The sequence below is a fragment of the Sphingobium amiense genome (genome assembly GCF_003967075.1).
GTDB classification, from domain to species: domain Bacteria; phylum Pseudomonadota; class Alphaproteobacteria; order Sphingomonadales; family Sphingomonadaceae; genus Sphingobium; species Sphingobium amiense.
Genome location: NZ_AP018666.1, coordinates 111,813 through 212,121 on the forward strand (window position 1 = coordinate 111,813; position 100,309 = coordinate 212,121).

At 64.3% G+C, this 100,309-nt stretch carries 93 protein-coding genes and 8 pseudogenes (1 of these 101 running past the window's edge); 36 read left to right on the top strand and 65 right to left on the bottom strand.

What is annotated here, in order from left to right:
• The 8 genes in view from SAMIE_RS21955 to atpD are tightly spaced (at most 1 nt apart) and all read right to left on the bottom strand, a layout consistent with a single transcriptional unit that may run on beyond the window.
• A protein-coding gene (locus SAMIE_RS21955) for a F0F1 ATP synthase subunit alpha (protein ID WP_021245232.1) crosses the window boundary here: on the bottom strand, positions 1-1,415 show its 5' portion. It extends 106 nt beyond the left edge of the window; only the first 1,415 of its 1,521 coding nucleotides appear in the window; it begins with the start codon at positions 1,413-1,415; its stop codon lies off the left edge, out of view.
• Entirely contained in the window at positions 1,399-2,148 is a 750-nt protein-coding gene (locus SAMIE_RS21960) for a F0F1 ATP synthase subunit B family protein (RefSeq protein ID WP_021245231.1), read from the bottom strand. The genes SAMIE_RS21955 and SAMIE_RS21960 overlap by 17 nt, the downstream gene beginning before the upstream one ends.
• Before the next feature lies 1 nt (position 2,149).
• A complete protein-coding gene (locus SAMIE_RS21965) occupies positions 2,150-2,392 on the bottom strand; it encodes a F0F1 ATP synthase subunit C (protein ID WP_017501321.1) in 243 nt (80 codons plus the stop codon).
• Positions 2,389-3,090 carry a F0F1 ATP synthase subunit A gene (locus SAMIE_RS21970; protein ID WP_021245230.1) on the bottom strand — a complete coding sequence of 234 codons (702 nt, stop codon included), beginning with the start codon at positions 3,088-3,090 and terminating at the stop codon, positions 2,389-2,391. The genes SAMIE_RS21965 and SAMIE_RS21970 overlap by 4 nt, the downstream gene beginning before the upstream one ends.
• Positions 3,087-3,353 carry an ATP synthase subunit I gene (locus SAMIE_RS21975; protein ID WP_017501319.1) on the bottom strand — a complete coding sequence of 89 codons (267 nt, stop codon included), beginning with the start codon at positions 3,351-3,353 and terminating at the stop codon, positions 3,087-3,089. Before SAMIE_RS21975 ends, SAMIE_RS21970 begins: the two co-directional genes overlap by 4 nt.
• Positions 3,350-3,625 (bottom strand): AtpZ/AtpI family protein, encoded by a 276-nt coding sequence (locus SAMIE_RS21980; protein WP_021245229.1) that lies wholly within the window; start codon positions 3,623-3,625, stop codon positions 3,350-3,352. The genes SAMIE_RS21975 and SAMIE_RS21980 overlap by 4 nt, the downstream gene beginning before the upstream one ends.
• Positions 3,622-4,032: a F0F1 ATP synthase subunit epsilon gene (locus SAMIE_RS21985; protein WP_037448025.1), complete on the bottom strand. Its 411-nt coding sequence runs from the start codon at positions 4,030-4,032 to the stop codon at positions 3,622-3,624. Before SAMIE_RS21985 ends, SAMIE_RS21980 begins: the two co-directional genes overlap by 4 nt.
• Positions 4,029-5,441, bottom strand: coding sequence for a F0F1 ATP synthase subunit beta (gene atpD, locus SAMIE_RS21990; protein WP_037448022.1), 1,413 nt, complete (start codon positions 5,439-5,441; stop codon positions 4,029-4,031). The genes SAMIE_RS21985 and atpD overlap by 4 nt, the downstream gene beginning before the upstream one ends.
• Positions 5,442-5,716: 275 nt before the next feature.
• On the opposite strand from atpD, the gene SAMIE_RS21995 reads away from it, so the two are divergent.
• Positions 5,717-6,136 (top strand): hypothetical protein, encoded by a 420-nt coding sequence (locus SAMIE_RS21995; RefSeq protein WP_017501314.1) that lies wholly within the window; start codon positions 5,717-5,719, stop codon positions 6,134-6,136.
• A 27-nt stretch (positions 6,137-6,163) separates the two neighbouring features.
• Here SAMIE_RS21995 and fabI read toward each other — a convergent pair whose 3' ends face one another.
• The 10 genes from fabI to copC form a co-directional block, all read right to left on the bottom strand.
• Complete coding sequence (fabI, locus tag SAMIE_RS22000; RefSeq protein WP_066701151.1) at positions 6,164-6,937, bottom strand: enoyl-ACP reductase FabI; 774 nt, start codon at positions 6,935-6,937, stop codon at positions 6,164-6,166.
• A complete protein-coding gene (locus tag SAMIE_RS22005; protein ID WP_037448015.1) occupies positions 6,934-8,124 on the bottom strand; it encodes an acetate/propionate family kinase in 1,191 nt (396 codons plus the stop codon). The genes fabI and SAMIE_RS22005 overlap by 4 nt, the downstream gene beginning before the upstream one ends.
• Complete coding sequence (locus SAMIE_RS22010; protein ID WP_066701152.1) at positions 8,117-9,544, bottom strand: bifunctional enoyl-CoA hydratase/phosphate acetyltransferase; 1,428 nt, start codon at positions 9,542-9,544, stop codon at positions 8,117-8,119. Before SAMIE_RS22010 ends, SAMIE_RS22005 begins: the two co-directional genes overlap by 8 nt.
• A 3-nt stretch (positions 9,545-9,547) precedes the next feature.
• Positions 9,548-11,269: a PHA/PHB synthase family protein gene (locus SAMIE_RS22015; protein WP_021245223.1), complete on the bottom strand. Its 1,722-nt coding sequence runs from the start codon at positions 11,267-11,269 to the stop codon at positions 9,548-9,550.
• A 188-nt stretch (positions 11,270-11,457) separates the two neighbouring features.
• Positions 11,458-11,679 (bottom strand): hypothetical protein, encoded by a 222-nt coding sequence (locus SAMIE_RS23535; RefSeq protein ID WP_017501310.1) that lies wholly within the window; start codon positions 11,677-11,679, stop codon positions 11,458-11,460.
• Positions 11,673-12,071, bottom strand: coding sequence for a Cu(I)-responsive transcriptional regulator (gene cueR, locus SAMIE_RS22025; RefSeq protein ID WP_007406402.1), 399 nt, complete (start codon positions 12,069-12,071; stop codon positions 11,673-11,675). The genes SAMIE_RS23535 and cueR overlap by 7 nt, the downstream gene beginning before the upstream one ends.
• Complete coding sequence (locus tag SAMIE_RS22030) at positions 12,068-14,425, bottom strand: heavy metal translocating P-type ATPase (protein ID WP_021245221.1); 2,358 nt, start codon at positions 14,423-14,425, stop codon at positions 12,068-12,070. The genes cueR and SAMIE_RS22030 overlap by 4 nt, the downstream gene beginning before the upstream one ends.
• A 107-nt stretch (positions 14,426-14,532) precedes the next feature.
• Positions 14,533-15,207, bottom strand: a complete 675-nt coding sequence (locus tag SAMIE_RS22035) for a class I SAM-dependent methyltransferase (RefSeq protein WP_017501308.1) — start codon at positions 15,205-15,207, stop codon at positions 14,533-14,535.
• 36 nt (positions 15,208-15,243) lie between these two features.
• Complete coding sequence (gene copD / locus SAMIE_RS22040; protein WP_007406374.1) at positions 15,244-16,188, bottom strand: copper homeostasis membrane protein CopD; 945 nt, start codon at positions 16,186-16,188, stop codon at positions 15,244-15,246.
• 4 nt (positions 16,189-16,192) lie between these two features.
• Positions 16,193-16,570, bottom strand: a complete 378-nt coding sequence (gene copC, locus SAMIE_RS22045; protein WP_007406420.1) for a copper homeostasis periplasmic binding protein CopC — start codon at positions 16,568-16,570, stop codon at positions 16,193-16,195.
• Between the two features lie 132 nt (positions 16,571-16,702).
• Between copC and SAMIE_RS22050 the strand changes: the two genes are divergently transcribed.
• From SAMIE_RS22050 to SAMIE_RS22090, 9 genes are all read left to right on the top strand, one after another.
• Positions 16,703-16,975, top strand: a complete 273-nt coding sequence (locus tag SAMIE_RS22050; RefSeq protein WP_007406394.1) for a hypothetical protein — start codon at positions 16,703-16,705, stop codon at positions 16,973-16,975.
• Positions 16,975-17,412 carry a periplasmic heavy metal sensor gene (locus tag SAMIE_RS22055; RefSeq protein WP_025550099.1) on the top strand — a complete coding sequence of 146 codons (438 nt, stop codon included), beginning with the start codon at positions 16,975-16,977 and terminating at the stop codon, positions 17,410-17,412. The genes SAMIE_RS22050 and SAMIE_RS22055 overlap by 1 nt, the downstream gene beginning before the upstream one ends.
• Entirely contained in the window at positions 17,409-17,975 is a 567-nt protein-coding gene (locus SAMIE_RS22060) for an RNA polymerase sigma factor (RefSeq protein WP_046765847.1), read from the top strand. The genes SAMIE_RS22055 and SAMIE_RS22060 overlap by 4 nt, the downstream gene beginning before the upstream one ends.
• Positions 17,976-18,041: 66 nt before the next feature.
• On the top strand, positions 18,042-19,970 hold the full coding sequence (locus tag SAMIE_RS22065) for a copper resistance system multicopper oxidase (protein ID WP_021238864.1): 1,929 nt from the start codon (positions 18,042-18,044) through the stop codon (positions 19,968-19,970).
• Entirely contained in the window at positions 19,967-21,154 is a 1,188-nt protein-coding gene (locus SAMIE_RS22070) for a copper resistance protein B (RefSeq protein WP_066701153.1), read from the top strand. Before SAMIE_RS22065 ends, SAMIE_RS22070 begins: the two co-directional genes overlap by 4 nt.
• Before the next feature lie 90 nt (positions 21,155-21,244).
• Complete coding sequence (locus SAMIE_RS22075) at positions 21,245-21,718, top strand: DUF305 domain-containing protein (protein WP_004212732.1); 474 nt, start codon at positions 21,245-21,247, stop codon at positions 21,716-21,718.
• 59 nt (positions 21,719-21,777) lie between these two features.
• Entirely contained in the window at positions 21,778-23,313 is a 1,536-nt protein-coding gene (locus SAMIE_RS22080) for a PAS domain-containing sensor histidine kinase (protein ID WP_066701154.1), read from the top strand.
• Entirely contained in the window at positions 23,303-23,926 is a 624-nt protein-coding gene (locus SAMIE_RS22085) for a response regulator transcription factor (RefSeq protein ID WP_013039093.1), read from the top strand. The genes SAMIE_RS22080 and SAMIE_RS22085 overlap by 11 nt, the downstream gene beginning before the upstream one ends.
• A gap of 81 nt (positions 23,927-24,007) precedes the next feature.
• Positions 24,008-24,415 (top strand): response regulator, encoded by a 408-nt coding sequence (locus SAMIE_RS22090; protein ID WP_021245219.1) that lies wholly within the window; start codon positions 24,008-24,010, stop codon positions 24,413-24,415.
• A gap of 61 nt (positions 24,416-24,476) precedes the next feature.
• On the opposite strand, the gene corA is transcribed toward SAMIE_RS22090, so the two are convergent.
• Together corA and SAMIE_RS22100 are read right to left on the bottom strand one after the other, a co-directional pair.
• Positions 24,477-25,445: a magnesium/cobalt transporter CorA gene (gene corA, locus SAMIE_RS22095; protein ID WP_004212726.1), complete on the bottom strand. Its 969-nt coding sequence runs from the start codon at positions 25,443-25,445 to the stop codon at positions 24,477-24,479.
• A 449-nt stretch (positions 25,446-25,894) separates the two neighbouring features.
• Positions 25,895-26,725 carry an SDR family oxidoreductase gene (locus tag SAMIE_RS22100; protein WP_021245217.1) on the bottom strand — a complete coding sequence of 277 codons (831 nt, stop codon included), beginning with the start codon at positions 26,723-26,725 and terminating at the stop codon, positions 25,895-25,897.
• A 69-nt stretch (positions 26,726-26,794) separates the two neighbouring features.
• On the opposite strand from SAMIE_RS22100, the gene SAMIE_RS22105 reads away from it, so the two are divergent.
• Positions 26,795-27,361, top strand: coding sequence for a TetR family transcriptional regulator (locus SAMIE_RS22105; protein WP_004212724.1), 567 nt, complete (start codon positions 26,795-26,797; stop codon positions 27,359-27,361).
• 207 nt (positions 27,362-27,568) lie between these two features.
• Here the strand turns inward: SAMIE_RS22105 and SAMIE_RS22110 are convergent, their stop codons facing one another.
• The 3 genes and pseudogenes from SAMIE_RS22110 to SAMIE_RS22120 form a co-directional block, all read right to left on the bottom strand.
• A complete protein-coding gene (locus tag SAMIE_RS22110; protein ID WP_004212723.1) occupies positions 27,569-28,114 on the bottom strand; it encodes a PepSY-associated TM helix domain-containing protein in 546 nt (181 codons plus the stop codon).
• Between the two features lie 116 nt (positions 28,115-28,230).
• A complete protein-coding gene (locus SAMIE_RS22115; protein ID WP_004212722.1) occupies positions 28,231-28,638 on the bottom strand; it encodes a single-stranded DNA-binding protein in 408 nt (135 codons plus the stop codon).
• 315 nt (positions 28,639-28,953) lie between these two features.
• Positions 28,954-29,292 (bottom strand): annotated as a pseudogene (locus tag SAMIE_RS22120) (integrase core domain-containing protein); the annotation flags it as partial.
• Between the two features lie 153 nt (positions 29,293-29,445).
• On the opposite strand from SAMIE_RS22120, the gene SAMIE_RS22125 reads away from it, so the two are divergent.
• The gene (locus SAMIE_RS22125) at positions 29,446-30,738 is read left to right on the top strand and encodes an IS110 family RNA-guided transposase (RefSeq protein ID WP_019052494.1); all 1,293 of its coding nucleotides are present in this window, start codon (positions 29,446-29,448) and stop codon (positions 30,736-30,738) included.
• 213 nt (positions 30,739-30,951) lie between these two features.
• On the opposite strand, the pseudogene SAMIE_RS23890 reads toward SAMIE_RS22125, so the two are convergent.
• The 14 genes and pseudogenes from SAMIE_RS23890 to SAMIE_RS22210 form a co-directional block, all read right to left on the bottom strand.
• Positions 30,952-31,783: pseudogene (locus SAMIE_RS23890) on the bottom strand (IS3 family transposase); the annotation flags it as partial.
• 97 nt (positions 31,784-31,880) lie between these two features.
• Positions 31,881-32,006, bottom strand: a complete 126-nt coding sequence (locus SAMIE_RS24020; protein WP_004212719.1) for a hypothetical protein — start codon at positions 32,004-32,006, stop codon at positions 31,881-31,883.
• Between the two features lie 39 nt (positions 32,007-32,045).
• Positions 32,046-32,255, bottom strand: a complete 210-nt coding sequence (ccoS, locus tag SAMIE_RS22145) for a cbb3-type cytochrome oxidase assembly protein CcoS (protein ID WP_004212718.1) — start codon at positions 32,253-32,255, stop codon at positions 32,046-32,048.
• A complete protein-coding gene (locus tag SAMIE_RS22150; RefSeq protein ID WP_004212717.1) occupies positions 32,252-34,513 on the bottom strand; it encodes a heavy metal translocating P-type ATPase in 2,262 nt (753 codons plus the stop codon). Before SAMIE_RS22150 ends, ccoS begins: the two co-directional genes overlap by 4 nt.
• A gap of 2 nt (positions 34,514-34,515) precedes the next feature.
• Positions 34,516-35,334, bottom strand: coding sequence for a DUF2189 domain-containing protein (locus SAMIE_RS22155; RefSeq protein ID WP_004212715.1), 819 nt, complete (start codon positions 35,332-35,334; stop codon positions 34,516-34,518).
• 198 nt (positions 35,335-35,532) lie between these two features.
• Entirely contained in the window at positions 35,533-36,411 is an 879-nt protein-coding gene (ccoP, locus tag SAMIE_RS22165) for a cytochrome-c oxidase, cbb3-type subunit III (RefSeq protein WP_004212713.1), read from the bottom strand.
• Complete coding sequence (locus SAMIE_RS22170) at positions 36,402-36,572, bottom strand: cbb3-type cytochrome c oxidase subunit 3 (RefSeq protein WP_004212711.1); 171 nt, start codon at positions 36,570-36,572, stop codon at positions 36,402-36,404. Before SAMIE_RS22170 ends, ccoP begins: the two co-directional genes overlap by 10 nt.
• A gap of 15 nt (positions 36,573-36,587) precedes the next feature.
• On the bottom strand, positions 36,588-37,340 hold the full coding sequence (ccoO, locus tag SAMIE_RS22175) for a cytochrome-c oxidase, cbb3-type subunit II (protein ID WP_004212709.1): 753 nt from the start codon (positions 37,338-37,340) through the stop codon (positions 36,588-36,590).
• A 3-nt stretch (positions 37,341-37,343) separates the two neighbouring features.
• Positions 37,344-38,987 carry a cytochrome-c oxidase, cbb3-type subunit I gene (gene ccoN, locus SAMIE_RS22180; protein ID WP_004212708.1) on the bottom strand — a complete coding sequence of 548 codons (1,644 nt, stop codon included), beginning with the start codon at positions 38,985-38,987 and terminating at the stop codon, positions 37,344-37,346.
• 345 nt (positions 38,988-39,332) lie between these two features.
• A complete protein-coding gene (locus tag SAMIE_RS23900; RefSeq protein WP_004212707.1) occupies positions 39,333-40,121 on the bottom strand; it encodes a YbaY family lipoprotein in 789 nt (262 codons plus the stop codon).
• Between the two features lie 249 nt (positions 40,122-40,370).
• Positions 40,371-40,832, bottom strand: coding sequence for a hypothetical protein (locus tag SAMIE_RS22195; protein WP_004212706.1), 462 nt, complete (start codon positions 40,830-40,832; stop codon positions 40,371-40,373).
• A gap of 12 nt (positions 40,833-40,844) precedes the next feature.
• The gene (hmpA, locus tag SAMIE_RS22200; RefSeq protein ID WP_004212704.1) at positions 40,845-42,056 is read right to left on the bottom strand and encodes an NO-inducible flavohemoprotein; all 1,212 of its coding nucleotides are present in this window, start codon (positions 42,054-42,056) and stop codon (positions 40,845-40,847) included.
• 40 nt (positions 42,057-42,096) lie between these two features.
• Positions 42,097-42,372, bottom strand: a complete 276-nt coding sequence (locus SAMIE_RS22205; RefSeq protein WP_004212703.1) for a DUF1971 domain-containing protein — start codon at positions 42,370-42,372, stop codon at positions 42,097-42,099.
• A complete protein-coding gene (locus SAMIE_RS22210; RefSeq protein WP_004212701.1) occupies positions 42,365-42,802 on the bottom strand; it encodes a group III truncated hemoglobin in 438 nt (145 codons plus the stop codon). The genes SAMIE_RS22205 and SAMIE_RS22210 overlap by 8 nt, the downstream gene beginning before the upstream one ends.
• Positions 42,803-42,911: 109 nt before the next feature.
• Between SAMIE_RS22210 and SAMIE_RS22215 the strand changes: the two genes are divergently transcribed.
• From SAMIE_RS22215 to SAMIE_RS22225, 3 genes are all read left to right on the top strand, one after another.
• Positions 42,912-43,370 carry an Rrf2 family transcriptional regulator gene (locus SAMIE_RS22215; protein WP_004212699.1) on the top strand — a complete coding sequence of 153 codons (459 nt, stop codon included), beginning with the start codon at positions 42,912-42,914 and terminating at the stop codon, positions 43,368-43,370.
• A gap of 257 nt (positions 43,371-43,627) precedes the next feature.
• Positions 43,628-44,092: a cupin domain-containing protein gene (locus SAMIE_RS22220; RefSeq protein ID WP_004212697.1), complete on the top strand. Its 465-nt coding sequence runs from the start codon at positions 43,628-43,630 to the stop codon at positions 44,090-44,092.
• Positions 44,093-44,170: 78 nt separating this feature from the next.
• The gene (locus SAMIE_RS22225) at positions 44,171-46,438 is read left to right on the top strand and encodes a nitric-oxide reductase large subunit (RefSeq protein WP_025549136.1); all 2,268 of its coding nucleotides are present in this window, start codon (positions 44,171-44,173) and stop codon (positions 46,436-46,438) included.
• Positions 46,439-47,147: 709 nt separating this feature from the next.
• On the opposite strand, the gene SAMIE_RS22230 is transcribed toward SAMIE_RS22225, so the two are convergent.
• The 6 genes and pseudogenes from SAMIE_RS22230 to SAMIE_RS22260 form a co-directional block, all read right to left on the bottom strand.
• Entirely contained in the window at positions 47,148-47,576 is a 429-nt protein-coding gene (locus tag SAMIE_RS22230; protein ID WP_021245211.1) for a TonB-dependent receptor domain-containing protein, read from the bottom strand.
• A gap of 201 nt (positions 47,577-47,777) precedes the next feature.
• Positions 47,778-48,308: pseudogene (locus SAMIE_RS24185) on the bottom strand (ATP-binding protein); the annotation flags it as partial.
• Between the two features lie 515 nt (positions 48,309-48,823).
• Positions 48,824-49,105, bottom strand: a complete 282-nt coding sequence (locus tag SAMIE_RS22245; protein ID WP_004212690.1) for a type II toxin-antitoxin system YafQ family toxin — start codon at positions 49,103-49,105, stop codon at positions 48,824-48,826.
• The gene (locus tag SAMIE_RS22250; RefSeq protein ID WP_004212689.1) at positions 49,092-49,355 is read right to left on the bottom strand and encodes a type II toxin-antitoxin system RelB/DinJ family antitoxin; all 264 of its coding nucleotides are present in this window, start codon (positions 49,353-49,355) and stop codon (positions 49,092-49,094) included. The genes SAMIE_RS22245 and SAMIE_RS22250 overlap by 14 nt, the downstream gene beginning before the upstream one ends.
• Before the next feature lie 383 nt (positions 49,356-49,738).
• Positions 49,739-50,176: a DUF411 domain-containing protein gene (locus SAMIE_RS22255; protein WP_007683347.1), complete on the bottom strand. Its 438-nt coding sequence runs from the start codon at positions 50,174-50,176 to the stop codon at positions 49,739-49,741.
• Positions 50,177-50,255: 79 nt separating this feature from the next.
• A pseudogene (locus SAMIE_RS22260) lies at positions 50,256-50,792 on the bottom strand (MFS transporter); the annotation flags it as partial.
• Positions 50,793-50,913: 121 nt separating this feature from the next.
• On the opposite strand from SAMIE_RS22260, the gene SAMIE_RS22265 reads away from it, so the two are divergent.
• Together SAMIE_RS22265 and SAMIE_RS22270 are read left to right on the top strand one after the other, a co-directional pair.
• Complete coding sequence (locus tag SAMIE_RS22265; RefSeq protein ID WP_126516964.1) at positions 50,914-53,823, top strand: Tn3 family transposase; 2,910 nt, start codon at positions 50,914-50,916, stop codon at positions 53,821-53,823.
• 142 nt (positions 53,824-53,965) lie between these two features.
• Entirely contained in the window at positions 53,966-54,832 is an 867-nt protein-coding gene (locus SAMIE_RS22270) for a recombinase family protein (RefSeq protein ID WP_046766332.1), read from the top strand.
• Positions 54,833-54,895: 63 nt separating this feature from the next.
• Here the strand turns inward: SAMIE_RS22270 and SAMIE_RS22275 are convergent.
• From SAMIE_RS22275 to SAMIE_RS22310, 8 genes and pseudogenes are all read right to left on the bottom strand, one after another.
• Positions 54,896-55,606: pseudogene (locus SAMIE_RS22275) on the bottom strand (MFS transporter); the annotation flags it as partial.
• Positions 55,600-56,586, bottom strand: coding sequence for a copper resistance protein B (locus tag SAMIE_RS22280; RefSeq protein ID WP_009823975.1), 987 nt, complete (start codon positions 56,584-56,586; stop codon positions 55,600-55,602). The gene SAMIE_RS22280 and the pseudogene SAMIE_RS22275, both read right to left, overlap by 7 nt.
• Positions 56,583-58,289 (bottom strand): copper resistance system multicopper oxidase, encoded by a 1,707-nt coding sequence (locus SAMIE_RS22285; RefSeq protein WP_062343367.1) that lies wholly within the window; start codon positions 58,287-58,289, stop codon positions 56,583-56,585. The genes SAMIE_RS22280 and SAMIE_RS22285 overlap by 4 nt, the downstream gene beginning before the upstream one ends.
• A 25-nt stretch (positions 58,290-58,314) precedes the next feature.
• Entirely contained in the window at positions 58,315-59,340 is a 1,026-nt protein-coding gene (gene adhP, locus SAMIE_RS22290) for an alcohol dehydrogenase AdhP (protein WP_007683342.1), read from the bottom strand.
• A gap of 26 nt (positions 59,341-59,366) precedes the next feature.
• Positions 59,367-60,887 (bottom strand): aldehyde dehydrogenase family protein, encoded by a 1,521-nt coding sequence (locus tag SAMIE_RS22295; RefSeq protein ID WP_025549141.1) that lies wholly within the window; start codon positions 60,885-60,887, stop codon positions 59,367-59,369.
• A 110-nt stretch (positions 60,888-60,997) separates the two neighbouring features.
• Positions 60,998-61,768 carry an IS21-like element helper ATPase IstB gene (istB, locus tag SAMIE_RS22300; RefSeq protein WP_066704332.1) on the bottom strand — a complete coding sequence of 257 codons (771 nt, stop codon included), beginning with the start codon at positions 61,766-61,768 and terminating at the stop codon, positions 60,998-61,000.
• A complete protein-coding gene (istA, locus tag SAMIE_RS22305; protein WP_066704330.1) occupies positions 61,758-63,284 on the bottom strand; it encodes an IS21 family transposase in 1,527 nt (508 codons plus the stop codon). Before istA ends, istB begins: the two co-directional genes overlap by 11 nt.
• A 106-nt stretch (positions 63,285-63,390) precedes the next feature.
• On the bottom strand, positions 63,391-63,954 hold the full coding sequence (locus SAMIE_RS22310; RefSeq protein ID WP_126516965.1) for a site-specific integrase: 564 nt from the start codon (positions 63,952-63,954) through the stop codon (positions 63,391-63,393).
• A 196-nt stretch (positions 63,955-64,150) separates the two neighbouring features.
• Between SAMIE_RS22310 and SAMIE_RS22315 the strand changes: the two genes are divergently transcribed.
• Entirely contained in the window at positions 64,151-65,281 is a 1,131-nt protein-coding gene (locus SAMIE_RS22315) for a MarR family transcriptional regulator (RefSeq protein ID WP_126516947.1), read from the top strand.
• 254 nt (positions 65,282-65,535) lie between these two features.
• On the opposite strand, the gene SAMIE_RS22320 is transcribed toward SAMIE_RS22315, so the two are convergent.
• The 3 genes from SAMIE_RS22320 to SAMIE_RS22330 are packed head-to-tail and all read right to left on the bottom strand — an operon-like array spanning position 65,536 to position 69,301.
• Positions 65,536-66,798 carry a TniQ family protein gene (locus SAMIE_RS22320; RefSeq protein WP_048575061.1) on the bottom strand — a complete coding sequence of 421 codons (1,263 nt, stop codon included), beginning with the start codon at positions 66,796-66,798 and terminating at the stop codon, positions 65,536-65,538.
• Positions 66,795-67,631, bottom strand: a complete 837-nt coding sequence (locus SAMIE_RS22325; RefSeq protein ID WP_030540651.1) for a TniB family NTP-binding protein — start codon at positions 67,629-67,631, stop codon at positions 66,795-66,797. Before SAMIE_RS22325 ends, SAMIE_RS22320 begins: the two co-directional genes overlap by 4 nt.
• The gene (locus tag SAMIE_RS22330; protein WP_030540650.1) at positions 67,628-69,301 is read right to left on the bottom strand and encodes a Mu transposase C-terminal domain-containing protein; all 1,674 of its coding nucleotides are present in this window, start codon (positions 69,299-69,301) and stop codon (positions 67,628-67,630) included. Before SAMIE_RS22330 ends, SAMIE_RS22325 begins: the two co-directional genes overlap by 4 nt.
• Before the next feature lie 216 nt (positions 69,302-69,517).
• On the opposite strand from SAMIE_RS22330, the gene SAMIE_RS22335 reads away from it, so the two are divergent.
• From SAMIE_RS22335 to SAMIE_RS22345, 3 genes are all read left to right on the top strand, one after another.
• Positions 69,518-70,228 carry a hypothetical protein gene (locus tag SAMIE_RS22335; RefSeq protein WP_179955655.1) on the top strand — a complete coding sequence of 237 codons (711 nt, stop codon included), beginning with the start codon at positions 69,518-69,520 and terminating at the stop codon, positions 70,226-70,228.
• Between the two features lie 384 nt (positions 70,229-70,612).
• Positions 70,613-71,347: a ParA family protein gene (locus SAMIE_RS22340; protein WP_232037482.1), complete on the top strand. Its 735-nt coding sequence runs from the start codon at positions 70,613-70,615 to the stop codon at positions 71,345-71,347.
• Positions 71,340-71,735, top strand: a complete 396-nt coding sequence (locus SAMIE_RS22345) for a hypothetical protein (RefSeq protein ID WP_048938894.1) — start codon at positions 71,340-71,342, stop codon at positions 71,733-71,735. Before SAMIE_RS22340 ends, SAMIE_RS22345 begins: the two co-directional genes overlap by 8 nt.
• A 38-nt stretch (positions 71,736-71,773) precedes the next feature.
• Here the strand turns inward: SAMIE_RS22345 and SAMIE_RS22350 are convergent, their stop codons facing one another.
• Positions 71,774-72,889, bottom strand: coding sequence for a replication initiation protein (locus SAMIE_RS22350; RefSeq protein WP_048938895.1), 1,116 nt, complete (start codon positions 72,887-72,889; stop codon positions 71,774-71,776).
• A 971-nt stretch (positions 72,890-73,860) separates the two neighbouring features.
• Between SAMIE_RS22350 and SAMIE_RS22355 the strand changes: the two genes are divergently transcribed.
• The 8 genes and pseudogenes from SAMIE_RS22355 to SAMIE_RS23910 all read left to right on the top strand — a co-directional run bounded on the left by SAMIE_RS22355 (position 73,861) and on the right by SAMIE_RS23910 (position 82,068).
• Positions 73,861-74,904 carry an amidohydrolase family protein gene (locus tag SAMIE_RS22355; RefSeq protein ID WP_080993676.1) on the top strand — a complete coding sequence of 348 codons (1,044 nt, stop codon included), beginning with the start codon at positions 73,861-73,863 and terminating at the stop codon, positions 74,902-74,904.
• Positions 74,905-75,035: 131 nt separating this feature from the next.
• Positions 75,036-75,605 (top strand): hypothetical protein, encoded by a 570-nt coding sequence (locus SAMIE_RS22360; protein ID WP_048938897.1) that lies wholly within the window; start codon positions 75,036-75,038, stop codon positions 75,603-75,605.
• 179 nt (positions 75,606-75,784) lie between these two features.
• Positions 75,785-77,290, top strand: a complete 1,506-nt coding sequence (locus SAMIE_RS22365; RefSeq protein WP_169863506.1) for a Do family serine endopeptidase — start codon at positions 75,785-75,787, stop codon at positions 77,288-77,290.
• A 470-nt stretch (positions 77,291-77,760) separates the two neighbouring features.
• Positions 77,761-78,426: a YoaK family protein gene (locus tag SAMIE_RS22375; RefSeq protein WP_048938898.1), complete on the top strand. Its 666-nt coding sequence runs from the start codon at positions 77,761-77,763 to the stop codon at positions 78,424-78,426.
• Positions 78,423-79,322 carry a fused MFS/spermidine synthase gene (locus tag SAMIE_RS22380; RefSeq protein ID WP_048938899.1) on the top strand — a complete coding sequence of 300 codons (900 nt, stop codon included), beginning with the start codon at positions 78,423-78,425 and terminating at the stop codon, positions 79,320-79,322. Before SAMIE_RS22375 ends, SAMIE_RS22380 begins: the two co-directional genes overlap by 4 nt.
• 83 nt (positions 79,323-79,405) lie before the next feature.
• Complete coding sequence (locus tag SAMIE_RS22385) at positions 79,406-80,257, top strand: DUF7146 domain-containing protein (RefSeq protein ID WP_066703735.1); 852 nt, start codon at positions 79,406-79,408, stop codon at positions 80,255-80,257.
• A gap of 140 nt (positions 80,258-80,397) precedes the next feature.
• Positions 80,398-81,219 (top strand): annotated as a pseudogene (locus SAMIE_RS23905) (HWE histidine kinase domain-containing protein); the annotation flags it as partial.
• A gap of 123 nt (positions 81,220-81,342) precedes the next feature.
• Positions 81,343-82,068, top strand: a complete 726-nt coding sequence (locus tag SAMIE_RS23910) for a response regulator (RefSeq protein ID WP_232037485.1) — start codon at positions 81,343-81,345, stop codon at positions 82,066-82,068.
• 38 nt (positions 82,069-82,106) lie between these two features.
• On the opposite strand, the gene SAMIE_RS22395 is transcribed toward SAMIE_RS23910, so the two are convergent.
• The gene (locus tag SAMIE_RS22395; RefSeq protein ID WP_048938902.1) at positions 82,107-82,586 is read right to left on the bottom strand and encodes a MucR family transcriptional regulator; all 480 of its coding nucleotides are present in this window, start codon (positions 82,584-82,586) and stop codon (positions 82,107-82,109) included.
• Positions 82,587-82,918: 332 nt separating this feature from the next.
• On the opposite strand from SAMIE_RS22395, the gene SAMIE_RS22400 reads away from it, so the two are divergent.
• Entirely contained in the window at positions 82,919-83,827 is a 909-nt protein-coding gene (locus SAMIE_RS22400; RefSeq protein WP_048938903.1) for a DUF4238 domain-containing protein, read from the top strand.
• Positions 83,828-84,050: 223 nt separating this feature from the next.
• Here the strand turns inward: SAMIE_RS22400 and SAMIE_RS22405 are convergent, their stop codons facing one another.
• From SAMIE_RS22405 to SAMIE_RS23920, 3 genes and pseudogenes are all read right to left on the bottom strand, one after another.
• Positions 84,051-84,731: a virulence factor gene (locus SAMIE_RS22405; protein ID WP_232037487.1), complete on the bottom strand. Its 681-nt coding sequence runs from the start codon at positions 84,729-84,731 to the stop codon at positions 84,051-84,053.
• A gap of 50 nt (positions 84,732-84,781) precedes the next feature.
• Positions 84,782-85,444 carry a phosphatidylglycerol lysyltransferase domain-containing protein gene (locus SAMIE_RS23915; RefSeq protein WP_232037498.1) on the bottom strand — a complete coding sequence of 221 codons (663 nt, stop codon included), beginning with the start codon at positions 85,442-85,444 and terminating at the stop codon, positions 84,782-84,784.
• Positions 85,390-85,716: pseudogene (locus SAMIE_RS23920) on the bottom strand (phosphatidylglycerol lysyltransferase domain-containing protein); the annotation flags it as partial. The gene SAMIE_RS23915 and the pseudogene SAMIE_RS23920, both read right to left, overlap by 55 nt.
• Positions 85,717-88,249: 2,533 nt before the next feature.
• Between SAMIE_RS23920 and SAMIE_RS24190 the strand changes: the two are divergent.
• A pseudogene (locus tag SAMIE_RS24190) lies at positions 88,250-89,629 on the top strand (strawberry notch-like NTP hydrolase domain-containing protein); the annotation flags it as partial.
• 146 nt (positions 89,630-89,775) lie between these two features.
• Here SAMIE_RS24190 and SAMIE_RS22420 read toward each other — a convergent pair.
• Genes SAMIE_RS22420 through SAMIE_RS22430 form a run of 3 tightly spaced genes read right to left on the bottom strand, consistent with a single transcriptional unit; the run spans position 89,776 to position 93,361 of the window.
• Positions 89,776-90,780, bottom strand: a complete 1,005-nt coding sequence (locus tag SAMIE_RS22420) for a tyrosine-type recombinase/integrase (protein WP_066704306.1) — start codon at positions 90,778-90,780, stop codon at positions 89,776-89,778.
• On the bottom strand, positions 90,777-92,132 hold the full coding sequence (locus SAMIE_RS22425) for a tyrosine-type recombinase/integrase (protein ID WP_066704304.1): 1,356 nt from the start codon (positions 92,130-92,132) through the stop codon (positions 90,777-90,779). The genes SAMIE_RS22420 and SAMIE_RS22425 overlap by 4 nt, the downstream gene beginning before the upstream one ends.
• Positions 92,129-93,361 (bottom strand): site-specific integrase, encoded by a 1,233-nt coding sequence (locus tag SAMIE_RS22430; protein WP_066704301.1) that lies wholly within the window; start codon positions 93,359-93,361, stop codon positions 92,129-92,131. The genes SAMIE_RS22425 and SAMIE_RS22430 overlap by 4 nt, the downstream gene beginning before the upstream one ends.
• 166 nt (positions 93,362-93,527) lie before the next feature.
• Between SAMIE_RS22430 and SAMIE_RS22435 the strand changes: the two genes are divergently transcribed.
• Complete coding sequence (locus SAMIE_RS22435; protein WP_408641276.1) at positions 93,528-93,929, top strand: methylase; 402 nt, start codon at positions 93,528-93,530, stop codon at positions 93,927-93,929.
• A gap of 107 nt (positions 93,930-94,036) precedes the next feature.
• Here the strand turns inward: SAMIE_RS22435 and SAMIE_RS23925 are convergent, their stop codons facing one another.
• Positions 94,037-94,318 carry a hypothetical protein gene (locus SAMIE_RS23925; RefSeq protein WP_230190467.1) on the bottom strand — a complete coding sequence of 94 codons (282 nt, stop codon included), beginning with the start codon at positions 94,316-94,318 and terminating at the stop codon, positions 94,037-94,039.
• On the opposite strand from SAMIE_RS23925, the gene SAMIE_RS22440 reads away from it, so the two are divergent.
• The 4 genes from SAMIE_RS22440 to SAMIE_RS22455 all read left to right on the top strand — a co-directional run bounded on the left by SAMIE_RS22440 (position 94,289) and on the right by SAMIE_RS22455 (position 99,329).
• Positions 94,289-95,506 (top strand): tyrosine-type recombinase/integrase, encoded by a 1,218-nt coding sequence (locus tag SAMIE_RS22440; RefSeq protein WP_232037324.1) that lies wholly within the window; start codon positions 94,289-94,291, stop codon positions 95,504-95,506. The two genes, SAMIE_RS23925 and SAMIE_RS22440, sit on opposite strands and share 30 nt — an antisense overlap.
• On the top strand, positions 95,503-96,417 hold the full coding sequence (locus SAMIE_RS22445) for a tyrosine-type recombinase/integrase (RefSeq protein ID WP_030093215.1): 915 nt from the start codon (positions 95,503-95,505) through the stop codon (positions 96,415-96,417). The genes SAMIE_RS22440 and SAMIE_RS22445 overlap by 4 nt, the downstream gene beginning before the upstream one ends.
• Positions 96,414-97,457 carry a tyrosine-type recombinase/integrase gene (locus SAMIE_RS22450; RefSeq protein WP_051743976.1) on the top strand — a complete coding sequence of 348 codons (1,044 nt, stop codon included), beginning with the start codon at positions 96,414-96,416 and terminating at the stop codon, positions 97,455-97,457. Before SAMIE_RS22445 ends, SAMIE_RS22450 begins: the two co-directional genes overlap by 4 nt.
• Before the next feature lie 126 nt (positions 97,458-97,583).
• Positions 97,584-99,329: a strawberry notch C-terminal domain-containing protein gene (locus SAMIE_RS22455; protein ID WP_408641277.1), complete on the top strand. Its 1,746-nt coding sequence runs from the start codon at positions 97,584-97,586 to the stop codon at positions 99,327-99,329.
• Here the strand turns inward: SAMIE_RS22455 and SAMIE_RS22460 are convergent.
• Together SAMIE_RS22460 and SAMIE_RS22465 are read right to left on the bottom strand one after the other, a co-directional pair.
• The gene (locus SAMIE_RS22460) at positions 99,304-99,513 is read right to left on the bottom strand and encodes a hypothetical protein (protein ID WP_048939583.1); all 210 of its coding nucleotides are present in this window, start codon (positions 99,511-99,513) and stop codon (positions 99,304-99,306) included. The genes SAMIE_RS22455 and SAMIE_RS22460 overlap by 26 nt on opposite strands.
• 110 nt (positions 99,514-99,623) lie before the next feature.
• Entirely contained in the window at positions 99,624-99,830 is a 207-nt protein-coding gene (locus SAMIE_RS22465) for a hypothetical protein (protein WP_232037490.1), read from the bottom strand.
• Positions 99,831-100,309 lie beyond the last annotated feature (479 nt).

A 100,309-nucleotide genomic window follows, 5' to 3' on the forward strand; every position in this document is an offset into this window, starting at 1 on the left:
CATAGATCGGGGACGTGATCGTCGATCCAGGCGGGCAGCCGCGTGCGGAGCGACGATATCTCCGAGACCGCCATGCCATCGAGCAACCCTTCGCCGAGCGCCACGACCAGCGCCACCTGGTCGACGACCCGTAGTGGACTCGACAGCGGTTGCACGAGCAAGGCGCGCAAGCGCTTGCCGCGTTCGATCTGGGCGCGGACACGCGGCTCGGGCTGCTCGCCGAAGCGGGTGAACATCTCGAGCTCGAGGAACTGCGCATAGTCGAGGCGCATGGTCCCGCTCGCGTCGCGCAGGACGCGAAGCTGCGTCTTGCCGCCGACCCGGCTCACGCTCGTGCCCACATCGATGGCGGGCTTGTGCCCCTGCGCGAACAGCTTCGCGTCGAGAATAATCTGACCGTCGGTGATCGAGATCAGATTGGTCGGGATATAGGCGCTGACGTTGCCGGCATCGGTCTCCGCGATCGGCAGAGCCGTGAGCGAACCGCCCCCCTTCTCCGTCGAGAGACGCGCCGCACGTTCGAGCAGGCGGGAATGGAGGAAAAAGACGTCGCCGGGATAGGCCTCGCGCCCGGGCGGCTGTCCGGTCAGCAGGGCGATCTCGCGATGGGTCGCGGCATGCTTGGTGAGATCGTCGAGCACCACCACCGCATGGCCGCCACCATCCCGAAAATACTCGGCCATCGTGAAGCCCGCGAACGGCGCGATCCATTGCAGCCCCGGCGCCGCGGCGGGGCTCGCCACGACGAAGATGGTGCGGTCCGGCGCGCCATGCCGCCGCACCTGGTCGACCACGCGCGCGACCGCCGAGCTTTTCTGGCCGATCGCGACATAGACGCAGATCATGTCGCTGGTGCGCTGGTTGATGATCGTGTCGACCGCGAGCGCCGTCTTGCCTGTGGCGCGGTCGCCGAGAATGAGTTCGCGCTGCCCCCGGCCGATGGCGAACATCGCATCGATTGCGAGCGTGCCGGTCTGCACCGGCTGGACGACGAGGTCGCGTTCGATGATCGCCGGCGCCGGCCGTTCGACAGGATCGAAGCGCCTGGCCCGGATCGGCGCGCCCCCATCGAGCGGACGGCCGAGCGGATCGACGACTCGGCCAAGCAATGCCTCGCCAACCGGCACGCGCACCACCTCGCCCGAGCCGGTTACGGTGTCTCCTGCCTCCACCTGGGCGGCATCGTCGAGCAGCACGCAGCCGATCCGGTCCCGGTCGAGCGTGTGGACGAATCCGGTCTGGCCCCGGGCGAAATAGAGCAATTCGTCGAGGCGCGCGTCCGGAAGGCCCGAGACCATGGCAACGCCGTCGCCGATCGATTCCACCCGGCCAATTGCATCGACACGCGGCCCGAGATTGGCGCGCGTGATGCAGCTCTGGGCCTGCGTCAGCCAGTCTTCAGGCGATCCGGGCATGATCGTCTTCATTGAGGCTCTCAACCATGGCGTCGAGATCGGCGCGCCAGCTGTTGCGCACGACGGCGTGGGGCGTGCGAAGCTCCGCGCCGGCGATGAGATCTGGATCGACTGCGAAGATCGGGGTCGCGGTATCCGGCAGGATTTCGCCAAGCGCGCGCGCTACCTGCGTCTGCAGATCGGCCGTCAGCGGCGCGGGCGTCGCGACGGTGACGGGCCCGGCGGCCGCCAGGCTGCGGCGATCCGCCTCGGAAAGGTCTCCGAGCCGCGCCTTGAGCGCGTCGACCATGGCCTGCACCGTCTGCTCGGGCGGGAGACGAGCGAGCAACGTGCCTGCCATCGAGGCGGCGAGGTTCGCTGCCTTTTCCCGCCACTGCGCCGCCACCCGCCCGCGTTCGGCATCGATCGCCGCATGGCCTTGCTCGACGACGGCGTCCGCCTCGAGCCTGGCCTGCGCGAGGAGGCGCTGGCGCTCCGCTTCGGCCTCGGTCCGGATCTCGGCGCGGCGAGCCGCCGCATCCGCGACGAAGCCGTCATTCTGCGTTTTGAGCGCCTGCGCTTCGGCCTGTGCCCGGTCCTTTGCCTCCCGCGCTTCGTCGAGCAGCGCCTGGGCCGATGCCTGGCGGGCAGCGATGGCATCCATCACCGGACGGAACAGGAAGCGTCCGAGCAGCCACACGAGGATGAGGACATTGACCGCCTGCAGCGCGAGCGTCCACCAGTCGATCCGCATGTCAGGCGAACGGGTTGGCGAAGAGCAGCAGCAGCGCGATCACGAGGCAGTAGATCGCCATCGTCTCGATCATCGCGAGGCCCACGAACAGCGTGCGCGAGACGGTGTTGGCGGCTTCGGGCTGGCGCGCGATCGCGTCCATCGCGGCGGCGACGGCCCTGCCCTGCCCGAGCGCCGGGGCGATTGCGCCGATCGAGATCGCGAAAGCGGCTCCGAGGATGCTGGCGAGATGGATCCAGTTCATGCGGGGGACTCCTGTTTGGATGGCGGGCGGGCGCCGTTCTCGCTGATAGCGCTCCCGATAAAGACCATGGCGAGCGCGCCGAAAATGTAGGCCTGGACCGCGCCGGTCAGCATTTCGAGCGCCATGAGCGGGATCGGGACGAGCAGCCCGGCGAGGCTCAGCACGACGCCGATCATGAAGACGCCGCTCATGACGTTGCCGAACAGGCGCACCATCAGCGAGAAGCTGCGGGTGAAGAGCTCGACGATATTGAGCGGGGCGAGCAGGATCGAGGGGCGCGCGAAGGTCGCGAGATAGGCCCTGGGCCCGAGCGCGCGGACGCCGAACCAGAGCGTCGCGCCGAAGACGATCAGCGCCAGCGCCGCGTCGGTTTCGAGGGTCGCGGTCGGCGGCTCGACGCCGGGGATCAGCGACGACCAGTTGGCGACCAGCAGGAACAGGAACAGCGTGCCGATCAGCGGCAGATAACGCTGCGGTTCCGCCTCCATCGTCTCGCGGATCTGGCCGGCGACGGTCTCGACGACCAGCTCGAGCGCCGCTTGGGCTCGGGTTGGGCGTAACGCAAGGCGGCGGGTCAGCAGCCAGCTTCCGATTGTAAGGAAGGCCATGATGCCCCAGGTCGTGGCGACCGGCTGGCTGATCGGCACCGGACCGATCGCGAACAGCACATGGCTTTCAAGTGGTGACGCGAATTTCATCGGGCGCCTCCGAGCCGGTGGAGCATGATCTGGCGCCCGCCCATGAAGCCGGTTGTTGCGGCAAGAAGCGCCGGCCACCCTTGCCGGCTGGCGATGACGAGAACCAGAATAGTGACGGCGAGACGCCCGAGCCTGAGCAGGATCGCGCGCGATGCCGGGCCGCCATGGGTGACGAGGTCGGCTTCTCTGGCGATGGCCGCGAAATGGGCGAGGCCGACCGCAAATCCGAGGGCCAGGAACAGGATGGGGGAGAGCTGGCTCATTGCCGGTGCATCCAGCGCCAGCCCGACCAGCAGCCGAGGGCGAGCCCGACGAGCAGGAGCGGCGCGGTCCAGAAGATGCCGCTATCCAGCCGGTGGTCGAGCCAGCGGCCGATCGCGAGACCGACCAGCGCGGGCAGGACGATCTGCCAGCCGAGCACGCCGATCTGGCCGAGATTGCGGGCGACGGAAGGAAGCCGCTGCGCAAGCCGCCGCCGTTCCGCGCGGGTCCGGATGGCTTCGACGATCGGCTGCTCGGGCTTGTCCGCGGTCACAGACCAAGCTCCCGGCCACCACCCTGCAGGGCCTCGACCATATGGCGGATCGCCTGCATCCTGAGCTTCGCCGACGCGGTCCGTTCGGATCGTTCGCCCTCGTCGCGCTCGCGGTAGCGCGCGAGCACGTCATGCTCGAGCGTTCCGAGGTCATCGCCGACATGGCCTTCGCGCGTCGCGACCGCGACCCCCGTGCCGTGGCTTACGGTCAGAATGCCGTTGCGCACCGCGCAATAGCCTGGAGCGCCATCGGCGCCCCGCCAGGAGACGATCGAGACGCCAAGCGCGGTCAGGAAATCGGCGTGGCCCGACAGGATGCCGAAACTGCCGCTGGCATCCTCGGCGCGAACCGACCTGACGTCCGTGTCGACGAGGATCGCGGTCGGATCGGTGATCCGCAGCTTCATGCGCCCTGCCCCACGCGAGAGCGTGCCTCTTCAATATCGCCTACCATGTAGAAGGCGCTCTCGGGCCAGTCGTCGGTCGCGCCGGCCAGGATGGCCGCGACGCCCTTCAGCGTATCGGCCAGCCCCACAGAACGGCCGGCTTGCCCGGTGAAGGCCTGGGTCACCATGAAGGGCTGGGTCAGGAAGCGCTGCAGCCGCCGCGCCCTGCCGACGATCAGCCGATCCTCGCGGCCCAGCTCCTCGATACCGAGCAGCGAGATGATGTCCTGGAGCTCGCGATAATGCGCGATCGTCTCCCGGACCTGCTGGGCGAGCGCGTAATGATGATCGCCCACGACCTGCGGATCGAGCAGGATCGACGAGGATCCCAGGGGATCGACCGCGGGATAGATGCCTTCGGCCGCCATGGCGCGCGAGAGCAGAATGGAACTGTCGAGATGGGCGGAGATGGCGGTGACCGCAGGGTCGGTGAAATCGTCGGCGGGCACATAGACCGCCTCGATCGCGGTCACCGCCGCTCCATGCACCGAGGCGATGCGCTCCTGCAGCGCGGCCACTTCGCTGGCCAGCGTCGGCTGGTAGCCGACGCGTGAAGGCATGCGTCCGAGCAGGCCGGAGACTTCGCTGCCGGCCTGGACGAAGCGGAACACATTATCCATGAGCAGCAGGACATTGCGCTTCTGCTCGTCGCGGAAATATTCGGCGATGGTGAGCGCGGTCAGCCCTACCCGCCAGCGCGCGCCCGGCGGCTCGTTCATCTGCCCGAAAACGAGCACGGTCTTGTCGATCACGCCCGAGCCGCGCATGTCCGTGAGCAGCTCATGGCCCTCGCGCGATCGCTCTCCGATGCCGGCAAAGACGGAAACACCTTCATAGCGCGCGACCATCGCGTTGATGAGTTCCATCACCAGCACGGTCTTCCCCACCCCCGCGCCCCCGAACATCGCCGCCTTGCCACCCTGGGCGAGCGGCGCGAGCAGATCGATGACCTTGATGCCAGTCTCGAACATCGCCGTCGCCGCGTTCTGGTCTTCGAGCGGCGGGGGTGCGCGGTGAATGGGCCTCAATGGAACATCCGGCCCAAGCGGCGCGCCGCCGTCACCCACCTGCCCGGTCGGCGTAAGGAGCCGCCCCAGAACCTTGTCTCCGACCGGGACCGCGATGGGGGCGCCCAAGGCCGTCACGCCGACATTACGAGCGAGACCGGAGGTCGGCTGAAGCGCGACGGCGCGGACGGTGCGGTCATCGATATGGCTCTGCACTTCCGCGACCAGCGGGCCTGACGATGCATCGACGCGCAGCGCTTCATTGACCGCGGGCAGCGGCCCTTCGTCGAACTCGACGTCGAGGACGGGACCGCGCAGCGCCGCAATCCGGCCGAGCCTGGCTATGGACGGTATCACGCCCATGCCGGTTGCCGGGTCAGACCATAATCATGCCCGACCGTGCCGCGATCATGACGGGACGGGTAGAAGTCGCTGCCCGCGGGCACGACATGGACGACAAGCCAAAAGTGCATTGGCTGAGCGTCGCAGGCAAGCCGCAGATTCGGCATACGTAGAGTTACCGATTCTCTCTGATTCAGCCTCGCCGAATAACGGCGGCGCGACGCGATGGGCCTCAGGCCAGGGCGCTATGCCCGATATGCCAGAGCTCAAACGCGAAGAGAAAGGTTCACCGTTTCATGCCCTATCCCGTTGATCAACTCGCCGCGCTCGCCAAAGCGAATGTCGGCCTGATGCTGAAGCTCGCCGAAGTCGCCCGGAAAGGTGGCGAAGAGTCGCTCGAGGTCGGCAACCGCGCCGCCGGCCGCTTCGCCGAAGAGGCGCGTGCCTCGATTGCGGGCGCGACGGACAAGACGTCGGACGCCGGCGCGGTCAGCCCGGCCGGACCGCGGGCACTGTTCGAGGACATGGCCACGGTCCGCGAGCATATGATTGCCGGCACAAGATCGGCGTTCGAGGAATGGCAGCAGGCCTGGCAGGCCGTCGCGAGCGCTCCGACGGCTCCCGGGGCGCTGGATGCCTTTGCTGCCATTGTCGGACCATGGTTCGGGCAGAAAAGCCCGGGCGACGGCGAGAAGCAGGCCACCAGCGACAAATAGGATAGCCCCCGATCGCGGCGAGCCGCCCTAGCCGAGCAGGTGCTGACCGCCATCGACCGGAATGATCGTGCCGGTGATATGGCGGCCGGCATCGCTCACCAGAAAGGCGGCGAGCCCTCCGACATCCTCGATGGTCACGAGCTGGTGCTGCGGGACCGTCGCCGCGGCCCGTTCGAGCAGCTCGTCGAAGCGGTCGATGCCGCTGGCAGCGCGGGTCGCGATCGGGCCTGGCGAGATCGCATGGGCGCGAATGCCCTTGGGGCCAAGCTCAGCCGCGACATAGCGGGTCGCGCTTTCGAGGGCCGCTTTGACCGGCCCCATCAGGTTGTAGTGCTCGACCACCCGCTCCGACCCGTAGAAGGTGACGCACAGCAGGCGGCCGCCATCCGACATCAGCGGCTCGGCGAGACGCGCCATGCGCAGGAAGCTGTGGCACGAGACGTCCATCGCCAGCGCGAAGCCTTCGGCCGAGCTGTCGACGACGCGGCCGTGCAAATCCTCCTTCGGCGCGAAAGCGATCGAGTGAAGCAGGAAATCGAGGCCGCCCCATTCGGACTTCACCCGCTCGAACAGGGCCTCCACTTCGCCCGGCACCCGGACATCGCACGCGGCGAGCCATTCGACTCCCAGGGTCTCCGCGACGGGCGCCACGAACGGCTCGGCCTTTCCGTTGAGATAGGTCGCCGCCAGTCTCGCCCCACAGTCGTGAAAGGCCTGGGCGCAACCCGCCGCGATGCTATGCGCGTTGGCGATACCGATCACCAGGCCGCGCTTGCCAGTAAGATCGACGAGAGGTTTCATGCTTTCGGCTCCTCACGCAGCAGATCGGCGGCGTGGATAGCGATCATCCTTTCCTCATCGGTCGGGATGACGCGGACGGCGACACGGCTGGACGGCGCGCTGATGACTGCATCTCCTCGGAGGTTCGCGTCCGCGTCGAGGTCCACGCCGAGCCAGCCGAGCCGACCGGCGACGCGGGCGCGAATTTCAGGCGAATTCTCGCCGATCCCGGCAGTGAACACGAATGTGTCGAGACCCCCGAGCGAGGACGCGAGAGCGCCGGCCTGGCGCGCGATCTGCCAGACGAAGAGCTCGATCGCTTCCCCAGCGGCGGGCGTTTCGCTGCCGAGAAGCGCGCGCATGTCGCTGGAGACGCCGGACACGCCCAAAAGGCCGGACTCACTGTAGAGGAGATGCTCGACTTCACGCGCCGTCATGCCCCTCTGCTGGAAAAGATAGAGCACCGCGCCCGGGTCGAGCGCGCCGCAGCGCGTACCCATCACCAGCCCGTCGAGCGCGGTGAACCCCATCGTCGTGTCGATGCTGCGCCCCCCGGCCATCGCGCAAAGGCTGGCCCCGTTGCCGAGATGCGCGGCGATCGTGCGGCCACCGCCTGTATCGGGATCGATCGAACGCAGCTGCCGCGCGATATATTCGTAGGAGATGCCGTGAAAACCGTAGCGCCGCATGCCCTCTTCGCCAAGCGCGCGCGGCAGCGCGAGGCGCGTCGCGATCGGGGGCTGGCCATGATGGAAGCCGGTGTCGAAGCAGGCGACTTGCAGCACAGCGGGGCGCAGCCTGGAGACGGCGCGGACCGCGGCGAGATTATGGGGCTGATGCAATGGCGCCAGTGGGCAAAGCGCCTCGAGCGCGGCGAGGAGTGGCGCGTCGACCCGCGCCGGCGCTGAATAGTCGGTGCCGCCATGAACGATCCGATGGCCGACCGCGATCAGATCGTCGCCGACCGAGGCTTCGATCTCCCGCAGCAAATCCTCGAGCAGCGTCTCGTGCGTGATCGTGCCGTCTTTCGTCCAGCGCCGCTCGGCAAGGACATCCCCCTTCGCATCGCGCGCGATCAGGTGCGGCTCAAGGCCGATATTCTCGATCTTGCCGCTCGCCAGCAAAGAGGGCTCATCAGTGCCCGGCTCGGCGTAGAGCGCGAACTTAAGGCTCGACGAACCGGCGTTGAGGCACAGGATTTCAGCCATCGCGGCGCTGTCCCGCAACGCCGGGAGCCGCCTTGGTCGCAGCCCGCGCCAGCAGCACCGCGAGCGCGCAGGAGGCGAGGCGCGTGCGCACGCTGTCTGCCCGGCTGGTGAGGATGATCGGAGCGCGCGCGCCGAGCACCACGCCTGCGGCATCGGCGCCGCCCAGGAAGGTCAGCTGCTTTGCGAGCATGTTGCCGGCCTCCAGATCGGGCACCAGCAGGATGTCCGCCTGGCCGGCGACCGGCGAGACGATACTTTTCTCGCGCACGGCCGCCTCGCTGATCGCATTATCGAGGGCGAGCGGGCCATCGAGCAGCGCGCCTTCGATCTGGCCCCGGTCCGCCATCTTGCAGAGCGCCGCGGCATCCAATGTGGTGCGCATTTTCGGATTGACCGTTTCGACGGCGGCGAGGATCGCGACCCTGGGCTGTTCGATCCCGATCACATGGGCAAGGTCGATCGCGTTGCGCGCGATGTCGGCCTTGTCCTCAAGCGTCGGCTCGATGTTGATCGCGGCGTCGGTGATGATGAGCGGGCGCGGATAGCCGGGCACGTCCATCACATAGGCGTGGCTGATCCTGCGTTCGGTCCGAAGGCCCGTGTCGGACGATACGACCGCGCCCATGAGCTCGTCAGTATGAAGCGAGCCCTTCATCAGCAGCGCGGCTTCGCCGGCCCGCACGCGCGCGACGGCTTCGGCGGCGGCGGCGTGGCTGTGCGGGACGTCGATCACCCGGAAGGCCGCAATATCGACACCGGCGTCCTTCGCCGCATTCGTCATACGCGCCGCAGGGCCGATGAGAATCGGAACGACGATGCCGGCGTCGGCGGCCTCAGCCACTGCGCGCATGGCGTCGGCGCTGCACGGATGGACCACGGCCGTGACGCACGCAGATCCGTCCTTGGCGCGCGCCATCAACTGGCGGAAGCGGTCGTGGCTGGCGATCCGCACGTCGGGAAGCGGCATGCGGGGCCGGCTGACTTTCTCGGTGGGCGCCTTGACCTCGGCCTGGCCGCTGATGACGGTCTCGCCCTTCTGGTTCACACAGGTGCAGTCGAGAACGATGACATGATGCTCGGCGCGCTTCTGCGCGACGGTGACGCAGGCCGTGATGGTGTCGCCGACGCCCACCGGGCGGGTGAAGCGAAGCGATTGGCCGAGATAGATCGCACCGGGCCCTGGCAGCTCGGTTCCCAGGATCGCCGAGATGAGCCCCGCGCCCCACATGCCATGAGCGATGACCCTGTGGAACATGTCCGTTTCGGCATAGACAGGGTCGAGATGCGCCGGATTCACGTCGCCTGACACCGCCGCGAAGAGCTGGATGTCGTCGGCGGACAGCGTGCGGGTGAGGCTGGCCGTATCGCCGACGGCGATCTCGTCGAACGTGCGGTTCTCGATGAGGTTGGCGGCGGCCATGGCTCAGCGCTCCAGCACGTAGCGCCCGGGGGCATCACCGAGCGGCGGATAGTTCCGTTCGGGCGCGCCCATCGCCGGTGGGGCCGCCGCCTCGCCCGAGTGCGATCCAAGCCATGAACTCCATTCCGGCCACCACGACCCTTCGCGCACCTCGGCCCGCTCCAGCCAGGCATCGGGACCTGGCGCCGGGCCATCCTGCATCCGTGTCGCGATGCGATAATGGCGATGAGGATGCCCGGGCTCGGAGACGATCCCGGCATTGTGGCCACCGCTCGTCAGCACGAAGCGGATCTCCGCGCCCGTCAGCATGTGGAGCTTGTGGGTCGAGCGCCACGGCGCGACATGGTCGGTTTCCGTGCCCACCATGAAGATCGGCATGCGCAGCCCCGAGAGCGAGACCGGGTGGCCGCCGGCCTCGTAGCGCCCTTCGGACAGGTCATTGTCGAGGAACAGGCGCCGAAGATATTGCGCGTGCATGGCATAGGGCATGCGGGTGCCGTCGGCGTTCCATGCCATGAGGTCGGTCATCGGCTCGCGCTCGCCCATGAGATAGGTCGAGAGGATGCGCGACCAGAGCAGATCGTTGGACCGCAGCATCTGGAAGGCGCCGCCCATATGGCTGCTGTCGAGAAAGCCGCGCGCCCACATCATCGCATCGATCAGGTTGATCTCCGCCTCGTCGATGAACAGACCAAGTTCGCCCGGCTCGCTGAACTCGGTCTGGGCGGCGAACAGCGTGACGCTCGCCAGACGCTCATCTTCATCGCGCGCCATCGCGGCCGCGGTGATGGCGAGCAGCGTGCCGCCGATACAATAGCCGGCCGCGTGGATCTTCTCGGTGCCGGTAATCGCCTGGATGACATCAACGGCGGCCATCGGCCCAAGCAGGCGATAATCCTCCATGTCGAGATCGCGGTCGGCGCTGTCGGGATTGTGCCAGGAGATGCAGAACACGGTGTAGCCCTGCCCTACCAGCCAGCGGATGAGCGAATTTTCCGGCGACAGGTCGAGGATGTAATATTTCATGATCCATGCCGGCACGATCAATATCGGCTCCGGACGCACCGTCTCGGTTGCGGGCGCATATTGGATCAGTTCCATGACCCTGTTGCGAAACACGACCTTGCCAGCCGTGGCTGCGACCTTCTCGCCGACCCGATAGGCCTCCGTGCCCGCTGCGGGCTCCCCGCGTACCAGGCGTTCCAGGTCGTCGCAAAAAAATCGCGCACCCTCGACAAGGCATTGTCCTCCGGTTTCGAGGATGCGCTGCTGGAGCACGGGGTTGGTCGGGATGAAATTGGTCGGGGACACCATGTCGAGCATCTGGCGGGTCGCGAACTCGACGATCGCTTCGTGGTGCCCGGTGACGCCGCTCACGCCGGTCGTCGCGGCATGCCACCATTGCTGCTGGAGCAGGAAGGCCTGCTCGATCAGGTCGAACGGATGGCGCTTCCAGGCTGCGTCGGCGAAGCGCCGATCCTGGGGCAGCGGATCGATCGCCGGCTCGGGATCGCTGCCGGATGCGCTGCGCATGGCATAGTCGGCGAGCCGCATCAGCTTGCGCCCGCCCTTGGCGGCGAGCTGCAGCTGCCTGCCTGGCGAGCAGAGAATGTGCGTCCACCAGTCGGAAAAAGACTGCGCCAAAGTGGCGGGCGACTGGCCTGAAGTCAGCTGCGCGATGGCGGCGAAGCTCGACCGATCCAGCGTCGTGGCCAGACCGTCCAACGGGTCAGGGATATTGCTTCGACTCTGCACATTTTCGCTCCTGCTGCGGTGCAACAAGCCCTGAAGCGCAGGAAGCCTCTGCGCACTCCGTAGTCCTACGGAGGGATTGCCTCGCATATGCCAGCCCCAGAAGTCAGAGCTCAGCACGACATTGCTGTATGAAAAGCGGCCAAATACGATCAGGAGGCTCAGTGCGGTCGCACGGGCGAGCCAGCTATCCCGCCGAACCAGTCCCGCAATACCGGCGAAAGGGTCTGCGGGTTGCCGCCGATATGGCGAAGATCCTCCGCCAGCAGTGGCGGGCGGACTGCGAGGAAATATATCGCGAGGCCCGTCGTGAGAATGCCAAGTGCGATCAGCACCCCGGCCGCCAGAGCGGGTCTGGTCCGAGAGGCGGCCGGCGCTAACATTTTCTGTCGAGACTCAGTTCGGCGATGATGGGACAATCTGGCCGCTCGTCGCCATGACAGCGCTCGGCGAGATCGACGAGGGTCTCGCGCAGGGTCGTCAGCGCTTCGGCCTTGCGCTGCAATTCCTCCGCCCGCGCCAACGCGACCCGCTTTACATCGGCGCTGCTGCGGCCCGTGTCGGCCCACAGGCCGAGCAGGGTCCGGATCTCCTCGATCGGAAAACCGAGATCGCGGGCATTGGCGATGAACCGCAGGCGATGGAGGTCACTCTCGCCATAGTCGCGATAACCCGCTCCCCGGCGCGGCGGCGCCGGGATGAGGCCGATCTTCTCATAATGGCGGATCATCCGCTCCGAGACCCCGCTTTGCTTCGACGCCTCCCCGATGTTCACAGCGCTTTCCGGTTGAGGCGCAGCGCGTTGGTGACCACGCTGACCGAGGAGAGCGCCATGGCGGCGGCCGCGATGATCGGCGAGAGCAGGATGCCGAACAGCGGATAGAGCGCGCCCGCCGCCACCGGCACCCCGGCGACATTGTAGATGAAGGCGAAGACCAGGTTCTGGCGGATGTTGGACATGGTCGCCTGGCTCAGCCGCCGTGCCCGCACGATGCCCATGAGATCGCCCTTGAGCAGCGTCACGCCCGCGCTCTCGATCGCGACGTCGGTGCCCGAGCCCATGGCAATACCGACATCGGCGGCAGCCAGTGCGGGGGCGTCGTTGACCCCGTCGCCGGCCATCGCCACCACGCGCCCCTCGCTTTTCAACCGCGCGACGACGGCACTCTTCTGGTCGGGCAGTACCTCGGCTTCGACATCGTCAATGCCGAGCCGCCTTGCCACCGCCTCTGCTGTGGTGCGGTTGTCGCCGGTCAACATCACCACGCGAATGCCTTCGGCCTTGAGTGCGGCCAGGGCCTCCGGCGTCGTCTGCTTCACGGGATCGGCGATTGCAAAGGCGCCGCCGACGGTGCCGTCGACGCCGATGAAGATCGCGGTGGCGCCATCCCGGCGCAGGGCGTCGGCCTGCTCCGCCAGCGCGTCGGTTGCTATGCCCTCTTCCGAGAGGAACCGCGCATTACCGAGCACGATCCGGCGGCCGTCGACGGTGCCGAGCGCGCCGCGTCCGGTGGGGGAATCGAAGTCGGTGACGTCGCTCGTGGGGATGCCGCGATCCTTGGCGGCCTCGACGATCGCCAGCGCGAGCGGATGCTCGGAGGCCCGCTCGACCGAGGCGGCAAGCCGCAGCAGTTCGGCTTCGTCGAAGCCGGGCGCCGGCACGATCTGGGTGACGGCAGGCCGGCCTTCGGTCAGCGTGCCGGTCTTGTCGACGACGAGCGTGTCGACTTTTTCCATATGCTCGAGCGCTTCGGCATTCTTGATGAGGACGCCGAGCCCGGCGCCGCGGCCAACCCCGACCATGATCGACATCGGCGTGGCGAGACCCAGTGCGCAGGGACAGGCGATGATCAGCACGGCGACCGCCGCAACCAGCCCGTAGGCGAAGCGCGGCTCGGGGCCCCAGATGCCCCAGGCGATGAACGCGACCACCGCGACCGCGATGACCACGGGCACGAACCAGCCCGACACCTGATCGGCCATGCGCTGGATCGGCGCGCGCGAGCGCTGCGCCTCGGCGACCATCTGGACGATGCGCGCCAGCATGGTGTCCCGGCCAACCTTGTCGGCGACGATAACGAGCGCGCCGGTCTGGTTGAGCGTGCCGCCGATCACCGTGTCGGCCTTGGCCTTGGTGACGGGCATGGACTCACCGGTGACCATCGACTCGTCGAGCGAGGAACGGCCGTCCTCGACCACGCCATCGACCGGCACCTTCTCGCCGGGACGCACACGCAGGCGGTCGCCGACCGCAACGAGATCGAGGCTGATTTCCTCTTCACTGCCATCGGAACCGATCCGGCGCGCGGTCTTTGGCGCAAGGTTAAGCAGCGCCTTGATCGCGCCCGAGGTCCGCTCGCGCGCGCGCAGTTCGAGCATCTGGCCGAGCAGCACGAGGACAGTGATCACCGCGGCCGCCTCGAAATAGACGGCAACCATGCCGTCCTCTCCGCGGAAGGCGGGCGGGAACAGCTGGGGCGCGAGCGTCGCGACGACGCTGTAGATCCAGGCGACCCCGGTCCCCATCGCGATCAGGGTGAACATGTTGAGGTTGCGGGTCTTGAGCGAGGCCCAGCCACGCTCGAAGAAGGGCCAGCCCGCCCAGAGCACGACGGGTGTCGCCAGCACGAACTGGATCCATACCGAGATCGACATCGGCACGAGGCGATGGATCGCGGGAAAGAGATGCGCGCCCATCTCGAGGATCAGCACCGGGAGGGCCAGCATCAGGCCGACCCGGAAGCGCCGTGTGAAATCGACCAGCTCATGGCTGGGGCCGCTGTCGGCAGTCACGGTCGCGGGCTCGAGCGCCATGCCGCAGATCGGACAGGACCCGGGATGGTCCTGCCGAATCTCGGGATGCATAGGGCAGGTCCAGATCGTGCCTTCTGGCACCGCGACTGGCGGTGCCGGCGGGCCGAGATAGCGCTCGGGATCGGCGATGAATTTTGCCCGGCAGCCCGCGCTGCAGAAATGATAGCTTTCACCGCCATGCTCGGCATGGTGCGCAGTGATCGCAGGATCGACGGTCATGCCGCAGACCGGGTCCTTGACGCCAGCCGCTGGTTTCGCAGCGCCGTGGCTGCCGCAGCAACCGCCGCCATGCGCCGCTCCATGTGTCTCGTTCATCGCCTTGCTCCTTTCGACGCCTGACGATCTAGGGTCTGACACCGTGTCAGGGTCAATACGTAATCGCCTAAGCGGACAAATCGGCGGGCCCGTTCGCCTGGCCGCCATCAGCCAAGGTCATTGGCAACCGTAAGGCCGTGGTCCTGCGCCGGTCGATGCGCCGTAAACAAGTCGATCGCGCCGGTGATGGTCAAAAGCCGAAACGTCTCGGCCACATGCCTGAAGCCGGCCGCCGCGATCAGGCCGGGGAGCACGCCGTCGGCATTGGGCCGGGTATCATCGATGCCATCGAGCCGCTGCACGGTCAGGCGGAAGGCAAGCCGCATGAAACCCTGCTGGCGGCCATAATCGGCGATCACCAGGCGCCCACCCGGGCGCAGCATGGCGAACATGGCGCGCAGGGTTGCCGCCTTCTCCCTGACCGGCATCTGATGCAGCACGAGACTCGACACGACAGCGTCGGCGGTACCCGGGGCCACGTCCCTGGCAAATCCCTGACGCCAGTCGATATCGGCCCGCCGCACAGCGGCCTTGTGCCGCGCGATGTCGAGCGCCTCGGCATCGGGATCGAGACCGATCACCTGCGTCCTGGGCTCGGCTTGCTTGAGCATCAGCGCGAAGCTGCCGGTGCCACAGCCGACGTCGACGACCGTCTCACCGGCTTTGGGCGCCAGGGCGGCGAGCATGGCGGCACGCCACCGCTTCTCCCGCGTCCACAGGCGGATCGCGCGATCATAGTCTTTCGTCGATCCGGTCCCGAGCGGCGGGGTGTAGGATTGCATTGGCTTCTCCCAACGCGAGGCGTCCGAAACGATAAGCTACATCGACATGGGCGGCGATAGTGTCCCCAGCCAGGCGACGAGCCCGAGAATGACGATCGCAAGACCGCCTTCGACGACGAGGCTCGCGCGCAGCAGCGCCTGCGCCCGTGGCGCGTCCTCTTCCTCGATCGCCTGCGCAAGTGCCGGGGTCAGGCGATAACGGTTGAGCGCGGCCAGGCCCAGCATGCCGGCGAACAGCAGCAGCTTGGCGATGAGCAGCAGGCCGTAGGTCGACTGCCCGAGCGAGGCGATGTTGCCCGGACCGACGAGGAACCAGCCGTTCACCGTCCCGGTCAGGATCAGCAGGGCGACGATGATCGTGCCGACGAGGGAGAAGCCCCGCAACGCTTCCTCGGCGAGCGTGACCCGGTCCATGTCTTGAGCGGCGAGATCGTCGGTTGCGAGCCTGGGAAGTACCAGCGCGAGGAATGCGGCAAGCGCGCCGACCCAGGCGCCGGCGGCGAGCAGATGGATGAGATCGGCCCCCAGTTGCAGCCAGCCCGCCTCGCCTTCGCCAGCCGCGCCATGCCCACTCCAGGCGAGGGTCGCGAGTGCGACCGCGCCTGCCAGAGTGGAGGCGATGAAGGCAGGACGGGATTGCCGGCGATAGAAGGGGATGGAGAGCAGAAGAACGAGGAGCGCGACGAGGCGCGCCTTCAGCGCCGTTCCCATGGACGTGCCGTTGAACAGCTCTGCGACCATGGAAAGATCAGGCTGGGTGAGCGGCAGCCCGGTCATGGCCGCTGCCTGCAACGCGAACCCCAGCGCCGACAGCAGGAGGGCGAGACAGGCGAGACCGGCCACCATTGCTACCATCGGCAGATGCCGCTGTACCATCCGGCCGCCGCCGGGCGCATAGAGCGCGAACAGCGGCAGGCCGAACAACAGGCCGAGATCGACGTAGAGCGCCCAGCGGACGGCGACGAGTGCCACGTCGTTCATGGCGTCACTTGACGGTAAAGGCGAGATTGCCCTGGATGCGGTGCGTGTCGGTCGAGACGACGTGCCAGGCGACCTGATAGCTGCCCGCCATGAGCGGCTTGGCGAGCGTCAGCACGAGCGTCTTGTCGCCTTCGACGGACGTCTTGAAGCCGGTTACCGCCATGCGGTGGTTGGGCATGCCGGGCATGCCGGTCATCACGATCTCGGCGCCCGACAGCTTCGGCATCAGACCTTCACTGAAGGTGAGCGTTATACGCGACGGCGCCGGGACGCTGGCGTTGGCGGCGGGCGTCGAGGACACGAGCTTGGGATGGGCGTAGGCCGGAGCCGAAACACTCAGGCCGACGGCGGCGATGGCTGCGAGCGGCGAAAAGAAGCGCATTTGGACATTCTCCTGTCAGTGACATGAGAGAATACGCAGCCGCGACCTGCACCCCTCGCAATTTTCTTTTTGTTCCCGGACAAGGGTTGCCGGACCATCCTGCGTATTGAGAAGTGAAGACGGAGAAACATCATGGACCACCTCGACGACATGCTCAGCCGGTTGCGGGAAGCGCCGCTCGATCCCCGGCTTGCCGGGCTGGACAGCCGCGTCATGGCCGAGATCGCCCGGCTCCAGGCCATGCCCCGCCTGAGCGCCACGACATTCGGTATCGCCGCGGCAGCAGCCTTGTTCCTGGGAATTGCCGGCTCGGCCGTGCCTGTGCGGTCGACCGAAGCCGGGCCGATATCGCCCTTTGACGCGCGGCTCGCGCTCGCTCCTTCGACGCTGCTGAGTTCACAATGATGCGCGACCGCCGGCTCCTGCTCCTCGTCCTGCTGACCTTTGCCGCGGCGATCGCCGGTGTGGTCATCGGCCGCGTCTATGTGGTTCCGGTGCGCCCGGTCGAAAATGAGTTGCACGACCTGCTCCATCGCGATCTGAAGCTGGACACCGCGCAACATAGCCGTCTCGAGACGATCGAGAAGAACTATGCGATCCGGCGACAGGCACTGGAGGCCGAACTGCGCGCCGATAACGCGCGGCTCGCCGAGGCGATCGAGGCGGAGCATGGCTATGGTCCTCGGGTTGCAGGGGCGGTGGATCGCTCGCACCAGGCGATGGGCGCGCTGCAGAAGGAAACACTCGAGCATATCTTCGCGATGCGGGCCGTGCTGCGCCCGGATCAGACGGACAAGTTCGACGACGCCGTGGTGAAAGCGCTGACGGCCAAGTCCAAATGACCGCGTGCCTCCCCGACTGCTCGGACGGGGAGCTCGCGGCTCTGGCGCTTGGAGGCCGGCAAGCGGCCTATGGCGAGCTGGTCCGCCGGCATCAGGGCTGGGTGCACCGCCTCGTGCGCAGCCATGTCGGGAACCGCGACGAAGCGCTCGACGTGACCCAGGCGAGCTTCGTCGCCGCCTTCGCCGCACTCAACCGCTATGACGCTGCGCGACCTTTTCCGGTCTGGATGTCGCGGATCGTCATCAACAAATGCCATGACTGGCGCCGCCGCCGCGCGGTCCGCAACTTCTTCTCCCACGCGCTGGCGCTGGGGGAAGCCGAACATGTCGTCGACGAGGCGCCACTACCCGACCAGGCGATCGGCGCCGAGCAGCAGCTGGCAGAGGCCATGAAAGCGATCGCCGCCCTGCCCGCATCGCTCAAGGACACGCTCGTCTTGCGGACGATCGATGAGAAATCGGAAGCCGAAACCGCCGAGATTCTCGGCATCAGCCAGAAGGCAGTCGAGACCCGCCTCTACCGCGCCCGCGCACGCCTCGCGGAAATGTTGAAGAAAGTTTGAGGGGGATGAGGCCACGCTGCGTATTTCCAATAGGTCCGCCCTCTTTCTTAAAGCTGAGACAACCGAATGATTTCTGCTCTCGACCGCCGCCAGTTCCTCCGCGGCGCGGCCCTCGCCGGCGGCGGCGCCGCCTTGTCAGCCTGGCTGCCGGCCTGGGCGCAGACGATCTCGCCGGGGATGCGACCGACGCTGCCGACCGTGTCGGGCGAAGACATCACGCTCACCATCGCCCGGCAGTCGATGACCATCGACGGGCGCAAGTTCCGGGCAATCGGCCTCAACGGCACGGTCCCCGCCCCGCTGATCCGGCTGCGCGAGGGCCAGCGCGTGCGGCTCAACGTCATCAATCAGCTGGAGGAGGACAGCTCGATCCACTGGCACGGGCTGATCCTGCCGGCCAATATGGACGGTGTGCCGGGCGTGTCTTTTCCGGGCATCAAGCCGGGCTCGAACTACCTCTACCAGTTCTCCGTCGTGCAAAGCGGCACCTACTGGTACCACAGCCATTCAGGCCTGCAGGAACAGGAAGGCCATTACGGCCCGATCATCATCGATCCCGCCGGTGCCGATCCGGTCGCCTATGACCGCGAGCATGTCATCGTGCTCGCCGATCACAGCGCGCTCTCGCCGCAGGCGATCTTCCGGCGCCTCAAGGCCAACCCCGGCCATTTCAATTTCCAGCGCCAGACCCTGGCCGGGCTCCTGTCGGGCAAGGATCAGCCGCTCAAAGACCGGCTCGACTGGGGCCAGATGCGGATGGACCCGGCCGACATCTCCGATGTGACCGGATCCACCTACACCTATCTCGTCAATGGCCATGGTCCGATGGACAACTGGACCGCGCTCTTCACCCCGGGCGAACGGGTGCGGCTGCGGGTCATCAATGCGTCGGCGATGACCACCTTCAACGTCCGCATCCCCGGCCTGCCGCTGACCATCGTCCAGGCCGACGGGCAGAATGTGGTGCCGGTCACCGTCGACGAGTTCCAGATTGGTGTTGCCGAGACCTACGACGTCGTTGTCAGCCCAGGCGATGACAAGGCCTACACCCTTGTCGGCGAGGCGATCGACCGCTCGGGCATGGCGCGTGCCACGCTCGCGCCGAGGGCCGGCATGGCCGGCGAGGTTCCCCCCTTACGCAAACGGCCGCTCGCCGACATGAAGGACATGGGCATGGACATGTCCTCGATGCCGGGCATGGAAGGCATGGACATGTCGGGCGGCGCTATGCGGGGCGTCGATCCGACGGCCGAGAAGAACGCGTCCGCGCGCCTCGCGACCGGCGCGGCGGCAGCGATGGCGACCATGGACAATAGCGCCATGGCAGGCATGGATCATTCGGGGATGGATCATGGATCGATGGCCGGCATGGACCACGGCGCGATGGGCGCCGATGGCCAGATGGCGGGCATGGATCATGGCGGGCACGCGATGGGCTCGATGAAGATGCGCGACTTCTCGAACGCGCCGCAGGTGAAGCGCGACCCGAGCGTCCAGACCATCTCGCCGATGCCCGTAGACCGCACCGGCGAGCCCGGCCAGGGCCTCGCCGACGTCGGCCACAAGGTGCTTGTCTACAGGGACCTGATGGCGCTCGATCGCAATCCGGACGTGCGCGCGCCGAGCCGCAGCATCGACATTCACCTCACCGGCAACATGGAGCGGTTCATGTGGTCGTTCGACGGCGAAAAAATGTCGGACCATCACGAGCCGATCCCCTTCATCGAAGGCGAGCGGGTGCGCGTCAATCTCATCAACGACACGATGATGGGGCATCCGATCCATATTCACGGGCATTTCTTCGAGCTGGTGACGGGGCATGGCGATCATGCGCCGCGCAAGCATACGGTGATCGTCCAGCCCGGCGGCAAGGTGACCTGGGACTTCACCGCCGACGCGGTCGGCGACTGGGCCTTCCACTGTCATCTCCTCTACCACATGCATGCAGGGATGATGCGGGTCGTGAGCGTCCGTCCGAAGGGAGACGCGCAATGACCCGCATCCTCACGCCGCTGGTGAGCGCGATCGCCCTTCTCTCCGCCGCGCCCGCCTTTGCCCAGGATCATTCGATGCACGACATGCCCGGCATGGCGCCGCCGGGCGGGGCGCGGCCGGCGCAGGAGAAAAAGAAGGACAAGGCCGCCGCGCCGCGCCCCAAGCCCGCTACCAGGCCGCGCGCTCAGAAACCAGCGCCGGGCACCATGCCGGCAATGGACCATTCGCAGGACCAGGCCAGTCCTGCGCCACAGGCAGATGCCGCCGGTCAACCGCAACCCGCTGCTCCCGCGATGGCGGAGATGCCGGGCATGGACCACTCCCGGCATCAGGACGGCGCGATGCCGGACATGCCCGGGATGGACCATTCGCAGCATGGCCAGACCGCCATGCCCGGAACCTCCGCCATGCCCGGCATGCAAATGACCGGCACGGCGCTTCCGGCCGGCAATGCGCCCCCGCCGCCTCCCCCCAGCGACCACTTCGCCGATCGTGATTTTCCCGGCGCCGAGATGGCGCGCTCACGCGACATCATGATGAAGGACAGCGGCGGCAACAATTTCGGGCAGGTGCTGCTCAACCTGTTCGAGTATCAGGCGCATAGCGGTCGCGATGGCTATCGCTGGGATGGCGAAGGCTTTTACGGCGGCGATATCAACCGGCTCTGGCTCAAGAGCGAGGGCGAAGGCGAGTTCGGCCGCGGCATCGACAGCGCGGAGGTGCAGGTGCTCTATAGCCGGGCCATCGACCCCTATTTCAATCTTCAGGGCGGTATCCGCCAGGACTTCGGCCGCGGGCCCGACCGCACTTACGCGACGGTCGGCGTCGAGGGCCTGGCTCCCGGCATGTTCGAAGTCGAAGGCGCGCTGTTCCTCTCGACCAAGGGCGATGTTCTGGGCCGGGTCGAGGGCTATTACGACCAGCGCATTACCCAGCGCCTGATCTTGCAGCCGCGCGCCGAGGTCAATTTCGCCGCGCAGGATATTCCGGAGAACGACATCGGTTCGGGGCTGGTCAACATAGAGCTCGGCGCGCGCCTGCGCTATGAGTTCAGCCGCCAGTTCGCACCCTATATCGGCGTCTCTTATCTGCGCAAAGCCGGCGACACGGCGCGGCTGTCGAGGCTTGCCGGCGAGGACGTCCATGCGACCAGCTTCGTCGCCGGCGTTCGCTTCTGGTTTTAGCATCAGGACGGCTGATGGCGGGGGCGAACAGGAGAGCGGGGCGTTACACTCATACCAAGGTCGGCCGGCGCCGAGCGAAGGAGATACGCCATGGACCATTCGTCCCACATGAACACCCGGAAGATGGGCGCCTATTGGAGCCTTGCCGTTCAGACCGTCATCAGCGGCGTCATCATGTATCTGGTGATGTTCGTCATGATCGACGGGCTCGACAGCTTCTACAACAACCTCAACATGCTCTACATGACGCTGATGATGGTCGCGCCGATGGTGGTGCTGATGATCGTCGCCATGCGGCACATGTTCGCGTCGAAAGCCGCCAACATCGCGCTGATCGCCGCGTCGCTGGTCGCCTTCTTCGGCAGCTTTGCGCTCATCCGCACCCAGACCACGATCGGCGACACGGCCTTTCTGCGCTCGATGATCCCGCATCATTCCGGGGCGATCCTGATGTGCCAGGAAGCAAAGCTCAGCGATCCGGAAGTCATCCGGCTTTGCGAAGCGATCAAGCGCTCGCAGCGGCAGGAAATCGACGAGATGAAGGCCATACTCGCGCGGCGCTGAGTGGCACGGTCGGGCTACGCCCGGATCCGTGCGCCCGGCCAGGCCCGTGAGCCGGGACGATGGTCGACACGAGGCGCGGGCCGGACGAGATTGCCAGCGACGTAGCGCGGCTTGCGCCGCTGTTCCTGCGACAGGCTGGCGGCCACGTCCTGACGCTGCTCGATCCTGCCGGGATCGTGCTGAGCTATAATGAAGAAGGCGAGCGTGCCGAATGCTGGCCCCTCGATCGCGTCCTGGGACAGCCCCATGACCTGTTCTACCCGCCCGACGAGATTGCGGCCGGCCGCCCGTGCGCAGACCTGGCGGCCGCCCTTCACGAAGGCACGCTGGAGCGCGAAGCGTGGCGGGTCTGCGAGAACGGCGCGGAATATCTCGCGCGCCTGACGATCAGCGCCCTGTTCGAAGGCGACGCACATCGAGGCTTTGCCTGCATCAGTCGCGATGTCACCGACGAGGCGGCGGTCCGGGCGTCAATCGAGACCCGCGAGCAGCATCTCCAGTCGATCCTGGCGACCGTCCCCGATGCGATGATCATCATCGACGAGACCGGCGCCATCACGTCGTTCAGCGCGGCCGCCCAACGCCTGTTCGGCTATTCGGAAACCGAGCTCGTCGGCCGCAACGTCTCCTGCCTGATGCCCCAGCCCGATCGCGACCGGCACGACGAATATATCGCGCATTATCTCCAGACCGGCGAGCGCCGGATCATCGGCCTCGGCCGCGTCGTGGTCGGCCAGCGCCGCGACGGCTCGACCTTCCCGATGCAGCTGTCGGTTGGCGAGGCCGGTGAAGACGGGCAGCGGTTGTTCACCGGCTTCATCCGGGATCTCACCGCCAAGGAGCAGGATGAGCTCAGGCTCAAGGAACTGCAGGCAGAGCTGGTCCATGTCTCCCGGCTGAGCGCGATGGGCACGATGGCCTCGACCCTCGCGCATGAGCTCAACCAGCCGCTTGCCGCGGTCGCGCTCTATCTCGAGACGATCCGCGACATGCTCGACGAGCGGGACGACGAACCCTTCGTGTCGCTACGGTCGGTGATGGATGATGCGGCACAGGAAACGCTGCGGGCCGGCCATATCGTCCGGCGCCTTCGCGATTTCGTCGCCCGCGGCGAGGTCGACAAGAGCCTCCACGAGCTGCCGCAGGTCATCGCCGAGGCGAGCCAGCTCGCGCTGGTCGACGCCCGCGAGCGCGGCATCCGCAGCTTCTTTGCAGTCGATCCCGCCGCGACGCCGGTCCTCGTCGACAGGGTGCAGATCCAGCAGGTGCTGGTCAACCTGATGCGCAATGCCATCGAGGCGATGGCGGCGTGTCCGGTTCGCGACCTCAAGGTGGCGACCAGGTTGCGCCCTGACGGGCTGATCGAGGTGACCGTGGAGGATACCGGCCCCGGCATCGCCGACGAGGTCCGCGAGCAGCTCTTCACGGCGTTCAACTCGACAAAGGCCGACGGCATGGGCCTCGGCCTTTCGATCTGCCGGACCATCATCGAAGCGCATGGGGGCCGTATCTGGATGGAGCGCCCCGACCGCGGCGGCGCGCGCTTTCATTTTACCTTGATCCATGCGCGGGCGGAGGAGGAACATGGGGGATAGACGCGTCATCCATCTGGTCGACGACGAGGAGAGCATCCGCAAGGCGGCGAGCTTTGCGCTCAAGACCGCGGGCTACGACGTCGTGACCTATGCCTCCGGCGTGGAGTTTCTCAAGGAGGCGAAGTCGGCGGCCGTCGGCTGCGTCATCCTCGACGTGCGCATGCCCGAGATGGACGGTCTCGAGGTTCAGGCCGCCATGGCAGCACGCGGGGTCAACATGCCGGTCATCGTCCTGACCGGCCATGGCGACGTGTCGGTTGCGGTGCAGGCCATGAAAGGCGGCGCGGTCGACTTTCTCGAGAAACCCTTCGAGAAAGCCGCCCTGCTCGGCGCCGTCAGCCGCGCGTTCGCGCGTCTCGACGATGTCGACCTTCGTACCCTGGAAACGTCCGAAGCAGGGGTGCGGGTCGCTGCACTGACGCCCCGGGAGCGGGAAGTGCTCGAAAGGCTGGCCAACGGCCTGCCCAACAAGACGATCGCCTATGACCTGGGCTGTTCATCGCGAACGGTCGAGGTCCATCGCGCGAGCCTGATGGCCAAGCTCGAGGTCCGCAATCTGTCCGAAGCCCTGCGGATCGCCTTTGCCGCGGGCATGGGCCGCAAGCCGAAGTGACTGCGACCTCTACGTAGCGACGGGACGAGGCGCGATATGCGATCGATGGTGCAATCGTCACACGGGTGTCCGCTTCTCGCAATGCCATCGGTCCGTTCCACCCAGCATGATGGCAGATACACCATCCTCGTCTCCGACGACGATCCCGGCGTGCGGCGTGGCCTCCAGCTGCTGCTGAGATCGCGCGGCTATGCCGTGTGGGGATATACGACCGGCCGCGCGCTGTTGGCCGACCCCCGCGCGAAGGAGGCGGACTGCGTCATCCTCGACTATCGCATGCCCGACATCGACGGATTCGCGATGCTGCGTCACCTTCGCGAGATCGGATGGTCGGGACGGGCCATCATGATCTCAGGCTTTCACGACACGCTGCTGGCCTCGCGGGCCGCCGAGGCGGGCTTCGATCACGTTCTCGCAAAGCCGTTGATCGGCAGGGCTTTGCTCGATGCGTTGGACCGGCACCGCGCCGAGACGCTTCGAAAGCATTGAACTGTGGCAACCTGCCCCCGGCGGCCTCAGCCCTGCGCGATGTGGACAGCGGTCAGCGACGTCAAAGCCAGTGGTTGCGTTTGAACCGGATGTAGAGTCCGATGCAGACCGCAGCGATGACGCCGAGGATGACGAAATATCCCCACTGCGTCTTCAGTTCGGGCATATTCTCGAAGTTCATCCCGTAGATCCCGGCAATCGCGGTAGGCACCGCGAGGATCGCGGCCCAGGCGGCGAGCTGACGCGTGATCGCACCCTGGCGCTGCTGTTCGAGCAGGTGACTCGCCTCGAACACCGAGATCAGGATGTCGCGGATGCCGGTGATGGCGCTCTCAACCCGGAGCATGTGATCGAGCAGATCACGGAAATAGGGTTTGGAGGCCTCATCAAGCCGCGGAAGCTGCAGGTTCACCAGCTTGCGACCGACCTCGAGCATGGGTCCGAGCACGCGCTGGAAGCGGACGAGCTCACGCCGCAGCGTGAAAATCCGGGTCACCTCCTCGCGGGTGAGAAAGGCTGCAAGCATGCGCTGCTCCATCTTGAGGACGTCCTCCTCGATCGCCTCGACGATCGGGAAATAGCCATCGACGATGAAGTCCAGAATGGCATGGAGCACATAGTCCGGGCCCTCGCGCAGCAGGTCCGGCGTGATTTCGAGATGCGCGCGAAGCTCGCTGTGCGAGCGTGCCGAACCCTGCCGAACGGTGATGAGGAAATTCTTGCCCAGGAAAATCGCGGTGGAGCCGTAGGCGATATGATCGCCTTCAAGATGTGCCGTCCTGGCGACGATGAACAACTGGTCACCGTAGACGTCGAGCTTGGAAATCTGGTGGCCGTTGCCGGCATCTTCCACGGCAAGCGGGTGAAGGCCGTAATTTCCGGCGATGTCGGCAAGTTCTGTTTCGCTGGGCTGGGAGAGGCCGATCCACACAAAGTCATCCTTGGCGATATGCTCGCACGCCGGATCGATCAGGGTCACCGGCCGCAGCCGTTTGCCCTCGTGATAAAGAAAGGCGGCGACGACGCTCATGGCACTTTCCGGTGCCGCCACCTGCGGCGGCGACCGGAAGCCGTGTGCCTCGCCCATTGAGACGCGTGCACAAGCAGGCGCGCCTCGCCCTTTAACCCCAGTCGCAGGAAGACGAAGGCGGCGCGCAGCAATTCGAGCGAGAGCTTATAGAAGATGCGGCGGAGCGTTGGGTTTCGCAGAAGGCCGCTCCCGTTCATGACGCGCGTGGCTGGGCGGCGCGCTGCCACATCAAGGGCACGCAGACTGCGAAGGTCCGCGCACCCTTGATTGGCGACCGCGAAGGTTTTCCTCTCTTGCGATGGTACCAAGCGATTGCCCGTTTGGCGCTTCGGCAATCGTGTCGGATGGCTATACCTAAGTATCGGATAGCGGCGCTGACGACAGGGGTTGCCGGGCCCCGGTGAGGCGCATCGCACCGCGCGGAGACGAAAGCTGGAAGACGGGAAAGCTCAACTGTCGAAAGCGACCGAGCGCGCGAGCGCTTCCTGGGACTGCAGAAAGGCGAGCCGCGATTGCAGCGCCGCCTGGACAACGCCGAAAGCGTCACCCCCCAGAGTCACGCGCAGCGGCGGATGGTCGCTGGTTGCGACATCGACGATCGCTTGCGCGATCTTTTGCGGGTCGAGCGTGTAGAGCTCGTTTCCGGCGGTCTCGAACATCTTGCGGATATCGCCGGCGGGCGTATCGCGATAGGCGGCGATCTCGCTGGCGAATTGCAGGTTGTGGCTGAAGCTGGTGCGCGCGCCACCCGGCTCGATCAGCGTCACGAACAGGTTGAAGGGTTCAAGCTCCTGGCGGAGGCATTCGCTGAAGCCCTCCAGGCCCCATTTGGCCGCATGATAGAGACTGCTCGTCGGAAGCGAGCCCTGACCGCTGGCGCTGGAGATCTGGATGATCCGGCCGCTCCCGCGCAGGCGCATCGCGGGGACAAAGGCGCGGGTGATGTGGATGGGCGCCATGAGATTGAGCGCGATCTGGCCTTCGACCTCGGCGTCCGACATCTCTTCGGTGGCGCCGATCACGCCGCCGCCGGCGTTGTTGACCAGAATATCGACGGGTCGACGCGCCTGCGCCCGGGCCACGACCGCAGCAATATCGTCCTTGACCGTGACGTCGAGCGCTTCGACGCGCAGCTGGCTCGGATATTTCGCCGCAAGGTCGTCGAGGCTTTCGGGCCTGCGAGCCGTCGCGGTAAGGTCGTCGCCCGCGGCCAGGATCAGTTCGGCCAGATGGCGGCCAATGCCGCTGGACGCGCCCGTGAGAAACCAGTGATTGGACATATGCTGCTCCATATATTACCAACTGGTAGGTAACTTCATATGTGGAATGCGTCAATGCCGGGAGGTGTGATGAAGGAACGAACCAGGCGGAATGCCGCACAGAGCCGCGAGACGCTCCTGGCTGCAGCGACCGAGGAGTTCGCGTCCCATGGGCTGGCGGGCGCGCGGATCGATCGCATTGCGCAGGCGGCGGGTATCAGCAAGCCGATGCTCTACACCTATTTCGGGGACAAGGAGGCGCTCTTCGATGCCGCGCTGACGCAGGAAGTGATGGACGCGGCGCAGGCCGATCGCTTCGATCCCAATGATCTTGAGGGTTATGCGGGGCGCACCTATGACTTGCTGGTCGAGCGCCCGCGCTTGTGGAGGCTGCTGACCTGGCATCATTTGGAGCGTGGCCAGGATGTTCTGATGCTCCCGGCCGGCGAGGTCCTTCTCGGGGAGAAGCTGGACGGGATCGCAGCGGCGCAGGCCGAGGGGCGGATCGTCGCCGACTTCACGCCCATGGACGTCGTCCGGCTTGTCGCCGCCCTCACCCAGCTCTGGTGCATGACCGGAGCCGCACGCGACGCTACCGAGCATGCGGCGCGCAGGGCGACGATCATGCGGGCGGTGGGGCGACTGCTGCGCGTGTGATCGTGCGAGGCGCGCGTTGCCCGCCCGCGCGCCGATCAGGACACAGCAAGCTCCATCGCACCCCGCGACATTACCCGACCGCGAAGATACGGCGGCTCATCTGCTCGCGCTGCCCGTGGACACGGCGGGCCGAGCGACGATCAGAATTGCGCGGCCACAGCCGAACCGGAGTGGATCGGCAAGTGAGCCCGTCGCAGCGCGATGACCTCAGGTCGCAGGCCTTGATGCGCGACGTTTCGTCAGCAGTCGTTTGAGATCCTTCGCAAGGCGATAAAACAGAATGACGATCCCGGTGACCACGATGAGCAACGTCGCCGATGCAGCGACAACGATCAGTGGATGGTTGTAACTGCGCGAGGCGCCAAGGTTCATGATATGGATTTTGTAAAAGAAATCATAGAAGTCCCACAGGTCCGAACGGCGACTGAGCACCTCTCCGGTGAACGGATCCAGATAGAGGCGACTATGCTCCTTGTCGGCGAAGCTGGCGCGCCACAGCGGCCCGCCGACCTGCGCTTCCTCGGGCGCCGTTTCCTGATAGTCGACCGCCTGCAGCCTGCCGGATCCTTTGTAGGACATCAGAGCATAGCGCCGAGCGTCTGCCAGACTGATCTCATCGACATTTTCGCCAGTGTAGGCGTTCCACCAGCTTTCGCTTCCGCCCCGCGCCTTGAGGACCCATATCGGACCGCGCGGCGTATTTTTGAGCGTGGCCTCGTTGAGGTCGGTGTGGCATGCGATCTTCGATCCCATGCGACGGAAAGCGGATAGTGCAGACGCCCCCGCCTGCAAAATCCCTCGCGAGCTATGGCAAATCCGGCTCGCCGCTGGATGCCCCCGCGCGCCACAAGCGCGCGGGGATCCGGGGGTCAGAAGGGCACGTCGTCGTCGAGCTCAGGATCAGGGTCGCCGGCCTCGTCGGACTTCGATTTCGCCCGGCTGAGGAAGTCGATCGTCTCGGCGATGATCTCGGTGCCGTAGCGCTCGACGCCGTCGCCATCGGTCCATTCGCTGTAATGGATGCGGCCGCGCACCAGCAGCTTCATGCCCTTGGTGCAATGCTCCTGCACGGTCTTGCCGAGGCCATTGAACGCGGTGATCCGATGCCATTCGGTGTCCTGGACGCGGTAGCCTTTCTCATCGCGAACGACCTTGCCTTCCGAATAGCGGGGACGCGAGGTCGCCAGGGTGAAGTGGGTGATGCGGGTCCCGCCCTGGGTGGTGCGGCTCTCCGGATCCATGCCGATATTGCCGGCAAGAATGACGATGTTCTGCATGATCAAATCTCCGTTGCTTCCGTCCGAGGGACCGTCCCTCCGACGAGACCCGGCCAAGACCGGCGGGAGACGAGGGCATCGACGCGCAAGCGGCGACCCGACCCACAAGGGCCGGAGTGGTGCGGGCAGGCGCGCGAGCGACAACCCGGTCCGGCACCGCGGGGGTTGCCCCACGGCAACCGTCCGGGCTTAGGGGATCAGTCAGGCGGAGGGCGCTTTCCCTCGGCGCCAGGCAACGGCAGAGCCATGTCGCAACATCGCGATGGGCCGAGCTCAGGACATGGACTGCCCGCAATGACTGGTCCGGTTGTGTAGTTAGTTGATCTGCGCCTCTGATACCAGCCTGGGCGGGAGGCGGAGCGTAGCGGAGCCGAGCGGCCAGGCTGGCATCTTGATCGTCTCCGGGGCCGGTGGTCGATATCCGAGACTGCTGTGGGGCCGTGCTCGGTTGTAATGATCGCGCCACCAGCCGGTGACGATCCGCACCTCCTCAAGGCTGTAGAAGATTTCGCCGTTGAGCAGTTCATCTCGCAGACGGGCATTGAAGCTTTCGATATAGCCGTTCTCCCATGGGCTGCCGGGCTCGATATAGAGGGTAATGACGCCAAGCCTGCCGAGTCACTCGCGCACCGCATTAGCGACGAACTCGGGGCCGTAGCACATTGGGAAGCTGCCCCTCGAAGGCAGCATTCGCCTTGATGGAGACAAGGGCGCGTAGCGCCCGACGGCTTCATCAAGGCGGCCATGACCGGCCAGCAGGTCTCTAAAGTGAAGTTGTCGACTCAACACTTTGGAGACTGACCGACCATGACCAAGCGCAGTTCTACTCCGGCCGATGCCGTGCTGGTAGCCATCGATATGTCCAAGCACCGCCAGGAAGTGCTGATCGAACGCCCGGAGGGCGGACGACGTCGCCGCATGACAGTCATGGCTACCAAGGCTGATTACGACCGCCTCGCGGACGATCTGGCAGCCATCGGCAGACCTATCGTCGTTGGCTTTGAGGCCACCGGCAACTACCACCGTACGCTGGCGCACCGACTGCTAGCTGCGGGTTTCGAGCTGCGCCTGATTTCGTCGGTCGCCTTGGCACGGACGCGTGAGGCGTTGCATAATGGCTGGGACAAGAACGATTCCAAAGACGCCCAGGTAATTCTGCACATGCTCCAGATCGGCGCCACTCAGCGCTACGTCGACCCGCTGGCCGCCGGCATCAACGACCTGCAGGAGATGTCGAAGACGCACGAGGCCATTTCCAAGGCGAAGACGCAGACCTGGCACCGCATCCTGACCCATTACCTGCCTTTGTATTTTCCCGAGATCGAACGTTTTGCGGGCAACAGCCGGTCCGACTGGTTCCTGGCTCTGCTCGAACGGTTTCCGACACCGGCCAGCATGACGACGCTCGGTCAGGAGGCCTTCACGCGCGAGGCCTGGTCACTGGTCGGCCGCAAGGTCTCCAAGGCCCGCTTAATCAACGATATCTACGAGACGGCCTGCGCCTCGGTTGCACTGCCGGTCGACGAGGAATCCGTCGCGGTCGCCATGTTCCGCATGGTCATCGCACAAGCCCGCAGCCTGATCCGGCAACGCGATGAGATCGAGCGGACCGCCAATGCCATGCTCAGCGAGAACCGCGACTATCAGCTCCTGCGCATGATCCCCGGGATCGGCCCGATCAACGCGCTGACGATCCTCGCCGAGGCTGGCGATCTTCGGCGCTTCAACCATCATCGCCAGTTCCTGAAGTTTTGCGGGCTCGACCTGGCCACCTGTCAGTCAGGCACCTTCCGAGGCCGAACCAAGCTCTCGAAGTACGGCAATGCCCGGCTACGCCGCACCTTCTGGATGGCGACCCAGGTCGCCATTCGCCAGCGCGACAACAGTTTCCGCGACAAGCTTGGTCGCTATGTGGCCGGCCACGGCAACGACCCTGATCGCCGCCGCAAGGCGATGACCGCACTCACCGCCAAGATGGCGCGCGTCGCGCACGCCGTCATCAAGACGGGAACCGAGTACCGTCCGTTCGTCGAACGGACGGACACCAGATGGAAGGACCCCTCTCTGTGGAGCCGTGAGGGCGCAGCCGCGACCCTGTAGATAATGTTCGGGCCTTCCATCTGGCATCCGCATCTCATTTTAAGGACGGTGAGGACCACGACCGGTGCGGTCGCTGGATCCTGTGTTTGCTATGGCCGAGAGCGCATTCCTTGACGATGGAAGCCATCTGGATCAAAAAGTCATCAGCGCCGATCACGCTCGGCGCAACGAGACCTGCTGGCCTTTTCCCGCCGCTGCTTCCCAACCTAGGACGTTATCGGATCTGATATGCTCGGGCGGCCCATGCTCGATGAACAGATCGGTCAGCACGTCAATCACGTCGTTCGACCGGAAGCGCCGCAGCGGCACCATCGCCAGGCATTCCCGGCTGAACTCGTCGATAATGTCGAGCATTCGGAACTTGCGACCGTTGTGCGTCTGATCCTCGACGAAGTCGTAGGACCACACATGCCGCGATGCTCCGGGCGCAGCCGGATGCACGATCCGTCGCCGAGCCAGAGCCGCCGCCGTTTCGGTTGCCGCTTCGGCACTTTAAGACCCTCCCGCCGCCAGATACGCTCAACCACTGACAGGCTGACCTGCCAGCCCGCCTGGCCCAGCAAGACATGGATGCGGCGATAGCCATACCGGCCATAGTCCTTGGCCAGCGCGATGATGTCGGCTGTTAGCCGCCGCTCGTCGGCATCATCCTTCGGTGGATGGCGCTGTGTCGAACGATGCTGGCCCAGAACACGGCAGGTCCGTCGCTCCGATACCGGCAACGCGCGACGGATCTGCTCGATCGCCTCACGGCGACGGGAGGGACTCAAAAAGTCAGCTTCGACGCCTCTTGCAGGATCGCCTTGTCGAGCGCGAGGTCGGCCACCAGCTTCTTCAGCCGCGCATTCTGGCGCTCCAGATCCTTCATTCGCCGCGCCTGGTCGACCTTCAGCCCGCCATATTCCTTGCGCCACCGATATAGCGTCTGCTCCGCGATCCCGATCTGGCGGCAAGCCTCCACCGCTGTGCCGCCTCGCCCCACAATCACCTCTACTTCACGCAGCTTCGCTATGATCTGCTCCGGCGTAAACCTCTGACGTCCCATACATTTCTCCAATTCTCATGCCCAAATGGGCTCTCTTCAGAATTGGACCAGTTTTTCCAAGGTAGACCACTATCCCTCCGTCAGACCGATGCCAGCCTCACAGGAGGTTTCGGGCAACAGCGGCAAGACTGAGTGCAAGCGCGACAAGGCTGGGAATGATGACCGCCGCCCCGCAGATGAAGGCAAGGACGCCCACCCAATTCCAACTCGGTGCCTGCATCATCACTTCGTCCTTTGCCCAATGGTGTCCACACCACCATCCTTATCGCAAACGATTTGCCTCGCCCTCGGTTTCGGGTCGCCAATCATCAGGTTCGACAAGAGGCTGGTCTGACTTGGCGTCGGTCACGACTCGCTCGGCCGCTCCATCCAGATCATCATACTGCCCGGTGCGCATCGACCAAAGAAAGGCGCCCAGCCCAGCAAGGCCCATCAGCAGCGCGACCGGCACCAGCCACAGGATCCCGCTCATCGGGTAGCGGCCAGGGGAACGAGGGTCGGTGCCGGCGCTCGCCTGCTAAGCCGTGATCCGCGTGCTGCGGGAATTCGCAGAGAGTTCGCAACGACCGAAATCGACGAAAGCGACATGGCGACGGCAGCAAGCAGTGGGGTGACATAGCCCGCCATGGCCACAGGAATCACCAAAAGGTTATAACCGACGGAAAGCGCCAGGTTCTGGCGGACACGTTGCCGGGCCGCGCGCGCGATCTGCACAGCGCGCGGAACCGCATCGAGATCCTGGCCGAGATAAACAATATCCGCGGCCGCCCGACCGATGTCGGCGGCATTGGAAGGAGCCATCGAAACGTGCGCCGCCGCCAGTGCCGGTCCATCGTTCAGCCCATCACCCACCATCAAGGTCAGGCGCTGACTGTCCGCCAGCGCCTGAAGCCGCTCCACCTTATGCTGCGGCAGCAATCCGGCACGCCAGTGGGCGATACCGATCGCGTTCGCGAACCCCGACACAGAAGCAATGTGATCGCCCGAAAGCAGTTCGATAGGCAGCCCAAGCGCGTCAAGCTTGGCCACCGCTTCCCGCGCACTCGTCTTTTCAACGTCCAAGAAGGCAAAATGGCCGGCAAGCTCACCATCGACCGAGAACACGGTCTGGAAACCGCCACTCTCGCCCGTGCCTGGATTCAAAGCCCAATCGGCACGCCCCAGGCGAAACAGATGGCCGTTCCGCTGGCCCTCCAAACCCCGGCCCGGCAGCTCGGAAAAACTGTCCAGATCGAGGCCGGACAAGGCGCCGCCGTTGGCGGCAATCGCGCGTGCGACGGGATGGTTGGAACGCGACGCCAGCGCCATCACGATTGCGCGATAGGGTTCATCGATGGCGATCTTGCTCACTCGCAAATCGCCATGAGTGAGCGTGCCGGTCTTGTCAAAAATCACGGTATCGACCTGTGCAAGCCGCTCGAGCGCGCTTCCATCCTTGAGCGCGATGCCGTGCTCGAACAAGCGCTTCGCCGCGGCGACCTGAACCATGGGTATGGCGAGACCAAGCGCGCAGGGACAGGTCACAATGAGCACCGAAATGGCAATGGTCAGCGCCCGATGCCAATCGCCTGTGTCAAGGAACCACCCGGCAAACACGGCCAAGGCCAGCGAATGGATGATCGGCGAGTAATAGGCCGCAACACGGTCGGCGAGACGGCGATAGCGTGCTCTGCCCTGCTCGGCCGCTTCCATCATTCGCACCATTTCGGATAGAAAGGACCGCGCGTGGCTGTTGGTCACACGCACCTTGAGCGAACCATTGAGATTCAGCATGCCCGAAACGAGCGTGCTTCCCGGTCGTACCGGCACCGGCATCGCCTCGCCCGTGACCGCGGCAGTGTCGAGATCGCCCTCGCCCGCAAGGACAAGACCATCCAGCGGAACACGCTCGCCTGGCGCGACGAGGATGACATCACCCACCGAGACATCCTCGAGCGGTCTAAAAGCGCGCGATCCATCCGTGCCGATTACATTCGCGCCCGCAGGCGTCATTCGCGTCAGCCCGAGCACGGCCGAACGGGCCTTGTCACGCATGGCATGGTCGAGCGTTCGTCCGACAAGCAGGAAAAAGATCAGCGTCACGACCGCGTCGAAATAGGCATGGCGTCCGAAATGCAGCGTGTCGTAGATGCTGAGACCCAGTGTCAGGACGATGCCGATCGAGATGGGCACATCCATATTGGTGCGTCCCGCGCGCAATGCCGACCATGCCGACAAGAAGAAGATGCGCCCCGAAAAGAATACCGCGGGAAGCGCGAGCAGCGCCGAGATGAGATGGAACAGCTGCCGCGTAGCGGGGTCGGCGCCTGACCAGACCGACACCGAAAGCAGCATGATGTTCATCGCCGCGAAGCCGGCGACCGCTGTCGCGACGATCAGCCGGCGCTTTTCGGGATCGGCGCGTTCGTCCGGTTGGCTGAGAAGATTTGCCTCGAAGCCCGCCTCGTTCAGCGTTGCCAGCAAAGGCGGTGCACTCGCGGTTTGCGCTTGCCGCCATGTGACGGTCACACGCCGCGTCGATAGATTGACCCGAGCCGCTACGACGCCCTCGAGGTTACCAAGGATGCGCTCGATCTTCGCCATGCATCCGCCGCAATGCGCGGTCGGGACCGACAGTTGCGTCCTCATCGTTCCGTCATCCAGCGATTGGCTGGCGAAGATGAGTTCATCGACCGATTGCCCGGTCAATGATGTCGGCGCCTGGACGGCAGGCATGGCATGGCTGGCCATGTCTAGGCCTGCGTGTCTGAGACCGCGCGATAGGCATGCCATGTGGCATGTCCAAGCCACGGGAAGATGACGATGAGGCCGATCAAGCCCGTAGCCGCGCAGAGTATGAAAAGCGCAAGGACGATGGCGCCCCAGACGATCATCGGCGCAAGGTTGTTCCAGACGAGCGCCGTGCTTGTTCCCATCGCCGTGAGCGCATCGACCTTGCGATCGAGGAGCATCGGAATGGCAAAAACACTGATCGCAAAAGCGAATGAGGCGAACAGGCCGCCCACCGCCGTGCCGACGCCGAGAATAATCCATCCCACCGGCTCGGTCAGCAGGAAGGCGGTTATGTGAGGCAGGCCGGGAAAGGGGCGCACGCCGAAGAACAACGCATAGATGAGCACCGCGGATCGCATCCACAGTAGCATCAGCAGGCTGAGCAGGACCCCGGTGAAAAGCACCTGCGGGCCCGCCGCCGGTTTCACCAGGAGCATTTCGCGCAGCGACGTATCGCGTCCCGCTTCTCGGTTGCGGCTTTTCTCATAGAGTCCGATGGCCAGCAGCGGGGCAATGATCATGAAGCCGGCGAGCGCGGGAAAAAGAATATAGTCGCGGCCATACAGCGCGAGCATCGCGACAGCAGCGAGAGACAGAAGGAAAATGCCCAGACCGTAGGCCAGGCTCGGCATCGGCCGATGGAAAAGATCCTGCCATCCGGCCTTGAGCCATTGGAAGCCGATGGAAGCGGGAAGATGGCGCTGAAACCGCGCGCTCTTCGTCTCCTCGATGCCCGAGGTCTGGCTCAGCAAGCCATAAGAGGGGCTTTTATCGCTCATGTCCCGCTACCTTTCAGCATGCCGATTTCGCCGCGCGATACTGCCCGCTCCCGTTCGCGCGTTCCTTCAAATGTCCCACGCATTCGGGCTGCGAGCGAAAGGCGACGTAGAAAAAATGCGCGTTCGCAAGAACGAACAGCAAAAGGCCTGCTGCCACCAGCGTCCAGACCAGCCACCGGGATCGGGATCGCATGGCCGTCATCGCTGAGGCGCGCTCAGCGAATGAACATAGAGCGCCAATATCTTGATATCCGAGTCCGTAAGCCGCTCGTCCCATGTCGGCATATGCCCCTGGCGTCCGCCATGGACGGTCTCCACGATCTGATCGATGTCTCCTCCATAGATCCAACGCGCGTCCGTCAGATTGGGAGCGCCGACATCGCGCTTCCCGCGCGCATCCTCGCCATGGCAAATCGCGCAATTGGCCATGAAGACCTCGCGCCCCGATACAATCGACGTCCGATTGGCATTCGTCACGAACTTGGGATGCGACAAGGCGTAGACATAGTTGGCCGCCAGACTGACCTGATCGGCATCGAGTATCCCGTCGCGTCCGAACGAGGGCATCTGCGAGACGCGCCCCTGCGGATGCTCCACATTGACCCCAACACGCATGGTCTGCGCGATCGTCTCAAGGTCGCCGCCCCAGATCCAGTCGTCATCGGTCAGATCGGGATAACCATAACCCCCCTTGGCATTAATGCCGTGGCAGGCGGCGCAGTTGTCGCCGAACAACCGGTGGCCGGTGCTACGCACGATGGTCATGAGCCGGGGGTCGGCCGCGATCTGCTCGAGGTTCTCGCTTTCGATCCGCTTTATCCAGTCGGCCCGTCCCGCCTGCGAATCGACCAGGTGCTTTTCGACCGAGGTGCGCTGGTCGATGTTGAGAATTCCCTTGGTGTAGGTGTCGCCCAAGGGCCAAGTCGGCATGAGAATCCACCAGGCGAAAGCGAAGAGATGGGTGACGATCAGAAAAATCAGCACACCCTTGGGGACCGGCGTATCGAGCTCCTTGATGCCATTCCAGACATGGCCGGTCGTTTCATGACCGCTGACGGGATCGCGCTCTACGTCCATGGCTTGTCGTCCTGATCGAGAACGCTTTGTTTGGCTCGGTTGAACTTGCCACGATTGGACGGCCGGAACGTATAAATGAGGACACCGATCATCAGACCGATGAGGTAGAACAGCCCCCAGCTTTTCGAGAATGCAACAAGAGCCTCGTGGCTTATGTCCATGCCTGCCTCCTCATGTCATTTCACCGGCTCTGGCGGCTTCTGCGGCGCGGCCGTATTCTTGTACGGCACGTCGGTCAGCCGGCCGAGAACCTGAAGATAGGCGACGAGCGCGTCCATCTCGGTGACCTCGGTCGCCACATCGTCGAACACGCGAACCTGCGTTTCTTCGCCATACCGCTCGGTGATACCGGACGAGGTCGAGCTTTCCGGTGTCGCCTGGTCGAAGGCATCGACGCTCGCATTCTCGATCATGGCATCGGTGTAGGGCACCCCCGCGGCCCGCAGCGCCTTGAGGTGCAAGGGCAGATCAGCGAGGCGCAAGGGCGTCCGCGCCAGCCAGGGATAGGCCGGCATATTGGAATCGGGCACCACATCGCGCGGATTGGTCAGATGGGCGACGTGCCAGAAATCGGAATATTTGCCGCCAACGCGGGCGAGGTCGGGTCCGGTGCGCTTCGAACCCCAGAGCATCGGATGGTCATATTTGGATTCGACCGCGAGCGAATAGGGACCATAGCGCTCAACTTCGTCCTGCAGCGTCCGGATCATCTGGCTGTGACAGGCATAGCATCCTTCGCGCACATAGATGTTTCGCCCCGCCAGTTCGAGCGGCGTGTAGAGCCGCATGTCTGGCGCCTCCTCGACCGTCTCGTCGATCGTGAAAAGCGGAGCGATCTCGACGAGGCCGCCGACACTGGCAGCCGCGATGATGGCGAGCACGAAGCCGATCGCCGAACGTTCGAGCTTGCGATGAAACAGTTCCGCCACGGCTCAGGCCCTCCCCGCCGCCGTCGCGGCCTGTAGCGGGACGTCGCCTTCGAACGGCGCCTGGGCCGAGGCGGCGCGAATGGTCCTCCACATATTGTAGGCGCCGATCACAGCACCGATCAGGAACAGAAGGCCGCCGAGCGTACGCGCGATGTAATAGGGATACATGGCTCTGAGCGAATCCAGGAAGGAGTAGGCTAGCGTGCCTTCCTCCGTATAGGTCCGCCACATCAGGCCCTGGATGATGCCCGAGTTCCACATGGCAAAAATGTAGACAAGAGTGCCGGCAAGCGAGAGCCAGAAGTGCCACTCGACCAAGGCGGGCGAATACATCGCCTCGCGCTTCCACAAGGACGGCACCAGCGTGTAGAGCGAGCCGAAGGTGATGAGCGCCACCCAGCCGAGCGCGCCGGCGTGAACATGGCCAACCGTCCAGTCGGTGTAATGCGAAAGCGAATTGACGGGCCGGATGGCGAGGAACGAACCTTCAAAGGTCGAGATGCCATAAAACACCGCCGCGACCATCATGAAGCGGAGCGTCGCATCATCGCGCACGCGGTGCCAGGCGCCGTTCAATGTTAGCAAGGCGTTGCCAGCCGAAGCCCATGACGGCACGAGGAGCATCACCGAGAAGGTCATGCCCAGCGTCTGAACCCAGTGCGGTAGGGCGGTATAATGAAGGTGGTGGGAACCCGCCCACATGTAGAAGAAGGTAATGCCCCAAAAGCTCAGGATCGAGAGACGGTAGGAGAAGATCGGCCGCTGGGCCCGGATGGGCAGGTAGTAATAGAGCATGCCCAGGAAGCCCGCCGTCAGGAAGAAGGCGACGGCGTTATGACCATACCACCACTGCACCATAGCATCCTGGACGCCCGACCAGATGGTGTAGCTCTTCGCATGGCCCAGCGAGACCGGAATCGCGAGATTGTTGATGATATGGAGTATCGCGACGACGAGAATGAAGGCCATGAAGTACCAGTTGGCCACATAAATGTGTGGTTCCTTGCGGCGTGCGAGCGTCCGGATGTAGAGGATGAAGTAGGTCACCCAGACGATCACCAGCCAGATGTCGGCATACCATTCGGCCTCGGCATATTCCTTCGATTGGGTAACCCCGAGCAGATAACCGCTGGCCGCGAGGATGCAGAACAGGTTGTAGCCCACCAGCACGAACCAGGCCGAAAGCTGATCGGGAAGACGCGCCCGCGAGGTCCGCTGCACGACATGCAGCGAGGTGGCGATGAGCGCGTTGCCGCCAAAGCCGAAGATCACGCCGCTGGTGTGCACCGGTCGCAAGCGGCCGAAGCTCGCCCAGGCACTGTCAAACGTCAGGTCAGGGAATGCCAGCAGCGCGGCGACCCAGACCCCCACGAACATCGCCACCACCGCCCAAGCCATGCTGGCGATGATGCCGGCCTTGATGGGCTCGTCATAGTAGCTTTGCAAACGGGATTTTGGCGGTTCCGGTCCCCAGATGCCGCGGATTACGATGATGGCGCAAATGGCGGCAATGGCCAGGATCAGCCAGCCGTGGATTTCCATTGTGTCCTGATTGCCTGCCGCTGCGAGAACGAGGCCGCACAGACCGACGGCAACGGAAATGGCGAGCGCGATCTGGCGTTCGGTCTCGGTCAAGGTCAGTATCATGGCCGATCTATTTCCCCCCTCATCGGTCATCGCCACGGGCTGACAGCGCAGCAGCAGGTTCGCTCCCGATGGGAACACAGCTCGCGCCGAACCAGCAACACGCGGGTCGGACGGAAGTTCCCAACTATTGCCCTGCCGTCTCCCGCGGTAAACACCAAAAAATCAGTGGTCAGCGTCGCTCGCCACGCATCGCGGCCGAATTTGAACCTGTGTTTGGCGACGGCGCAATGGACTTTTGCCGATCAAGCTCTTGGACCGTTAAGCCTGTGTCCAAGACTGGCTCGACCTCCGTCTCCGATCGGTCAGGACTGAGCGGCAGCCGCTCTTCAGCATACTGCGGTCGAATCAGCGTATCGCCGCCAGGTATCGTCCGTCGTCGGCACGGAAGAGCACTGACCCATTGCTGTTGACGGACCATGAGGTCACATCCTGCAGAATGGCCAGGAACCTGGTTTCCTGGTTCCCGAGCGCCGGCACGCAAGCCCGGCGCGTCACGGCGAGCGGTCCGATCCGAAGCGACTGTTCCTCGATCGAATAGTCGCCGGTGAACCTGTTGCAGCCGGCCGATCCGCTCACTCGGCCGTCTTGCGAAAACTGCACCGTCACATTGGATTTGTCGATCAGACCGGTCTGATTGATGTCCTCCACCTTGAATTGCGGGCCGATCAAGCCTGAAGCCGCCGGGCGGTCACCAACGCGAACCATATTGAGCGTCCCCAGATCCTGCTCGAACCGCGTGGGATCGACCGAATGAACCGTATCCGTGGTCCATATCGGGTTGCCCTCGGGATCGGTAATCGTCGCACGGACTGCGTAACGCATGTTGGTCTTCAAGTCCTGTTCCTTCACCCTAATCGAAAATGGCAAAGGAACCTGCTGCCCTGCTGTCTCGCGCGTTTCCTTGGCAATGATCACCGATCTCGCATCGGCGCGCGAAACGTCCAGCAGTCTCACGTTGAATTTCGCGCGGGCGGGCAGAGCGATGCGCTGTCGATAGGATGCGTTGCCGGTTACGACCTTGTCTCTCAGCTCCGCAATGGGGGCTTGGGGATCGACGTATCGCGCGCCTGTCGCGCAGCCGCCGAGCGCGAGCATGGTCATCGCCAGTACGGCTGTGAATGGCTTGTTGAACATGGCGTTTCACTTTGCTGTGCGATTGGAGCGGAAGAGAGCAGGTCAGGCGGAACCCATGGCATCGGCAATAATGGGAGGGCTTCGAGCGGCAGTCCTGTGGGAATCGACTTCGCATAGGATGGTTCCGAACCACGAACGTCCGATGGCGGGCGGAAGATTGGGCTGGATTGGCGCGGGCGGCCCCGGCGGATATCTGATCCCCTCTTGGGAGACAGCCACTGAATTTTGGAACCACACGAAAAGCGCAGTCTAGAACCCGTGGCTTCCCGCCACTGCGCCGAGAACCGTGACAGCCGCGATACCCAGCAATATTCGGTGAAGTGTCTCCATTCGGGCAAAATCTGCGGCGGGCTTGACCGATGTCATCATTCGGCGGTGGAGAAACAGCGGCTCGATCACGAAAAGCATCGCGGCGAACACGGCCCACAGCCCTACCATCGCATGCATCCACCAGAAGCGAAGATCGAAAAAGCGGTCCCACATCTGCGCGCGATAGATCATCCAGAAGCCGCTCAGTCCTGCCAATAGCACCCAGATGCGCGCCTGCGCCGCAAAGCGCCCCTCCAGTCGATGAAAGGCCGCCAGCCGCTCCGCCGGCGGATTGGCGGCGCGCACGGACGGCATCACCACAAGCGTCACGAACGCCACGCCGCCGATCCAGACAAGGACCGCCAGGACATGAACGGCCCGGGCCAGGATGATGTCGTCCATGCCTCCGCTCCCTCAGGCCGCGAGCAGTTCGTCGGCCGGGCCGAAGAACTCATAGTGGATCCTGTCCGACGGCACACCCGCCAGCGACAGGGTCGAGACCGCATGACGCAGGAACGGACGCGGCCCGCAGATGTAATAGTCCGCTTGTGCGACCGGTGTGCTGGCGACCAACCATTCATCGGTAATTATGCCGGCCACATCGTAGTCGCTGCCCTCTGTTTCATCCTCGAGCGGGGTCTGGTGAAAATCGGTGATCGCGATCGATTGGCCATGGCTCGCCACAGCGCGGACATGGTCGCGCATCGCATGGGTGTCGCGGTCATGCGTGCCGTGGATGTAATGAACCGGCACTTCGGCGCCGTTCTGAACGAGGGCTTCGAGCATCGCCACCATCGGCGTCAGGCCCACGCCGCCCGACAGCAGTACGACCGGCCGTTCGACATGATCGGCGAGGAAGAATTCGCCAGCAGGCGCGGCCACCTTCAGGATCGTCCCGGGTTTCGCCTCGTCGTGCAACCAGCCCGACGCGAGCCCTTGCGGCTCGCGCTTGACCGAAATGCGATAGGTTTCGCCATTGGCGGCGGCCGAAATCGAGTAGTTGCGCTTGACCGGCGGATGTCCGGGAATTTCGAGCCAGAAGGTAAGATACTGGCCCGGCTTGTGGCGCATGACGGGGCCGCCGTCGACGGGGCGAAGGACAAAGGAATTGATGACGCTGCTTTCGCGCACAACGTCTTCGACGCGGAAATCGCGCCAGCCGTTCCAGCCGCCGGCCGCGTCCTTCTGTTCGGTGTAGACGCGCTGTTCCCGCGCGATCAGGATATTGGCGAGAAACCAGTAAGCTTCCCCCCAGGCCCCGAGGATTTCGTCGGTCGCCGCATCGCCCAGCACCGCCTTGATCGCACCGAGCAGTGCTTCGGCGACGTGCGGATAGTGCTCCGGCAGTATCTGGAGACCGACATGCTTTTGCGCGATGCGCTCGACCGCGGGAGCCAGCGCGCCGAGATTGTCGATATTGCTGGCATAGGCGAGAATGGCGCCGGTGAGCGCGCGCGGCTGCGAACCGGCGTCACCATGATGCGACTGGTTGAAAAGATCGCGAATGTCCGGGTTCTGGAACATCCTGGAATACATTTCATGCACGATATCCAGACCATGCGCTTCGAGCGCGGGGACCGTCGCCTTGACGAGCGCGATGGTCTGATCGCTGAGGGGCTGCGACATAAACTTCTCCTTGTTGGAAGGGATTCGAGTTTCCCGGCGATCAGGCGCCGGGCGGCTGATCATAGAAATCGACCCGCATTTTCATGGCGCCGATGGGCGTCACGAAGTGCGGCTGCTGCGGCAAGATCAATCCGGGCCGTTCGGGCGTCAGGACAACCTCCGACGGTGGATCGAGATAGGTCAGCCGAAGCTCACCCTCCAGAACGCGGATCAAACCCCAGACACCCGCCTTGGTATCATGGCGTGCCCGCAGGGCGGCCGGGAGCGTGTCCTGATCGAACACCGGCGTCGAACGATAGGGTAGAATGTCAGGCATGGGTGGGTACTCGCCGTTCGCAATGAATGGACCCGGCCTCGCCGTCAGCGACGCTTGGCCGATCGAGCCGAAAAAACATGGCAAGCTGCAGGCTCTCGGCAATCCGCTTCGCTTTCGCCTGCAGAGCCGCAGCTGCGTCGGGCGCCATCATCTCGTTTGTCGTACAGTCCCACAGCGCGAGCCAGCGGTCGAAAAGCGCTGGCGTTATCCTCGACCTGTGCTTCAGGTGCGCTGGCACGGGCTGGCCCTTGTATCGGCCACTGGCGAGCATGACGGATGACCAGAACGCCGCCAGCTTTTCGAGATGTTCCGGCCAGTCATCGATCGCGTCGTTGAAAATCGGCCCCAGGTCGGCATCTGCGCGAACGCGCGCGTAGAAGGCGTCGACAAGCTGCTTGAGCGCCTCATCCTTCAGTTCCAGCTCGGTCATTCGCCCGACTCCAATCATGTATCCGGAATGCATCTATACTTTTCCCTGAAAACATGCAAGATGAATACATCTTAATGCGACGAGCTGAGGAAGAGAGTGGGAACGCCCCATGAAACTGACCCTGTTCACCGACTATTCGATGCGCGTGCTGCTCTATCTGGGCGCGCGGCCTGACCGCCTGTGCTCGATCGGTGAGGTCGCGCAGGCCTACGGAATCTCGCAGAATCACTTGATGAAGGTGGTGAACCAACTCGCACGCAGTGGTGATGTGGAGAGTGTGCGTGGACGGTCGGGCGGCATCCGCCTGGGGCGGCCGCCCGAAGAGATCAACATCGGCGCACTCATACGCCAGACCGAGGACGGCTTCGATCTCGTTGACTGCGGCGGATGCGTGGTCGCGCCTGCATGTGGGCTGACGGGCGTGCTGAAGGAGGCGCTCGGCGCGTTCCTGGCGGTACTTGACCGCTATACGCTTGCCGACCTGCTGACGAAGCGGCGAGATCTCGCGTCGCTCTTCGAGCGTAACGCGGCCGATCGGTTCGAAACCCCTGCGGCGCCAGATGGATGATTGACGTCTTGGCGCATCGAAGCCGAAAAGGAGGAACGTGACATGTTCTGTCCAGAATGTGGTGAACCGGTCGATCCCGCTCCCTTTGACGGTCGTCGCCGCGCGTCGCGGTCATGGATCGCCGCAGGACTCCAAATCGGCGCGCGATGGGTAAAGGTATTGCGCGCTGGACGCTCCAAGCCGGACCGCACGCGGCAGTCCGCTTGCCCGTCTTGCTCCAATCATAAAACCACGAACACGGAAAGGAATTGAACGATATGGCCCTTCACCACGCAGCGCCCGGAGAAGTCGTCGATCTCTTGCCCGAGAACGTGACGACACATGAAGAACATTCCACAGCGATCGTGAAGGCGGACCATTTCGAAACCATCCGGCTGGTGATCCCGAGCGGCACCGAAATGCGCCAGCATCAGGTGCCGGGCAGCATCATGCTGCATTGCCTCGAGGGCCATGTGAAAGTCGAGCTCAGCGCAAGCTCGATCGAACTGCGGCGTAACCAGTGGGTCTATCTCGAAGGAGGCGCGCCGCACTCGGTCAAGGGCGCGGAAAACTCTGTGCTGCTTCTGACGATCCTCTTTCCGCCTGTAGAAGGATCACAGGCAAAAGCCGGCGCCGAGACCTTGGCGGTCGATGCCTATGACGATTGCGACTGTGTCGACCGGTGGGAAGCGGAAGGCGGTCCGGTCGTTCAATCGGATCAGCCTGCCCCCAGGAAGAATTGATCACGGGCGGCATGATGGCACGGCGCGCAGCGCGCTAGTCGCTTTGCTGTACCGCCTCGTAGCCCATAGGGGAGAACCATGGATCGAACACGTCAGCTCTGGATTTGGCTTCTATCATTGCTGGCAGTCTCTTTTGCCGTCCTGCTTCTGGTTGGCCGCGACATCAGCATTCAGGCGCCGCCGCTTCCCGCCAAGGTCGTGACCGCAAACGGCGAAACCGTCTTCACCCGTGCCGAGATGCAGCGTGGCCGCCAGGTCTGGCAATCTATGGGCGGCATGCAACTGGGCTCGATCTGGGGACACGGCGGCTACGTAGCGCCCGATTGGTCAGCCGACTGGTTGCACCGGGAATCACTGGCACTTCTCGATCTCTGGGCACAGCGGGATCTGGGCGGCGCCTTTGAGAGTTTAAACGAGGAACACAAGGCGCTCCTCCAGCGGCGGCTGCAAACGGAAATGCGCCGAAACACGTTTGAAGCGAGCACGGATACCATCACGATCAGCAACGATCGCGCGGTGGCAATCGAGCGGGTGGCAAAGCACTACGTCAATCTGTTCGGCAACGACCCCGCCACGGCCGAGCTGCGCGAAAACTATGCCATGAAGAACGATACGGTCCCCGACGCAGGGCACCGAGCCGCCATGACCTCCTTCTTCTGGTGGACGGCCTGGGCGGCCACAACGGAACGACAAGGGCGGACGACAACGTATACGAACAACTGGCCGAGCGAGCCGCTGGTCGGGAATCGCCCACCATCAAGTACATTCATCTGGTCGGCCTTCAGCGTCACCTTCCTGCTTGCCGGCATCGCGCTGTTGGGTTGGCACCATGCGGTGACGCACGGACGAAGGGAGAAGGAGCACGACCTCCCCGCGAAAGATCCGCTGCGCGAGATCGCGGTGACGCCTTCGATGCGGGCGACAGCCAAATATTTCTGGGTCGTTCTCGCACTGTTTCTCGCGCAGATCATGCTGGGTGCAATGACGGCCCACTATCAGGTCGAGGGGCAGCTGGTTTATGGCTATGAAGCGGCCGAGATCCTGCCTTATTCGATCACCCGCACCTGGCACACGCAGCTTGCCGTGCTGTGGATCGCGACAGCCTGGCTGGGAACGGGCCTCTACATAGCTCCTGCGATCTCGGGCCATGAACCGAGGTTCCAGGCTCTGGGTGCCAACATCCTCTGGGCCTGCCTCCTGATTATCGTCGTGGGCTCCTTTGCCGGGCAATGGCTCGCGGTGATGCAGAAACTGGGACTGGAGAGGAACTTCTGGTTCGGACACCAGGGCTGGGAATATGTCGATATGGGGCGCTTCTGGCAGTGGTTTCTCTTCATCGGCCTGATGCTCTGGCTTGTGCTCGTCGGCCGGGCGCTCTGGCCTGCGCTCAAAGAGAAGTCCGAATCCCGCCACATCACGATGCTGTTTTTCCTATCCGCCGTAGCCATCGGACTCTTCTACGGTGCCGGGCTGTTCTGGAATGAGCATACAGCGCTCTCCATGATTGAATATTGGCGTTGGTGGGTGGTCCATCTGTGGGTCGAAGGCTTTTTCGAGGTGTTCGCCACCGCGGTCATCGCCTTCCTCTTCACGCGCCTCGGCCTCATTCCGACACCCACCGCCACGGTCGCCGTCTTGTTTGCCACGATCATCTTCATGGCAGGCGGAGTGCTGGGAACGTTGCACCATCTCTACTTCGCGGGAACCTCGATCGCGGTGCTGGCGCTTGGCGCGAGCTTCTCAGCGCTCGAGGTCGTGCCGCTCGCCTATATTGGCTTCGAAGCTTATGAACACTGGAAGCTGAGCAGCGCGACACCCTGGATGCAGCGTTATAAATGGCCCGTCATGTTCTTCCTGGCGGTATCCTTCTGGAATCTCGTCGGAGCAGGCCTGTTCGGCTTCCTCATCAATCCGCCGCTGTCGCTCTATTACATGCAGGGTCTCAATCTGACGCCGCTGCACGGACACACCGCATTGTTCGGCGTATACGGCATGTTGGGCGTCGGGCTCGTCCTGTTCTGCCTGCGTGGCATGTTGCCGAACCTGATCTGGAACGAAGGCGTGCTGAAGACGAGCTTTTGGTGCTTCAACATCGGCCTTGCGTTGATGGCGCTCCTGACCTTGCTGCCACTTGGTACGCTTCAGCTGACCGCCGCGATTGACAAGGGCTACTGGTACGCTCGCTCGGCCGAGTTCATGCAGCAACCGGTGGTCGATCTGCTGGTGTGGCTGAGGGTTCCTGGAGATATCGTCTTTTCTGCCGGGGCGGTAGCGCTCGCCTGGTTTGTCGCCAGTCTTTGGCTCAGACCCCGGTCTGACGACAGCGAGGCGCAAATTGCACAGTGATCGATCGAGGAGTCCGATGCCGCGCAGTCCCAGCCAACCCTTGCTCGTGGGCTAGCCACGTTCTGTCGACAAACGCCACACTTGGATGCGAGTTTCGGTGAACCTTTTGTCCATGCGCACCAAACTTCTGTTCGCAGGTCTGGCAGCCGGGTCGATGGCTGCTCTATCCTCGCCCGCGATTGCTCAGATGCCGCCCGGCTCACGGGACTGTTCATTCCAGTCGCTATCGCCGGAGGAAAAGTCTCGGTACCAATCCCGTTACCGGCGCCGCGTGCGCGTCGATGGGCAAGCTTTTGCCGATAATGGCTGTATGAACAGGTGTGCATGACAGCCTCTGAGCGCAAAGCCCTCCGGCGTCCCCGCAAGGGCAAAAACTGCCGCGCCGTTTCGCGCCCCGTCACCAGCTTGGACGGATCCATGACAGTTGGCATCGGGCGCAAATGCGACTGACGCGCTCGATGCCGCACATGGCGATCATGGTGCGTTTCCAGGAGGGGACCAAATCCTACGCTAAGAATTTTGGCCAGCGATATTCTTCGCCGGTCAGGGTTATGTGCTCCCACCCCGCTCCTTACGGAGATCGAATCCACTGATCACTGAATTCTGACTTTAGAAACGTTTCTTGAATCGGGATCCATGGATGAAAAGGGGCCGACTCTCTGCATTCAGCGAATATTCGAACGCGAAGGCAGAAGGCCGGCCTGATCGATCAGAAGCTGATCGTTGCCGTGCCCCAAAAGCGGCGCCCTTCATCGAGCATCCAGTTGCCGTCGAGACCATCAAACCGGCCGCGGTCATCGACCGGCACGATCTTGTCGGTGACGTTGAGCACCGCCGCCCTCAGCGCGAAATTCTCATTGATCGTGAAATTGATGCCGACATCGAAGGTCGTGCTCCCTTCACGGGTGCGGGTGTTGAGCGCGCCGTTGCGGAACCCGCTGAAAGTCTGCTTGCCCGAGTAGTAGCCGAGCACATAGGCCGCGATCTGCTCGGTCGCTTGCCAGTCCAGGCGAACGTTGGCCATGTGCCTGGGCGTCTTGTCGAGCGGCGTTCCGTCAAGCGAACTGCCGTCGAAAGCGGGCTCGCCGCCACCCTTCCGGACGGAATCGGTGTAGGTATAATTCGCGGTCAGCAGCAATGCCGGGGTGATCGGCAGTCTGCCATTCACTTTGTCAAACGGCGCGCAAACGGGACCCCGTATAGGCGTTGAAGGGGGACCCCCTTTTCGAGATTGAGCGGAGGGTTGATGCCCTGCGCTGTGTGCGGCGGAGGTCGGGCGTAGCCCGGCCGGAGGCGTACACAGCGCAAGTTCGTTTTGAAGCTGGGGTGAGAGTGGCGGCTAACTGCGGTTTTTGAAGCGCCAGCTGTCGTTGCCGGTCTCGACGATATCGCAGTGATGAGTGACGCGGTCGAGCAGAGCCGTGGTCATTTTGGGATCCCCGAACACGGTAGGCCATTCGCCGAAGGCGAGGTTGGTCGTGATAACGACGCTGGTGCGTTCGTAGAGCTTGCTGATCAGGTGGAACAGGAGCTGGCCACCAGAGCGCGCGAACGGCAGATATCCCAACTCATCGAGCACCACCAGGTCGAGCCGTGAGAGCTGTCCCGCCAGGGTCCCGCCCTTGCCGATCCGGGCCTCCTCTTCGAGGCGTGTCACCAGCCAGGGATCGTAAATGGTGCGGTTCCGCCCGAAGTGACGCTCATGTTCCCCGACGATCTCTTCGCCGCAGCGGATGACGATCCGGCCCGCATAGGCGCGCACCTGCACCGTGCGCCGCGCCGCCCTGGACATGACCGAGTAGCGGTTGCGGTCGAAGCTGATGAGGCAGGTGCCGGTGACGGCATGCTCGCTCTCATGGAAGCCATCGAAGGGCGCCAGGATCGGCTGCAGGACAGGCCGCTCCATCTCCAGCGCCTAGGCCACGGTGATATCGCCGCGCTCGGGATGGGTGTGGTGCTCGGCCCAGCGCCGGCACTCCGCCTTCCTTCTCACGATCTGGCTTTTGAGCCATTCGAGCATGGAATCTTTTGCCATCATGGGCGTCGTCGTCGCTCTCGGCAGCATCGTCTACCGGGCCAGCATCCGCCGGTCATCAACGTAGGGGTCACGACGGTGGAGCGAGCGGTCGGCTCTTCAAGCCCAACGCGATCGGCTCATTTCTCGCTCACCAGTCGTGAACTAACGGCAAATTTGTCAGAATTTGAGGGTGAAAGTGATTTATGGCCCTCATTTTTGTTTCAAGCAGCGCCTGCCGAATGCATCTCTGCGATTGATGTCTTCTGCAAAAGCTTGTTGGCATCGGATGCTCGCTGATCACACCTAACCCGTAATCGTGCCTCTGGCTGACATACCCGACAAACGTATAAGCTCGCCATGCGCGGGCGTCACCAACCCAATTCCGCGTGCGATCCCAAGCGCACAAGCTGCAAGGTGTCGTCATCGGGCTTGCGGTAAATCAGCACGAGGTCGGGCTTTATGTGGCAATCGCGATGGTCGCGCCAGTCGCCGGTCAGCGCATGGTCGCGGTGGCGCGGTTCAAGCGGCTCGTCGGATGCCAGCGCCTCGATGATCGGGATCAGGTCAGCGTCCAGCGTCTTGGCGTGCTGCCCCTTCTTCTCCCGCTTGTAGTCGCGCTTGAACCGCCCGAAGCGTTCAATCGTCCGCATTGAGGTCGGCCATCAGGTCGACCACCGTGGCGAACCGCTTGCCCTTTCCCTCGCGCGCTTCCTTCATGGCCTCGATCGTCTCGGCATTGGGCACCAGCGGTTCAAACGGCAAGGCCTTGTCGCGGGCAACGCGGGTCAGCATCAGGCGCACGGCATCGGAGACGGTCAGCCCCATAGCAGCCAGCACGGTCGCGGCTTCCTCCTTCACCGCTCCGTCGATCCGGGTCTGCACAAGAGCGTTTGCGGCCATGTCGATTTCCTTTCTGCATGACGATGTAATGCAAGCGAACGCAAAGTGCAATCAGGCAAAGCCCCGGCTATCGACATGGCGACCGGGCTTCGCGTTTTTCACCTTCAATGCTGTGAGTGCCATCGGTTCGGGGCCCTGATCGGGAATGTTGGGGCCGTTCTCACACTTTCGGTGGGCAAACGGTCCCACAATCGTTCCACATTTTGGGCCAAATTCAGGCAAATCAGGGAGACGACCGCGAACAACTTACAAGACAAATCGTTGCTTTTTCAGTGTAGGTAGGGGTAGGGACGCCATCAGCTCGCTTGACACAAGGTTCTACACTCGACAGCGGGGTCCTCTACCACCGGGCAATTCTGCAGGATGCTGCAAACCGCGCGATATCAATGGCGGGCGAAAATTCGCTGACCGGCGCTGCCGAAGGCCACCACCGTATAGGGTTGGCGGGCAGCGCCTGCCACTTCCATGCCCTCCGAACCGATCGGCATCCCCGCAACCGCAATGCCTTTGACGCCCGCAGGACGGGTCGCCAGCAAGCGCTTGACGTCGGATATCGGGACATGGCCCTCGATCATATAGCCATCGACGATCGCGCTGTGGCAAGATGCCAGCGTCCGGGGCATGCCGGCCTTGCGCTGAAGCTCGCTGCGCGACGCATCGTCACGCATGACGACCTTGCGTCCCAGCTTCGCGCGCACGGCCTGCGCCCACTTCTCGCAACATCCACATCCCGGATCCCGGTGGACGACGATATCACTGGCCGCAAGCGCTACGCCGGGCATGGCGAGGAACAGCAAGGCGACGAATAGGCGGGTCTTCATGAAATGACTCCCGGAAGAACGATAAGCATGGGGCAGAGGCCCCTTCTTTTCTATACGCATCAATGCGCCCCTCCCCTCATCACGCAGATGATTTTACGATGGCGGGCGGCCTCCAGGCTAGCGGCAGGGACACAAGCAGCGCTAGCGATAGACCACCAATCCCCCACAGAACGAGCGGCTGCGCCCCGGGAGCGACGATGGCTATCGCCAGCGGCGCGAGCGCCTGCCCGATGCTGGCGGCGGAATGCTGGAAACCGAGCTTCACGCCTGAAGGGGCCCCGCCGCCGCTGATCCAGAAGCTGGTGACCAATCGAAGGGTTGCCGAGCTCCAGCCGGCAGCAACGATGATCCCACTGAGTTCGGCCATGCTCGCGGCGACAGGGAACAGGAAAAGCGCCGCAGCCAGCAGGCCGAGCGTCAGCCCCGCAAGCCGCCTCGGCATGGTCACCAGCCAATCGAGCCTCGCATGGAAGATCTGTGCTGCCAGCATGCCCAATCCGCAGAGACTGAGCATCCAGGCGATCTCTTCGCGGCTCAGCGAAATGACGCTCCGCGTCACCAGGAGATTGACATGCATCGCCGCCAGCCCGCCGCCCGCGACGATCGTGACGAAAAGGCCCAGTCGGCCCGAAGCTGCGATTTTGGTCATCTTGGAGAACAGGTCGGAAACGGGCTGGTTGTTGTTGACGGTCGCCCATGCGAGGAACGACGTTCCGCTCCGATAAGGGAGCGGCGTTATGAGCCTTGGCGTTTCGAGTGGGGATCTGATCGGCTCCTGGAGCCTGAGTTTTTCGGACATCGCGTTCGTGACCGGCAAAGCGGAGACGGCACGACTGGGATTGGCGGTTCAGCTTAGATTTTTCGCCGGGCATGGCTTCTTTGTGCCGGATCATGCGTCGATACCCTCCGACGGTGTCTTGTATCTGGCGGAGCAACTTGGTCTCGATGCCAAATCCGTGAACCACTATGATTTTTCCGGTCGCACCGCCCGCCGGCATTGCGCGGAGATTTTGCGGCATCTCGGGTTCCGCCGTATGACGCAGACGGATCGCAGGGCGTTGTCGGGGTGGATTTCCGACGATCTTTGTGCGGGCGGGCAGTCGATCAATGCCATGCTCGAGCATGTTTTCCTGTGGTGCCGCGACCGCCGTATCTATGGGCCGTCGCGCAAGGAGCTGGAACGCCTCGTCCGCTCGCAACGACACTTCTATCTGGAGGCCCTGTTGGCCCGAGTCGGCGACCGGCTTGCGCCGGATGCGATCGCCTTGCTGGAAGCCTCGCTCGCCGATCCCGAGGGCCCGACCGGCTTCAACACGATGAAGGGCGATGCAGGTCAGGCGACGCTCGAAAACATTCTTGGCGTGACCGCCAAACTCGCCTTTATCCAGCGGCTTGCTCTTCCCCGAGATTTCCTATCGGTCACGGGCAAGGCATGGGTCGATCAGATCGTTCGCCGGGTTGCCGGCGAGAAAGCCTCGGAGATGCGCCGGCATGTACCGGCGCGCCAGCTCGGGCTCTATGCCGTTTATCTGATGGCGCGGGAAGCTCAGCTTACGGATGCGATGGTCGACCTGCTGATCGAGACGGTCCATAAGATCGGATCGCGCTCGAAACGCAAGGTGGTGGGCGATATCGCGAAAGACATCGAGCGGGTCTATGGCAAGGAGCGACTCCTGGTCGAGATTGCCAGCGCTTCGATCGACGATCCATCCGGGCGCATCTGCGATGTCATTTTCCCAATCGCCGGCAAGGACAAGCTGGCGGCGATCGTCAAGGAAAGCCAGGCAAAGGGCGCCTTGGATCGGCGGATCTACAAGGTGATGCGGGGGTCATGGGCCAATCATTATCGCCGTATGCTGCCAAGCCTGCTTTCGGCACTGGAGTTCCGGTCGAACAATGCCGTGTGGCGTCCGGTGCTGGCGGCCCTGGACTGGATCAGAAGCAAAGTGGATGATGGATGCCGCTACGTGCCGCCGCACGCAGTGCCGGTCGACGAGGTCATTCCGGCGAGATGGCGCAGTTCCGTCATTGATGAAGAGGGGCGCGTAAACCGGATCAGTTATGAGCTTTGTGTCCTCGCGCAACTGCGCGATCGCATCCGTTCTAAGGAAATCTGGGTTGTCGGGGCGGACCGATACCGCAATCCCGATGACGATCTTCCCAAGGACTTCGATGCGCGGCGAGAAGCATATTACACAGGATTGAACCTGACGGCGGATGCGCGTGCATTTTCAAGCGCCATCCGGGGAGAGCTTGCTCAGGAACTGTTGCTCCTCAATGCCAATATTCCCCGGAACGACAAGGTTCGGCTGCTGTGGCGCGGCGAGAACCGTATATCTCTCACCCCGTTCAAACCCTTGCCCGAACCCAGGGGTCTCGCCTCGATCAAGACCGAGATCGGCCAACGCTGGCCGATGACCGGGCTGCTCGACGTACTGAAGGAGGCTGCCCTTGATACGGGACTTCTCGAAGCGTTCGAAACATCGGCCTCGCGTGTTGCACTGCCGAAAACCGCGCTGGATCAACGTCTCCTGCTATGCCTCTACGGCCTGGGAACGAATGCCGGGCTCAAGCGGATCGCCGGCGCCACCCCCGATGTCAGCTATGAAGAGCTGCTGCATGTCCATCGCCGCTTCGTTCATACCGCGGCGCTCAAGGAGGCGTGTGCCAGGGTTGCGAATGCCACCCTGGCAATCCGCAATGCCGCAGTCTGGGGGGACGCCGGCACGGCCTGTGCGTCAGATTCCACAAAGTTCGGAGCCTGGGATCGCAACCTGATGACGGAATGGCATGCGCGTTATGGTGGACGGGGCGTCATGATCTACTGGCATGTCGAACGACGCGCGACGTGCGTCTATTCCCAGCTCAAGCGCTGCTCTTCCTCCGAGGTCGCCTCCATGATCGAGGGCGTGCTGCGCCATTGCACCGACATGGAAATCCAGCGACAATATGTTGATAGTCATGGCCAAAGCGCGGTTGGCTTTGCATTTTGCCGGCTTCTCGGATTTGAGCTTGCACCCCGCCTGAAAGCGATCGCTCGCCAGAAGCTGGCTCTTCCCGATGTCGGCATGCGAACGCGGCTTCCCCACTTGCAGCCGATCCTCTCCAGTCCGATCAACTGGGATGAGATCGAGCAGCAATATGACGAGATGGTCAAATATGCAGCCGCGATGCAGACAAAAACCGCCGACCCGGAGGCGATCCTGCGCCGGTTTAGCCGCTCCGAGGTGATGCACCCGACCTACAAGGCGTTGAGTGAGTTGGGCCGCGCGGTCAAGACGATCTTCCTGTGCCGGTATCTGCGCGAGGAGTCCTTCCGCCGCGAAATTCATGAAGGCCTGAATGTCGTTGAAAACTGGAACAGTGCCAACGGGTTCGTTTTCTTCGGCAAGGGCGGCGAGATCGCCACCAACCGCATCGATGAGCAGCAGCTCTCGGTCCTGGCGCTACATTTGCTGCAAGCGTCGCTTGTCTATGTGAACACCCGAATGCTTCAGAGCGTGCTGGTGGAACCGAAATGGACGGGCCGGATGACGCCGGATGATTATCGCGGCCTCACACCGCTGATTTACAGCCACGTCAATCCTTATGGCCGCTTCGACCTCGATCTAAATAGCCGGATCGATTTTGGGCGGCTTGCTGCCTGACCGGGGCCTTTCCGCTAGCACCATTGGGGTGCACCCGAACGTGACGATCGGAAGTGACATATGCGACATGTCACAAAAGGGTGGTTCCGTCACCAATGTTACTGTACGAGGGCAAAGCCACCCTAATGTGACGGATTTGCCCATGACCCGCGTCGGCTACGCCCGCGTCAGCACCATCGACCAGGATCTCGATATCCAGGTTGCCCGGTTGAAGGCGGCGGGCTGTGAAATCGTCCGCTCCGAAACAGGCTCGGGCGCATCGCGCACTGGACGCACGGAGCTTGAGACGATCATGCAGTTCCTGCGCGCCGATGACGAACTCGTCGTCCTGCGTCTCGATCGGCTCGGTCGCTCCACACGCGATGTTCTCAATCTGGTTCATGAACTCGACCAGAAGGGAGCCTCATTGCGGGTGCTTGAGCCGGAGGTGACGACGGCCGGAAGCATGGGGCGGATGGTGATCACCATTCTGGGCATGGTCGCGGACATGGAACTGACGTTCATCAAGGACCGGCAGCGCGCCGGGATCGAGGCGGCGCGCGCCGAAGGCGTCTACAAAGGCCGGAAGAAAAACATCGATGACGATGAAATCCGACGCCGGATCACCGCCGGCGCGAGCAAGGCCAGCGTCGCGCGCGACCTCAAGATCTCAAGGATGACCGTCTATCGGGCGCTTGACGTCATTCCTTCAAGGATCGGGCTGCCGGAAAAGCCGCCTTCTGTCACCATCGCCCTGCATCTGACCATCGAGAACTTCAACAAGCATGGTCGTGGCAGAAAGCCCGCTCGCGAGCGCATCGAGGCGATGCTGGAGCGGGATTACCAGATGCAAAAGACCGGGAACTGCGATTACACGCTGACCGTCGCCTATGATCAGGATGCCGATGGCGTCAGCCTCGATGACGAGATCGCATCTCTCCAGACAGAGATGTTCAACATCGCAGAGAGCTACAGGTGCTCGATCGAGACCGATGTTTACGAGATTGGAGGACAAGAGCGAGCCTGGTAGCTCGCCATGTTCAATCTTCGTTCTTCAACATGGCCAAAATCGCAGCTTCGGGCCGACTGGGCCGAAAAGCAGGATCAGCGTCGCGCCGAGCGTCGGCGCGGGCAGGTCTCCGCCATCGATGCAAGGTGCACACCAGCGCGGCAGACGCACGGCGCAAAGCGCCGCCCCGACGGCACCGATGCCGAGAGCGAGGATCATGAGGGGAGCGCGGGGCAGGATCGCGGCCGAGACCTCCGCCACCAGCGGACCGGCGAGATCGCCCAGAAACACGAAGGCGGTCAGCCAGGTGAAGCGGCGCGCCTGGTCCGCGCGCCCGCTTGCGGCAAAGCTCGCGCAGAGCAAGCCCAACGGTATGATGGCGGCCGACGCCATCCCCGCCACCAGACGCAATGCATAAAGCTCAGGCAACCCGACGAGGCCGATCGGCGCGGTCACCAGCGCGAGGATGACCAGCGCTGCGCGCAACATCGCCCGATAGTCGACCCGGTCCGCGATCCAGCCCCAGAGCGGCGCCGCCAGCAAGGCTGCCAGGGGATGGACCGCGGTCAGGCTCGCGACGTGAAAATCATGAGCGCTTGACGATAGCGCGCCACGAGCCGGGTCGACCAGTGCCGGAAGGAAGGCGAGAATGGCCGTCTGTCCCGCCGACGCCGCAGCCGCCGCGAGCAACAAGACGAAAAAGGAGGCCGGCCAGCGACCGTTGGCTTGCGATCCAGCCTTGTCACGCGGCGCGTTCGCGGTCGATCCCTCGAGTGGCCATCCGCGGATCACCACCAGGCGCGCAAGCCGATCACCAGCCTGTGTTCGGAAGGCCCTTCCCTGCGCAGGCGACGGAAATCGGCCGTGCCGTCAAATGCGCGCTCCCAGACGAAGCCGATATAGGGCGCGAACTTGCGCGACACCTCGTAGCGCAACCGTCCGCTCAGCTCGACATTGCTGAAGCCGCTGCCGAGCTGCCGATCGCTCGACCGCTTCGAATAGATATTGGTTTCCACCTGCGGCGTAAGGATCAACCGATTGGTGAACAGGACCTCATAGGAGGCCTTGGCGCGCGCCGCGAGACGCCCATCGGTTCCTACATAGCCGGTGAGCTGGACGTCGAACCAATAGGGCGCCAGTCCCTCGACGCCGGCGGCGAGCCAGGTGGTCGCACCCTTGCCGAGATCCTGCCTGACCCCGAGCAGCGTGCCCCAGAACGGGTTCTTGCTGTGCCACCACAGCGCCTCGACGCTGCTCTCCGGATCGAGACGTTGGTCGCGGGAGTTCTTGAGCCCCTGGCTGCGCAGCCAGAGCTTGTCATTGTCCTGACCCTTGGTGACGAGCACGGTCCAGCCCACGCCCTGACCCTCGTTGCCGCTGGTGAACTCGAGCTCATCCACAAGTATCTTGGGGATCGAGAGCTTGTCGGCCATCTCATAGCCCGGCAGCGTCGAGTTGCGATAGCCGTCGGCATAATCGTCCGAGTTGCGCGCGTCCGGCGGGGCCTTGCCACCCTGCATCGAGCCCATGTCCATCGTGGCGCCGTTACCGGACGCCTTCGTGTCGGTCATATCCATGCCCGGCATGTCCATGCCCGCATGCTCCTGAGAGCCTTGCGCGGAAGGTGAGTTTGGATCGGGAGTGGCCGTTTGGGCAGGGGTGGCGGCGGGCGACGGGGGCAAGGCATCCTGCGCGAGGGCGGGAGCCGTGATCGCCGGCGCCAGGAAGAGGGCAACGCCAAGAGCAATGCCGCGCGAGGGGATAATCCGGATCATGCGACCACCACCTCCCGGAACATGCCGGCCGCCATGTGATAGAGCAGATGGCAGTGGAAGGCCCATCGGCCCATGGCGTCGGCGGTGACGCGGAAGCTCACCCGCTGGGCGGGCTGGACCACGACCGTATGCTTGCGGACCTGGAAGGCGCCGTCCGGGCCTTCGACATCGCTCCACATGCCGTGCAGATGCATCGGATGCGCCATCATCGTGTCGTTGACGAAGGTGACGCGCAGCCGCTCGTTCGGCTTGAAATGCAGCGGCCGGGAATCGTTGAGCTTGATGCCGTCGAGCGACCAGATGAACCGTTCCATATTGCCCGTCAGATGCAGCTCGATGTCGCGCTCGGGCTCGCGCGGGTCGGGATCGCCGCCCGGCGTGCGCAGATCGGCCAGCGTCAGCACGCGCCAGCCGCGCCCGCGCAGCCCGGCGCCGGGATCGTCGAGATTGGTGCGCGGATAGTCGACGCGCATGTCGGTATTGGCGCCATATTCGGTGCGGGCGTGCCGTGCCCTGGCCGGCATCTCGGTCATGCCGTGCCCGGCATGCGCGTCGCCTCCCATTGCGCCCATCGTCGCCATCGCGCCCATCATGTCGACCGGCTCGAGCCAGGTCCGGGCATCGAGCGGCGGCACGGCTGCCGCCATGCCCGGGGCCGGTGCGATCGTGCCACGCGCATAGCCGCTCCGATCGATCGCCTGCGCGAAGATGGTGCGGGCGCCGCCCTCGGGCATGGTGAACTCGACGTCGTAGGTCTCGCCCGGGCCGATCCGGAATTCCTCGACCGTGACCGGCTCGACCGGCTGCCCGTCGGTCGATACGACCGTCAGCTCGACCCCGGGGATCCGCACGTCGAAGAACGTCGCCGTCCCCGCGCCGACGAAGCGCAGGCGCACGCGCTCGCCGGGCGCGGCGATACCGGTCCAGTTGCCGGCGGGCGGCGCGCCGTTCATCAGATAGGTGTAGGTCGCGGCAGAGACATCGCTGTAGTCGGTCGGGTTCATCCGCGAGCTGTTCCACATCCGCCGCCGCTCGAGCGCCTTGCCCAAGCCCATGGTGCCGACATCCTTGAGGAAATCGCCGGCGGTCGGCTGCGCAAAATTATAGTAGCTGCTCTGCTTCTTGAGATTGAGGAAGATCTGCAGCGGCGGCTCGTCCGACCAGTCGCTGAGCACGATGCAATAGTCGCGATCGGGCGCCCGCGCCGCCGGCGCCTGTTTCGGCTCCACGATGATCGCTCCATAGAGTCCCGTCTGCTCGGCGAGCGTGTGAGCGTGATACCAGTAGGTTCCGCTCTGGCGGACCTCGAAGCGATAGGTGAAGGTCTCGCCCGGCGCGATGCCGGCAAAGCTGATGCCGGGCACGCCGTCCATCTCCGCCGGCACGATGATGCCGTGCCAATGGATGCTCGACATCTCCTTGAGGCCGTTGCGCACACGGAGCGTGACCGTGTCGCCTTCGCGCAGGCGCAGGACCGGCGCGGGCACGCTGCCGTTCACGGCGGTCGCGATACGGCGTTTGCCGGTGAAGTTGACTGGCAGCTCGGCGATCTCGAGGTCGAACTCGGTCCCGCTAAGCTCGGCGGGCGAGACTGGGGCGGATCGCGCGAGAAGCGCCGGGGCGAAGCCGGCAACCGCGCCGCCGATCGCCAGCCCCTGGACGAAACGGCGCCGTGCGATCGGCCGGATATGTAAGGGAGACATGAACTGTACTTTCGCGAAGTCGGGTTCAGGCGAGGTCGAGGACGATCCGGCCCTCGATGTCGCCATGGTGCATGCGGGAGAAGACGTCGTTGATGTTCTCCAGCTTGTCTGCATGGACCGTGGCCTTGACCTTGCCGTCGCCGGCGAACGCCAGTGCCTCGAGCAGATCGAGCCGCGTGCCGACGATCGAGCCTCGCACGGTAATGCCGTTCAGCACGGTGTCGAAGATCGACAGCGGGAAGTCGCCCGGCGGCAGACCATTGAGCGCGACCGTGCCGCCGCGCCGGACCATGCCGAGCGCCTGCTGGAACGCCTTGGGCGAAACGGCGGTGACGAGCGCTCCGTGCGCGCCGCCTATCGCCTTCTTGAGCGCTGCCGAAGGGTCCTCGCTGTGCGCGTTGACCGTCAGTGTGGCGCCAAGGCGTGTAGCGAGGTCGAGCTTGCTATCGTCGATGTCGACCGCGGCCACATTGAGACCCATGGCACGGGCATATTGCACCGCCATGTGGCCGAGCCCGCCGATCCCTGAGACGACCACCCACTCGCCGGGTCGGGCCTCGGTGGCCTTCAATCCCTTGTAGACGGTGACGCCCGCGCAGAGGATCGGCGCAATGTCGAGGAAGTCGACATTGTCGGGAAGGTGACCAACATAGTTGGGATCGGCGAGGACATATTCGGCAAAGCTGCCATTGACCGAATAGCCGGTGTTCTGCTGTTCGTGGCAAAGCGTCTCCCAGCCACCCAGGCAATGCACGCAATGCCCGCAGGCGGTGTAGAGCCAGGGCACACCGACCCGGTCGCCTTCCTTCACATGGGTGACGCCCGCACCGACGGCGGCGACATGCCCGACGCCTTCATGGCCAGGAATGAAGGGCGGGTTGGGTTTGACCGGCCAGTCCCCTTCTGCCGCGTGCAGGTCGGTATGGCACACGCCGGTTGCCGCAATCTTGACCAGGATCTGCCCGGGGCCGACCGTCGGGATCGGCGCGTCCTCGATGACCAGGGGCTTGCCGAATTCGCGGACGACCGCCGCCTTCATGGTTTTCGCCATGTCCGTTTCTCCTTTTGAGCGAGGGGTCAGAACAGGCCGAGCGCGTGCTCGTCATAGGAGACGAGCAGGTTCTTGGTCTGCTGATAATGGTCGAGCATCATCCGGTGATTTTCACGCCCGAAGCCCGACGCCTTGTATCCGCCGAAGGCGGCATGGGCGGGGTACTGGTGATAGCAGTTGGTCCAGACCCGCCCGGCCTCGATCGCGCGGCCCAGACGGTAGGCGGTGTTGCCGCTCCGGGTCCAGACGCCCGCGCCAAGACCGTAGGCGGTGTCGTTGGCAAGTGCGATCGCCTCCTCGACCGTCTTGAAGGTGGTGACCGCCAGGACGGGACCGAAGATCTCCTCCTGGAAGATGCGCATGTGGTTCTGACCCACGAACACGGTCGGCTGTACGAAATAGCCCTGGTCGAGCGCACCGCCCGGCAGCGCCCTGGCGCCACCGACCAGACACTGCGCGCCCTCGGCCTTGCCGATATCGATATAGCCCAGGATCTTGTGGAGCTGGTCCTCCGACGCCTGCGCGCCGACCTGGACCGACGGGTCGAGCGGATCGCCCTGGCGGATCGCGGCGACGCGCGCCACGGCGCGCTCGATGAAGCGGTCGAAGATCGACTCATGGATCAGGGCGCGCGACGGGCAGGTACAGACCTCGCCCTTGTTGAAGGCGAACAAAGTAAAGCCTTCGAGCGCCTTGTCGAAGAAGGCATCGTCCTCGTCGAGCACGTCCGCCATGAAGATGTTGGGCGACTTGCCGCCAAGCTCCATCGTCTGGGGGATCAGATGGTCCGCCGCGGCGTGCATGATCTGCTTGCCGGTGACGGTCTCGCCGGTGAACGAGACCTTGGCGATGCGCGGATTGGCGGCGATCGCCTGGCCGACGGTCCGTCCCGGGCCGGTGACGACATTGAGCACGCCGGGCGGCAGGATGTCGGCGGTGAGCTCGGCGAACATCAGCAAGGTGAGCGGCGTCTGGGATGCGGGCTTGATGACGGTGCAGTTGCCCGCCGCCAGCGCCGGGGCGATCTTCCACGCCGCCATCAGCAGCGGGAAGTTCCACGGGATGATCTGGCCGACGACGCCGAGCGGCTCGCGGAAATGATAGGCGATGGTGTCGGCATCGATCGTCGAGATGCCGCCTTCCTCCGCCCGGATGCAGCCGGCGAAGTAGCGGAAATGGTCGATTGCAAGCGGCACGTCGGCAGCGCGGGTCTCGCGGATCGGCTTGCCATTGTCGATCGTCTCGGCAAGCGCCAGCAGCTCCAGATTATCCTCGAGCCGGTCGGCGACGCGATTGAGAATCCTGGCGCGCTCGGCGGGCGCGATCCTTGCCCATTGATCCTTGGCGGCGTGCGCCGCATCGAGCGCGCGCTCGACATCTTCCGGCGTCGACAGCGCGAACTCGGCGATCTGGGCGCCATTGATCGGGCTCTTGTCGGCGAAATACTCGCCGCTCGCAGGAGCGCTCCAGCGGCCTCCGATGAAATTATCATAGCGGTGTCGGAAGGAGGCCGCCGCGTTAATGGTCCCGATCGCCTTCTCGAACATAACCTGACTCCATCTCTGTTGATTTCCACTGAGAGTTGACCCGGGATTTTCATCGAGAAGTGACCCGGTTGGAAGGTATGTCCCGCTATGCGGGTGGTGGGTCAAGCGGGTTATTTTTCCTTTCGTGATTTGGGGTCCGCGGCGCTGGCCCTGAACCGAAAGCTGTCATTGCCGGTCTCGAGGATGTGACAGTGGTGGGTGAGCCGGTCCAGCAGAGCCGTTGTCATCTTGGCATCACCGAACACGCCAGCCCATTCGCTGAAGCTGAGGTTGGTGGTGATGACGACGCTGGTGCGCTCGTAAAGCTTGCTCAGCAGGTGGAACAGCAGCGCGCCGCCTGACGGGCTGAACGGCAAGTATCCGAGCTCGTCGAGGATGACGAGGTCGAGGCGCAGGAGCCGTTCGGACAGTTGGCCTGCCTTGTTCATGGCCTTTTCCTGTTCCAGCGCGTTGACCAGGTCGACGGTGGCGAAGAAGCGGACCTTCTTGCGGTGATGCTCGACCGCCTGGACGCCAAGTGCGGTGGCGACGTGCGTCTTGCCGGTGCCGGGGCCACCGATCAGGACGACGTTATGGGCGCCATCGATAAACTCGCCGCGATGCAACTGGCGGACCATGGCTTCGTTGACCTCGCTGGAAGCGAAGTCGAAGCCGGCCAGGTCCTTGTAGGCCGGGAACCGGGCCGCCTTGATCTGGTAGGCGATGGACCGAACCTCGCGCTCGGCCATCTCGGCCTTGAGCAACTGGGAGAGGATGGGGATGGCCGCATCGAAGGCGGGTGCCCCCTGCTCGATGAGGTCAGCGACGGCCTGGGCCATGCCGTACATCTTGAGGGAGCGCAGCATGACCATGACGGCGGCGCTGGCGGGATCATGACGCATGACGCAGATCCTTCCCGCGCAGCGTATCATAGCGCGCGACATTGGCCTTCGGCTCCCGGCGCAGGCTCAACGCCTGTGGGGTATCGATGGCGGCGATGCTGGTTGGCTTGCCGTCGAGCAGCCGGTGGAGGATGTTGAGGATATGGGTCTTGGTCGGCACGCCAGCTTCCAGCGCCAGTTCGACGGAACAGAGCACCGCCTGCTCATCATGTTGCAGGACCAGCGCGAGGATCTCCACCATCTCCCGGTCACCGCCGGGGCGCTTGAGCAGGAAGCCCTGCAACTGCCGGAAGGCCTCGGGCATCTCGGCAAAGGGCGCGCCGTTGCGCAGGGCGCCAGGCTTGCGCTGGATCACCGCCAGGTAATGCCGCCAGTCATAGATGGTCCGCCCTGGCTGGTCATGGGACCGCTCGATGATCCGGCCATGCTCGCACAGGACCTGGCCCTCGGCGGCGATGACGAGCCGGTCAGGGTAGACCCGCAGGCTCACCGGCCGGTTGGCGAAAGAGGCTGGCACGCTGTAGCGATTGCGCTCGAAGGAGACCAGGCAGGTCGGCGATACCCGCTTGGTGTGCTCGACGAAGCCATCGAAGGGCCGGCCCAGCGGCATCAGACTGGCGACCTCTTCGGCATGCACATCGGCGATGGTGCCGGGCAGGACGCCATGCTGGATCTGACCCCATTGCGCGATGCACTGCTCCTCGAGCCAGACGTTGAGCGCATCGATGTCGGGGAAGCTGGGCATGGGTTGCCACAGCCGGCGCCGTGCATCCTGCACGTTCTTCTCGACCTGTCCCTTCTCCCAACCGGAAGCCGGGTTACAGAACTCGGGCTCGAACAGGTAATGACTGGCCATCGCGGCAAAGCGCGCGTTGACCTGCCGAGCCTTGCCCGTGCCGATCCGATCAACCGCGGTCTTCATGTTGTCGAAAATCCCGCGCTGCGGCACGCCGCCCAGCACCCGGAAGGCCTGGGTCAGAGCGTCGAACAGCATCTCGTGAGTCTGGAGCAGATAAGCTCGGACGGTGAAGGCGCGGCTGTGTGACAGCTTGGTGTGCGCCACCTGCAGCTTGGTCTGCTTGCCGCCCAGCAAGGCCCAGTCCTCGCTCCAGTCGAACTGGAACGCCTCGCCCGGCGCAAAGACCAGCGGCACGAACGTGCCGCGACCACTGGTCTGCTGCTCGCGCTGACGATCGGCCTTCCAGGTCCGCACGAAGGCCGCAACGCGCCCGTATGAGCCGTTATAGCCCAGGACCACGAGATCGGCGTGCATCTGCTTCGCCGTGCGCCGCTGCTTGCGCGACTTGCCAGCCTCGATCCGCAGCCAGCCTGACAGCTTCTCCGCATACGGGTCCAGCTTGCTCGGCCGCTCGGGAACCTTGAACTGCGGCTCTACCGTGTCCGCCCGCAGGTACTTGCGGATCGTGTTGCGCGACAAACCAGTGCGCCGCTCGATCTCCCGGATCGGAACCTGCTGCCGGAAATGCCAGCGCCGGATTACACTCAATAACGCCATGTCGATCACTCCTGAATCCTCCGACCAATCAGCCAGAGGGAAGTCAAAACATGGGTCACTTCTCAGTGGAAACTTATGCCCCTCCCGGGTCAACTCTCAGTGGAAATCAACAGGCTTCCCGCCCGATCCCTTCGCCGAGCCGCAACGGGCCGGCCTGGCGCTGCCGGACTCCGGCCCGACGCCGCAGCCCACGCAGCGCATCGCGGACCACGACGGCACCGACGGGGCATGGAACGTCGAGAAGGTGATGGGCCACCGCCAGCGAGGACAGGCGCCGGGACACGGTCGCCGGCTTGAGCCGCCGCGCCTCGCAATAGTCAATATAGGCGACAAGCCGCGCTTCGTCGGCGGGCAGGCCGATCCCGCCGCGCTCGGCCGAGAAGCGCGCGTAGCAATCGAGATCGACCGCGAGCGCCTTGATGCTGGCGGGCGCCCGCGCCTCGATGCTCTTCTGGAAGTTGAGTTCGACCAGGCTGGCGCCTTCGCCTGTCAGCTCCTGAAGCAACTCGACGAGCTGGACCGCGCGATCTTGCGCGGCGCCCGACCGCCGCTGGGGCAGCGGCGCCTCGCCGGGTGCCAGGATCGTCACGATCTCCGCGGAAACCGAGCGCTTGGGCATGGGCAGACGCTCTGTCTGTGCAGCGATCGACAGGACGGATTTGGCGCGCATACCGGGGGACTATAACCCCGATTTCGCCGAAGTCACTATCGATAACACTCTATTATCGATAGTGCAAAAAAGGGCGTGCTAGGGATGGTGCAGTTAAGGCAGTTTAGGTTACCCTTGCGACATGCCCGATTTTTGCGATCCATCGACCCGATTCCATCCGCTCCGATCGGACGAAGATGCGCCGATCGAAGACCTGATGACGGCAAGGGTGCGCGCGGCGCTCACCTGGGGCCAGCTGCAAGGCCGTTTAGCGCATGTGCCCGCGCAAGTTGCGCATCAATTCTGCGCCGCGCTCGCCCGCCTGCTCCTCGTCGAAGCGCTCACGGGTAGCGGCTTTTCCGGCGCGAACAGCTGGTTTTCCGCATGGTTTTCCGGCCTCCAGCCCGTGCCCGACGCCACCGCCCATGTCGCAGCCCCGCCCTCGCTGGTCGCCGACACGCTGCTCGCCGAGCTCTCGCTGTCGGCCTGGGCGCCGCTCGCCGACACGGCCATCCAAATCCGCGCCGCAGCGCATTTCCATCGCGGCGAGGGCGCCCCGCAAGGCGAGCGCGGCGATGCCCCCGCGTTCGCCGTAGCGGAAGCGGCGCGGCTCGCCGAGCCGCCCGCCGACGATCGCGCGGACGACTGGCCCCTCGCCGCGCTCGATCGCCTGCATCGGGCCGCGGCCGCCTCGCCGCATTTCGCGCCCACCGAGCGCAGCTACCAGCTGCTCCCCCTGCCCGCCGGGCCGGTCTCCTTCGAGCAGACGCGGACGGCCACGCCGCTGTGGGCGCTCGATCTCCTCGCCGGCGCCCTGATCGCGCGGAGCGCGCCAGCGACCAGGCCGCTGCCCCTGCCCGGAGCCGTGCGCGCCGAGGCGCTCAGACCCGAGCTCTGGTCCCGCGAGCGCGCCATTATCACGGCCGAGGCCGCCGGCGAAGCTGCGCAGCGGCTGAGCGACCAGCTCGATGCAGCCCATGCGAGCGTGCGCGAAGTGCATGAGGCGATGACCGTCCTGCGTTCGACCTCGCGCGCGCCGCTGCTCTACCGGCTGCTCGCGGGCTTCGGACCGCTGCGCCCGCTCCAGATCGAGAAGGCCCTTGGCGTTTCGAAAAACGGCGTGCGCGATCTCGTCGCCGCCCTCGTCAAAGCGGGCCTCGCCGAGCGGGCGGCGTACGAACATCACACGATCATCCGCGCCCTGCCCCGCGCGCGCCGTGCCACGCTGGCGGCCGAGGGTGAAAGCAGATCCGTTGAAACCAGCTCCGGCGCGACGTTCGCCGCGTTCGACGCGGCCATGGCCGATGTCGAGCGCGTGCTCGCCCGTATGGAGACGGCGCGCGAATGACCCCGGCAACACGGCAAGATAGGAAACCCCGGCAGAAACTTCAAATCGACGCGCCCGATACGGGACTCGCGCCGCCGTTTCAGGCCATGACCTGTCTTTGAACGATCAAAGGAAAGTTCGCGCAAAAGCCCCTGGGAGCGCAAAAAGGCGGTCTCGGATAGGAGGGGGCGCCCAGAGGCCGCCACCACGCCCTACGGGCCTCCTGAGGGCAAATTCGCGCGAAATGCCCAATGGGCGACCGTCGCCGTCCGGCTTTACCATCCGCGCCCATGACCCGGCAGATCGAGCAGGATGCGAAACCTGGGAGCGGCGAAGCAGGCGGCGAGCCGCGCCCGCCACAGATCGCCATTCGCGCTGCAAGCCGGCTCGGCGCAGCCGGCGGACATCGCCGCGCCCACCATCCCCGATGCTTGCAGGTAAAACAGCGCCTCCTGGAAACCACGGCGCTGCGCTGACATCGCCGCGCTCTCCGTCGCGGCGGCGTCTCGTACCGCGCGCGCCAGCGCCGCGCGGCGAGCCTTCAGCCCCTGCATCAAATGGGCACGGGGATAATTGCGCTTGGCCTGCTCGAGCTGCTCGCAGACCATGGTGAGCCGGCGACGCTCGCGGTCGAGCTGCCGCAGGCCGACCCTGGCGATCGCCTCCGCCAGATCCGATAATTGGGGTCCGACGCCGGAAGCCGCCTTTCGCGGCAGGCGTGCCGGCTGCGCATCGAAGCGGAAGATTTGCTCCCATCGCCCGGCTTTCAGCCCGTCACTGCTGTGGAGCGCCGCCAGCAGCAGATGACGCACCGGAGCGTAGTGGAAGCGGTTGCCGACCAGCGCCGCCCGGTACCGCTCCCAACCTACCCGGTCACCGGGGCGGGCGCCGCGGATTTGCTCCCGCGCAATCATCCCGTTCCACAGCACTCGGGTTTTGACGAAGGCAAACCGCGCCATTTGCGCGCGCGTGCGCGCGACCCGGGCCGCGAGCGCCCGCTCGGCGGCCTGCGTCCGCCCCAGGGCCCTGATCCCCGCAAGATCGGTCAGCAACAGCGCATGACGGTCGCAGAAGGTCGTCACGCGCAAGATCCAGCTCCGCTCGATCCGCCACGGCGCGCCGGACACCAGCCAGTCAAGCCAGCACTGGGCGCAGCCGATTGACCGCAGCGTCAGCGGCAACAGATCGCCGCGCCCACAGCCGACGAACGTCCTAGAAATCGCCTTCGCGGGCACCATCGTCGCCCACGCGAGCCGTTCTACCATCACCTGGCGGCGGTCCGGCACGCCAGCGACCGCCGGCGCCGGCGCGGCCAACCAAGCCGATGCGCGCGACGTGGCCGGTACGCGCGACGTGGCCGGTACGGGCGACACGGCCAGGTCGCGATCGGCGAGCGCCGCGTCGATGCCGAGATGGCGAAACAGCGCTTTGGGCGTGGTCTCATGACGCGCGGCCAGGCGGCGCAGCCAGGATTCGAAACATTCCTCGGGCAGCGGCCTCACCCGAAACGCCAGCGGCTCGATCTCCCGCCCGCTCATTCCGGGCTATAAGGCGTAAACAATTGCAGCGCCTCGGTGATATCGTCCTGGGTCACGAACCGGCGGTCATGCCGCCGCGCGACCTTTCCCGACCAGTGCAGGATGCGCTTGAAGTTCCCGGTGACCCCGCCGCTGGTCCGCCAGATGCGCTCGGCGAACGCGGGTTCGGCGAGATGGTCGGGCTCCTCCATCCCCATGCCGCGGGCCAGCGCGCGGATCAGGCGCTGCGCGGGCTCGCCCGGCTCCCATAACGGCAATTTGAGGATGATTGAGCGGTACGCCAGCTCGACATCGTCGGCGAAGATCTGCCGGGCGACATCGAGGCCCGCCACGACCAGCGGCACATTGCCCGCGCTCATCAGGAAGCGGAACGCATCGAGCGTATCGCGCCGCGCAACGCCGCTCGCGGTCAGGATCACATGGACATTGTCGATCGCGACCAGCCGCGTGCCCTGTTCGGCCAGCAGGTCGACGACCTTCAAATCGGCGGTTTTGTGCGTGTTCGTGCGGATCGGCCAGCCCTGTTTCCAGAGCAGGGCGAGGTTGATCTTGAGCGAGGTCGGACTCGAGGGAATGACCGTGCGCAGCACGGGCTGATAGCGCGCCTCGCCCCAATCGGCGGGCTCGGGAAAGGCTTCGGCAAGGCGGCGCTGCGCTTCGCGCAGGATCGAGGTTTTGCCCATGCCGGACTGTCCGGTGAGCACGATGCAGGTCGGGCGTTCCTCGGGATCGTCATGCGCGACATCGACGATCGTCTCGACCGCGTTCCGCGCTTCTTCGAAATCGATCCAGAAGGAGGGCGCCAGCGATGGCGCGGTCGCAGCGGCGCTCATGTCCGCTCCTGCAACCAGTCGTCTTCGCTGAGCTCGGCGACCGGTTTCCAGTCAATGGGCGGCTTTTCCGGCGCTTCGCCATACCGGAGGTCCGCGAGCGTCGTCCCCTCGCCTTCGCGGCGCTTTGCCTGGCGCCGCGCCGCCTTCGTGCGAACGCGGGCGCGGTGGATTTCCTGATTGGCGGCGGCCACCGCCCGCGCCGTCGCCGCGCGACCGCCATCGGCCTGGTAGGCCCGGCCTAGCGCCCGCACTCCTGCCCTGGCGGCCTCCCAATCCGCCTCCCAGACGTCGGGATAGTCGCCGACAACCGGCAATTCGACATAGCGGCCGTCGAGGTCGGCGTAGATATGCTGGATCGTCCGCTCATCCCAGCTGATCTCGACCCTTTGGCCGATCCTGGCGGCAAGCATCGGGTGCCAGTAATGGCGATATCTGATCTGGATACCCTTGGCATGGACCGTGAGCGACTTCGACGGCAGAAACTGGCGGAACAGTTCGCCCGCATCGACCGACACGGGCAGCAGCGGGCTGTGCTTCGCCGCCTCGCGCTCCCACATCTGGGCCGGACACAGGCCGCCCAGCGCGCTATGCGGCGCGTGATGATAGATCGCGATCTGGCACAGCAGCCAGCGCTCGAATTCCACAAGCGTCATCGCCGCGTCCGCCTCGGCATCATAGCCGTCGCGCGCCGCCACGTTCGATCCGGTCGCACCGGGCAAAAGCCGCAGTTTTCCAATCATCGTGCCGATCAGCCGCTCGATATGCCCGCCAAGATGGGCCGGCCCGGGCCTCCGCACATCGGGGCCAATCCCATTGCGGACGCAGGCGCGCCGGAAGGCTTCGGAGCGATGCGGTTTGGCCTGATCGGCATGCAAGCGCCGGAACAAACCGTGCATCGGATAGCTGACATCGACGCCCAGGTGGGCGAGGGCCGGCTCTTTGGGCAACACAGCGCTCGCAACCGCCCGTCCGCACCGGAATATCGAGGGGTCGCCGAAGCTGACATAGTAACCAAGAATGGACCGGGTCCAGATTTCGATGAGGAAGGTGATCCACGGTCTTCCGAGCTGTTCGCGCCGCAGACTATCGACCAGGATGACATCGCCCTTGGTGTGATCCATCTGAACCAGGTCGAGAAATCCCTCGCTTGCATATTCGCCGGGGTGCGGTTCATGGGCGCTCCGCGTCTTCGATCCCATCGTCGCTTTCGCCCAAACACGGCTCGGAATCTCAGCCAGAAGCCGCTCGATCGTCTTCTCGCTTGGGATCAGATCGGCGGGAAAGCGATGATCTCCGTTGTCCGCGTGCAACAGGCCCCAAATCTGCCGCGCCGCTTCCGCACGCGATGGCGGCACCATCTTGAGCGCAATTTCGTCGATCAACGTCTCGATGGCGGCCCTCACCTCGGGATCGATCCTGTGCGATCCAACAGCGGGTCCACGCGGTTTTGGAGCCAGCGTTTCCGCGACCGGATGCACCCGGAAGCGCGCGGCCAGTGTCCGTATCTGCCGCTCTTTAAGGCCGGTTGCCTCGGAAATCGCCTGAACCTGAGCCGCTGTCACCGGGCCGGAAAGCGATATATGTCGCCGGAAATGGGGGTAGAGAGCCAATCCCGCCTCAAGCGATTTGAGGCTCCGCCGGGGCGCTGGAGACGGCTTGCGCTCAATCACGGAACGGGCTCCCCAATGATTTTTGCTGTCCGCGAAATGTAGCTTATTTTGTCGAACACCGCGACGTGTATATTGCCCTAGACAGAATTACTCGCAGAGCATCCGATGTAATATATTGATATTACATGATATTATTGAAATGTAGCCTATTTTGTCGGCTGACAGCTGCGGGCCACGAACCGCGGCGAATATGAGGCGTTCGCGCCCTGGCAGGACATGCTGGGGTCATCTGACCCCTTTGCCTGGCGCGATGCGCTTCCCAAGGCTGTCGAATTGCCGGCCGAGGCCGCGGACCACCCTCCCCTCGTCCGCGCGCTCGAACAGATCCGGCGCTATGCACAAGTACGAGGCGGACTCGACCCCTGGCTCGGTCTGCCGTTCGCCTTACGGGACCAGGATCTGACAGCGAGCCCCCTCCCCTGCCTCGTCGGCGGCGCAAAGGCCTTCCGCTTGAAGAAGACGCTGAATGAAGCCGATTGGCTCGCGCTCCTGCGGGCCCTTGCCGCGCGCGCCGAGCGTGGCCTTGAACGCCTTGAGCATCTGGAGCGCCTCCATCGCAAAGCCCGAACGGCAATCGCGGAGTCTTATCGTCCCGGTGCCCTGCCCTCCCTCCTCGCGCTTACGCTTCACCAACCGGTCCTGTCGCCACAGGCTGTGGCGCGACTTCTTGATCTGACCGTGACTGGCGCAAGCAAGTTGCTGGAGCGCGCCGCCGGTACCGGGCTTTTGACTGAAATCACGACAAGACGGACGTGGCGCATTTTCATGAGCGTCGACCTCGCTGTCGAGTTTGGCTTCGCCAAGGCACCGCTTGGGCGCCCCCGCGTGGAGAGGTTCCTCCCCTCGCCATCGCGAAATCTGGCGGCTGTCTTCGATCAATTCGACGCGGAGATGGCTGCGATCGATGAGCTTCTCAACGCCCGATAAGGCAAATCCAGCTTGGATCACCTCCGGCCCTCGTCGCCTTGTATGCGATATAAGGCTTAGAATTTAGGCACTTAATGTTGTGCCGCATAATGTGCCGCACACTGTAACGCGCCTCAGCATCACATTCCGCTGCACGCTATGCAGCGATGACGCTTGCCCCCGCGCGGCACATTCCGCCAGCGTGTGCGCATACGCGCTCGCTGGCATGTTCGCCCTGTAACGCACACGCGCACTCGCTGCTCGTCGCGCTGGCACCATTCCCAGCGCTTATGCATACTGCCGCGCACTTGCACGCGCTGTCGCGTGTATACGCGCCTTGCGTGGCGCGGGCGGTGACGCTATCAGTAGCGCTGTCATTGTGTGCGGCGCGGTGCGGGGCGGGCCATGTTTGTGCCGCGCAGTGTGCAGCGCTATCGCATTACAGGAGTTCGCATGCCCGTCATCACGATCGCGCAAAGCAAAGGCGGCGCCGGCAAGACCACGCTCGCGCTCGCGCTCGCTTCCGAATTCGAGGCGCTCGGCGGTTCGGTCTTCATGCTCGATGCCGACCGTCAGAACAGCTTGCTCAACTGGTATCGGGATCGGATGAATGCCGACAGGGGAGGGGAGGGGCGCATCACGGTGGAAGACGCCTCGCAGCTCCGGGACGCGGACATTGGACCCGCTATCGCGCGCGCGCGCGATGCCGCACAGCTCGTCATTGTCGATTCCGAGGGCACTTCGAACTTCAAGACCGCCTACGCCGCGATGGATTCTGATTTCGTCGTCATTCCGACGCGCTCATCCCGCCTCGATCTCGAGCGCACCGTGGAAACCAGCGACATGCTGGGCAAGATGTGCGGCGGCGTACCTTACAGGGTCCTGATCACGCAGACAGGGCAGGTCGCCCGCTCCAAGGCCGAATGGGAGATCGACAGCCAGATCAGCAATGCTCTGCCGACGTTCAATGAGCAGATGCATACGCTCGACGCGTTCCGCGCCATGTCCAACTATCGCATGACGCTGGCCGAGGTGGAGGCCGCGGGCCTGGCCAAGACCGAGAAGGCGCGGCGCATCGCGCAAGGCATCCTGGCCGACATACTCAGCGAAATTCAGAACAAGGAGGCCGTCAATGCCTGAGCCCAAGTCTGCTGCCGGCGCGATGGGGGACATCATCGGCTCCACCCGGCAGCGCATCGAGCATAGCGAAGACCCGGCCGACCGCCTCAAGAACCTGATCGCTGCGACGCCGAAGCCCGCTCCGGCCGCCGCACCGGCGCCCGTCCGCGAACCGGCGCCAACCACGCTTCCGTCCGGCTATTTCCCGCAAGTCGCGAGCGAAGTGGGCATCATCCCGAAGCGCAAGCCGCAGCGTGGTCCCGCGCGCTCGCTCCATATCAGCATGCGCCTGTCGCCGCCCGAGCGCGACCGGCTCGTTCGCTGGTGCGACGATCGCAACCTCAGCCTGCCCGACGGCATCATGGCGCTGATCGATCTCGCGGAAGGGCAGGGGGGTAGCGGGGAGTAGGGCCCGGCTCTTTATGTGAGGAATGGGGGGAGGGGACTTCAGGGCGTCCCGCGCATCGCGACCCAGCTTTTGCAGAAGCCTTCCCACGATTTGTAGAGAGCGGCGCCCGTCAGGGTCTCCAGCTTTGCGCCCATTTTTTGCCTGTAGGCATCGGCAATCATGTCCTTGTCCCAGCCTCCGCCAAAATCGCGAAAGATCGTGATAATGCGTTGGTCAGGGCAGAAACTGAGCGATCCCGAGGGGAAAGGGCGCGCCGGGGGCAGGGGAACGGGCGGCGTTGCGACCGTCTCGACCGTTCCGTCCCGCCTGGCACGCCGACCCACCTTCGGCCGATCGAGCTCCTTGGCGGTTTCCTCCTGATCGACGGGATCCTTGGGACTGAATGTGAGCTTCACAGCCTCGACAGGCCGTCCGCGCCCCGACCCGCGGATCTCGTCCCATTCCACGGTGAAATCCGCAAGCTGGTCAATCTCCAGCTTCGATTTTGCCAGGACATCGCGGCGGAATTCCGCGAAATTCTTGAAGCTACCCTCCGGCACGCCCAGACGCCGGCGCAGTTCCTCAACCTCCATCTTCACGACGCGGTTCTGCCGGTTGATGATCAGGCAGCCCAGGTCATAGAGCGTCAGCGAATAGCGTGACTGCAGCGCCAGCATGACGCCCAGGTTGACCCGCGCATAATAGTCCGAGCGCTGCATCACGCGCTTGAAGGCTTCCGAAAACTCGTACTCAACGACGCTCATGCCGTCTTCGGAGATTTCCTCGACGCAGCTTGAGAGCAGGGACTGCGACATAATCGCGGGCTTGCCCTTTTTGGTCGTCGTGCGAATGCGCACGATCACGCGCAAAAGCTCGTCCATCACGGGCTGGATGCGTTCATTGCCCTTGTGCGATCCGCGCAGCTCCTTCTTGGTAATCGTGAAGTTTCTGTCCTCGCCAGCGTCCGGCCCAGCCTTGCGCAGCATGAGGGCGAAGGCCTTGCGCCCGGCAGCGCTCAAGGAGCCAGTTTCAAACTCGGATTCGACGAGTTCGCCCGGTTTGCTTACAAAATCGAGATCGCGGCGGCGAATCACATCGGCGACCCGGAGCGTCCGGCTAAGGCCATCCGCTTCCGGGGAAACCTCGATCTCAACGATGTCCGAATCGGGCTTCATGTGAGTTGCATATCATCACCTTGTCATAAAGAGAACATCCCCCCGTTCACTCACATAGACGTGCCCCCGAGCCCTCACATAAAGGCTGACAGGGGCGCAAACCGGCGGCCCCCGACCACTCATATAAAGAAATTGCCCGACTCGCGGATTCGCTGCGAGTCTCGCGATATCCCCCGATCGCTCATATAAAGACCTCGCCGCGGTATTCGGACCCGCGCCGCTTTTACCAGCCGCATGGCAGCATCCGCCGCGCACTCACATTAACGCCACCACATCTACCTGATTTTACTAGCCTTTTCGCCAGCACCCCGATCACTCATATAAAGCGACTCGGTTCGAAATAGCGAATTTGTCGGTATCTGAGGCCCCCCCCGGAAGCTCATATAAACGGGCGGGGAAGGGCAGGGGGATCACCCCCGATCGCTCACATAAAGAAGGTCGGTCGAGGTTTAGGGTGGGCGTCGTACCAAAAAGGCTGGCCTTTCAAGCCATTCCCGTGTTGTTTTGCAAGACACTGGGACGATTCCCCCGATCCCTCACATAATCCCCCGGCCACTCAGGCAAAGGCCCCCGGCCGCTCGCATAAAGGCCCCCGAGTCCTCACGATAAAGCCCCCAGCCGCTCACATGAACGGGGTCTAACCCATTGGTTCCATGGGCGAAATTGCCCCTGAATCTTAGAATCATTGAAATATAGAAGCTCCCGCGCTCCGCTTGGGCGTTTTTAAAGATGGATTTTTGAGGAAGAAGCACCCTTCCGCGGTGCCGCCGAAGTTGTGCACCATGCCCTGGTCGGCTGCCCCCCCAACCCCATATCATCCTCGCCGGAGCAACACATCCTTCAAGCCAAACTTCCGTGCAATCGATTACCGCCTCTCATCGATCTTGAACGCCGCTTGACTAACGACGCGACCGTATCAAGGTGATCGTGCTGAGAATCAGGCGTGTTCAGCGGCACCAGCGGATACTGTTTTGACGGGCAAGATCATGCGCAATGGGGCGGAATGTACAATGAGCCGGCGAGCGCTTTATTACACAGTGGCGCTTGGTTGTATCGTTGCTATCGCCTTTACCGGAACACCAGCTCCCGCTCGGCCAAAGTTCGACGTGATCGACATGCATTTCCACGCCGATCGTCCTGACGATCAGGGACCTCCCGGGGGCAAGGCCTGCGCTCCCTATCCTGAATGGGCTCCGCGCGATCCCGGGCAACCGTTGGACGGGTATCTCGACTGGTTTACCGGCCACCCCGATTGCCCGACCGTGCTGTCATCGCCGACCGATGCGGATACTCTGCGCGATCGTGGCATCGCCCAGCTGAAACGCTACAATGTGCTGGCCCTTGCCGGCGGCTCAGCGGAGGTGGTGGATGACTATCGCCGTCATGGGGATGGCCACATACTTCCTGGCATCGGCTTCGGCAGCAGCGGCGCTCTCCCGCCGATTGAAGATCTGCGCCGGCTCCACGCCGAAGGCAAAATGCAGGCGCTGAGCGAGATTACCACGCAATATGCCGGCATCGCCCCCGACGACCCACGCATCGAGCCCTATTTCGCTTTCGCAGAGGCCAACGACATCCCGATCGGCATCCACATGGGGCCCGGGCCACCTGGCACAGCTTACTTCGCCACGCCGCATTATCTCGTCTCGGCTGGTGATCCGCTCCGCCTAGAACCCGTGCTCATCCGTCATCCCAAGCTGCGGGTCTATGTTGCCCACGCCGGCTGGCCTTTCGGAGACGCGATGATCGCGATGATGTTCGCCCATCCGCAACTCTATGTCGATGTGGCTGTTCTCGACTGGGCCTATCCCGACCAGCAATTCTACCCCTATCTGCGTCGGCTGATCGACGCCGGTTTCGAACGGCGGATCATGTTTGGGTCCGACAACATGGTATGGCCCGACGCTATCGGAATCGCGATCGAGCGGATCAGACGCGCGCCCTTTCTCACAGAGAGGCAAAAGCGTCTGATCCTCCACGACAACGCCGCCTCCTTCCTTCGCATCGAGGGATAGGGGCGGTACGGCTGGACAAAGCTCTTGTACGCGGAGCGCCGTCCCGCGACACTCTCGCTGAGCCGCAGTCATCGCGCGTTCAGCCTTCGAATGGCAATTTGCCCTGTGCTTGAATTGTAAGGGAGATCCCCATGCGAACCACGCACAAACTTCTGCTCGGCGGCTGCCTTGCCGCCTCGCTGGTGGGCGGTGTGGCCTATGCCGCGTCCCACGAGCACAAAATGACCGTCAACCTGCCGGGCGGTGAGATCGCCCACATCACCTATTTCGGCGATACGCCTCCGCAGGTCAAAATTTCCCAAGCCCAGCCAGACCAGATCGACTTCGTCGATGCGGCGTTCCAGCCCTTCGCGCAGATGGATCGGATCTCTGCGCTGATGGATGCGCAGATGAACGCCATGATGCGGCGCGTCGCGGATATCCATGCCCAAAACGCTGACGTGACGGCGAGCGAGGCACCGCATTTCGTGTCCTTCTCGGGCCTGCCGAAGGGCGCGCAGGTCCACTACAGCTATAGCTCGACCACCATCGGTCCCAATGGTTGCGCACAGAGCGTGACCTGGACCTCGGACGGCACGGCGAGCGCGCAGCCGAAGATGACGAAGACAAGCACCGGCGACTGCAGCGCTGCGGCCAAGCCGCAGTTGCAGACGACCAGCGGGTCGGCGCAGGCTCAGGCGAGTCCATCCCACACGACCTGATGCGGGCCGCCCGGGTCCGGTGACGCTTTGGCCGCGTGCGTGAGCGCGCGGCCATTGGCGTGAGGACATCTCATCGCATTCCTTTGCGGACCCTGCCGCTTTGCCGACATCGACCACCGGCGTAGCCAGTGCCGCGCCGCCCGTTCCCATCTCGAGAAAGGAAGGAAGAGGAGAATTTCGTGCGAAATCCTGACAGGATCTTTGCCTCCCTATTAACCACCGCTGCCGCCCTGGGCCTTGTCATCGGCCAGCCATCGTCCGCTGCAGCGCAATCGCCGCCCGCCGCATCGCCAGTCGTGCCGCGCCCGGGCGCGCCGCAAAGCTTTGCCGATCTCACCGAACGGCTGGCGCCCGCCGTCGTCAACATCTCGACCCGCCAGCGCGTGCAGATGCCGAGCTTCAGCCCCTTTGCCGGCACGCCCTTCGAGCGCTTCTTCGGAAGTCCCACGGGACCGCGCACCCGCGAAGCGCAGTCGCTCGGCTCAGGCTTCATCCTTTCTGCCGACGGCTACATCGTCACCAACAACCACGTCATCACCGCTGATGGGCAGAGCAAGGTCGAGACGATCACGGTCACCCTGCACAATGGCGAGGAATATCCGGCGACCCTCGTCGGCAGCGATCCCGCCTCGGACCTGGCGGTCCTCAAGATCACGTCGCGCAAACCGCTGCCGTTCGTGACCTTCGGCGATTCCACGCGCGTCAGGGTCGGCGACTGGGTCCTCGCGATCGGCAATCCTTTCGGCCTGGGCGGCACGGTCACGGCCGGTATCGTCTCGGCGGTCTACCGCAATACCGGTACAGGGCGCGCCTATGACCGCTATCTGCAGACCGATGCCTCGATCAACCGCGGCAATTCGGGCGGACCGATGTTCGACAGCAGCGGGCGGGTCATCGGCATCAACAATGCGATCTTCTCGCCCACGGGCGGAAATGTCGGGATCGGCTTTGCCATCCCTGCGGAGATCGCCGCGCCGATCGTGGAGAAGCTCAAGGCCGGCAAGGCTATCGAACGCGGCTATCTGGGCGTGACCATACAGCCGATGTCCGAAGACCTCGCGTCATCGCTCGGCGTTCCGCGAGACCGCGGCGAGTTCGTCCAGAGCGTGGAGCCCGGTGGGCCCGCGGCACAGGCCGGCATACGCGCCGGCGACGTCATCCTGCGGGTCGACGGCAAGGACGTCACCCCCAACCAAAGCCTGTCGTTCCTGGTCGCGAGCATCGATCCTGGCCGCAAGGTCGCAGTCGAACTCATGCGCGGCAACCAGCGCGTGACCGTGACTGCCACGCCAGTGCTTCGTCCCAGCGAGGACAAGCTCGCCCGGCAGGGTTTTGGCCGCGATGACCGCCGTTTCGACGATTTCGACGAGGATCGCGCATCCCCCAGCGAAAAGACGCTCGGGCTTGCCGTGGAACCGCTGACCCCAGGCATCGCGCGTCAACTCGGCGCGAGCGACGTCTCCCAGGGCCTCGTCATCAGCAGCGTCGAGAGCAATTCCGATGCGGCGCGCAAGGGCCTCAGCCGCGGCGACATCATCCTCTCGGCCAACAACCGGCCGGTCGCGAGCGCCGCTGATCTGGAAGCCGCGATCCGGCAGGCCAGGGCGGCGGGACGATCGGCGATCCTGCTACGGGTCAAAGGGCGCGGCGAAGCGCCGGCCTATGTGCCGGTGCGGCTGCGATAGCGCACCGGTAGCCAAGGCAGCGTCCTCGGCCGAGGGCGCTGCCGTCCTGGTAGGGGAGGAGGCGGGCCGGGGCCGGCGGCGGCTGTGCATGTCCAGCGCCCGACTGGTCCAATGATGTTTCATACATCACAATTCAATCTTACGAAATGAGAGCGAATGTGCTAAGGTTCGCGGTGTCAGAAAACGGGCGGAATGATCAGGCATCGATCGAGAGGCGCGTCAGCAAAGCGATTTGCGCTGAGACATAAGCGGGAGACATGATGACGGCGCGGACAATTCGAGAATTCCTTCTCCTTCACAACCAGCGATTGTACGATTTTCTCCGCAAGGGTCTCGCAGACCGGTCGCTTTGCACGCAGGACCTGGCTCGGCTTTCCGCAATCCATCTGGCGAACCGCCGCGAGATTGCGCGGTGGGATCGTGATCTGTCGTGCGGCCTCACGGCCAGCGCCACTTAGGGACGTGGTGCGATGAACCGCTATGCGCGAAGCGTCTGGGGTCTCGCTGCCTGCTTTTCCGCGCTCGCCGGCTTTGTCGACGCGCTCGGCTTCCTCTATCTCGGCGGCTTCTTCGTCTCATTCATGAGCGGCAACTCCACGCGGCTTGCCGTCGGCTTGAGCGAGCATGTCGCAGACGCCCTGACCGCCGGCGGGCTGATCGCATCCTTTGTCGTGGGCGTCATGCTCGGCTCGCTGTGCGGACGAACCATCAGGCGCGCCCGCCATGGTGCGCTCATGTACCTCATCGCGGCCATGCTGACTGCCGCCTCGTTGCTTGCGGCGGCCGACGCGACCTGGGCTGCGGCCGCGGCGCTCGCCATGGCGATGGGCGCAGAAAATGCCCTGTTCGAACATGATGGCGAGGTACAGATCGGCCTCACCTATATGACCGGCACGCTGGTGAAGCTGGGCCAGCGCCTGTTGTCCGCGCTCATGGGCGGCGACCGGTTCGGATGGGTTCCCTATCTCCTGCTATGGCTCGGCCTCCTGGCGGGCGCGGTGCTGGGCGCCATCCTGTTCGGCGTCATCGGCCACCAGGCCATCTGGGTTGCCGCCGCCTCGGCCTTGCTGCTCGGCATCGCTCTCCATCGCCGCGACGTGAGCCTGACCCCCTCCGCGAAGGCGCCGCGCCAATGACCGACGGGGGCGGGGTAGGGCCGTCGATCGATCTCGAGCTGTTTCACGACATGGTCTTCGATCTGCGGTTCGATCAGCCCGCGCCAGGCAGCAATCTTGAGGGCCGCTTCCAGGGAGCAGGGAACATCCCGATCGCGCTCGACGCGCCTTTTGGCGAGACGGGGCCGATGCTGTTCCGGTTTGGTGACATGTTGTCGCTCCTCTTCGACTGGACCACGGTCCAGAGCGGCATGCGGATCAGCGATCCCGACCATCTCCTGTTCGACTATACGCGCATGATGATGGGCTTCCGCCTGTTCCGTCCCGCGCCCCGAAAGATCGAAATGATTGGCCTGGGTGGCGGATCGCTCGCCAAGGCCTGCTATCGCTGCCTGCCCCAGTGCGACATTACCGTTGTCGAGATCGATCCCGCAGTCATCGCCCTGCGCGAGCAGTTCCACATCCCGCCCGACAACGACCGGTTCCGCGTCATCTGCGCCGATGGCCTGGACTATATCCTCAGCGCCCCCGGCGCGCCCGACATCCTCATTCTCGACGGCTTTGACAGCCGGGGCCTTCCCCCCGCGCTGAGCGAGCGGTCCTTCTACGACAGCTGCCGAGATCGCCTCGGCAGAAACGGACTGCTGGTGGCCAATCTGTGCGACAATGCCATGGCCTTTGCCACGCTCGAACGCCGTATCGGGGCCAGCTTCGAGAACCGCACGATCGTCCTTCCGGCCGAAAATGGCGGGAACCGTGTCGTCTTCGCGAGCATCGACCCCGGGTTTCCGCCCGCGCGTCAGACCGTTCGCGGCCATCTGCCCGATACGGATGTCGTCGATTACGATGCCAAGGCTGGCAGGGTCGTCCGAGCCCTTGCGCGCGCTTCGCTCAAGGTGCCCCGGACCGAGCATTGACTTGGTTTGAACGGGCTCAGCAGCCAACGTCCACCCCAAGGAGGAGGAAAGGGGGGAACAGGACGGTAAGCAAGGAGGATATCATGCCGCTTACAGCCCTTAGACCGTCCCAGGAACTCATCGATCTCGTCGGCGCCCTCGGGGGCACGTGGAGCGGTAATGTCGCCATGTGCCGATGCCCCGCCCACGCCGACAGCGACCCCAGCCTTTCAATCCGCCAGGGCGACCGCGGTATCCTCGTGACCTGCTTTGCCGGCTGCGCGCGCGAAGACGTGCTGCGTGAGCTTCGGCGCGTGCGACCGGGCCGACATTTCCCTGCGCCCAGCAGCACTGAAGGGCGGGGAAGGGGCGATCCACAGCGCGTCTGGGACCAGGGCACCGAGATCATCGGTACGCTTGGGGAAACCTACCTGCGCGGGCGCCACCTCGTACCGCTCGTCCAGGGCCTGCGGTTCCATCCGCGTTGTCCCTATCTTCCCAAGCCGCGAACGCAGTTTCTTCCCGCCTTGCTGGTGCCGGTCCAGGAAGGTCAGCGCCTGACCGCCATCCAGCGCATCTTCCTGGACCCCGATGGCCGCTATACCCGCAAGGTCATGCTTGGCACGCCGGGGCGCGGGGCGTGGCAAGGCGCGCGTCCTGCGGATATTCTCGGCATTGCAGAGGGTTTCGAGACCGCGCGGGCTTTCACCCTGCTGCGCGGCATTCCGTGCTGGGCCAGCCTGGGTGCCCGCAGGCTTCACCAGCTTCAAATACCCGCTTCAGTGACGCGGCTCTTCGTGGCGGGCGACAACGATCCCGAAGGCCGGCGTGCCATGGCGCAGGCGATGGAATGCTATGCGCGCCCCGATCTTGACCTCGTGGAAGCGCTGCCGCCCGCTCCCTTCAAGGATTGGGCGCGGGTGCTCGAAGCCGAGGCACAAGCCGGCCGGCGCTGAACTTTGCTCATTGCGCAGGATTGGTTTCCCGGGGCCGCGCGATTCCCCGCTTTTGTGCGACGGCCGGAAACCATTTTGCGATGACCTGCTTTTATACCTGTCACGCGTAGCAATTTTCCGCCTTCGGGGGATATTTTCTCATGTCCAATGTGGTGCCTTTCGGGGCCCCGTCGTCTGCCCATCGCCCACTCGAGCAGGCGGGCGGACCATTCGCCGACATCGACCTCATACACTCGATCAGCGTCGCGCTGATCGGCGAGCAGGATCGCGTCGAGCTCTATGGCAAGATCGTGGACGCGGCGATCACCATCACCCAGTCGCAGTTCGGTACGATGCAGCTCGTCGTGCCACGCGGCGATGTTTCGGGCCATGCGGGCTGCCTCCAGCTTCTCTGCTCGCGCGGCCTGCCGCCCGAGGCGGTCCAGTTCTGGCAGATCGTCAGCCCCGCGGCTCACAGTAGTTGCACCAAGGCGCTCAAGACCGGCAGCCGCGCAATCATTCCCGATTATGAGGAATGGGACGAAATCGCGGGCACTGAGGACCTCGAGGCGTTCCGCCGCACCGGCATCCGATCCGCGCAGACCACGCCGCTTCTCGCGCGCGACGGACGCCTGCTCGGGATGATCTCGACCCATTGGACCGAGCCGCACGAGCCCTCGGCGCGCGACCTCCGGCTCCTCGACATCCTCGCCCGCCAGGCGGCCGATCTTCTCGAACGGACGATTGCCGACGAAGCGCTGCGCGAACGCAAGGAGGAACTCGACCGGACCTGCGCGGCGCTGCGCGAATCCGAGCAGCTCCAGAAGATGCTGACCGGCGAGCTCAGCCACCGCGTCAAGAACATGCTCGCAACCGTGCAGGCAATCTCGACACAGACCCTGCGCAACTGCAGCGATCCCGCCGAATTCGTCGAGAGCTTTTCGGGCCGCATCCAGTCGATGGCCCGGGTCCACTCGCAGCTCAGCACCACGGACTGGAAAGGCACGCAGCTGCGCGCGGTCGTCTGACCTCTCGGCCATGTCGACGAGCCGCGGATTGCCGCGTCAGGCCCCGACATCCATCTCGATGCGAACGCCGTGCCGAAGATGGCGATGATCCTGCACGAGCTCGGCACCAACGCGCGCAAATACGGCGCTCTCTCTCGTGCTGGCGGCACGGTCGACATCCGTTGGACTGTCCGGCCGGAACAGCTCGCGCTCAGCTGGACCGAGCGCGGTGGTCCCAGCGTCCGGGCGCCCGTCCGCCGCGGCTTTGGATCGCGGCTGATCGAAGCCACCGTTCGCGGCGTTCACGGCAATGCCGATATGAGCCTCGAGGCCGAGGGCGTACGCTGGGAGATCCAGTTTCCGCTGCCGGACGACGAGGGCTCAGCACAAGAGGCTGGCAAGGGGCGGGCGGGGCAGGGTTCGCTCGCCGAGCAGGCCGGCCTTGCGCCATCGCGCGAACCGGCATGGCGCAACCTTGCAGGCAAGCACGTGCTTGTCGTGGAGGACGAGCCGCTCCTGGCCCTCGATATCGTCGGCCAGCTCGAGGATGCGGGCACCATCATCGTTGGACCCGCCGCTGATCCGCGCGCGGCGCTCGACCTCATCGCGCACCATCGGATCGACGTTGCCCTGCTCGACGCCAATCTCTCGGGCGAACCGGTCGACGATATCGCGCATGCGCTCGCCGCGCAGTCCATCCCCTTCCTGTTCATGAGCGGCTATGGGCGCGAGAACCTGCCCCAGGCTTTCCCGCATATCGAACTGCTCTCGAAGCCCTTCGACCCGCGGCAGCTTCTCACGCTTGCCGACAGGATGCTTGCCTGACCGATTGGGGGTGGGCGCGCCCTGCCGCCTTCTAACGTTTAGGGACGGTCCGGGGCGGGCTTGGCGGCCGCTATGCCAAGCTTCCGACGGCCCTTGCCACCTGCCTTCGCGGCCGGTGCCGGTTCGCCGGGCTTGCGGCCAAGGCCATTTGCCTTGGCAAGTGTGCTGCGGCGCTCCCTGTAGCTCGGCGCCACCATGGGATAGTCCTTGGGCAGGCCCCATTTCGCGCGATAGGCATCGGGCGACAGGCCGTAATGGGTCGCCAGGTGGCGCTTGAGCATCTTCATCTTCTTGCCGTCTTCCAGGCACACCAGATAGTCCGGCTTGACCGAATGGCGGATCGACACTGCCGGACGAAGCTCTTCCGGTTGGGGCTCTGGGGCCGGCACCACCGCCTGGTTCAACGCGCCATAGACGCCCTCGATCAGCGCCGGCAGGTCGGCCGCCGGCACGGCATTGTTCGAGACATGTGCCGCGACGATATCGACGGTGAGTGTGACAAGAAGATCTTGAGCCAATCTGGTCTCCCTTTCTCGGGAATGGGCGTCAGCGCTATAGTCCGCTGATCGCCGCCTTCATATTGCGGATCGCGATGCCTGCAAGCAGGATCACTCGGAGGCGTCATGGGAAGGGAGCGCAACGAACCATCTGGCGCGGACCAGCCAACTGACCAGCCCCAGCATGCTAGACTGAGCCTCGAGGCGGGGAAGACCAACTCTCGGCATTCCGCAGCCGAGGCGTAAAAGTCTGATTATGGCTAAATTGTCGTAAGCGCCCAGAGGCCGGGAGAGCAGCCGACTTTCACGGGCGCAAGCTGGGAGCTACATCATCAGGTAATCAAAGAGAACCGATGACGATGCAATCGAAGACACAGAATCCGCCATGGCGCCACCACTTTATCCCTCAGTTTTTGTTGGAGGAATGGAAAACGGGTGGCGAGTTGCTTCGCTATTACCGAGATTGGCGCGGCGACGTTCAGTGCGAACCAAAGTCACCAAAAGGCGTCTGCTTCGGCCGTGATCTCTACAAAACTGAGGGGTTTCCTCCCGAGCATGCGCAGCAAATGGAAACGATCTTCATGCAGTGGATCGATAACGCTGCAGCCAATGTCCACGCGCGCCTGCTTCGGGGTGAAGTCGATGCTCTGAGCGACCAAGAATGCACCGAGTGGGCACGGTTTGTCATGTCGCTGATCTTCCGGACGCCACTGGACATACGTGGCTTACGCGAGGCCGTGGCGATCCAGGCTGAGCGAGCTCGCCCACTCATGGAAGCCGATGGCGAAGGCGAGGAGCTTCCACCGGTTGCCGTTCAAGACCTGCAGATGAAAATACTGAGGTACGCAATCGACGATCCTGAACGTGGCTCGACACTCATCAACATGCATTGGCGCGTAGTAAAGACCTCCAATCCGAGAGAACTCTGGATTTCGGATTGGCCTCTCGATGTGCCAAGCAACGCAGCTTGGCTTGGCGGTCCATCATCTTACATCGGGCTACCGATTGCTCCAAATGTTTGGTTTGTAGCTGCTGGCACGAAGTCATTCGCCGATCGGCTTGTGGCGCGGCCACAGCGGGAACTCATTCTCACACAGAACCGGGCTACCGTCGGCCATGCTCAGAACTTCGTGGGAGCGAAGACGCCAAAGGCTGCAAAATTCATCAAAGCGAATTTCGGAGGTCTGCCACGCTTCTCGGTCACGCAGAGCATGGCAGAAAAATATCGGACAGCAGGCCAGGCCGGCCAAGAACCAGCCTGAGATGGGTAACCCTCCTATCTTCGCCGGACAGTCCGTCGAGTTCGCCGCGTCGTTGGCCGCACATTATCTCTGCCTGCCTCTGCCGGAAGCCGACTCTCGCCACCGGGTTTGCGACCGGCAGTACGTCCTTATCCAAGAGGGTGGTTATGCTCTCGTGGCGCGCCCCAAGGGCGGCTGTCGTGCGTGCCGGCGGGATTGAGTTCGCTCCCCGCAACGGACGAGGTCAATGCCCGTCGATTGCCTGCAGGATTACGGCCGACACCTTGCCGACATCGTCATTCAGGAAGTGGCCGCCGGGCAGCGCGATCCGTGTCACGTTGCGCGCGCTCGCGCTCCACACGGGGCATAGGCTTTCCGGCTCGCTCTCGCCTTGGATACAGAGCGCGGGCGCCCAATCGAAGCGCTGGGCGGTGGGGAGAGCCGGGCCATCATTGCCGACGTTGAAGACGCCGCCCGGCGTCGCCCGGAACGACAGCGTGTCCTGCGGAACGATGAGGGCCGCAAGCACGATCCGCTGTCGATCGGCGGGGGGCAGGTCGGCGAGGCCCGTCAGGAGAACATCGGCGCCGAAGGACTGGCCGATCACCACAAGGCGGCGCGCGCCCGGCTCCGCGAGGGCGCGGCCGATCGCCTGGCGCACGAGCGCCCGCGTCTCCTGCGGCGAGCGGCGACGGGCAAAGGCGCTGAGCGAGTTGACGCCCAGGACCGGGATCCCGACCGCGGCGATGTGCCTCGCGATCCTGGGCCCCATGCCGGTGTTGAACCCCAGGTCACCGGAAAAAAACAGGGTGACCGTGCCGTCTTGCCTTGCGGACGAGGCGCTCGCCGGCACCCGGCTGTAAATCGGCCCCGCCGGATAGCCCAGAAAATGGCAATATCCCGCGCCCGCGGCGATGACGAGCAACGCGACCAGCAGCGCGGCGCGGACCCATCGCTGGGCAAGAGACCGGCTGCTCATTTGCCGCCGATCAGCGCCTGGAGGTCGAACAGCGCCCTGGCGAGCGCCGGGCCTTGCGGCCCCGCGATGAAGCGCGGCTCCCAAACCGGCGAGAATTTCTCTTTGTAGCTGCGTAGGCCCTCGAAGCCGTAGAGCGCCTGGCCGTGATGGTAGAGAAGCGCGCCGAGCCGCGCCCAGAGCGGCGCCAGGCGGCGCGCCTCCAGGCCGGACAAGGGGGCGAGGCCGAGGGTGAACCAGCGATAGCCCTGCCCATGGCCCCATTGCATCAGCCGCACGAACAGATAGTCCATCGTGCCATAGGGCATGTCGGCATCGTGGCGCATCAGGTCGATCGACAGCTCGGTGCGATCCTGCGTCGCCCAGACATTGGCGAAGGCGACAATCTTCTCCTCGCGCAGGACGACCGCGCAGTCGAAGCGGGCGAGATAGGCGGGGTCGAAGCGGCCCACGCTGAAGCCCTTTTCCCGGTGGCCCTTCTCGCGCAGCCAGCTTTCGGAAATCTCCTGCAGCCGGGGCAGATGCGCGGCAAGCTCGTCTCGCGCGATGATCGCGAAGCGCGCGCCTTCTTCTCCGCGCGGCGCACCGCATAGCGCAGCGGCTTGGCCGCCGGCGTGTCGAGCGTGAAGGTGGTAAGATCGACCCGCGCTTCTTCGCCATATTTGACGATCTGCAAGCCCAGGTCGATCGCCATGGGCAAGGCCTGCAGGCTGATCTGGTAGAGCAGCAGCCGGCCCTGCGCGGCGTCCGCCCCTTCGCGCAGCTGCCAGAGGAGTTCGCTCCATTCGGCAGGATCGCCGACCGGATCGCCCATCACGATCCAGCTTGCCCCGCGCACCTGGTACATGACGAAGGCGCGGCCCGAGGGCGAGCACAGGAAGCGCTTGTCGCCCGTATAGGCGAGATTGGCGTCGGTGCGGTGCGTCAGCGCCATCGCTTCGCCCTGCGGCGGCTCGAGGCTGGCGAGCCCCGGGCCCGCCACGGGGGCCGGCGCAGCAGCCGCCACACCGCGAGGCGGCCAGCGCGAGGCCTACGCCGAGGCTGGCGCGCAGGAAGCGCGAGGCGTCGCCATGCTCCGAAAAGCGCCAGAAGAGATCGGTGCTGTAGGGCACGCGCTTATAGGCGAAGAAGCCGACCCAGATCGGCAGGCCGATCATGAGCGCCACGCTTGCCAGCCAGCTCGGCGTCAGCACTTCCTGCGTCAGCCGTGTCTGGCGGTAGAAGGCGCCCCGCGTCCAGCGCAGGACGCCCGCGAGCAGCAGCATGAGGATTGCCTCCTCATAGTCTAGGCCCTTAGCGAGCGAGACCAGCGCGCCGATGAGCAGCAGCAGGCCTGTCAGCCAGGCCGCCCCATCGAGGCGCCTATAGAGGCCCGCCGACACCAGCAGCAGCGCGGCGCCGACTACGCTGCCGGCGAGATGCGATATTTCCACCAGCGGCAGGGGCAGGATCGCAGCGAGCGCCGCCATGCGGTCATGCTCGGCGGGCAGCGCGCCCGAGACCAGCAGGACCATGCCGCCCAGGAACACGAGGGCCGCGACCAGCGTCGGCGCTATGCCCGAGGCGATCGTCTGGGCGCCGTGCAACGTCGCGGCCATCGGCCGCCGCCAGCGCGCTCCTTCCTGTACTGCGATGATGACGCCTGCGATCAGCAGGGGCAGGATATAGTAGACCAGCCGGTAGCCGAGCAGCGCGGCGACAAGCTCCGGGCGCGGCGTTGCCGGCAGGGCTGCGACGATGACCGCTTCGAAAACGCCGAGGCCGCCCGGCACATGGGTTACGAGCACCGCGATGATCGCCAATATGTAGCCGATGAAGAAGACCGGCCAGTCGGCAAGACTGGCGCCCGGGACCAGCACCAGCAGGGCCGCGCTCGCGGCCATGAGATCGACCGTGGCGACGCCAAGCTGGGCGAACGCCGTCCGGTAGCCCGGGATCCGCAAATCCCATTTCCAGATCCGGACAGTCCGGCCCGCGGGTCCTGACCAGGCAAGCGCACCGATGATGAGGGCAAGGAGCGCGAGGCCACTTGCCCGCCAAACCCAGGGCGAGGGCGCGAAGCCGGCAAAGCCGGGCCCGCCGGGAAAGAGCGCCAGCATCGCCCCGGCAAGGGTGAAGACGCCGCCCCAGAAGGTCAGCCCGGCGATCGCGACCACCCGGCCCACATCGCCCGCGCCCAGGCCGTGCGCGCTGTAGATCCGGTAGCGGGCCGAGCCGCCGGTGAAGAGCGCGAGGCCCAGATTATGGCTGAGCGTATAGCTTGTGAACGAGGCCAGCGCGGCGACGCGATAGGGCAGGGGACGATCGATCGCGCGCAGCGCCAGCACGTCGTAGAGCGTCAACGCCAGATAGCTGATCGCGGTGAGCCCCGCCGCCGCGAGCAGATGAAGGACGCCCACTTGCGCCCAGGCTGCCCGGATGTCGTGCATGTGCACTTCGCGCAGGAGGTGCGACAGCGCGAAGAAACCCATCGCGGCAAGCAGGAGAACCACCGCCACCGGGACGATGCTCTTGAGCCGGTCCATTTGCGCTTTTCCGATCACCCGCACCCCTCTCGAAGACGGGTCCACCTTATGGAGACGGCGCGGCGCCGAACAGCGAAATAGAAGCGGCGTTTTGGCGGGTCCCGACACCGGCACCTGGCTGGCACTGAAGACGACCCGGGGAATCCCGGCCCGGAAAAGGGGAGGGGGATCGGAACTGTGATGCTGCCGAAGGGGCAGCTGTCACAGGAGCATACCCTCATGTCCGATCTCTTCGCCGCCGCCGGCGCATCCGACCGCCTTGCCGCCCAGGCCCTGCTTCCCCTGCTGCGCAGCGGGGCCCCCATCACCCGCCGCCAGCTTAACGAAGCGATGACGAGCGCCTTTGGCGGCAGCGACGCCGACGGCCACTGGACGCAGCGCGACAGCTTCGAACTCCTGGAGCACGCGACCGCCCTCTATCTGCGAGAAAAGCCCTATACCCTCGAGAGCTTCGCCGACGTGACGCAGGCCCATGCGCTCGTCCAGCGCCTGCCGACCCAGACCGTGCGCAGCGAAGCGCAGATCGCCTGGCAGCAATTCTCGACGCCCGCCGATATCGCGGCGCTTGCGGTGCTGCTCGCCGACGTCGGGCCGCAGGACGTGGTGCTCGAACCCAGCGCGGGCAATGGCCTTCTCGTCGCACAGCTCGGAGATCATCGGTCGCTACAACTCAACGAACTCGATCCTACGCGGCGTTCGCGCCTGGCGGCTCTGTTCCCCGAAGCCCTCATCACCGGGCATGACGGCGCCGCGATCGGGTCGCTGATGGCCCGGCAGGAGCGGCCGAGCGTCATCCTGATGAACCCGCCCTTCTCGCGCTCGCTCGGCCGCGGCACCGACGACCTGGCCGCTGTGCGGCACCTCCAGGCGGCACTGCGCCACCTCGCACCGGGTGGACGCCTGGTGGCGATCATGCCCGATTGGTTTGGCCCCAATGCGCGCATGCGCGACCATTTCGAAACCGTGCTGCGCGAGGCGAGCGTACGGACATCGCTGCGGCTCGAAAAATGCTACACCAAGCATGGCACGAGCATCGCCGTGCGGCTCTTCGTCATCGACAAGGTCGCTGGAAACGCGCCGCCCGCCGTCATCCAGCGCGCATCGGTCGAAGAACTGGCCGCGGTCCTCACCGTGCCGCCGCGTACCACGCCGCCCGTCGTGGCAGCGCCCGTCCGCGCGGCACCGGTGTCCGGTAAAGCCATCTCGCTCTTCCGCGCGGTCAAGAGCGCGCCCGTCAAGCCGCGCGCCTATTTCGCACCGGCGCGCAACGACGTTCTCCCGGTCGATTATGAACGCCTCGAAGCCCCGGCACCGCTGCTGGAGCAGACCGGCGTCTATCTGCCTTATCGGCCGAGCCGCATCATATTCGACAAAGCGGGCGAGCACCCGACCGCACTCGTCGAATCCGTCGCGATGGGATCGATCGCCGCTCCCATCCCGCACTATGTGCCCCGCTTGCCCGAGCGCACCGTGTCGGAACGTCTGCTGTCGGTCTCCCAGCTCGAGACCGTCGTCTATGCCGGCCATGCCTGGTCGCAGACCCTCCCGGGCCGCTTCAAGCCGGACAAGGAAGGCGTTGGGCTCGTCCTCGCCGAGGATGGGCGGACCTATCGCAAGGGCTTTTTCCTGGGCGACGGCACCGGGGCCGGCAAGGGCCGACAGGTCGCCGCCTGCATCCTCGACAACTGGCTGCAGGGCCGGCGGCGCAACATCTGGGTCACCAAGAACGAGCCGCTGCTCGAAGATGCGCGGCGCGACTGGACTGCGCTCGGTGGCGTCTCGGCCGATGTGCAGCCGGTCGGCAACTGGAAGATCGACGAGCCCATTACCCTCGAGCAGGGCGTCCTGTTCGTCACCTATCCGACCCTGCGCTCAGCGCGCGGCGATCACAGCCGGCTCAAGCAGATCCTCGACTGGGCGGGCGAGGATTTCGAAGGGGTCATCTTCTTCGACGAAGCGCACGAGATGGGCGGCGTCGCCGGCGGGGAAGGGGCGCTGGGCGCCAAAGCCGGCTCGCAGCAGGGCATCTGCGGCGTGCTCCTCCAGAACCATCTACCCGGCGCGCGCGTCGGCTACGCTTCGGCCACCGGCGCCTCGGACATCAACAATCTCGCCTATGCGGTCCGGCTCGGGCTCTGGGGCCCGGAAACCGCCTTCCCCGATCGCGAGCAGTTCATCTCCTCGATCCGGCAAGGCGGCATCGCCGCGATGGAACTGGTCGCCCGCGATCTCAAGGCCAGCGGCCTTTATCTCGCCCGCGCCCTGAGCTTTGCCGGAGTCGAATATGACATATTGAAGCACGAGCTGACCCCGGCGCAGATCGAGATCTACGACATCTATGCCGATGCTTGGGCCGTGTTATGCGCAGCTGCGCATAAGATCGCTTATCGCGAGGTCGCGATAATGCGCAGGAGCGCGGCGCGGCCCCGCAAAGCGGCGGCACACTTCGCCACGTCCTTCGCATTATTTCACAGGGTGTCGAGCCATTCCATCAGGCTGGCATCGCGTTTCCACGATGGTGGGACGTTGCTCGCCGCCGGCGCGCCTACCTGTTCAAGCGCCTTTCGTTTGGTCTCCAGATTGGCCTGTGCGTAGTGGTTGGTCGTATCGAGGCTGACGTGTCCAAGCCAACTGCGGATGACGGTGATGTCGACCCCGGCAGCGACAAGGTGAACGGCGGTGGCATGCCGGAAGCTGTGCGGCGTCACATGTTTGGACCGAAGCGTCGGCATGGATTTGGCGGCTTCCTCAACATAGGCGGCCAACTTGAACCGCACCCCGGAGGCGCCCAGGGGCTCACCGTATCGATTCACGAAGATTCGCTCTTCTGCCCCACGTGGTTGGCGTTCCAACAACTTCCGGAGCAACGTCACTGTTTCTGGCCAGAGCGGACAGATGCGTTCCTTGCGCCCCTTGCCGTAAAGACGCACGAAGTTCGGTGCGTCGAACCGGATCGCGTCGGTACAGAGGTCGAGAGCTTCCTGGATGCGCGCGCCGCTGTTGTAGAGGAACGAGAGCAACACATGGTCGCGCATCCCCTCGATTGTCGATCGGTCGGGCTGAGCAAGGATCGCCTCGACCTCCCCCGTCTCGAGATAGCAGGGTGCAGCGGTGGGCTCCCGCTTCAGCGGGACGGTCAGGACCTCGGCGCATTGCGCAATGTATTCGGGATCCTTGTCCGCCACGTAGCTGAAGAAGCTGCGGATCGCTGCGAGCCGGCAGTTTCGCGTGCCGATTGTGCTTTTGCGCCCATGCTCGGTATGATGGAGGAACGCGCGCACCTCGCCGGCCGAGACATCGGCCAGCGTGATCCGCGCAACCCCGCCGCCTTTTCGCTCCGCGATAAACCGAAGCAACAATCGCCAGGTGTCGCGGTAAGACCGGATCGTATGAACCGAAGCACTGCGTTGCTCGGCCAACCATTCCTGGAAGAACGCCCGCAACAACGCGGGGAACGGATTGCTCTTCGTCATGGCCGCGCCTCCATTGTGAGGCATCGGACGCCAACGGTACGGAACCGCTCGCTTGCCTCATGCAGCAGGTCCTGCGTGACAGTGATGTAGACCAGCGTGGAGTTGATGTCCCGGTGCCCCATATAGGTGGAGAGAAAGCGCAGTTTGTCCTGCGGATTGACGCCGGATCGATACCATTGAAGGATTCGGTTCACGACCATCGAGTGGCGCAGGTCATGAACGCGTGGTCCCGCCCGCCCCGTCGGGGGCTTGAACCCGGCGCGGCGCATGACGTTGGTAATCATCGTTGAGACCGTCACGGGGGTATAGCGATCATTGAAGTGCTCGTGCCAGAAGAGCCCGGACCGCGGATCCTGCGGGGCGCCGGCGCGCCGCCTTGCATCGATATAGGCCCGTAATTCGGCCATGACGCTGCCGGTTAGCGGCAAGATCCTGGTCTTGTAGAACTTCGTTTCCCGGATCGTGATCGTGTCCGATTGAAGGTCCACGTCACCCAGATCAAGCCCGGCGAGTTCACTACGGCGCAGTCCGGCACAATAGGCCAGAACCACCATCGTGTAGAGGACCATAGGCCGCAGCGGAGCATCCGGCGACGGATACGAGCGGGCAACATCGAGCAACCGCCGGACGTCGGCCGGACTGAAGATATGCGGCCGTCGATGCTCGCGCGCCACTTCCCGCTCTGGCCGGGCGTTGAAGCGTTTTGGCGGGATTCTGGGATCAAGGCGATACCGCGCCTTGGTCAGGATGCGCCCCAGCTTCTGACATTCAGCCGCGTGATTGCGGGTCGGCTTGGCAGTTGCCCAGCGCGCCAGCATTGTCTCAAGCGATGCCCCGGCAAGTTCGGGGTTCGCCTGGAGGAACCGATCGAACCGCAATAGCCAGTGAGCCTGGGTCTCATACTGATAGCCCCGGCTGCGCATCAACGCGACATGCTCGCGCATGAAGTCCCCCAGCACGCTGCCGTAGGGCGCGGGCCGTCGCAATGCGGCCAGGGCTTCGTCGGGATTGGGGGAAGCGAGAGCCCGCCAGATCGGCTTGTTTTGTTTGGCGTTGTACTGACGACGAAGCACAGCAACGGGATTCTCGGCGATCAGCCCGATTTCGACGAGGTGTTCGAGGAAGCGATCGACAATGCAGACCTGGTTGAGCAGCGTCGGCATTCGCCAACGTTTTTCCATTTCCTTCAGCCAGACGTCGAGCATCTGCCGGTCAACCGCGGGATGACGTCGGGCTACATCCTCGAAGCTGCGAAGGAACCAGCGATAAGTCGGTCTGCTTCCCGGCCGGAACTGCGATTTTTCCAGGAAGGCGTCAACAACGGTGCAATCGGGATCGTGCCAGGCGCTCATGACAGCATCTCCGAGCCGGGTACCTCGAGCGCCACGGCTCGGAGATCATCTGTCGCCAGCTTGAGATAGGCATTGGTGGATTCGATTGATCGATGCCCGAGCACGTCGCCGATGATCTTTTGCGGGACCGACGCCCGCAGTAGTTCGACCGCTCGCGCGTGGCGGAAGACATGCGCTCCTCGCTTTCCCGGCGGCTCGACGCCTGCGGCTGCTAACCGCCCGCGGATCATGCCGTACAGGTTTGTCATTGCGATGTAGGGCGCGCAGGATCGGATGAAGATTTCCCGCCCCTCGACCTGGGGGCGCCCATGACGCAGATAGTCGAGCAGCGCCTCACCAACCGGCGCCAATAGCGGCATGTAGGAGTACGCATTGGTCTTGGTGTGACGGATACGCAGGGATTCTCCGCGCCAGTTCACGTCTTCAAGCCGAAGGCGGCATATCTCACCTTCGCGCAACCCATATGTGGCAAGCAGTTGAAGTACCGCAAAATCGCGCATTCCTCGCGGCGATCCGTCCTTCTTCGTCGTCGCCAACACCGCGGCGATTTGGCTCTTGTCCAACGTCGAGGGCACATCTTCATAGGCGTAAAGCATGGGGCCGATGATGTGCGGCGTGAGATCAGTCGGGATGCGTCCCGTCCGATGCAGATAGCGCACCACCGACCGGAGCCGCTCAGCGACATCGGCCAATGATTTGCGCCTTAATCCAGGCGCGCGCATGTCCATGTAGAGATCGACTTCCACGATGCTCAACGTGTCGAGGCTGGCAGCACCGCTCCGTTCGAACTGCCATCGCAGGAAGTTCCGTGCCTCCCACATAAGCGCCGCGATGGTAGCGCTTGCCAGACCGCGCTCGTCGCGCAGCCATGCCTCGTATTCGCAGCAGATCGCCTGCCGGTACACAGTTTCCGGTTCGATTATCTCCGGCTCGGGCGGCCATTTGCCTTGAGCAAGCCGGAGGAGCTTGTTGATTGACGTGCGGGGCAACATGTGCCACCGCGGACAGGGAACTCGGCCATACTGGGCCTGAAAATCCTGGATTGCATAGCAAAAATACTGGTCGACCTGCTGAGGCGTCACAGTCTCGACCTGCATGTCGCACTCGGCCAGATAATCGAGAAATGCGCGCGCGTAGAGTCGATGGTTCGCCACAACCACCGGGTTATAATTCTGCGCCGTGAGCAAATTCGAGAGTTCGGCGATCAATTCGTCGTGCGTCTGCAACATGATTGTTTCCTCAGCTGGTCCAGAGACCACCGAGGTTCGCAATCAAAATAATGTGCAGCAAGATCGCACGACAGTGCAGGAATTCAGCGACTATGCCGCGCTCCTGCGCATTATCGCTACCTCGCGATAAGCGATCATCCATCGCAACATGGAGGCCGCCCTCGAGCTGACCGGCGTCGTCGACGGCCTCGAAGGCAATACGCTCAACAGCGGCGCCAAGGCCTCGGCGCGCTCGCGCTTCGAGTCGACCAAGCAGCGCTTCTTCGGACAGGTGCTCCTGTCGATGAAATTGCCGACCGTGATCGCGGCGGCCGAGCAGCATCTCGCCGAGGGCAAATCGGTGGTCATGCAGCTTGTCACCACGGCCGAGTCCATCCTCGACCGCCGCCTGGGCCAGCTCGCCCCGGATGAGCGCGCCGAACTCGATATCGACCTGAGCCCGCGCGAATTCCTGTTATCTGGAGATCCAGATAAAACATATTCTTTGCAGTCGAGATTTATGTCGAGCGGTTCGCACGCAGGCGCGGATTTACGGGATGAAGACATCGATTTTACTCCAGATAATTAAGGTGCCCCCAGCCCCAACAAGCTGGAGGATCTATGACGTCGCCAAAAACGGTCGTTTCATACGGACGGCCCAAGCCCTGGACGGGAGACACTCCCACCCCAGATACTCTATCCACCGCCTTCCACTCTTCTCTTCTGGGGACTGCGGCAGTTGCAGCGGGGCTTTACAAAACGGCCGCTCGCCATTTCCTGTACTGGATCGATCAGCAGGGCATCGCGGTCTCGATTGTTGATGACGCTGTCGTCCGCCGCTTCGAGAAGCATCGGTGTCGCTGTCGGGGTTTTTCCCGCCATGAGCCCAACCGTCCGAAGTTCACCAGCAAGGTTCGGCGGTTTGTTCGCTTCCTGGAGGACCGGGGTATGGTCGCCGTGCCCGATGATATCGATCATCTGGACACGGCGTTGGCGGATTACGCGACATTCCTCGTGCAGGAGCATTACAGCGCGGCGAGCATCAAGAGCTACCGTTCGGAGGCAGCGCACTTTGCCGCGTGGATGCGCGTTTCTCGCCTGCGCTGGCAGGATGTCACTGATAAGCATGTTGCCTTGTATGCTGGCCACAGCTGTCGTTGCCCGGTTTACCGCAAGCGCGGAACGCTGATCGGCCATCACGGTCCGTTACGCCGCAGTAAGGGCGCGCGGCGCTTCCTTGGATTTTTGCGCGACCGGCAGATACTTCCGCAGGCAGAGAGCCAACCGTATGAAGACGAGGATCTGACAGCCTATAAGGCTTGGCTGAAGGCCCATTGCGGCAGTTCGGCTGCGACGATCCGTCGTTACAGCGACGAAGTGAAGCGCTGGTATTTGTTGCTCGGTCCGCCATCGGATCTGGACGCGGCTACCATCAGAAGAATCGTTAGCCACCGCATCACCGAGGTGCCCGGTTCTGCACCGACCGTCGCCGGCATCATACGGAGCTATGTGCGCTTTCTTGTCTCACGCGGGGAGTGTGACGCGGCGTTGCAACATGCCTTTCCGCCCATCAGGCGCTATCGGCTCGGCACCCTGCCACGCTATATGGACGAGGCGACGGTCGAGGGGATCATTGCGTCCTGCAAAACCGATACTGCGGTCGAGATTCGTGACAAGGCCATCATCCTTCTACTTGCCAGGCTCGGCCTGCGAGCCGGTGACATTTGGCAGCTCCGTCTAGCGGATATCGACTGGAACGAAGGATGTCTGAGGGTATGCGGCAAGAGCAGGCGGCCCGATCGCCTGCCGCTGCCCCAGGATGTAGGGGATGCGATCCTCGACTATATCGAGCGGGCCCGCCCACCGATAGACGAGGAGCGGTTGTTCGTTCGGGTGCAACCTCCATTCCGGCCGTTCAACTCGTCGGCCGAGATCGCAGGCATCGTAGCGCGTGTATTCCATCGGGGCGCCATCGAGGGCGTGCCGACGGGTGCCCATGCCTTCCGGCATTCTCTGGCAACACGGATGCTGCGCGCCGGCGCCGGCCTTGAATCGGTCGGCACGATCCTGCGCCACCGTTCCCCGGCGACCACCGCCATCTACGCCAAGGTCGACGTCCCGATGCTGCTCAAGGTCGCTCAGGATTGGCCGGGAGACGCGGCATGATGAACGCTCAGATCGAACGCTATGTCGCGTTACATCGCAGTTTCGGCCGCAAGTTTGACGCGCAGGAACGGTGGCTCCGTCTCTTTGCCAGCTATGCCAACGACCTCGGCGATCGGCACATCAAAGTCGAGCGGATCTACGATTGGTGCCGATCGGCCAGTTCCCAGAACGTGGCCCGGGACAGGTTCGACCACCTCCGCCGCTTCTGCCTCTATGCCCATGCCGAGGATCAGCAGCATCAGGTGCCGCCAGCAGGCGTCTTCGGAAGAGGGAAGCGACGCCGCCCGACACCACATATCATCGAGCCCGAACAACTCAGAGCGATCATGCAGGCCGCCCTTGATCTTCCGCCCAAAGGCAAGATCAGCCCGCATACTTACCACTACCTGTTCGGCCTGCTGGCGACGACCGGCCTGCGGATATCCGAGGCGCTCGCACTCCAGTGTAATGATGTGGTCGACGACGGCCTCGTTATCCGGAACGGCAAATTCGGCAAGCAACGCCTCCTGCCGATCCAGCCATCAACGCGAGAGGCGCTCGATACGTATCTCAGCATTCGCAGAAGGCTGAACGCCCGCGGCGATGATCTGTTCGTCACCACGAGAGGCCGGGCGCCACACCAGACGGTCGTTCACATCGTCTTCGTCAGATTGGCTCGTAAGCTGGGTTTCCGCGGTCCGACCGGAACCAAGGGCATTCGCGTCCACGACCTGAGGCACACCTTCGCCGTTCGGTCGCTGGAGTCCTGCCAGCACGATCGGGAGGCGATCCGGCATCACTTAGCAGCGCTCAGCACCTATCTTGGCCATACGGATGTAGCCAACACATACTGGTATCTCGAAGCAACACCGGTCCTCCTTCGTGACATCGCCGCAGCAGGTGAGCAGCTTTTCCGAGGAGACGCAGCATGACCGCGCTCGCCACCCATCTCGCTGCGTTCCTGCGCGAACATCTGCCTCGCGAACGCAACGTCAGCCCACATACGGTGACGACCTACGCGAACTGCTTCGCGCTTCTGGTCCGGTTCGCAGCCAACCACCTGAAGCGGCGCCCCACCGACTTGACGATTGAGGATTTCGATCCCGCGCTGATCATGGCGTTTCTCGACCATTCGGAGGAGGCAAGGAAGAACAGTCCCAGAACCCGCAATGCCAGGCTTGCGGCGATCCGGGCGTTCTTCCGTTACGTCGAGTATCGCGTCCCAGCCTGCCTCGATCTCGCGCTGCGTGTACGTGCCGTGCCGACAAAGCGGACCGACACGACCCTGATCGACTATCTGACGCGGGACGAGATCACCGCGCTGCTCGATGCACCCGATCCTCAGTCTCGCCTGGGCACCCGGGATCGCGCCATGTTGCACCTCGCCTACGCTGGCGGTCTGCGGGTCGCCGAGTTGTTGTCGCTACAGATGCAGGACTTTCCGGAACGCTCGCTCGCAACGGTCCACATCATTGGCAAGGGGCGGCGCGAACGCATCCTCCCTCTCTGGCGCGAGACACAGGCAAGTCTTCGGGCCTGGCTTGCTGTTCGCCCGCAATGTCAGGCGATGGAGATATTTCTGAACGCTCATGGCGAGCCGATGACGCGCGACGGATTTGCGTTCAGGCTCGCCAAGCATGTAGCCACGGCGGCGAAGAAGCAGCCGTCGCTGCTGCGCAAGCGGGTCACGCCCCACGTGCTCCGGCATTCCTGCGCGATGCACACGCTCGCTGCGACCGGCGACATCCGCAAAGTGGCGCTCTGGCTTGGGCATGCCAGTATCCAGAGCACGGAAGCCTATCTGCGGGCCGACCCCGAGGAAAAGCTGCAAATCCTCGCTGCGCATGGGTCGCCATTGGTCAAGCCAGGCCGCTTCAGGCCGCCAGCGGATCCGCTGATCATGATGCTCAACGACGTTCGAAAACGAGCATCGCCCCGGGGCCGTAGCGCGCCTGGCATCCAGTCACCTTAATTATCTGGAGTAAAACCGATGTCTTCATCCCGTAAATCCGCGCCTGCGCGCGAACCGCTCGACATAAATCTCGACTGCAAAGAATATGTCATCGACTATCTCGAACGCGCCTTTCCGACCCGGCAAATGCGCGTCTTCACCGACGACACCGGCGCCGAGCGCTCGGTGCCGATGGACGACGAGAACGGCAATCCGGTCTATAATCCGCAGGCGCTCGCGGCGCGCGCCAATCTCATCGAGCAGCTTTGCGCGCTGCCGCCGATCACCTCCGCGCTCGACGGGCTGCTCAATCATTTCGGCCATGACAATGTCGCCGAGATCACGGGACGCACCAAGCGGCTGATCCAGGCGAGCGACGGGCGCCAGAAGCTCGAGACCCGCTCAACCCGAACCAGCCAGGCCGAGGCCGCCGCCTTCATGGGCGGCCTCAAGCGCATCCTCATCTTCAGCGACGCGGGCGGGACTGGCCGCTCCTATCATGCGAGCCTCGATGCGGTGAACCAGGAGCAGCGGGCCCATCTCCTGCTCGAACCCGGCTGGCGGGCCGACCGGGCGATCCAGGGTCTGGGGCGCACCCATCGCACGCATCAGGCCTGCACGCCCCTGTTCCGGCCGGTAACCACCGACTGCAAGGGCGAGCTGCGCTTCACCAGCACCATCGCCCGGCGCCTGGACACGTTGGGTGCGCTGACCCGGGGGCAACGCCAGACCGGAGGACAGAATCTCTTCGACCCCGCCGACAATCTGGAAAGCAGCTATGCCTGCGCGGCGCTGACGAGCTGGTTCCACCTCCTGCACCTGGGCAAGCTCAAGAGTACCACGCTCGCCGAGTTCGAGGAGCGCACCGGCCTCGAACTCACCGACAAGGACGGCGTGCTGAGGGGCGAGCTGCCGCCGATCCAGCGCTGGCTCAACCGGTTGCTTGCGCTCCCGATCGGGCTGCAGAACCGGATCTTCGAGGAGTTTCTCGCCCTCGTCGAAACCCGGGTACAGGCCGCACGCGAAGCGGGGCGGCTCGACGTCGGCGTGGAGACCATGCTCGTCGATACCGCGACGATCATCGACGACACGATCCTGCGCACCGATCCGGTCAGCGGCGCGACCTCCCACCTCCTCACCATCGAGGTGGCGCGCCGCAAGACGCCTGTCTCGCTTGAGCGCATCCTGCGCATCGCCGAAAGTCATCCCCGCCACGCCTTCCTGCGCAATGCCAAGTCCGGCCTGGTCGCACTGCAGGTGAAGGCCCGCGCCCATATGGAAGAGAAGGACGGCACACCCATCCCTCGCATCGAACTCATGCGCCTGACCCGCAACGACTATATGCGCCTTGCCGATCTCGCCGAAACCGCCTGGTCACCGATCGACGAGGAGGCTTTCCGCGCACTCTGGGCCGCCGAGGCCGAAGCGGCGGCGGCGCAGGTCGATACCGAGACGATCCGGCTCGCTACCGGGCTCCTGCTGCCGATCTGGTCAGCGCTGCCGAGCGATCATCTCGTCGTCAACCGCATCGCCGACCAGAGCGGCCAGTCCTGGCTCGGCCGCATCGTCTTCGACGATCATGTCGTGCAGCTCTACACCAAACTCGGCCTCGATCGTGCCGAGAACCTGCCGCCCGGCGATATCGTCAAGTCCGCGCTCGGCGGCCGCAGCGTCGAACTGACGCAGCCGTTCCCGATGGCGATCAAGCGCGCCGTGGTGAACGGTCTGCCCCGCATTGAACTCGTGGGCGCGCCGCCCGCGCAGCTTGCCTATCTCAAATCGCTTGGCTGCTTCACCGAGATCATCAGCTACCGCACGCGCGTGTTCGTGCCGGTGGAGGGCGCTGCCGATATCCTCGGCCGGCTGCTCAGGCCAGAGGCCCAAGCGGCATAGCCACGATCAGGCTCGCGGCATCCGGCTCGATTTCCAATCCCGCCAGGGGCTGGGTCAGCAGCATGGCCGCGAGCGCCGCCTGGGTCGTCGCCGCGCCAGCCTTGTCGCCCGCCTGTTCGAGCAATTGAACTGCCTTGCGGATCAGGCCGACTGCAAGCGCCCTCTTGTCATGTATTGCGTCCATCGCATCCACTCGTGCTGGTGCCATGGGCCCAGGATAGCATAAGCCCTGCCGTCCGCTACCGGATGATGTGCGCGCCTCCAGGTCTTCCGGCCGCTCGCTCGGGGGGCGGCCTAGTCGCTGCTGAGCGGAATACCCGCGATGAGCGCGGCGCTTTGCGGATCCAGCTCTTCGCCGGGCTGGAGGGGCCGCGCCGCGAGCGCCACATCGAGCGCATGTTGCAGCCGCGCAGCCGTATCCCAGTCTTCGGCCCTGTCCAGAAACACCATCGCCTGCCGCATGAGGCCTATCGCGATGCCGCGGCTGTTCGTCTCTGCCATGCCCATCTCCTCGAGCTCCCGGTTAAACCGTGGGAGAGGGGGCGATTGGCCTGTCGTCCGAACTCCCGCGCACTGGACGCGGGAGCCGCCGGACCTCGCAACATGTGAACACACATGCGCCGCCACCTTTAACCCGAAGGTCTGGACATGCGCGACGGCAGCCCGGAAACCGATGGTTTTCGAGTTGCTTGTGTTCACGGACTTGCGAGGTCCGGCGCTGCCCTTTGCGCAGCGCAGCTCCGCCCTAACAGAGGGGCCGGGAGCGGCCAACCGGTTCCTTTTTCTGACCAGGTTTCCAGCGTCGTTGGCTGGTGTCGGCGCCCCGTTCCGGCTGCCTTGACGATCGCTGTCGCACCACAGGGCGCTGCCCCCGGTCGGACAGCCGAGGCGACCGAAACGGCCAGCGGCGGGGCCGCTGCAAAGAGAAGGGGGGTCGGAAGGGGTGTCCCGGGATGATCCGGGCATCAAGGAGACTTCCA

Excerpts from the sequence above, each read along its gene's own strand:
- SAMIE_RS22420 (WP_066704306.1), bottom strand. The coding sequence starts at position 90,780 with ATGACGAAGAGCAATCCGTTCCCCGCGTTGTTGCGGGCGTTCTTCCAG.
- SAMIE_RS22060 (WP_046765847.1), top strand. The coding sequence starts at position 17,409 with ATGACCGCGTGCCTCCCCGACTGCTCGGACGGGGAGCTCGCGGCTCTG.
- SAMIE_RS24020 (WP_004212719.1), bottom strand. The coding sequence starts at position 32,006 with ATGATGCAGGCACCGAGTTGGAATTGGGTGGGCGTCCTTGCCTTCATC.
- SAMIE_RS22065 (WP_021238864.1), top strand. The coding sequence starts at position 18,042 with ATGATTTCTGCTCTCGACCGCCGCCAGTTCCTCCGCGGCGCGGCCCTC.
- SAMIE_RS22215 (WP_004212699.1), top strand. The coding sequence starts at position 42,912 with ATGAAACTGACCCTGTTCACCGACTATTCGATGCGCGTGCTGCTCTAT.
- SAMIE_RS22315 (WP_126516947.1), top strand. The coding sequence starts at position 64,151 with ATGACGGCAAGGGTGCGCGCGGCGCTCACCTGGGGCCAGCTGCAAGGC.
- SAMIE_RS22245 (WP_004212690.1), bottom strand. The coding sequence starts at position 49,105 with ATGCGGACGATTGAACGCTTCGGGCGGTTCAAGCGCGACTACAAGCGG.
- SAMIE_RS22360 (WP_048938897.1), top strand. The coding sequence starts at position 75,036 with ATGCGAACCACGCACAAACTTCTGCTCGGCGGCTGCCTTGCCGCCTCG.
- SAMIE_RS22320 (WP_048575061.1), bottom strand. The coding sequence starts at position 66,798 with ATGAGCGGGCGGGAGATCGAGCCGCTGGCGTTTCGGGTGAGGCCGCTG.
- SAMIE_RS22460 (WP_048939583.1), bottom strand. The coding sequence starts at position 99,513 with ATGGACGCAATACATGACAAGAGGGCGCTTGCAGTCGGCCTGATCCGC.
- atpD (WP_037448022.1), bottom strand. The coding sequence starts at position 5,441 with ATGGGCGTGATACCGTCCATAGCCAGGCTCGGCCGGATTGCGGCGCTG.
- SAMIE_RS22430 (WP_066704301.1), bottom strand. The coding sequence starts at position 93,361 with ATGTTGCAGACGCACGACGAATTGATCGCCGAACTCTCGAATTTGCTC.
- SAMIE_RS22280 (WP_009823975.1), bottom strand. The coding sequence starts at position 56,586 with ATGATCCGGATTATCCCCTCGCGCGGCATTGCTCTTGGCGTTGCCCTC.
- ccoP (WP_004212713.1), bottom strand. The coding sequence starts at position 36,411 with ATGGACGTAGAGCGCGATCCCGTCAGCGGTCATGAAACGACCGGCCAT.
- SAMIE_RS22425 (WP_066704304.1), bottom strand. The coding sequence starts at position 92,132 with ATGAGCGCCTGGCACGATCCCGATTGCACCGTTGTTGACGCCTTCCTG.
- SAMIE_RS22285 (WP_062343367.1), bottom strand. The coding sequence starts at position 58,289 with ATGTCTCCCTTACATATCCGGCCGATCGCACGGCGCCGTTTCGTCCAG.
- adhP (WP_007683342.1), bottom strand. The coding sequence starts at position 59,340 with ATGGCGAAAACCATGAAGGCGGCGGTCGTCCGCGAATTCGGCAAGCCC.
- SAMIE_RS22255 (WP_007683347.1), bottom strand. The coding sequence starts at position 50,176 with ATGAAGACCCGCCTATTCGTCGCCTTGCTGTTCCTCGCCATGCCCGGC.
- SAMIE_RS22400 (WP_048938903.1), top strand. The coding sequence starts at position 82,919 with ATGACGATGCAATCGAAGACACAGAATCCGCCATGGCGCCACCACTTT.
- SAMIE_RS22100 (WP_021245217.1), bottom strand. The coding sequence starts at position 26,725 with ATGTCCAATCACTGGTTTCTCACGGGCGCGTCCAGCGGCATTGGCCGC.
- istB (WP_066704332.1), bottom strand. The coding sequence starts at position 61,768 with ATGCGTCATGATCCCGCCAGCGCCGCCGTCATGGTCATGCTGCGCTCC.
- SAMIE_RS22455 (WP_408641277.1), top strand. The coding sequence starts at position 97,584 with ATGCGCGTCTTCACCGACGACACCGGCGCCGAGCGCTCGGTGCCGATG.
- SAMIE_RS23910 (WP_232037485.1), top strand. The coding sequence starts at position 81,343 with ATGGCGATGATCCTGCACGAGCTCGGCACCAACGCGCGCAAATACGGC.
- SAMIE_RS22030 (WP_021245221.1), bottom strand. The coding sequence starts at position 14,425 with ATGAACGAGACACATGGAGCGGCGCATGGCGGCGGTTGCTGCGGCAGC.
- SAMIE_RS21960 (WP_021245231.1), bottom strand. The coding sequence starts at position 2,148 with ATGCGGATCGACTGGTGGACGCTCGCGCTGCAGGCGGTCAATGTCCTC.
- SAMIE_RS22105 (WP_004212724.1), top strand. The coding sequence starts at position 26,795 with ATGAAGGAACGAACCAGGCGGAATGCCGCACAGAGCCGCGAGACGCTC.
- SAMIE_RS22250 (WP_004212689.1), bottom strand. The coding sequence starts at position 49,355 with ATGGCCGCAAACGCTCTTGTGCAGACCCGGATCGACGGAGCGGTGAAG.
- SAMIE_RS23900 (WP_004212707.1), bottom strand. The coding sequence starts at position 40,121 with ATGTTCAACAAGCCATTCACAGCCGTACTGGCGATGACCATGCTCGCG.
- SAMIE_RS22265 (WP_126516964.1), top strand. The coding sequence starts at position 50,914 with ATGAGCCTTGGCGTTTCGAGTGGGGATCTGATCGGCTCCTGGAGCCTG.
- SAMIE_RS21975 (WP_017501319.1), bottom strand. The coding sequence starts at position 3,353 with ATGAGCCAGCTCTCCCCCATCCTGTTCCTGGCCCTCGGATTTGCGGTC.
- SAMIE_RS22155 (WP_004212715.1), bottom strand. The coding sequence starts at position 35,334 with ATGAGCGATAAAAGCCCCTCTTATGGCTTGCTGAGCCAGACCTCGGGC.
- SAMIE_RS22385 (WP_066703735.1), top strand. The coding sequence starts at position 79,406 with ATGCCGCTTACAGCCCTTAGACCGTCCCAGGAACTCATCGATCTCGTC.
- SAMIE_RS22050 (WP_007406394.1), top strand. The coding sequence starts at position 16,703 with ATGGACCACCTCGACGACATGCTCAGCCGGTTGCGGGAAGCGCCGCTC.
- SAMIE_RS22350 (WP_048938895.1), bottom strand. The coding sequence starts at position 72,889 with ATGAAGCCCGATTCGGACATCGTTGAGATCGAGGTTTCCCCGGAAGCG.
- fabI (WP_066701151.1), bottom strand. The coding sequence starts at position 6,937 with ATGAAACCTCTCGTCGATCTTACTGGCAAGCGCGGCCTGGTGATCGGT.
- SAMIE_RS22345 (WP_048938894.1), top strand. The coding sequence starts at position 71,340 with ATGCCTGAGCCCAAGTCTGCTGCCGGCGCGATGGGGGACATCATCGGC.
- ccoS (WP_004212718.1), bottom strand. The coding sequence starts at position 32,255 with ATGAGCGGGATCCTGTGGCTGGTGCCGGTCGCGCTGCTGATGGGCCTT.
- SAMIE_RS21970 (WP_021245230.1), bottom strand. The coding sequence starts at position 3,090 with ATGAAATTCGCGTCACCACTTGAAAGCCATGTGCTGTTCGCGATCGGT.
- SAMIE_RS22075 (WP_004212732.1), top strand. The coding sequence starts at position 21,245 with ATGGACCATTCGTCCCACATGAACACCCGGAAGATGGGCGCCTATTGG.
- SAMIE_RS22110 (WP_004212723.1), bottom strand. The coding sequence starts at position 28,114 with ATGGGATCGAAGATCGCATGCCACACCGACCTCAACGAGGCCACGCTC.
- SAMIE_RS22375 (WP_048938898.1), top strand. The coding sequence starts at position 77,761 with ATGAACCGCTATGCGCGAAGCGTCTGGGGTCTCGCTGCCTGCTTTTCC.
- SAMIE_RS22070 (WP_066701153.1), top strand. The coding sequence starts at position 19,967 with ATGACCCGCATCCTCACGCCGCTGGTGAGCGCGATCGCCCTTCTCTCC.
- SAMIE_RS22335 (WP_179955655.1), top strand. The coding sequence starts at position 69,518 with ATGCTGGGGTCATCTGACCCCTTTGCCTGGCGCGATGCGCTTCCCAAG.
- hmpA (WP_004212704.1), bottom strand. The coding sequence starts at position 42,056 with ATGTCGCAGCCCCTCAGCGATCAGACCATCGCGCTCGTCAAGGCGACG.
- SAMIE_RS22080 (WP_066701154.1), top strand. The coding sequence starts at position 21,778 with ATGGTCGACACGAGGCGCGGGCCGGACGAGATTGCCAGCGACGTAGCG.
- SAMIE_RS22225 (WP_025549136.1), top strand. The coding sequence starts at position 44,171 with ATGGATCGAACACGTCAGCTCTGGATTTGGCTTCTATCATTGCTGGCA.
- SAMIE_RS22450 (WP_051743976.1), top strand. The coding sequence starts at position 96,414 with ATGACCGCGCTCGCCACCCATCTCGCTGCGTTCCTGCGCGAACATCTG.
- SAMIE_RS22380 (WP_048938899.1), top strand. The coding sequence starts at position 78,423 with ATGACCGACGGGGGCGGGGTAGGGCCGTCGATCGATCTCGAGCTGTTT.
- corA (WP_004212726.1), bottom strand. The coding sequence starts at position 25,445 with ATGAGCGTCGTCGCCGCCTTTCTTTATCACGAGGGCAAACGGCTGCGG.
- SAMIE_RS22325 (WP_030540651.1), bottom strand. The coding sequence starts at position 67,631 with ATGAGCGCCGCTGCGACCGCGCCATCGCTGGCGCCCTCCTTCTGGATC.
- SAMIE_RS22340 (WP_232037482.1), top strand. The coding sequence starts at position 70,613 with ATGTTTGTGCCGCGCAGTGTGCAGCGCTATCGCATTACAGGAGTTCGC.
- SAMIE_RS22010 (WP_066701152.1), bottom strand. The coding sequence starts at position 9,544 with ATGGCCGCCGCCAACCTCATCGAGAACCGCACGTTCGACGAGATCGCC.
- SAMIE_RS22090 (WP_021245219.1), top strand. The coding sequence starts at position 24,008 with ATGCCATCGGTCCGTTCCACCCAGCATGATGGCAGATACACCATCCTC.
- SAMIE_RS22465 (WP_232037490.1), bottom strand. The coding sequence starts at position 99,830 with ATGGCAGAGACGAACAGCCGCGGCATCGCGATAGGCCTCATGCGGCAG.
- ccoN (WP_004212708.1), bottom strand. The coding sequence starts at position 38,987 with ATGATACTGACCTTGACCGAGACCGAACGCCAGATCGCGCTCGCCATT.
- SAMIE_RS22270 (WP_046766332.1), top strand. The coding sequence starts at position 53,966 with ATGACCCGCGTCGGCTACGCCCGCGTCAGCACCATCGACCAGGATCTC.
- SAMIE_RS23925 (WP_230190467.1), bottom strand. The coding sequence starts at position 94,318 with ATGATCGATATCATCGGGCACGGCGACCATACCCCGGTCCTCCAGGAA.
- SAMIE_RS22210 (WP_004212701.1), bottom strand. The coding sequence starts at position 42,802 with ATGACCGAGCTGGAACTGAAGGATGAGGCGCTCAAGCAGCTTGTCGAC.
- copD (WP_007406374.1), bottom strand. The coding sequence starts at position 16,188 with ATGAACGACGTGGCACTCGTCGCCGTCCGCTGGGCGCTCTACGTCGAT.
- SAMIE_RS22115 (WP_004212722.1), bottom strand. The coding sequence starts at position 28,638 with ATGCAGAACATCGTCATTCTTGCCGGCAATATCGGCATGGATCCGGAG.
- SAMIE_RS22220 (WP_004212697.1), top strand. The coding sequence starts at position 43,628 with ATGGCCCTTCACCACGCAGCGCCCGGAGAAGTCGTCGATCTCTTGCCC.
- SAMIE_RS22150 (WP_004212717.1), bottom strand. The coding sequence starts at position 34,513 with ATGGCCAGCCATGCCATGCCTGCCGTCCAGGCGCCGACATCATTGACC.
- SAMIE_RS21985 (WP_037448025.1), bottom strand. The coding sequence starts at position 4,032 with ATGAAGCTGCGGATCACCGATCCGACCGCGATCCTCGTCGACACGGAC.
- istA (WP_066704330.1), bottom strand. The coding sequence starts at position 63,284 with ATGGCGTTATTGAGTGTAATCCGGCGCTGGCATTTCCGGCAGCAGGTT.
- SAMIE_RS22445 (WP_030093215.1), top strand. The coding sequence starts at position 95,503 with ATGATGAACGCTCAGATCGAACGCTATGTCGCGTTACATCGCAGTTTC.
- SAMIE_RS22085 (WP_013039093.1), top strand. The coding sequence starts at position 23,303 with ATGGGGGATAGACGCGTCATCCATCTGGTCGACGACGAGGAGAGCATC.
- SAMIE_RS22440 (WP_232037324.1), top strand. The coding sequence starts at position 94,289 with ATGGTCGCCGTGCCCGATGATATCGATCATCTGGACACGGCGTTGGCG.
- SAMIE_RS22310 (WP_126516965.1), bottom strand. The coding sequence starts at position 63,954 with ATGCGCGCCAAATCCGTCCTGTCGATCGCTGCACAGACAGAGCGTCTG.
- SAMIE_RS22195 (WP_004212706.1), bottom strand. The coding sequence starts at position 40,832 with ATGGACGACATCATCCTGGCCCGGGCCGTTCATGTCCTGGCGGTCCTT.
- SAMIE_RS21965 (WP_017501321.1), bottom strand. The coding sequence starts at position 2,392 with ATGAACTGGATCCATCTCGCCAGCATCCTCGGAGCCGCTTTCGCGATC.
- copC (WP_007406420.1), bottom strand. The coding sequence starts at position 16,570 with ATGCGCTTCTTTTCGCCGCTCGCAGCCATCGCCGCCGTCGGCCTGAGT.
- SAMIE_RS22055 (WP_025550099.1), top strand. The coding sequence starts at position 16,975 with ATGCGCGACCGCCGGCTCCTGCTCCTCGTCCTGCTGACCTTTGCCGCG.
- SAMIE_RS22125 (WP_019052494.1), top strand. The coding sequence starts at position 29,446 with ATGACCAAGCGCAGTTCTACTCCGGCCGATGCCGTGCTGGTAGCCATC.
- SAMIE_RS22005 (WP_037448015.1), bottom strand. The coding sequence starts at position 8,124 with ATGGCTGAAATCCTGTGCCTCAACGCCGGTTCGTCGAGCCTTAAGTTC.
- SAMIE_RS21995 (WP_017501314.1), top strand. The coding sequence starts at position 5,717 with ATGCCCTATCCCGTTGATCAACTCGCCGCGCTCGCCAAAGCGAATGTC.
- SAMIE_RS22170 (WP_004212711.1), bottom strand. The coding sequence starts at position 36,572 with ATGGACATAAGCCACGAGGCTCTTGTTGCATTCTCGAAAAGCTGGGGG.
- SAMIE_RS23535 (WP_017501310.1), bottom strand. The coding sequence starts at position 11,679 with ATGTTAGCGCCGGCCGCCTCTCGGACCAGACCCGCTCTGGCGGCCGGG.
- SAMIE_RS22205 (WP_004212703.1), bottom strand. The coding sequence starts at position 42,372 with ATGCCTGACATTCTACCCTATCGTTCGACGCCGGTGTTCGATCAGGAC.
- SAMIE_RS22035 (WP_017501308.1), bottom strand. The coding sequence starts at position 15,207 with ATGCAATCCTACACCCCGCCGCTCGGGACCGGATCGACGAAAGACTAT.
- SAMIE_RS22295 (WP_025549141.1), bottom strand. The coding sequence starts at position 60,887 with ATGTTCGAGAAGGCGATCGGGACCATTAACGCGGCGGCCTCCTTCCGA.